General features: G+C 67.9%; 93 protein-coding genes, 2 tRNA genes, 1 pseudogene and 3 riboswitches (2 of these 99 running past the window's edge). Of the genes and pseudogenes, 34 read left to right on the top strand and 62 right to left on the bottom strand.

What is annotated here, in order from left to right; translation table 11 throughout:
- Positions 1 to 265, top strand: the 3' end of a protein-coding gene (locus QSJ34_RS07655; RefSeq protein ID WP_285573424.1) for a hypothetical protein. It extends 872 nt beyond the left edge of the window; the window shows 265 of its 1,137 coding nt (coding positions 873–1,137); its start codon lies beyond the left edge, outside the window; the stop codon is at positions 263 to 265.
- 157 nt (positions 266 to 422) lie between these two features.
- Here the strand turns inward: QSJ34_RS07655 and QSJ34_RS07650 are convergent, their stop codons facing one another.
- The 11 genes and pseudogenes from QSJ34_RS07650 to QSJ34_RS07600 all read right to left on the bottom strand — a co-directional run bounded on the left by QSJ34_RS07650 (position 423) and on the right by QSJ34_RS07600 (position 15,875).
- Positions 423 to 1,274 carry an HDOD domain-containing protein gene (locus tag QSJ34_RS07650; protein WP_285573421.1) on the bottom strand — a complete coding sequence of 284 codons (852 nt, stop codon included), beginning with the start codon at positions 1,272 to 1,274 and terminating at the stop codon, positions 423 to 425.
- 74 nt (positions 1,275 to 1,348) lie between these two features.
- Complete coding sequence (locus QSJ34_RS07645) at positions 1,349 to 1,972, bottom strand: GAF domain-containing protein (RefSeq protein ID WP_285573419.1); 624 nt, start codon at positions 1,970 to 1,972, stop codon at positions 1,349 to 1,351.
- Between the two features lie 135 nt (positions 1,973 to 2,107).
- Entirely contained in the window at positions 2,108 to 4,234 is a 2,127-nt protein-coding gene (gene glgP / locus QSJ34_RS07640) for an alpha-glucan family phosphorylase (RefSeq protein WP_285573417.1), read from the bottom strand.
- 24 nt (positions 4,235 to 4,258) lie between these two features.
- A pseudogene (gene glgB, locus QSJ34_RS07635) lies at positions 4,259 to 6,160 on the bottom strand (1,4-alpha-glucan branching protein GlgB); the annotation flags it as partial.
- 106 nt (positions 6,161 to 6,266) lie between these two features.
- The gene (locus QSJ34_RS07630) at positions 6,267 to 10,511 is read right to left on the bottom strand and encodes an amylo-alpha-1,6-glucosidase (RefSeq protein WP_285573414.1); all 4,245 of its coding nucleotides are present in this window, start codon (positions 10,509 to 10,511) and stop codon (positions 6,267 to 6,269) included.
- A 37-nt stretch (positions 10,512 to 10,548) separates the two neighbouring features.
- The gene (gene ftsZ, locus QSJ34_RS07625) at positions 10,549 to 11,808 is read right to left on the bottom strand and encodes a cell division protein FtsZ (RefSeq protein WP_285573413.1); all 1,260 of its coding nucleotides are present in this window, start codon (positions 11,806 to 11,808) and stop codon (positions 10,549 to 10,551) included.
- 94 nt (positions 11,809 to 11,902) lie between these two features.
- Complete coding sequence (locus QSJ34_RS07620) at positions 11,903 to 12,286, bottom strand: GxxExxY protein (RefSeq protein WP_285573412.1); 384 nt, start codon at positions 12,284 to 12,286, stop codon at positions 11,903 to 11,905.
- A gap of 23 nt (positions 12,287 to 12,309) precedes the next feature.
- Positions 12,310 to 13,524 (bottom strand): cell division protein FtsA, encoded by a 1,215-nt coding sequence (gene ftsA / locus QSJ34_RS07615; RefSeq protein WP_285573410.1) that lies wholly within the window; start codon positions 13,522 to 13,524, stop codon positions 12,310 to 12,312.
- Positions 13,525 to 13,617: 93 nt separating this feature from the next.
- On the bottom strand, positions 13,618 to 14,400 hold the full coding sequence (locus QSJ34_RS07610) for a cell division protein FtsQ/DivIB (protein WP_285573409.1): 783 nt from the start codon (positions 14,398 to 14,400) through the stop codon (positions 13,618 to 13,620).
- A gap of 16 nt (positions 14,401 to 14,416) precedes the next feature.
- Entirely contained in the window at positions 14,417 to 15,304 is an 888-nt protein-coding gene (murB, locus tag QSJ34_RS07605; protein ID WP_285573375.1) for a UDP-N-acetylmuramate dehydrogenase, read from the bottom strand.
- Positions 15,285 to 15,875 (bottom strand): TetR/AcrR family transcriptional regulator, encoded by a 591-nt coding sequence (locus QSJ34_RS07600; protein ID WP_285573371.1) that lies wholly within the window; start codon positions 15,873 to 15,875, stop codon positions 15,285 to 15,287. The genes murB and QSJ34_RS07600 overlap by 20 nt, the downstream gene beginning before the upstream one ends.
- Before the next feature lie 89 nt (positions 15,876 to 15,964).
- On the opposite strand from QSJ34_RS07600, the gene QSJ34_RS07595 reads away from it, so the two are divergent.
- Both QSJ34_RS07595 and QSJ34_RS07590 read left to right on the top strand, forming a co-directional pair.
- Entirely contained in the window at positions 15,965 to 17,023 is a 1,059-nt protein-coding gene (locus QSJ34_RS07595) for an MBL fold metallo-hydrolase (RefSeq protein WP_285573368.1), read from the top strand.
- A complete protein-coding gene (locus QSJ34_RS07590; protein WP_285573365.1) occupies positions 17,020 to 17,679 on the top strand; it encodes a Rossmann-fold NAD(P)-binding domain-containing protein in 660 nt (219 codons plus the stop codon). Before QSJ34_RS07595 ends, QSJ34_RS07590 begins: the two co-directional genes overlap by 4 nt.
- On the opposite strand, the gene QSJ34_RS07585 is transcribed toward QSJ34_RS07590, so the two are convergent.
- On the bottom strand, positions 17,666 to 18,145 hold the full coding sequence (locus QSJ34_RS07585) for a methylated-DNA--[protein]-cysteine S-methyltransferase (RefSeq protein WP_285573361.1): 480 nt from the start codon (positions 18,143 to 18,145) through the stop codon (positions 17,666 to 17,668). The two genes, QSJ34_RS07590 and QSJ34_RS07585, sit on opposite strands and share 14 nt — an antisense overlap.
- A gap of 17 nt (positions 18,146 to 18,162) precedes the next feature.
- Here QSJ34_RS07585 and ruvX point away from each other — a divergent pair, with 17 nt between their 5' ends.
- The gene (gene ruvX / locus QSJ34_RS07580) at positions 18,163 to 18,600 is read left to right on the top strand and encodes a Holliday junction resolvase RuvX (RefSeq protein WP_285573358.1); all 438 of its coding nucleotides are present in this window, start codon (positions 18,163 to 18,165) and stop codon (positions 18,598 to 18,600) included.
- A 152-nt stretch (positions 18,601 to 18,752) separates the two neighbouring features.
- Positions 18,753 to 19,769, top strand: coding sequence for a diguanylate cyclase domain-containing protein (locus QSJ34_RS07575; protein ID WP_285573356.1), 1,017 nt, complete (start codon positions 18,753 to 18,755; stop codon positions 19,767 to 19,769).
- Here QSJ34_RS07575 and QSJ34_RS07570 read toward each other — a convergent pair.
- From QSJ34_RS07570 to QSJ34_RS07560, 3 genes are read right to left on the bottom strand one after another with little or no spacing between them, the layout of a single operon-like run.
- On the bottom strand, positions 19,714 to 20,364 hold the full coding sequence (locus QSJ34_RS07570) for an ABC transporter ATP-binding protein (protein ID WP_285573353.1): 651 nt from the start codon (positions 20,362 to 20,364) through the stop codon (positions 19,714 to 19,716). The two genes, QSJ34_RS07575 and QSJ34_RS07570, sit on opposite strands and share 56 nt — an antisense overlap.
- Positions 20,361 to 21,587: an ABC transporter permease gene (locus QSJ34_RS07565; RefSeq protein ID WP_285573350.1), complete on the bottom strand. Its 1,227-nt coding sequence runs from the start codon at positions 21,585 to 21,587 to the stop codon at positions 20,361 to 20,363. Before QSJ34_RS07565 ends, QSJ34_RS07570 begins: the two co-directional genes overlap by 4 nt.
- Before the next feature lie 49 nt (positions 21,588 to 21,636).
- A complete protein-coding gene (locus tag QSJ34_RS07560) occupies positions 21,637 to 22,947 on the bottom strand; it encodes a PilZ domain-containing protein (protein WP_285573347.1) in 1,311 nt (436 codons plus the stop codon).
- A gap of 81 nt (positions 22,948 to 23,028) precedes the next feature.
- Between QSJ34_RS07560 and hflX the strand changes: the two genes are divergently transcribed.
- The 4 genes from hflX to QSJ34_RS07540 all read left to right on the top strand — a co-directional run bounded on the left by hflX (position 23,029) and on the right by QSJ34_RS07540 (position 29,109).
- Complete coding sequence (gene hflX / locus QSJ34_RS07555) at positions 23,029 to 24,219, top strand: GTPase HflX (RefSeq protein WP_285573343.1); 1,191 nt, start codon at positions 23,029 to 23,031, stop codon at positions 24,217 to 24,219.
- A 130-nt stretch (positions 24,220 to 24,349) separates the two neighbouring features.
- Entirely contained in the window at positions 24,350 to 24,772 is a 423-nt protein-coding gene (locus tag QSJ34_RS07550) for a MarR family winged helix-turn-helix transcriptional regulator (protein WP_285573342.1), read from the top strand.
- Between the two features lie 12 nt (positions 24,773 to 24,784).
- Positions 24,785 to 28,009 carry an efflux RND transporter permease subunit gene (locus QSJ34_RS07545; RefSeq protein WP_285573339.1) on the top strand — a complete coding sequence of 1,075 codons (3,225 nt, stop codon included), beginning with the start codon at positions 24,785 to 24,787 and terminating at the stop codon, positions 28,007 to 28,009.
- On the top strand, positions 28,006 to 29,109 hold the full coding sequence (locus tag QSJ34_RS07540; protein ID WP_285573337.1) for an efflux RND transporter periplasmic adaptor subunit: 1,104 nt from the start codon (positions 28,006 to 28,008) through the stop codon (positions 29,107 to 29,109). Before QSJ34_RS07545 ends, QSJ34_RS07540 begins: the two co-directional genes overlap by 4 nt.
- A 42-nt stretch (positions 29,110 to 29,151) precedes the next feature.
- On the opposite strand, the gene QSJ34_RS07535 is transcribed toward QSJ34_RS07540, so the two are convergent.
- The 3 genes from QSJ34_RS07535 to QSJ34_RS07525 form a co-directional block, all read right to left on the bottom strand.
- Positions 29,152 to 30,309 (bottom strand): YXWGXW repeat-containing protein, encoded by a 1,158-nt coding sequence (locus tag QSJ34_RS07535; protein WP_285573336.1) that lies wholly within the window; start codon positions 30,307 to 30,309, stop codon positions 29,152 to 29,154.
- A 270-nt stretch (positions 30,310 to 30,579) separates the two neighbouring features.
- The gene (locus QSJ34_RS07530) at positions 30,580 to 31,110 is read right to left on the bottom strand and encodes a DUF4149 domain-containing protein (protein ID WP_285573334.1); all 531 of its coding nucleotides are present in this window, start codon (positions 31,108 to 31,110) and stop codon (positions 30,580 to 30,582) included.
- 109 nt (positions 31,111 to 31,219) lie between these two features.
- On the bottom strand, positions 31,220 to 31,621 hold the full coding sequence (locus tag QSJ34_RS07525; RefSeq protein ID WP_285573332.1) for a type II secretion system protein: 402 nt from the start codon (positions 31,619 to 31,621) through the stop codon (positions 31,220 to 31,222).
- 118 nt (positions 31,622 to 31,739) lie between these two features.
- Here QSJ34_RS07525 and QSJ34_RS07520 point away from each other — a divergent pair, with 118 nt between their 5' ends.
- Positions 31,740 to 32,465 carry a hypothetical protein gene (locus QSJ34_RS07520; protein ID WP_285573330.1) on the top strand — a complete coding sequence of 242 codons (726 nt, stop codon included), beginning with the start codon at positions 31,740 to 31,742 and terminating at the stop codon, positions 32,463 to 32,465.
- Between the two features lie 136 nt (positions 32,466 to 32,601).
- Here the strand turns inward: QSJ34_RS07520 and hppD are convergent, their stop codons facing one another.
- The 5 genes from hppD to QSJ34_RS07495 all read right to left on the bottom strand — a co-directional run bounded on the left by hppD (position 32,602) and on the right by QSJ34_RS07495 (position 39,575).
- The gene (gene hppD, locus QSJ34_RS07515) at positions 32,602 to 33,711 is read right to left on the bottom strand and encodes a 4-hydroxyphenylpyruvate dioxygenase (RefSeq protein ID WP_285573328.1); all 1,110 of its coding nucleotides are present in this window, start codon (positions 33,709 to 33,711) and stop codon (positions 32,602 to 32,604) included.
- A gap of 167 nt (positions 33,712 to 33,878) precedes the next feature.
- The gene (locus tag QSJ34_RS07510; RefSeq protein ID WP_285573327.1) at positions 33,879 to 34,259 is read right to left on the bottom strand and encodes a nuclear transport factor 2 family protein; all 381 of its coding nucleotides are present in this window, start codon (positions 34,257 to 34,259) and stop codon (positions 33,879 to 33,881) included.
- 170 nt (positions 34,260 to 34,429) lie between these two features.
- Entirely contained in the window at positions 34,430 to 37,618 is a 3,189-nt protein-coding gene (gene infB / locus QSJ34_RS07505) for a translation initiation factor IF-2 (protein ID WP_285573325.1), read from the bottom strand.
- A 57-nt stretch (positions 37,619 to 37,675) separates the two neighbouring features.
- Complete coding sequence (gene nusA / locus QSJ34_RS07500) at positions 37,676 to 39,004, bottom strand: transcription termination factor NusA (protein WP_285573323.1); 1,329 nt, start codon at positions 39,002 to 39,004, stop codon at positions 37,676 to 37,678.
- Between the two features lies 1 nt (position 39,005).
- Entirely contained in the window at positions 39,006 to 39,575 is a 570-nt protein-coding gene (locus QSJ34_RS07495) for a ribosome maturation factor RimP (protein WP_285573321.1), read from the bottom strand.
- Positions 39,576 to 39,782: 207 nt separating this feature from the next.
- On the opposite strand from QSJ34_RS07495, the gene folD reads away from it, so the two are divergent.
- The 5 genes from folD (at position 39,783) to QSJ34_RS07470 (ending at position 45,425) form a co-directional block, all read left to right on the top strand.
- Complete coding sequence (gene folD, locus QSJ34_RS07490) at positions 39,783 to 40,697, top strand: bifunctional methylenetetrahydrofolate dehydrogenase/methenyltetrahydrofolate cyclohydrolase FolD (protein ID WP_285573319.1); 915 nt, start codon at positions 39,783 to 39,785, stop codon at positions 40,695 to 40,697.
- 246 nt (positions 40,698 to 40,943) lie between these two features.
- Entirely contained in the window at positions 40,944 to 41,480 is a 537-nt protein-coding gene (locus QSJ34_RS07485; protein ID WP_285573579.1) for a YfiR family protein, read from the top strand.
- Positions 41,477 to 43,849: a response regulator gene (locus QSJ34_RS07480; RefSeq protein WP_285573317.1), complete on the top strand. Its 2,373-nt coding sequence runs from the start codon at positions 41,477 to 41,479 to the stop codon at positions 43,847 to 43,849. Before QSJ34_RS07485 ends, QSJ34_RS07480 begins: the two co-directional genes overlap by 4 nt.
- A complete protein-coding gene (locus QSJ34_RS07475) occupies positions 43,846 to 44,223 on the top strand; it encodes a response regulator (RefSeq protein WP_285573315.1) in 378 nt (125 codons plus the stop codon). Before QSJ34_RS07480 ends, QSJ34_RS07475 begins: the two co-directional genes overlap by 4 nt.
- Complete coding sequence (locus QSJ34_RS07470; protein WP_285573313.1) at positions 44,220 to 45,425, top strand: hybrid sensor histidine kinase/response regulator; 1,206 nt, start codon at positions 44,220 to 44,222, stop codon at positions 45,423 to 45,425. The genes QSJ34_RS07475 and QSJ34_RS07470 overlap by 4 nt, the downstream gene beginning before the upstream one ends.
- Before the next feature lie 33 nt (positions 45,426 to 45,458).
- Here the strand turns inward: QSJ34_RS07470 and QSJ34_RS07465 are convergent, their stop codons facing one another.
- On the bottom strand, positions 45,459 to 46,217 hold the full coding sequence (locus tag QSJ34_RS07465) for an SDR family NAD(P)-dependent oxidoreductase (RefSeq protein WP_285573311.1): 759 nt from the start codon (positions 46,215 to 46,217) through the stop codon (positions 45,459 to 45,461).
- Between the two features lie 46 nt (positions 46,218 to 46,263).
- On the opposite strand from QSJ34_RS07465, the gene QSJ34_RS07460 reads away from it, so the two are divergent.
- Positions 46,264 to 46,572: a 4a-hydroxytetrahydrobiopterin dehydratase gene (locus QSJ34_RS07460; RefSeq protein WP_285573309.1), complete on the top strand. Its 309-nt coding sequence runs from the start codon at positions 46,264 to 46,266 to the stop codon at positions 46,570 to 46,572.
- A gap of 158 nt (positions 46,573 to 46,730) precedes the next feature.
- On the opposite strand, the gene QSJ34_RS07455 is transcribed toward QSJ34_RS07460, so the two are convergent.
- The 11 genes from QSJ34_RS07455 to QSJ34_RS07405 form a co-directional block, all read right to left on the bottom strand.
- Complete coding sequence (locus QSJ34_RS07455; RefSeq protein WP_285573307.1) at positions 46,731 to 47,201, bottom strand: hypothetical protein; 471 nt, start codon at positions 47,199 to 47,201, stop codon at positions 46,731 to 46,733.
- Positions 47,202 to 47,227: 26 nt separating this feature from the next.
- Complete coding sequence (locus tag QSJ34_RS07450; RefSeq protein WP_285573306.1) at positions 47,228 to 49,057, bottom strand: RluA family pseudouridine synthase; 1,830 nt, start codon at positions 49,055 to 49,057, stop codon at positions 47,228 to 47,230.
- 135 nt (positions 49,058 to 49,192) lie between these two features.
- Positions 49,193 to 52,015: a M16 family metallopeptidase gene (locus tag QSJ34_RS07445; protein WP_285573303.1), complete on the bottom strand. Its 2,823-nt coding sequence runs from the start codon at positions 52,013 to 52,015 to the stop codon at positions 49,193 to 49,195.
- Positions 52,016 to 52,129: 114 nt separating this feature from the next.
- On the bottom strand, positions 52,130 to 52,741 hold the full coding sequence (locus QSJ34_RS07440) for a uracil-DNA glycosylase family protein (protein WP_285573301.1): 612 nt from the start codon (positions 52,739 to 52,741) through the stop codon (positions 52,130 to 52,132).
- A 1-nt stretch (position 52,742) separates the two neighbouring features.
- Positions 52,743 to 53,708: a carbohydrate kinase family protein gene (locus QSJ34_RS07435; RefSeq protein ID WP_285573298.1), complete on the bottom strand. Its 966-nt coding sequence runs from the start codon at positions 53,706 to 53,708 to the stop codon at positions 52,743 to 52,745.
- Positions 53,705 to 54,295, bottom strand: coding sequence for an isochorismatase family protein (locus QSJ34_RS07430; RefSeq protein ID WP_285573295.1), 591 nt, complete (start codon positions 54,293 to 54,295; stop codon positions 53,705 to 53,707). The genes QSJ34_RS07435 and QSJ34_RS07430 overlap by 4 nt, the downstream gene beginning before the upstream one ends.
- Before the next feature lie 67 nt (positions 54,296 to 54,362).
- A complete protein-coding gene (locus QSJ34_RS07425) occupies positions 54,363 to 54,908 on the bottom strand; it encodes a hypothetical protein (RefSeq protein ID WP_285573294.1) in 546 nt (181 codons plus the stop codon).
- A 120-nt stretch (positions 54,909 to 55,028) separates the two neighbouring features.
- Complete coding sequence (locus QSJ34_RS07420) at positions 55,029 to 55,553, bottom strand: YybH family protein (RefSeq protein WP_285573292.1); 525 nt, start codon at positions 55,551 to 55,553, stop codon at positions 55,029 to 55,031.
- 31 nt (positions 55,554 to 55,584) lie between these two features.
- Positions 55,585 to 56,097 carry a YybH family protein gene (locus QSJ34_RS07415; RefSeq protein WP_285573291.1) on the bottom strand — a complete coding sequence of 171 codons (513 nt, stop codon included), beginning with the start codon at positions 56,095 to 56,097 and terminating at the stop codon, positions 55,585 to 55,587.
- Between the two features lie 184 nt (positions 56,098 to 56,281).
- Complete coding sequence (locus QSJ34_RS07410) at positions 56,282 to 58,339, bottom strand: M13 family metallopeptidase (RefSeq protein ID WP_285573289.1); 2,058 nt, start codon at positions 58,337 to 58,339, stop codon at positions 56,282 to 56,284.
- An 89-nt stretch (positions 58,340 to 58,428) separates the two neighbouring features.
- The gene (locus QSJ34_RS07405) at positions 58,429 to 58,986 is read right to left on the bottom strand and encodes a hypothetical protein (protein WP_285573287.1); all 558 of its coding nucleotides are present in this window, start codon (positions 58,984 to 58,986) and stop codon (positions 58,429 to 58,431) included.
- A 265-nt stretch (positions 58,987 to 59,251) separates the two neighbouring features.
- Here QSJ34_RS07405 and QSJ34_RS07400 point away from each other — a divergent pair, with 265 nt between their 5' ends.
- A complete protein-coding gene (locus QSJ34_RS07400) occupies positions 59,252 to 59,482 on the top strand; it encodes a hypothetical protein (protein ID WP_285573284.1) in 231 nt (76 codons plus the stop codon).
- 75 nt (positions 59,483 to 59,557) lie between these two features.
- Positions 59,558 to 60,241, top strand: coding sequence for a zinc ribbon domain-containing protein (locus QSJ34_RS07395; RefSeq protein WP_285573282.1), 684 nt, complete (start codon positions 59,558 to 59,560; stop codon positions 60,239 to 60,241).
- 6 nt (positions 60,242 to 60,247) lie between these two features.
- Here QSJ34_RS07395 and QSJ34_RS07390 read toward each other — a convergent pair whose 3' ends face one another.
- The 20 genes from QSJ34_RS07390 to QSJ34_RS07295 all read right to left on the bottom strand — a co-directional run bounded on the left by QSJ34_RS07390 (position 60,248) and on the right by QSJ34_RS07295 (position 84,368).
- The gene (locus QSJ34_RS07390) at positions 60,248 to 61,012 is read right to left on the bottom strand and encodes an SDR family NAD(P)-dependent oxidoreductase (RefSeq protein WP_285573280.1); all 765 of its coding nucleotides are present in this window, start codon (positions 61,010 to 61,012) and stop codon (positions 60,248 to 60,250) included.
- Complete coding sequence (locus tag QSJ34_RS07385) at positions 61,009 to 62,361, bottom strand: aspartate kinase (protein WP_285573278.1); 1,353 nt, start codon at positions 62,359 to 62,361, stop codon at positions 61,009 to 61,011. Before QSJ34_RS07385 ends, QSJ34_RS07390 begins: the two co-directional genes overlap by 4 nt.
- Positions 62,358 to 63,293, bottom strand: a complete 936-nt coding sequence (metA, locus tag QSJ34_RS07380; RefSeq protein ID WP_285573275.1) for a homoserine O-acetyltransferase MetA — start codon at positions 63,291 to 63,293, stop codon at positions 62,358 to 62,360. Before metA ends, QSJ34_RS07385 begins: the two co-directional genes overlap by 4 nt.
- A 4-nt stretch (positions 63,294 to 63,297) precedes the next feature.
- A complete protein-coding gene (locus QSJ34_RS07375; RefSeq protein WP_285573273.1) occupies positions 63,298 to 64,617 on the bottom strand; it encodes an O-acetylhomoserine aminocarboxypropyltransferase/cysteine synthase family protein in 1,320 nt (439 codons plus the stop codon).
- Positions 64,618 to 64,737: 120 nt separating this feature from the next.
- Positions 64,738 to 64,846: riboswitch (SAM riboswitch) on the bottom strand.
- A gap of 98 nt (positions 64,847 to 64,944) precedes the next feature.
- Complete coding sequence (locus QSJ34_RS07370; RefSeq protein ID WP_285573271.1) at positions 64,945 to 66,036, bottom strand: sulfate/molybdate ABC transporter ATP-binding protein; 1,092 nt, start codon at positions 66,034 to 66,036, stop codon at positions 64,945 to 64,947.
- Positions 66,033 to 66,890: a sulfate ABC transporter permease subunit CysW gene (gene cysW / locus QSJ34_RS07365; protein WP_285573269.1), complete on the bottom strand. Its 858-nt coding sequence runs from the start codon at positions 66,888 to 66,890 to the stop codon at positions 66,033 to 66,035. The genes QSJ34_RS07370 and cysW overlap by 4 nt, the downstream gene beginning before the upstream one ends.
- Complete coding sequence (gene cysT, locus QSJ34_RS07360; RefSeq protein WP_285573268.1) at positions 66,883 to 67,707, bottom strand: sulfate ABC transporter permease subunit CysT; 825 nt, start codon at positions 67,705 to 67,707, stop codon at positions 66,883 to 66,885. The genes cysW and cysT overlap by 8 nt, the downstream gene beginning before the upstream one ends.
- Positions 67,708 to 67,715: 8 nt before the next feature.
- Positions 67,716 to 68,738, bottom strand: coding sequence for a sulfate ABC transporter substrate-binding protein (locus tag QSJ34_RS07355; RefSeq protein WP_285573266.1), 1,023 nt, complete (start codon positions 68,736 to 68,738; stop codon positions 67,716 to 67,718).
- A gap of 13 nt (positions 68,739 to 68,751) precedes the next feature.
- Complete coding sequence (locus QSJ34_RS07350; RefSeq protein WP_285573263.1) at positions 68,752 to 70,056, bottom strand: porin; 1,305 nt, start codon at positions 70,054 to 70,056, stop codon at positions 68,752 to 68,754.
- Positions 70,057 to 70,158: 102 nt separating this feature from the next.
- A complete protein-coding gene (locus QSJ34_RS07345) occupies positions 70,159 to 71,442 on the bottom strand; it encodes a sulfate adenylyltransferase subunit 1 (RefSeq protein ID WP_285573262.1) in 1,284 nt (427 codons plus the stop codon).
- Positions 71,442 to 72,365 carry a sulfate adenylyltransferase subunit CysD gene (cysD, locus tag QSJ34_RS07340; protein WP_285573260.1) on the bottom strand — a complete coding sequence of 308 codons (924 nt, stop codon included), beginning with the start codon at positions 72,363 to 72,365 and terminating at the stop codon, positions 71,442 to 71,444. Before cysD ends, QSJ34_RS07345 begins: the two co-directional genes overlap by 1 nt.
- The gene (locus tag QSJ34_RS07335) at positions 72,362 to 73,096 is read right to left on the bottom strand and encodes a phosphoadenylyl-sulfate reductase (RefSeq protein ID WP_285573259.1); all 735 of its coding nucleotides are present in this window, start codon (positions 73,094 to 73,096) and stop codon (positions 72,362 to 72,364) included. The genes cysD and QSJ34_RS07335 overlap by 4 nt, the downstream gene beginning before the upstream one ends.
- Positions 73,093 to 74,769 carry an NADPH-dependent assimilatory sulfite reductase hemoprotein subunit gene (locus QSJ34_RS07330; RefSeq protein WP_285573255.1) on the bottom strand — a complete coding sequence of 559 codons (1,677 nt, stop codon included), beginning with the start codon at positions 74,767 to 74,769 and terminating at the stop codon, positions 73,093 to 73,095. The genes QSJ34_RS07335 and QSJ34_RS07330 overlap by 4 nt, the downstream gene beginning before the upstream one ends.
- Positions 74,766 to 75,362, bottom strand: coding sequence for a precorrin-2 dehydrogenase/sirohydrochlorin ferrochelatase family protein (locus QSJ34_RS07325; protein WP_285573252.1), 597 nt, complete (start codon positions 75,360 to 75,362; stop codon positions 74,766 to 74,768). The genes QSJ34_RS07330 and QSJ34_RS07325 overlap by 4 nt, the downstream gene beginning before the upstream one ends.
- Complete coding sequence (cobA, locus tag QSJ34_RS07320; protein WP_285573251.1) at positions 75,283 to 76,152, bottom strand: uroporphyrinogen-III C-methyltransferase; 870 nt, start codon at positions 76,150 to 76,152, stop codon at positions 75,283 to 75,285. Before cobA ends, QSJ34_RS07325 begins: the two co-directional genes overlap by 80 nt.
- Before the next feature lie 221 nt (positions 76,153 to 76,373).
- Positions 76,374 to 76,478: riboswitch (SAM riboswitch) on the bottom strand.
- Positions 76,479 to 76,748: 270 nt separating this feature from the next.
- Positions 76,749 to 77,432 (bottom strand): hypothetical protein, encoded by a 684-nt coding sequence (locus QSJ34_RS07315; RefSeq protein ID WP_285573248.1) that lies wholly within the window; start codon positions 77,430 to 77,432, stop codon positions 76,749 to 76,751.
- A 193-nt stretch (positions 77,433 to 77,625) separates the two neighbouring features.
- Complete coding sequence (gene metH / locus QSJ34_RS07310) at positions 77,626 to 81,048, bottom strand: methionine synthase (protein ID WP_285573245.1); 3,423 nt, start codon at positions 81,046 to 81,048, stop codon at positions 77,626 to 77,628.
- Positions 81,049 to 81,050: 2 nt separating this feature from the next.
- Positions 81,051 to 81,335, bottom strand: a complete 285-nt coding sequence (locus QSJ34_RS07305) for a 2Fe-2S iron-sulfur cluster-binding protein (protein WP_285573242.1) — start codon at positions 81,333 to 81,335, stop codon at positions 81,051 to 81,053.
- Positions 81,329 to 83,197, bottom strand: a complete 1,869-nt coding sequence (locus tag QSJ34_RS07300; protein WP_285573239.1) for a bifunctional homocysteine S-methyltransferase/methylenetetrahydrofolate reductase — start codon at positions 83,195 to 83,197, stop codon at positions 81,329 to 81,331. The genes QSJ34_RS07305 and QSJ34_RS07300 overlap by 7 nt, the downstream gene beginning before the upstream one ends.
- 64 nt (positions 83,198 to 83,261) lie before the next feature.
- Positions 83,262 to 83,365: riboswitch (SAM riboswitch) on the bottom strand.
- 94 nt (positions 83,366 to 83,459) lie between these two features.
- Positions 83,460 to 84,368, bottom strand: a complete 909-nt coding sequence (locus tag QSJ34_RS07295) for a hypothetical protein (RefSeq protein WP_285573237.1) — start codon at positions 84,366 to 84,368, stop codon at positions 83,460 to 83,462.
- 114 nt (positions 84,369 to 84,482) lie between these two features.
- On the opposite strand from QSJ34_RS07295, the gene QSJ34_RS07290 reads away from it, so the two are divergent.
- The 6 genes from QSJ34_RS07290 to QSJ34_RS07265 all read left to right on the top strand — a co-directional run bounded on the left by QSJ34_RS07290 (position 84,483) and on the right by QSJ34_RS07265 (position 92,092).
- Positions 84,483 to 85,379 (top strand): tetratricopeptide repeat protein, encoded by an 897-nt coding sequence (locus tag QSJ34_RS07290; RefSeq protein ID WP_285573234.1) that lies wholly within the window; start codon positions 84,483 to 84,485, stop codon positions 85,377 to 85,379.
- A complete protein-coding gene (locus tag QSJ34_RS07285; RefSeq protein WP_285573232.1) occupies positions 85,376 to 87,877 on the top strand; it encodes a sulfatase-like hydrolase/transferase in 2,502 nt (833 codons plus the stop codon). Before QSJ34_RS07290 ends, QSJ34_RS07285 begins: the two co-directional genes overlap by 4 nt.
- Positions 87,878 to 87,922: 45 nt before the next feature.
- Entirely contained in the window at positions 87,923 to 89,119 is a 1,197-nt protein-coding gene (locus QSJ34_RS07280) for a YaiO family outer membrane beta-barrel protein (RefSeq protein WP_285573231.1), read from the top strand.
- Positions 89,120 to 89,201: 82 nt separating this feature from the next.
- Positions 89,202 to 89,600, top strand: a complete 399-nt coding sequence (locus QSJ34_RS07275) for a response regulator (protein ID WP_285573230.1) — start codon at positions 89,202 to 89,204, stop codon at positions 89,598 to 89,600.
- Positions 89,601 to 89,603: 3 nt separating this feature from the next.
- Positions 89,604 to 90,689: a HEAT repeat domain-containing protein gene (locus tag QSJ34_RS07270; protein WP_285573229.1), complete on the top strand. Its 1,086-nt coding sequence runs from the start codon at positions 89,604 to 89,606 to the stop codon at positions 90,687 to 90,689.
- Positions 90,686 to 92,092, top strand: a complete 1,407-nt coding sequence (locus tag QSJ34_RS07265; protein WP_285573226.1) for a glycosyltransferase family 2 protein — start codon at positions 90,686 to 90,688, stop codon at positions 92,090 to 92,092. Before QSJ34_RS07270 ends, QSJ34_RS07265 begins: the two co-directional genes overlap by 4 nt.
- Positions 92,093 to 92,102: 10 nt before the next feature.
- On the opposite strand, the gene QSJ34_RS07260 is transcribed toward QSJ34_RS07265, so the two are convergent.
- On the bottom strand, positions 92,103 to 93,065 hold the full coding sequence (locus QSJ34_RS07260; RefSeq protein ID WP_285573224.1) for an alpha-ketoacid dehydrogenase subunit beta: 963 nt from the start codon (positions 93,063 to 93,065) through the stop codon (positions 92,103 to 92,105).
- Positions 93,062 to 94,078, bottom strand: coding sequence for a PLP-dependent cysteine synthase family protein (locus QSJ34_RS07255; protein ID WP_285573222.1), 1,017 nt, complete (start codon positions 94,076 to 94,078; stop codon positions 93,062 to 93,064). Before QSJ34_RS07255 ends, QSJ34_RS07260 begins: the two co-directional genes overlap by 4 nt.
- 36 nt (positions 94,079 to 94,114) lie before the next feature.
- Here QSJ34_RS07255 and QSJ34_RS07250 point away from each other — a divergent pair, with 36 nt between their 5' ends.
- The 4 genes from QSJ34_RS07250 (at position 94,115) to QSJ34_RS07235 (ending at position 100,196) form a co-directional block, all read left to right on the top strand.
- Positions 94,115 to 94,951 carry a tyrosine-type recombinase/integrase gene (locus tag QSJ34_RS07250; RefSeq protein ID WP_285573217.1) on the top strand — a complete coding sequence of 279 codons (837 nt, stop codon included), beginning with the start codon at positions 94,115 to 94,117 and terminating at the stop codon, positions 94,949 to 94,951.
- 82 nt (positions 94,952 to 95,033) lie between these two features.
- Entirely contained in the window at positions 95,034 to 96,716 is a 1,683-nt protein-coding gene (locus QSJ34_RS07245) for a DNA repair protein RecN (protein ID WP_285573215.1), read from the top strand.
- Positions 96,717 to 96,888: 172 nt separating this feature from the next.
- A complete protein-coding gene (locus QSJ34_RS07240; RefSeq protein ID WP_285573212.1) occupies positions 96,889 to 99,717 on the top strand; it encodes a M66 family metalloprotease in 2,829 nt (942 codons plus the stop codon).
- 113 nt (positions 99,718 to 99,830) lie between these two features.
- Positions 99,831 to 100,196: a hypothetical protein gene (locus QSJ34_RS07235; protein ID WP_285573210.1), complete on the top strand. Its 366-nt coding sequence runs from the start codon at positions 99,831 to 99,833 to the stop codon at positions 100,194 to 100,196.
- A 67-nt stretch (positions 100,197 to 100,263) separates the two neighbouring features.
- Here the strand turns inward: QSJ34_RS07235 and QSJ34_RS07230 are convergent, their stop codons facing one another.
- The 3 genes from QSJ34_RS07230 to der form a co-directional block, all read right to left on the bottom strand.
- A complete protein-coding gene (locus QSJ34_RS07230) occupies positions 100,264 to 102,969 on the bottom strand; it encodes a M4 family metallopeptidase (RefSeq protein WP_285573208.1) in 2,706 nt (901 codons plus the stop codon).
- Positions 102,970 to 103,427: 458 nt separating this feature from the next.
- Positions 103,428 to 105,530: a phosphocholine-specific phospholipase C gene (locus QSJ34_RS07225; RefSeq protein WP_420798834.1), complete on the bottom strand. Its 2,103-nt coding sequence runs from the start codon at positions 105,528 to 105,530 to the stop codon at positions 103,428 to 103,430.
- A gap of 168 nt (positions 105,531 to 105,698) precedes the next feature.
- A complete protein-coding gene (gene der / locus QSJ34_RS07220) occupies positions 105,699 to 107,279 on the bottom strand; it encodes a ribosome biogenesis GTPase Der (RefSeq protein WP_285573203.1) in 1,581 nt (526 codons plus the stop codon).
- Positions 107,280 to 107,378: 99 nt separating this feature from the next.
- Between der and QSJ34_RS07215 the strand changes: the two genes are divergently transcribed.
- Together QSJ34_RS07215 and QSJ34_RS07210 are read left to right on the top strand one after the other, a co-directional pair.
- Entirely contained in the window at positions 107,379 to 107,786 is a 408-nt protein-coding gene (locus QSJ34_RS07215; protein ID WP_285573201.1) for a nuclear transport factor 2 family protein, read from the top strand.
- 63 nt (positions 107,787 to 107,849) lie between these two features.
- Entirely contained in the window at positions 107,850 to 108,194 is a 345-nt protein-coding gene (locus QSJ34_RS07210) for a hypothetical protein (RefSeq protein ID WP_285573199.1), read from the top strand.
- Positions 108,195 to 108,636: 442 nt separating this feature from the next.
- Here the strand turns inward: QSJ34_RS07210 and QSJ34_RS07205 are convergent.
- Positions 108,637 to 108,713 (bottom strand) — tRNA-Asp (locus tag QSJ34_RS07205).
- Positions 108,714 to 108,739: 26 nt separating this feature from the next.
- Positions 108,740 to 108,815: transfer RNA gene (locus QSJ34_RS07200), tRNA-Val, on the bottom strand.
- A gap of 195 nt (positions 108,816 to 109,010) precedes the next feature.
- Between QSJ34_RS07200 and QSJ34_RS07195 the strand changes: the two genes are divergently transcribed.
- The 4 genes in view from QSJ34_RS07195 to atpA are tightly spaced (at most 57 nt apart) and all read left to right on the top strand, a layout consistent with a single transcriptional unit that may run on beyond the window.
- Positions 109,011 to 109,532 carry an ATP synthase F0 subunit B gene (locus QSJ34_RS07195; RefSeq protein ID WP_285573197.1) on the top strand — a complete coding sequence of 174 codons (522 nt, stop codon included), beginning with the start codon at positions 109,011 to 109,013 and terminating at the stop codon, positions 109,530 to 109,532.
- A gap of 2 nt (positions 109,533 to 109,534) precedes the next feature.
- Positions 109,535 to 110,299: an ATP synthase F0 subunit B gene (locus QSJ34_RS07190; RefSeq protein WP_285573195.1), complete on the top strand. Its 765-nt coding sequence runs from the start codon at positions 109,535 to 109,537 to the stop codon at positions 110,297 to 110,299.
- Positions 110,296 to 110,838: an ATP synthase F1 subunit delta gene (gene atpH, locus QSJ34_RS07185; RefSeq protein ID WP_285573193.1), complete on the top strand. Its 543-nt coding sequence runs from the start codon at positions 110,296 to 110,298 to the stop codon at positions 110,836 to 110,838. Before QSJ34_RS07190 ends, atpH begins: the two co-directional genes overlap by 4 nt.
- A 57-nt stretch (positions 110,839 to 110,895) precedes the next feature.
- A protein-coding gene (gene atpA, locus QSJ34_RS07180) for a F0F1 ATP synthase subunit alpha (protein WP_285573192.1) crosses the window boundary here: on the top strand, positions 110,896 to 111,951 show its 5' portion. It continues 513 nt past the right edge of the window; the window shows 1,056 of its 1,569 coding nt (coding positions 1–1,056); its start codon is at positions 110,896 to 110,898; its stop codon lies beyond the right edge, outside the window.

The following is a 111,951-nucleotide window of genomic DNA, read 5'->3' as shown; positions in this document are numbered from 1 at the left end:
GCCCTATCCGGGACTGGCCGGCCTCCAGGGCTCGGACATCCTCCGCGCCCAGGCCGAGGGTTCGGCCGATGCGCTCGAAGCGGCGGGCGTGCCCGTGCTGCGCTGGTCCATGCCCCGCCTCAACGAACGCGATATGGGCGCCTTCATGATGGCCTGGCAGGCCATCGTGGGCCTCGTGGGCGTGGGCCTCGACCTGGATCCCTTCGATCAGCCCGAGGTGGAGGACGGCAAGAAGCGGACTTTCAAGCGGCTGGGCCTGGCCTAGGGCCGTTCGGCTTTCAAACAAAAAGCAGGAAACCGCGAATCACGCGAATGAACGCGAATGAAGACGGTGGGCACCCATCCCGTTTGTCTTTCATTCGCGCGCCCGAAGGGCGATTCGCGTCATTCGCGGTTCCAGGTTTTTTGTGGTTCGAGCCGGATCAGAAATCTGTGATCAGGGCCTTGTCCCGCTCCAGGGCCGCCAGAGCGGCGCTGCGGTGGGTCTGGTAGGTGGCGTCGTCGAGCTTCAGGATGTCCAGGGCCTCGCGGGTGGCCCGGACGAGGGTGTGGGGCATGCCCAGGCCCATCTGGAGGTCGGCGGCCACCTGGTTGCCCAGGGCCACGAGGGCGACCAGATCCCCGTGTTCCCGGGGCGCCAGGGCCGGGTCGTGGTGCCAGCGCACCACGGATTCGATGCCTTCCGCGATGTTCCAGGACCGGAGCAGGGCCTCGCCCACCATGGTGTGGTCGAAGCCGAAGGATCCGAGCTCCTGGCTGAGGCCCTCATCCATCTCCTCGGCGCGGATGCGCCGGAGCAGGGCCGGGTAGCCCTCGGGGAACTTCAGGGACATGACGCTCTTCCCGATGTCGTGCATCAGTCCGGCGAGGAAGACTTCCTCGGTCACGGTGTATCCCACGGCCTTGCTGAAGGCGCTTCCCGTGAGGGCCGTCACGAGGGCATGTTCCCAGAGGAGGCGCTCCTCCAGCCCGACGGGGCCGCGGGTGAAGAGGTTCTTGACGCTGGAGGCGAGCACCACGCTGCGGGCCGTGGAGAAGCCCAGGGTCATGATGGCCTGGGTGAGGGTGGTGACCTCGCGGACCATGCCGAACATGGCCGAATTGGCGATCTTGAGCAGCTGCGCGGAGAGCGCCTGGTCCGTCTTGATGAGGTTCTGCAGATCCTCCGACGAGGTGTCCGAATCCGCCGTGATGCGGATGACCCGGGTGGCCACCTGGGGCAGGGGCGGCAGGTCACCGAGGTTCTGGATCAGTTCCTGGGGCGTGAGGGACATGGCGGCATTCCTTGGCTACAAGCGAACTCATCTTCATCTGTCCCGGAGGGCATGAGTTTGGAGTGGTCGTCCCCTCAGGTCATGGCCAATTGGAACAGATGCGCGGCGGTGGCGGCCAGGTTCTCCATCAGATCGATGCTTTCCGCCGTGAGGCGGCCGGGTCGCGGATCGTTGCACTGGATGAGGCCGTAGGTCACCTTGTCGCGCCGGATGGGGAAGAGCCCAACGGTCTCGTAGCCCGCGGCGTGGCAGCGGTCGCGAGTGGGGCCCAGGTTCCCGGCATCCGAGGCCAGGAGCTGGCTGGTGGAGGCCGTGACGAAGCTGCCCCGGTCCGTGAAGCTGGGGTGGCCGCGCTCCACCTGGCCCGACAGCACCCGCCCGCAAAGGCAGGCCAGCACGGGCTGCCGGTGTTCGTCGCGCAGCAGGCGGCCCTGTTCATCCGTGGCGCACAGGTCATCCTCCTGGGACACGAAGGGCTCGGGGAAGCCCAGGCTGCCGGCATAGCGGTAGCCCGGCCCGGATCTCAGCCGGATGGCGACGGCCTCGCAGTCCGACAAATAGCGGGCGACGACCACGAGCTGGCGGGCGATGACCTCGGGGCTGGCCATGGTATTCGCCATCCGGAGCAGGTCGAGGAAGGCCCTCCGCTCCAGCTGCAGGCGTGTGGCGTTCGACGGTGCGCGGGCAGATGCGGCCATGGCCGACGCTCCTTGCCCTTCTTATCGGAAGCGGCGCGCAGGGTGATGAGATCCGGCGGTCGCGTGGCATGACCTCCTCACCGGATCCTGACTTCGGACGCGCCACTGGCGCGCCCTTCGTCATCCGGCGGTCGGTCAGGCCGGCGGCATCTGGCAGCTGCTGGAGGTGCTGGCGGGCACGTAGAGGTGGTGGACGTAGTCCTGCACCATGCGGTCGGCGTTGAAGCGCCAGCCCAGGGTGCGGATGGAATGCTTGACGCGGTCCACCCAGCAGCGCGGGACGCCGGCGGCGTTGCGGTTCTCGTAGTAGAGGGGCACCACCTCCTCCTCCAGCACCCGGAAGAGTTCCTCGGCGTCCCGTTCATCCTGGGTGGCCTGGTTGGCGTGGGTTTCCCCGGTGCCGATGGCGAAGCCGTTCTCGCCGTCGTAGGATTCGGCCCACCAGCCATCCCGCACCGAGATGTGCAGGCCGCCGTTGAGCACCACCTTCATGCCGCTGGTGCCGCAGGCCTCGAGGGGACGCTGGGGATTGTTCAGCCAGGCGTCGATGCCCTGGTAGAGCATGCGGCCCACGTGGATGTTGTAGTTCTCGATGAAGACGATGCGGTAGCGGAAGCGGGGGTCCTCCAGGATGTTGGCCACCTTCTGGATGAGCCCCTTGCCGGTGCTGTCCGCCGGATGGGCGCGGCCGGAGAAGATGAGGTTCACGGGCCGTTCGGGATGGTTCACCAGACGGTCGAGCCGTTCGAGGTCGCTGAAGAGGAGGTCGGGCCGCTTGTAGGGCACGAAGCGGCGCGCGAAGCCGATGGTGAGGGCATCCGGATCCAGCGGCGCGGGCTCGACCTCGGGCAGGACCAGGCGCGTGCGCATGGAGGCGCAGCGCTGGCGCACGAAGCGGATGGTGCGGGCCTTCAGCACCTGCTTGGTCTCCCAGATTTCCGCCGAGGATACATTCACGATCTTGGCCCAGGTGTCGGGGCGTGTGAGGGCGTCCTGGTAGTGCACGCCCAGGTGGGATTCGTAGAGGTGGTTCATCTCCGTGGCCAGCCAGGTGGGCAGGTGGACGCCGTTGGTGACGTGGCCGATGGGCACCGCATCCTCCCGCAGGCCCGGGTAGAGGTGGTTCCACATCTTCCGTGAGACGACGCCGTGCAGCGCCGATACCCCGTTGGCGCGGCGGGAGAGCTTGAGGGCCAGCACGGTCGGCAGGAAGGGCGACCCGTGATCGTGGGGATTCACGCGGCCCAGGCCCATGACCTCGTCGAGCGGCAGCTTCAGGCCCTCGGCCAGGGGCCGCAGGTGCTCGGCGGCCAGGTCCGCGGGGAAGCGGTCGTGGCCCGCGTCCACGGGAGTGTGCGTGGTGAAGACCGTCGCCGAGGCGACCTCCTGCAGGGCCAGGTGCGGATCCATGCCGTCGGACTGGATGCGGTGCCGCGCCCGCTCAAGCAGGGCAAAGGCCGAGTGCCCCTCGTTGAGGTGGAACACGCTCGCCGAAATGCCCAGGGCGCGCAGGGCCCGGACGCCGCCGACGCCCAGCAGCAGCTCCTGCTCAATGCGCATGCGCTGGTCGCCGCCGTAGAGCCGCGCCGCGAGGGCCACGTCCTTCGGATCGTTCTGCTTGACGCGGGTGTCGAGGAGGATGAGGCGGATGCGCCCGACCTGCACCTCCAGCACCGAGGCCTGGACGATGCGGCCGGGCAGTTCCACCGAGACCTTGATGGGCTCGCCGTGGCGGCCCACCGCGGGCACCAGGGGCAGGTCCGCGATATCGAAGGGCTCGACGACGTCCTGCTGCCAGAACTCGCCGTTGAGCACCTGGGAGGTGTAGCCCTCGTGGTACAGCAGGCCCACGCCCACCAGCGGGATGCCCAGGTCCGAGGCGGCCTTCAGGTGGTCGCCCGCCAGGATGCCGAGGCCGCCGGAATAGATGGGCAGGGATTCGTGGATGCCGAATTCCATGCAGAAGTACGCGACGGGACGGGAGCGCATGGCCCCGGCGTGGATGAGGCCCCAGGTGGTGACGGGGGTGAGGTATTCCTGCAGCTGCCGGAGGGCGCGGTCCACCCGGGCCGGGATGTCCACGTCCGCCGCCCGCGATTCCAGCTGCTCCGGCGTGATCTGCTTGAGCACGGACATGGGGTTCTGGTGGACCAAGTGGTACAGGTCCAGATCGAGGTCGCGGAAGATGGTCCGCACCTCGGGCTTCCAGGTCCACCACAGGTTCTGCGTGAGCTTCTGCAGCTTGGGAAGGAGCGTGTCCATGGCGGATCCTCGGGGAAAGAGGGGCTACGGGGCGGGGCTCAGGAACAGGGCCGCGAGGGGGGGCAGGGTGAGGTTCAGGGACTGGGGATGACCGTGGGCGGGAATGGGTTCCGTGGTCATCCTTCCGGCGTTGCCCGTGTTCCGGCCGCCGTAGTGGGCCGAATCGGTGTTGAGCCGTTCGAGGTAGGTTCCGGGCGTGGGCACGCCGATGCGGTAGCCGGGCCGGGGCAGGGCCGTGAAGTTGAAGGCGATGGCCATGAAGTCGCCGGGGTCCGCGGCCCGGCGCAGCAGGGTGAGCACGCTGTTGAAGCGGTCCCCGCAGTCGATCCACGTGAAGCCTCCCGTCTGGCAGTCCCCTTCATGCAGGGCCGGGTGGGCGCGGTGGAGCCGGTTGAGGTCGCGGAGGAGGTCGTGGATGCCTTTGTGATCGGGCTGATTGAGCAGCTCCCAGTCGAGGGCCGTGTCCTGGTTCCACTCGCGCTTCTGCGCGAATTCGCCGCCCATGAAGAGCAGCTTCTTGCCGCCGTGGGCGAAGAGCCAGGCGTAGAGCAGGCGCAGGTTGGCCATGCGCTCCCAGGGTTCGCCGGGCATGCGCCCGTAGAGGCTGCGCTTGCCGTGCACCACCTCGTCGTGGGAGAGCGGCAACACGTAGTTCTCCGCATCGTGATAGAGCATGGAGAAGGTGATGGTGTCGTGGTGGTGGGGGCGGGCCATCATGCCCTCGCCCAGGTAGCGCAGGGTGTCGTGCATCCAGCCCATGTCCCACTTGAAGCCAAATCCCAGGCCTCCCTGGTCCGTGGGGCGCGACACGCCGGACCAGGCGGTGGACTCTTCGGCGACGGTGAAGGCATCGGGGAACTGGGCGTAGACCACTTCGTTCAGCCGCCGCAGGAAGGCCACGGCTTCGAGGTTTTCGCGGCCCCCATCGCGGTTGGGGATCCACTGGCCAGGTTCGCGGCTGTAGTCCAGGTAGAGCATCGAGGCCACCGCATCCACCCGCAGGCCGTCGATGTGGAACTGGTCCAGCCAGAACAGCGCGTTGGAGATGAGGTAGTTCTGCACCTCCGTGCGGCCGTAGTTGTAGATCAGGGTGCCCCAGTCCATGTGGCGCCCCTGGCGCGGATCCGCGTGCTCGTAGAGGTGGGTGCCATCGAAGGCGGCCAGGCCGTGGGCGTCCTCGGGGAAGTGGGCGGGCACCCAGTCGAGGATGACCCCGAGGCCCGCCTGATGCAGCGCATCCACGAAGGCCTTGAAATCCTCCGGCCCGCCGAAGCGGCTCGTGGGCGCGAAGAGGCCCAGGGGCTGGTAGCCCCAGGAGGGATCGTAGGGATGCTCCATCACGGGCAGCAGCTGCACGTGGGTGAAGCCCAGCCAGCTCGCGTAGGGCGCCAGGTCCGCCGCGAGCTCGCGGTAGCTCATGAAGGTGCCGTCGGGTCGCCGCCGCCAGGAGCCCAGGTGCAGCTCGTAGATGCTGAGCGGGGCGGCGTGGGCCCGCGTCTTCCGTCGCGCCTCCATCCAGGCCTGGTCCTGCCAGGCGTAGGGCTGCAGGCCGTGGATGATGGACGCCGTGCCCGGGGCGCGTTCGCAGCGGAAGGCGTAGGGGTCGGCCTTGAGGGGCAGCAGGTTGCCCCGCGGCCCGTGCAGTTCGAACTTGTAGAGCTGGCCGGGGACGAGGCCCGGCACGAAGGTCTCCCAGAATCCGTTGGGGCCGACCCTCGTCATGGGGTGAGCCCGGCCGTCCCAGCCGTTGAAGTCGCCCACGACGCTCACGGTGCGCGCGTTGGGCGCCCAGACGGCGAAGCTCACGCCCGCGACGTCCCCCACGGTCCGCGGATGGGCCCCCAGTTTTTCGTAGGCCCGCAGATGGGTCCCTTCGCCCAGCAGGTGAAGGTCCAGGTCGCCCAAGGACGAGCCATGAAGAGAGGGGGCCATTCGGCCATTCTAGCCCCCGGGGGTGGGCGGGCCAGCTCCGGTTTCAGGTTCCGGCCGGGTCTCTTTCAGCGGCGGGGGCCATTTCGATGGAGAAGGGGGCCTAGCCGAGCGATTCCCAGACGCGCAGCACTTCGCTCAGGCTCCAGGCCTGGGCATCGCAGCCGCGGGGCGCGTGGGGGGCGTCGCCGTCCAGCAGTTCGGGCAGCTGGCCGAGGCAGCCGGAGTCGAGCAGGGGCAGGGCCGAGCCCAGCCAGGCCCGGGCGGTGGCGCGGGCGGCGGGATCGCCGTCCCAGGCCAGGTCCAGCGCCTCGCAGAGGAGGGGCAACTGCCAGACCCAGGCCGTGCCGTTGTGGTAGGCGGGCTTGCGGCGCGTGTCCTCGTCGCCTTCGTAGCGCCCCTGGTAGGGATTTGCGGGATCGTTGAGGGTGCCGCCCCAGGGCGCGGGAATGGGCAGGGGCACGGACACGGGCAGGGGCGCGAGGCTGCGCAGGCCACCGGGCACGAGCAGGTGCCGCGCGCAGGCGGCCGCGGCGCGCTGGGCCCGGGTCCCCGAGACGAGCCCCAGGGCGATGAGGAAGAGCTGGTTGGGCCGGAGGTGGTCAGCGGGCCGGGCGCGGGTGGCGGACACGCCGTCACCGGCCAGGAGGACATCCGCGAACCAGCCGCGGTCCTCCAGCCAGAAGGCTTCGAGCGAGGCCTCGGCGCGCCGCGCGGTGTCTGCCCAGGGTTCGCCGTCGCTGGGCGCGCAGAGCCGCTCCAGCAGCCGCAGCAGGCGAATCCACAGGGCCTGGATCTCCACGGGGTAGCCTTCCCGGGGCGTGCCCATGGGGTAGCGCGTGTCCATCCAGGTGAAGTGGGCCGGGCTCCACAGCAGCCCCGAGGCCGCATCCATACGCACGCCGTTGGGAGCGCCGAGGCGCAGGTGTTCGCCGATGGAGGTGAGCACCTCGAGGACGCTGCGCGATCCAGCCTCACTCTGGAAGAAGGTCGTTCCCAGGTGTTCCGCGGCCTCCTCGCAGGCCACGGCCAGCCAGAGGGGCGCGTCCGAGGTATCGCGATCGCCCGTGTGTTCGGCGCCGAGCATGTTGGGCAGGGTGCCACCCTCCTCCAGGGCCGCGAAGGTGCGCAGGATCAGTGCCACGTCTTCGGCCCGACCTGCCCGCAGCAGGCCCCGGCAGACGATGAGCGTGTCGCGGCCCCAGTCCAGGAACCAGGGATAGCCCGCGATGACCGTGAGGCCGTCGTCGCGCCGGGCGAGGAAGGCCTGCAGGGACTGGCGGAGCCGGCCGGGAATGTCAGGGGCTGCGGCGGGTTCAAGGGGCGCGAAGATCAGCGGGGCTTCCGCCTCGGCGTGGAGTACCAGGCGGAGGTCCGCGCCCGGCGGCAGGGGCAGGTCGAACCAGCCCGGGCTCCAGGCATCGCCCGTACTCGCCAGACCCCGGGAGGCTTCCACGGGATGGGGGATGCCGCGGCAGGCTTCGGGCTGCGGATGGTACGTGCCCGCCTCGGTCCAGGCCTCCAGGTGCCGGTCCGAGGCCGGCGTGAAGCGGAAGCCCGCGCGGTCCGCCAGCGTGGCCGTGGAGGCTTGGAAATGCCCTTCCAGAGCCGCATCGAGGCGGGTCTCGCCGTGGAAGGAGCGATCCTCCAGATCGAAGCGCACGGTGAGCCGCACCGCATGGTCCGGCGGCAGGTCGGAGTCCTCGCCCGCGTTGGCCGGGCGCGACCAGCGCAGCAGGACGGCGTTCTGATCCGCGGGCATCTCGGCCTCAAGGTGGATCTCCACCCGGCGTCCATCCCCGGCGCTGGCGCAGAACACCCAGCGGGCGGTGGAGTCCGCTTCGAAACGCTGCAGGTTCCGGCCGTCGAGCGCCGAGATGAAACCGTCCGCGTTCACCCAGGCGCGAAGGCGCTTGGCCAGCACGTGCCGGTCCGAAGGCGCGCTGGGATGGAGGTTCGCGCCCAGCAGGCAGTCGTACTTGGAGGCGATGGCGCCGAGGTCGGCCTGCATCCGCACCATGCCGCCGCGTCCGTTGGTGAGCAGGGCCACACCTTCGCGTCCGGGGAGCGGCGCTTCGGGGGCTTCCGGCAGGAAGAGGAGTCCGGCTTTCAGGGGGGTGGCGCCTGCGGCGTGGCGCTGGAAGCGGAGGCTCGCCTCGCCACTGCGCGAGGGCAGCGGGGGAATGGCCGCCACGTGGCCGTCCTCCACCGGCACGCTCCGAAGGTGCAGGTCCGGCTGCTGGGCCTGCTGGAGCCGGATCTCGAAGGGCGCGGCGTCCCTCACCAGCAGCCAGTGCTGCGGTGCCACGGGGCTCACGCGCCGGACATCCTCCACCCGCCAGGTGGTGACGCGTGGGAAGGCCGGCACCGCGAGGGCCGCGTCCAGAGCCTCCAGAAGGTCCTCTTGAAGGCGAGCCGGATCCAGGCGGGGCAGGGCGGCGAGGAAGGCTTCGGGATTCCGCGCGGCGCGCTCGGCGAGGCTGCGCCAGGGGCAGGGGCCGAGCATTTCCGCCGGATGCACCGTCGCCAGGGTCTGGAGCGCCCAGGCGGCCTGGGCCCGGGCCTGCCGGTAGGCCTCACCCGAGAGACCCCGGGGCGTGGCGTGGGTGGAGAGGCAGTAGCTTCCGCCGGCGGGGACGAGAAAGCCGCGTCCCCCGGCGGGGAAGATGGCGCAGTTGGGCAGGGGTTGTCCCAGCAGATCCCGCGGCGCCTCGCCGAGATCGGCCCAGTCCGCGAGGCTGAGCGGGCAGGGCTGGGCCTTTTCCGTGTCGAGGTTGACCAGCACGAGCACGCGGTCCAGACCTTCGGATGAAACCCGCAGGAGGGCCAGCACGGAGGCGTCGTCGCGGCTGAGGCGGCGCACCTCGGCCCCATCGAAAAAGCAGGGATGCTCCGCGATGAGGCGATTGAGCCGGGCGAGTTCCTCCACGAGGTTCGGCTCCGCGCCCCAGGCCAGGTCGCGGGCTTCGTGGACGTCCACCTTGTCCGTGGCCAGCCACTCCACGCCGGAGGTGAATCCGAAGCCGCCGTTCTGGCTCGCGAGGGCGCAGAGCCGGTTGCGCAGCAGGGACCAGGCCGCGCCGCGTCCGGCGAGGCGCAGGTTGTCGTGGGTTTCGCTGTAGTGGACGAGCAGGCCGCTCCGCCCGCCCTGGCGCAGGCAGTGGTCCACGTAATGGGCCACCTCGATGGGGTGGTGGTTCTGGAAGAGCTCCGAATAGGCCCACTGCATGCCGCCCTGGGTTAGCAGCGCCTCGGTGGCCTCCCAGGCTCCACCGAGTCCCTCCAGCAGGAAGACCGTATCCGGGTAGGCCTGATGCACCTTGGCGGTGATGTACTGCCAAGCGGGCAGGGGCACCATGTAGCCCGCGTCGCAGCGGAAGCCGTCCACGCCGCGCCGGCACCAGACGAGCAGGGCGCGGGCCACCGTGTCCCACAGGGCCGGGCTGCCGTGGTCCAGTTCCACCAGGTCCTCCCAGGTGGTGCCCCAGGCGCCGGGGCTGTGGAAGGTGCCGTCGGGATTCCGGCAGAACCATTCGGGCCGGTGCTCCAGCAGGCGGGAGCCCCAGCCCGTGTGGTTCACGAGGATGTCGAGGATGACCTGCCCGCCCCACTGATGGACAGTCGTTGTCAATTCCTGGAACTGCTCCTCGGCGGTGGTGCGCCGGTCGAAATCCGCCAGGGCCGGGTCGATGGCCGTGAGATCCAGCTGGGCGTAGGGGCTGCCGAAGCGGCCCATGCGGGCGTACGTGGTGGGCACGGGGCCCACGGGCAGCAGGTGGAGGATCCGGCAGCCCAGTCGACCCAGGATGTGGGGCACGGCGGCCGTGAGATCCCGCAGGCGGCCCGAAGGCGGGATCACCGAATAGCCCGAGGCGTCGAGGGCCTTCACGGCCTCGGCCAGATCTGGTCGCTGGCGCGCGGCGGCACCGCCGAACATGCGGGGAAAGGCGCAGTAGATCGTGTTGGCCGTGCGCAGGCGGTCGGGATGGATCGAGATGCTGACGTCCTCGCCCTCGGGCCAGTGCTGGAAGCCGTCGGCGTCCACCGCATAGGCCTTGGCGCGGAAGGATCCGGGCTCGGTCAGGACCAGGTCCAGGCACCAGCCTTCCGCGGTTTCGCGCAGGGGGATGTCCCGCCAGGAGGACCCTGCCGAATGGCTGGGGGAGCTTCCCACCAGGGCCAGCGTCTCCTCGCGCGCCCGCGCGCCGCGGGTGAGATTCGTGCGCAGGAAGGCCCGCCATTCCGCCGAACCGTCTGATGGGGGACGGCCGAGGCTGAAGACCACCCGGTCGCCCACGAAGCGGAGCAGCTGGGTGCCGGGGGGCGGGGCCATCGAAAGCACGGACATGAGGACCCTTCCAACGCCGAAAGGGCGGAGCGGGGGCCTACTCGATGGGCAGGCGTCCCTGGCCCAGCCGCATGATGGCGGGCACATGAAGATCATCGGCCGCGCCGGCCAGTTCGCCACTGGGCGTGGGCGCCTGGGGCAGGAGGCGCGTGGGCGTGGGGCCCTGCTCGCCGGCCGGCACCTCGCCGTAGACCCGGCCGCTCACCACGTTGGGCGGCAGCGGCTGGGACTGGATGGGCATGGCGGCGGTGTAGCCCTGGATGGGGCCCGTGTCGGCGGGCGCGCCCAGGTGCAGGCTGATGCGGCGCTCTTCCAGCAGGCGCTCTTCCTGATCGAAGCCGCTGGCCAGCACGGTGACCAGCACGCGGTCCTCCATGCCTTCGCCTTCCACGGTGCAGGCCTTGATGTCGGGCCGTCCGCTGTAGTGATCCTGCAGGTAATTCATGGCGGTCTCGATGGCCGAGGCCTCCATGACTTCCCAGTCGGCGGTGATGGACACCATCACGTTGGAGGCGGCGCCTGACTGGGCGCGCTCGAGCAGGGGGCAGGCCAGGGCCTTGCGCAGGGCATCCATGACGGCCTCTTCGCCGCGGCCCGCGCCGGTGCCGATGAGGGCCTCGCCGCCGTTGCGCAGCACGGCTTCCACGTCGGCGAAATCGCCGTTGATGATGCCCGGCTTGAGGATGAGGTCGGCGATGCCGCGCACGCCCTGGATGAGCACGCCGTCCGCCACGCGGAAGGCCTCCTTCATCGTGACGCGGGCGTCGCAGACGTTCTTCAGGCGCTCATTGCTGACGACGATGACGGTGTCGGCGGTGTCGCGCAGGTTGGAGAGGCCCGCCAGCGCCAGATCACCCTTCTTGCGGCCTTCCCAGGCGAAGGGCGTGATGACGACGGCTACCGTGAGGGCGCCCAGTTCGCGGGCGTAGCTGGCCAGCACGGGAGCTGCGCCCGTGCCCGTGCCGCCGCCCATGCCCGCGGTGATGAAGATCATGTCGGCGCCCTGCAGGGCCGCCAGCACTTCGTCGCGGCTCTCCTCGGCCGCCACGGCGCCGCGCTCGGCGCTGCCGCCGGCGCCCAGGCCGCGGCTGCTCTGGGGTCCCAGGGGCAGCTTCAGGTGGGCCTTGCTCAGGGCGAGGCTCTGCTGGTCGGTGTTCATGGCGATGAACTGCACGCCGGTGACGCCGCCTTCGATCATGCGGTTGATGGCGTTGCAGCCCGCGCCGCCCACGCCGAGCACCTTGATGTTGGCGCCGGGCAGGCTGTGGGGGCAGGGCAGGAAGGGGGTCTCGGACATCGGGGCTCCCGGGAGTGGGGACAATTCAAAAGACAGGATTCACCACGGAGACACGGAGAACACTGAGGAAAGGCACGGAGAAAAACAGGGAAGACTAGAGGACGCGACGGACGATGCCATCATTCATGATTGGAACATTGAAATTCATCAACAGGCCCACTCGCATACCCGTCAATTTCAGGTAGGTCATGAGCTGCGCTTCGTGGACGGGAAGGATCCCTTCCTGGCTCTTCAGCTCGACGATAACCTTGCCTTCCACCACAAGATCCAGACGGAAGGCGGCATCCACGCGGAGGCCTTTGTATTCGAGGGGGAGGCGCACTTGCCGCTGAAAGGAAAGCCCGCGGATTTCGAACTCATGGCAGAGGCAGGCTTCATAGGCTGATTCGAGTAGGCCAGGTCCCAGATGCTCGTGGACCTCGACGGCAGCCCCAAGCACCTTCTCCGTGATCTCTCCGTGAATCAGTTCTCCGTGCACTCCGTGTCTCCGTGGTGAATCTCTTAAAAGAGTTTCTTGAAGCGGCCGAGGAGGCCGTCGCCGCGATCCTGCTTGCCGCGGGTTTCGTTCATGTCGCGCGAAAGGGCCTTCACGGCGCCCAGCGCGTTCACGAAGAAGGGATTGCCGGTGGCCTGGGGCAGGCCGCCGACGCCCTGGATGCGGCCCAGCACCACGCGGGGCCGGCCCAGCAGGGTCTGGGCGAGGATGGGCAGGTGGGTGAGCAGCGCGCCGCCGCCCACCAGGTGCACGCCGCCGTGGATCTCGTGCATGAGGCCCGTGCGGCCCATTTCGGCGAGCACGAGGTTCAGCAGTTCCGCGGCGCGGGCCTGGAGCACTTCGGCGATCTCGCGGCGTGAAACGAGGCGTCCCTCCTCTTCGAGTTCGACGGATTCTTCGGCGGGCACGTGGCTGGGAAGCACGGTGCCGAAGCGCATCTTGATGCGTTCCGAGGCCGCGATGCCGCCCAGGTGTTTGGTGATCTCGAGGTCACGGGTGAAGTGGGCGCCGCCGATTGGGATGACGGCGGAGTGGAACAAGGTGCCGTGCAGGAAGATGCCCAGGTGGGTGAGCTGCTCGCCGATGTCGACCACGACGGCGCCGTTCTCGCGGTCCTCGCGGCTGAGCACGGCCTCGGCGCTGGCCAGCGGCGAGTACATCAGCTCGGCGCCGTGCAGGCCGGCATTCTTCAGCGCCAGCTGGATGTTCATGATCACGGGGCTGGGTGCGACGGTGATGCGGACTTCGGCCTCGAGCGTTTCGCCGAACATGCCCACGGGATTGCGGATGTCGCGCTGGCCCTTGATGTGGAAGATCTGCGGGATGCGGTGCAGGACGAGCTCTTCCTTGGCCAGCTTGCAGCTGTTGGTGGCCTGTTCCAGCACGCGGTCGCGGTCGGCGGCGGTGATGATCTTGTCGCCGCTGCTGATGGTGATCGAATCGCGGAGGTTCTCGCCCTTGAACTGGATGCCGTCCACGGCGACGCGGATGCCGTCGACCTTGGCCTGGCCCGCGGTGTTCATGGCCTCTTCCACCGCGCGCACGATGGCGCGGGTGCTGAGGTCCATGTCGGTGACCTGGCCCTGGGTGAGTCCGCCCTGGGGCGAGGCCTGGCCGGTGCCCGTCACGTTCAGGGTGCCGTCTTCTTCCTGGACGGCGACCACCGCCACAACTTTACTTGCACCCAGGTCGAGTCCCAGAAGTACGGCGCGCTGCGTCATGAAAGTCCTTTTCCTTGCTCTAGGTTTATACCAGTTTCCCTCGCGAAATCGAGAAATCGTGGCAGGAAAAACGCCGTTTTCTAACCTCGCGGTTCAGCGCGGCGGCTTTGTGGAGGAGGGGACGTCCTCGGGTTCGCCCACGGCGACCTCGTCGTCCCATCTCAGATCCACGTAGCGGAGCCGGGCCAGATCCGGCCGCTGGGAGAGGCGGTCCACGAAGAGGCCCTGGAAATTGGGCACGTTTTTCGTCACATCTTGGCGAGAAAGGTAGATTGGTGCCGGAAGCCCCTCGATGTAGGCCACAGGCCCCTTGGGGCTATCCCGCAGTTCGGTGATGCGATCATAAAAGCCCTGCTGTTTTTCGCGCAGAATGCGTGCAGCACTGACCAAGTGGGCGAGTCCATGATCCGTTTGGCTGGATGGATCCACCACGACGGGAATGGGATTTAAGTTGGCCTGGTTGACCCGATCGAGCAGGACTCCGTCGTCCGACACGAGGAACACGCCATTGGCGCGGACCAGCCAGAGCACGGGCCGTCGCTCCTCAATGGCCAGGCTGAGGCGGTCCGGGGGATCCTTGCGGATCTGCAGGCCGCGCACCCAGCGCTTGGCTTCGATGCGGGACCGTAGCTCCTCGGCGTCCACCCAGAAGAGGGGCTTGCCCAGCACCAGCTGCTCGGCCAGCTTCTGGATCTCGGCCTGCCGCTCGCCCCGGCAGCCGCTCACGTTCACCTGCTCGATGATGAGCTTCTGAAGGCCCAGGTACCGCGTGCCCAGCTCCATCAGGCCCCAGCCCGCGGCGCCGATGACCACGAGGGTGATGCCGGCCCGGGCCCAGGGTAGCCAGGGCCGTTTCGGGCGGGTGCGGGGGAGCATGGACATATCGACCAGTCTATCCGCGCCAGATCTCGACCTCGGGTTCCAGTGCCACGCCGGAGGCCTCGAGGACCCGGGCGCGGACCTGATCCATCAGCTCGGCGAATTCGGCGGCGGTGGCGTGTCCGTGGTTCACGAGGAAGTTGGCGTGCTCCGGGCTCACCTCGGCGTCGCCGATGCGCAGGCCCTTGAGGCCCGCCTGATCGATGAGCCGGCCGGCGCTTTGGCCCGGCGGGTTCTTGAAGATGCAGCCGGCATTGCGCTTGGAGAGGGGCTGGCTGGTGCCGCGCTTCCCGCGGTACTCCGCCACCTGGGCGCGGATGGCGGAGGGGTCGCCCTCGGCCAGTTGCGCCGTGGCCGAGAGCACCACCCGGCCTCCGGTAAGGAAGCTCCAGCGGTAGCTGAATTCGCCGGGATCGGGGGCCTTGTCCACCAGATCGCCCTCGGGGCTGAGGAAGCGGTAGCGCGTGAGCACGTCGACCCATTCGCGGCCGTAGGCCCCGGCGTTCATGCGGATGGCGCCGCCCAGGGAGCCGGGGATGCCGCTGGCGAATTCCAGGCCCGACAGCCCCGCGGCGGCGGCGGCCTCGGCCAGGGCGATGTGGCCGTGGCTGGCGGGGGCGCAGATGCGGGTCCCCTCGCGCTGGATGGTCTTCGGCAGGGCCAGGCGCAGCACGGGCATGGACAGATCGCCCAGGACGACCAGGTTGGAGCCCCCGCCCAGCACCCGCCAGGGCAGGCCCTCCCGGGCGCAGGCGCGGACGAAGGCCTGGGCTTCAAGCTCGGTGATGGGCTCGAAGAGCCAGTGGCAGAGCCCCCCCACACCCAGGGTGGTGAGCTTGGAGAAGGGCACGTCCCGACGGTGCGGGACCTTCAGCAGGTCGTCAGGGAAGGGCTTCGGCATCGGCTTCAGTATGGCCCGGCCCAAGCGAGGGCAGCACCATGCCCAGCAGCCCTTCGATCAGGGCCCCCAGCTCCTCGGTGGAGGCGGCGGTCTGCTTGAAGCCCTGGACGGCCCGACTGAGGATCCGGGCCATCTGGGCCGGGTCGGGCAGGGCGGCCCCCTCGCCCAGGGGCGCCAGGATGGCGGCGAGCTCCGCCTCGAAGGCCTGGGCGCCTTCGTCGATGGCCCCGCGGGCGAAGGCGAAGCCGCAGTCGACGAGCTCCTTGGCGTCCGGCGTGGCACTGAGCAGGCCGAAGGGGCGCACGGCCCAGACCTCGAACGCGAAGCGGAGCTTGGCCTCCGCCGTGGGCTGGGCGGCCAGCCCGGCCCGGAGCTCCTCGAGGGTCCTGGCCATGAAGGCCCGGAGGACGCCCTGGAAGATCGTTTCCTTGTTGCAGAAGTGGATGTACAGGGCGGGCCGGGAGATGCCCGCCGCAGAGGCGATGTCGCCCATGGTCACCCGCCGGTAGCCATACCGAAGGAAGGCGGCTTCGGCGGCCTCGAGGACCTTGGTCTTTTTGGCTTCCCGCATGAGGGAATCTTGACAAATTGTGTCTGATTGTCAAGATTGGCTATCTGACATTTTTCGTCCATATGTCAAATCTGAAGGAGACCCACCCCATGCAGCGATCCCCGCACTGGCACCAGGGCCGGTTCCGCAATGCCCAACCCCTCTGGAACGACTACCTGGGCGGGCTTTGGAGCATCCTGAACCGCGATCGCCATTCGACGCCCGACCTGGAGCTGCCGGTGCTGCATCCCACCCGCGAGGGCCTGGCCGCCGATTCGGCCTCGGGCCTGCGCGCCACGTGGCTCGGGCATTCCACGGTGTACCTCGAGATAGACGGCACGCGGATCCTGACGGACCCCGTCTGGGGCGAGCGGGCCTCCCCGTTCGGGTGGGCCGGTCCCAAGCGCTTCTACGCGCCGCTGATCGAGGTGGAGGCGCTCCCCGTCCCCCAGGTGGTGGCCATCTCCCACGACCACTACGACCACCTGGATCGCGCCACCATCCTGCGCATCCGGGACTGGGACACGCGCTTCGTCGTGCCCCTGGGCGTGGGTGCGCGGCTGATCCGCTGGGGCGTGCCCGCCGCGCGCATCACCGAACTGGACTGGTGGGAATCGACGCGCGTCGGAACCCTGGAGATCACTCTCACGCCGGCCCGCCATGCCTCGGGGCGGACGCTGCTGGACAAGGACAAGACGCTGTGGGGCGGCTTTGCCTTCCGGGGCGCGCACCATCGCGTCTATTACTCCGGCGACACGGGGATGTTCCCGGGCCTGGCCGAGATCGGTGAGCGTCTGGGCCCCTTCGACCTGACGATGATCGAGGCGGGCGCCTACGGCCAGGCCTGGCCGGATTGGCATCTGGGCCCCGAGCAGGCCGTGCGGGCCCACGCCATGGTGCGCGGCCGCGTGCTGATGCCCGTGCACTGGGGCCTCTTCGACCTGGCCGCCCACGGCTGGACCGAGCCCATCGAGCGGGTGCTGGTGGCCGCACGGGCCGCGGGGGCGATCGTGGTGGTGCCCCGTCCCGGCGAAAGCCTGGAGCCCGGCACACCTCCGGACCTGGTGCGCTGGTGGCCCGCCCTCCCCTGGAAGACGGAGGCTGAGCGGCCGATCCGCGCCACGCCGGATGGCCTCAGGCCCCAGACTGTTCCCGGAGGTGCGGCGTGAAGGTCCTACTCTTCGGCGCCACGGGCATGATCGGCCAGGGCGTGCTGCGCGAGTGCCTGCTCGATCCCGAGGTGACCCAGGTGGTCTCCGTGGGGCGCAGCCTCACGGGGAAGGCGCATCCGAAGCTGAAGGAGATCCTTCATGCGGACTGCTTCGACCTGTCGCCCATCGCCGACCAGCTCGGGGACCTGGATTCCTGCTTCTTCTGCCTGGGCGTCTCCTCCGCGGGCCTCGGCGAAGCGGAGTACCACCGCATCACCTTCGATCTGACGCTGGCAGTCGCGACGACGCTCTGCGGGCTCAACCCGCGCATGAGCTTCGGCTACATCTCCGGAGCCGGTGCCGACAGCTCCGAAAAGGGCCGCATCATGTGGGCGCGGGTGAAGGGCCAGACGGAAAACGCGCTCCTGCGCCTGCCCTTCAGGGCCGTCCACCTGTTCCGTCCGGGCGCCATCCGGCCCCTGCATGGCATCAGGTCGCGCACACCGCTCTACCGCCTGCTCTATCGGGCGTTGGGCCCCTTCCTCCCGTTGCTGAAGGCCCTTTCACCCGACAGCCTCACCACCACCGAACAGCTGGGCCGGGCCATGATCCACGCGGCCCGGAACGGCGCGCCCCAGGCCGTGCTGGAGATGCGCGACATCAACCGCTTGTGAGGGCTTCGAGTTCCAGCAGGCGCGCCTTGCGCTCGGGCGTGCCGAAGGCGCTCCAGCCACCCGGCCCAGCGGCGGCGACGACGCGATGGCAGGGCACGAGAATGAGGATCGGGTTGGCCTTCACGGCCTGCCCCACGGCCCGCGCCGCGCCGGGTCTCCCCGCCAGCAGGGCCACCTCGCCGTAGCTGATGGTCTGCCCGGGCCGAGTGGCACGAAGCACCTCGGCCACGCGGCGCTGGAAGGGCGTCAGCCCGGAGAGGTCGAGGGGGATGTTGCTGAGTGTCTGGGGATGGCCCGCGAGGTGCGCCATGAGCTGCCGCACCGCGTCCAGCACCCAGATCGGCGCCTCCTTGGCGTCATCGCGATCCAGGTCCTCGACAAAACGCAGGGCGCAGATCCCCCCGGTCGTCCAGGTCAGCTGGATCCGTCCGAGATCCGTGGCGAAGCTGAGGGTACGGGCCTTCATCCCGCTAGGATGGCAGCATGCGCTGGCTCGCCATCGACCACGGAACGAAGAAGATCGGCCTCGCCTTTTCGGACGAGCTGGAGATTCTCGCCTCGCCCTTCGAGGTGTGGCCTCAGGAGGAGGAACGCACCCTCGTGCGTCTCGTGAAGCTTTGCAGGGAAGAGGGTGTGCAGGCCTTGGCCGTGGGCCTGCCCCGCCACAAGGACGGCGTCGAAAGCGCCACGGCGCCCGCCGCGCGGGCCTTCGGCGAGGACCTGGCCGCGCGCACGGGCCTGCCCCTGCGCCTGGTGAACGAGCACCTCAGCAGCGCCGAGGCTGAACGCCTGTTGCGGGAGCGGGGCGTGAAGCCCGAGAAGCGGAAGGCCATGCTGGATGCGGCGGCGGCGGCGGTGATCCTTGGGGAGCTGCTGGAAGCGCGAAGGGCCAAGGGGCTCCCTGCAAACCGTCTGGACTGAGGTTGGGTGAAGCCGAACTGAATTGCAGTTTCACGGCAGAGCAGAATTGTGGCGTTTATTTACAATTGAATAAGCGTCAAAACATGGGCATTTCGTTTGATTATTTCGTTTCTGATTGGTTCAAACTGTCCTCACACCCTAACAGGCCACCGATGGTTCTCCGCAAAACCGCTCCCATCACGCCGACGTTTTCGGCCCTGTTTCCGGGGGCTGAGGAGGCCCAGGGTGTCCTCGGGTTCCTGAGGATCCTCGTCAAGGCGGTGGAGCAGAGCCCGGTTTCCGTGATCATCACCGACACCCGGGGCGTCATCCAGTACGTGAATCCCAAATTCACCCAGCTGATGGGCTACACGGCCGAAGAGGCCATCGGAAAGACGCCGCGGATCATCAAGGGGGAATTCCTGTCCCGGGAGTTCTACCAGGAAATGTGGAAAACCATTCTCGCGGGCAACGAGTGGCACGGTGTTTTTAACAACCGCACCAAATCAGGCGACCTGGTGTGGGAGGTGGCCTCGATTTCACCCATCCGCGACGACAACGGGGTCATCACGCACTTCGTGGGGATCAAGGAGGACATCACCGAGATCAAGCGCCTCCAGGGCCAATTGGAGCACCTGGCTCGTCACGATCAGCTCACGGGACTGCCCAACCGATTCTTGTTCAACGACCGGCTCCAGCAGGCCCTGCTCCAGGCCAAGCGGAGAGGCACCCGGTTTGCGGTGCTCTTCCTCGATCTGGACGAATTCAAGGAAGTGAACGATACCCTCGGCCACGATGCGGGCGATGCGGTGCTGGTGGCGGCAGCCGAGCGCATGAGCCACTGCATCCGGGAATCCGACACCCTGGCCCGCATGGGGGGGGATGAATTCACGATGTTGCTGACCGAGGTCCAGGGCCGGGAGAACGTGGAGCGCATCGCCACGACGATCTTGGCTTCGCTGGCAGAACCCATCCTGGTGGGTGAGCAGGCCTGTGCCGTGGGTGTGTCCATCGGGATCGCCCTCTACCCCGGGCACGGTGAAACGGCGGATGCCCTGCTGTCCAAGGCCGACAAGGCCCTCTACGAGGTGAAACGCCAGGGCAGGAACGGCTTCAGGTTCGCGTCAGGGGGGCTCAACCCAGGCGCACCGTCCGCATGCAGCGCTCGGCCAGGCCGGGGTTGTGGGTGACGAGCAGGGTCGTGGGCCGCAGTTCGGCGTGGAGGCCGAGCAGGAAGCCGAAGACCTCTTCGGCCGTGGCGGGATCGAGGTTGCCCGTGGGCTCGTCCAGCAGCCAGAGCGCGGGCTTGCGCACCAGCGCGCGGGCCAGCCCCGCGCGCGCGGCCTGGCCTCCGGAAAGCTGGCCGGGCAGCCTTTCTTCGAGGCCGCCCAGGCCCACGGTGGACAGCAGCTGTCCAATCCAGGTTTCGGATTCGGGCGACACCGCCCCGTCGATGAGGAGGGGCATGCGCAGGTTCTCCCGCACGGTGAATTCGGGCAGCAGGTGGGGCTGCTGGAAGGCCAGACCCACGCGGCGGCGGCGGAAAAGGGCGCGGGGCTCGGCGCCGGCGGGCACTGGATCTCCGCCCACGGCGATGCTGCCCGCTTCCCAGTGATCCAGGCCCGCGATGCAGTTCAGCAGGGTCGTCTTGCCGACGCCTGACACGCCGACGATGGCGCAGAGGCTGCCGGCCTCCACCTCGAGATCGAAGCCGTCGAAGACGGGGTGCGCGTTGCCCGGATAGGTCTTGTGCAGGCCCTGGATGGAAAGGGGATGTCCGATCATTCGGCCCTCAGCGCGTCGACGGGATCCAGGGCCGCGGCCTTCTTGGCGGGATAGCGCGCCGCCAGCCAGGAGACCAGCAGGGGCAGCAGGCCCACCAGCACGACGTCCAGCACCTTGAGCCGGAAGGGCATGTAGGTGATGAAGTCGTAGACGGCCGCGGGCAGCTTCAGCAGCTTGAAGTGATCGAGAATCAGGCAGAGGGGCACGCTGGTGCCCAGGCCCCAGGCCGTGCCCACGGCGCCGATGCGCAGGCCCTGCAGTTCGAAGAGCCGCTGGATCTGCTTCGGCGTGGCGCCCAGGGCCAGCAGCACGCCCAGGTCGTGGCGCTTCTCGGTCACGAGCAGCACGAGGGAGGCGACGATGTTGAAGGCCGCCACCAGCACGATGAGGCTGAGGATGGCGGCGAAGGCCCACTTCTCCACGGTGAGCGCGGCGAAGAGGGACTTGTTGGAGTCCCGCAGGTCCGTGGCCTGGTAGGCGGGGCCCAGGGCTTCAAGCACGCGGGGCTTCACGTCGGCGATGGCCTCGATGCTGCGGGCGCGCACCTCGATCAATTCGGCGCGGCCCTCTGAACGGGCGATCCGCATGGCGTCGCCGAGGTGGATGAAGGCCCAGGATTTGTCGTATTCCGAACTGTGGGTGAGGAAGGTCCCGGCCACGCGGAAGACTGCGATCTTGGGTTGTTGCCCGCCCAGGCCCAGCTCAAGGCGGAAGAAGGCCAGGGCGACCGTATCCCCCACCTTGATGCTGAGGCGCTGGGCCAGTTCCTGCCCTAGGACGATGTCGCCTTCCTTCAATTGCGAGATGGGGATGGGCTTCATGGAATCGAAGATGCTGGAGGTGCTGTGGGCGGTGGCGGGATCCACGGCCTTCACCACCACGGCTTCGGGAGGCATGTCGCTGTCGGGGCGGCGCAGGAGGCCCTTCTCCAGGCGGATGGGCGACGCGGCCTGCACGCCAGGAACGCCGCGGATGGTTTTGAGCGCGCCCTCCGTATTCGGGATGTCGCCCGCGAGGTGGAACACGGTGAAATGGGCCGTGGCGCTGAAGAGCGTGGCCTGGATCTCCTCGCGGAATCCGTTCATCACGGCCAGCGTCACCACCATGGCGAAGACGCCGAGGGCCGTGCCGCCGCGGGCGAAGCGCACCATGATCCGCACGAAGGCCCCCTTGCGGTGGGTCTTCAGGTAGCGTTCGGCGATGGTGCGTTCGAAGAGCGGCATGGCACCAGGGTAGCCTGCTCCAAGTGGGTATTGGCGCGTTCAGGCGCGTCTAGGCGAGGCCCAGGTGCTCTTCGATCATGCGGAGGAATTCCGCATCCAGCTCGTAGGGCTTCACGAGGATCTGGGCCACGCCCGTCTCCTGGGCCCCCAGCACCAGGTCCGCATCCACGGAATCTTCCGCGAGGATGACGGGGGGCATGCTGTCTTCGAGGCGGTGGCGCAGCAGGGAGGCCAGGGCGAGGCCCTGGAGTTCGACCACGCCGCCATCCACCAGGATCAGGTGGAGGCCCGGCCGCTCGACCTGTTCGAGGAGGTCGGTCAGCGTGTCCGAAAGCAGGATGCGGCCATAGCCGTCCTCGCTGAGGAAGCTGGACACGGCGTCCCGGTCGGGCCCCGGGGGCATGGCCAGGAGGATGCCGCGGGACCGCTTCTTCACGCGGAGGAGGGCCAGGGCCCGCTCGTCGAGCTGGACCGCCGGAGCCGGCTCAGGGTCGGGTTCGGGTTCGGGAAGAGGCGGCGGGGGCGCGGCAGGGGTGGCGGCGCTGGGCGCCTCGGCCGCGGGTTCGGGCTCCTTCTTCGGGGCCGGGCGGTAGGTCGGTTCCTCGGGCTCGGGATTGCTCTCCGGCTGGCGCCGCGTCTTGGGCGGCACCGAAGATGGGATGGCCGCGGTGCGGCTCGCCACGAGCGAACGCACGGGGGCCAGCAGGGACTCCTTGCCCTTCTCGAAGGTGATGCCCACGAGGAGGCCCTGGGTGGCGTCCACCCAGGCCACGGTACCGGTCAATTCGATGGTGGGGCACTTGGGCAGCTTGGTGAGCTTGATGAGCATGAGTGCCTGGCCCACGGCCAGCACGTTGGGCCCCATGTGCATCTTCCGCTGGGTCTTCACTTCCATGACCCGTTCCACCCGGATGCAAAGGCCTCCTTCGGAGACGTTCTCGATGCTGCCGTTGAGGCCGACGCCATCGAAGAGGCCCGTCAGGGCGATGGCGGTGGCGCCCTCCCGGTTGTTGAGCCGGGCCCGGGGCTTCTTGCGGCGTTCCGCCAGGCTGATGCCGGAGGGCAGGTCCAGGGCGACGGCGCCGGGCCTGCTTTCCTGAAGCTTGGTCGGGGCCTTGAAGCGGATGCCGTCGAGCACGAAGAAGAGCTCCAGGGCGCTGCCCTTTTCCATGGTGAGCACACCCTGGGGCGTCACCATCACCCGCTCTTCGGACACGCTGCCGATGGTGGCGGTGATGGAGCGTCCCCGTCCGTCCACGAGGTTCAGGGGCACGCGCAGGCGCTGGGCCTCCTCCAGGTAGGCCAGGACCAGCTCAACCCCATCGGACGACTTGCCTTTTTTGATCCCGAACATGGCCATGAATGCTTGGCTCCTGGTTCTCTGCATCGTCCGACTTGGCAGGGGCTTGATTATTGCCGCCCGGACAGGCACGTTTGCGATATGGATGAATCGCCCCTCCGCTGTCTGCTCATCGCCCGCCAAGGCCCCGAGGACCGGGAGGAGGTCATCCAGGATCACCTGCTGGAGCTGGCGGAGCTGGCCCGAAGCTGCGGATTCCAGGTCCTGTCCAGGCGGTCGCTGAAGCGCCCCCAGATCGCCCCCAAGACCTTCTACGGCTCGGGCCAGCTGGAGGCTCTGGCGGACGAAGCAACGCGCCAAGGCGTGCGCCACCTCATCTGCGACGACGAACTGAGCGGCAGCCAAGTGAACGCCATCGAAAAGCTCACGGGCCTCATCTGCCTGGATCGCACGGGCCTCATCCTCAGCATCTTCGAGCAGCGGGCCCAGACCCGGGAGGCCAAGGCCCAGGTGGAGCTGGCCCGCTGCGAATACGAGCTGCCGCGCCTCAAGGGGGCCTGGACCCATCTCGAGCGCCAGGGCGGTGGCGTGGGCCTGCGCGGGGGACCCGGCGAAACCCAGATCGAGGTGGACCGCCGCATGATCCGCACCCGCATCAGCCAGCTCAAGCGGGAGCTCACCCACCTTGAGCAGGTGAGGGAGACCCAGCGCAAGGGACGGCCCAAGGGCCTGCCCCGGGTGGCCCTGGTGGGCTACACGAACGCGGGGAAGACGAGCCTGCTGAAGGCCCTGACGGGGGAGGGCGAGCCCCGGGACCTGCTCTTCGCCACCCTCGACACCACCACCCGCAAGGCCTGGCTGGGCCAGGACTTCAATCCCGAGACGGGGGAGGGGGCCCTGGAACCCAAGCACTGCCTGGTGGCCGATACGGTGGGCTTCATCCGCAAGCTGCCCCATCAGCTGGTGGCAGCCTTCCGCAGCACCCTGGGGGAGGTCCGCACGGCGGACGCGCTCCTCGTGGTGGCCGATGCCGCCCACCCGGATCTGGAGGACCACCTCAAGGTTGTGGGCGCCACCCTGCGCGAGATCGGATGCGAGCCTGAGGGCGTGGAGGCCCAGCCGCGCCTGCTGGTGCTGAACCAGGTGGACCGCCTGCACCGCCCCCAGAAACTGGAGCTGAAGAAGCGCCATCCCGGGGCCGTCCAATCCTGTGCCGTCCAAGGGGTGGGCCTGGATGAGATCCGCCTCTGGCTGAGGGAACTCATCCCCGGGCCCGCCAAGCCCCGGGAGCTGGAGGCCTGGGAACTGCCGGACACCGTCCCCGCCCCCTAGGCAAAACCCCCTCCAGGTGGATTGGGGCTGGACAGGGGAAATCCTGTTGCGTAATTTGTTGCTTATGCAACTTTCGAGTTCTTGGAAAACGGCAAGTCTGCCCCACATCATCACCGCGGTGAAGAGCCGCATGCGACAGGTGGCCTGGCGGCGGTTGGCGCCCTTTGGCCTCTCGCCCCAGCAGTACCAGCTGCTCATGGCCATGTCCGAGAAGGATGGCCGCTGCCACGGGGATCTGGCCCGCTGCACCTGGATGGACAAGCCCACCGCGAGCCGGATCCTCCGCACCCTCCAGGACCGGGGTCTCGTGCGGGCCGAGGCGGATCCCTCCCACGGCAGGCGGGTGCTGTTCACCCTCGAGCCCGCCGGCGAGGCCCTGGTGGCCTCCCTCCAGGGTTTCCGCCAGTACATGCGGGAGGGCATGGAACAGGGGCTGCCCGAAGGGGATCGCGCCCAGCTGCGGTCCGTGCTCGCCTCGGTCATGGACAACCTGGATCGGATGGAGGCGGAGCTGATCGAATCCGGCTCCGAACCGAAGTCTGAGCAGAAGTAGGGAGAGCAAGTCATGTGGATCGTTAGGCTAGCCCTCCGCCGCCCCTACACCACGGCCGTCATGTGCCTGCTGGTGCTGATGATGGGGGTGCTCTCCATCCAGCGGATGGCGGTGGACATCTTTCCCAGCATCGATATCCCGGTCGTGGCCGTGGTCTGGCAGTACGGCGGTCTGTCGCCCGAAGAGATGGAACGCCGTGTGGTGACCATCAGCGAGCGGGCCATGTCCACCACGGTGAACGGCATCGAGCGCATCGAGTCCCAGAGCATCCAGGGCGTGGGCCTGCTGCGGGTCTACTTCCAGCCCGGCACGGACATCGGCACGGCCATCGCCCAGATCTCGGCGGTCAGCGGGCCCATCCTGCGCATCATGCCGCCGGGCATGACGGCCCCGGCCGTGATCCAGTTCAACGCCAGCAACGTGCCCGTGGTCCAGCTCGCCGCCCGCAGCGAAACCCTGCCCGAGCAGCAGATCGTGGACTACGCCCAGAACTTCATCCGCATCCGCCTCTTCACCATCCCCGGCCTGTCCGCGCCGCTGCCCTACGGCGGCAAGCAGCGCCAGGTCTCCGTGGACATCGACACGGCCAAGCTGGCGGCCCGCGGCCTCAGCCCCGCCGACGTGGTGAACGCGCTGTCCTCGGAAAACGTCATCACGCCCGCAGGATCTGCGCGAATGGGCAGCCGCGAGGTGCCCGTCCTCACCAATTCCAGTCCCACGGCCATCGAGGAGTTCAAGGGCCTGCCCGTGAAGCTGGTGAACGGCGCGCCCGTGACCCTGGGCGACGTGGCACGCGTCTACGACGGCTTCGCGGACCAGACCAACATCGTGCGCATCAACGGCCAGCGGGCCACCTACCTGGCCATCCTGAAGAAGGCCGACGCCTCCACGCTGGCCGTGGTGGACGCGGCCAAGGAGGCCCTGCCCGCCATCCAGGCGGCCGCGCCCAAGGGCATGGAGATGCGCTTCGACTTCGATCAGAGCCACTTCGTGCGGGCCGCCATCCAGGACGTGGCGAAGGAGGCCCTCGCCTCCTCCCTGCTCGTCTCGGTGATGATCCTGCTCTTCCTCGGCTCCTGGCGCAGCATGCTCATCGTCTGCACCAGCATCCCCCTGGCCATCCTCGTGGGCCTGGTGGGCCTCAAGCTGTCGGGCCAGACGCTCAACATCATGACGCTGGGCGGCCTCAGCCTCGCCATCGGCATGCTGGTGGACGACGCCACGGTGGAGGTGGAGAACATCCACCGCAACCAGGCCATGGGCAAGCCCCTCACGGTGGCCATCCTCGATGGCGCCCGCCAGATCGCGGTGCCCGCCATCGTCGCGACGCTCGCCATCTGCATCGTGTTCTTCCCGGTGGTGCTGCTGGTGGGCCCCGCCAAGTACCTCTTCACGCCGCTGGCCATGGCCGTCGTGTTTTCCATGCTGGCCTCGTACGTGCTGTCTCGCACCCTCGTGCCCACCATGGCGCGCATGCTCATGGAGCACGATCATCCCGAAGCCCAGAGCCTCGTGGGCCGCTTCAACGCCTGGCGCGAACTCTGGCTGGACCGCCTGCAGGAGGCCTACGGACGGGTCCTGGACCAGGTGCTGCATCACCGCGTCTTCGTCCTGATGATCTCGGTGGTCTTCCTGCTGGTGAGTTCGGGCCTGCTCTTCGTCATCGGCCGCGACTTCTTCCCCACGGTGGACGTGGGCCTGATGAAGCTGCACGTGCGCGCGCCCGTGGGCCTGCGCATCGAGGAGACGGAGCGGCTGGTGGCTCAGGTCGAAGATGAAATCAAGGCCATCATCCCGCCCTCCGAACTGCGCTCCATCAACAGCAACATCGGCGTGCCCAACGCCTTCAACATGGCCTTCATGCCCAGCGACAGCGTCACGAGCCAGGACGCCGATATCTTCATCTCGCTCGCACCTGAAGGCCACCACACCCGCGAGCACATGGCGCGGATGCGCGAGGAGCTGCCCAAGCATCTGCCGGGCGTGAGCTTCTACTTCCAGCCCGCCGACATCGTCAGCCAGGTGCTGAACTTCGGCGTGGCCGCGCCCATCGACGTCCAGATCGAGGGGCCGAACCTGAAGGCCAGCGCCGAAGTGGCCCAGCGCCTGAAGGCCGCCATCCAGCAGGTGCCCGGGGCGGTGGACGTGCGCCTCAAGCAGGTGACCGAATCCCCCGCCTATCGGGTGGATGTGGACCGCCTGCGCGCGGCCCGCGTGGGCGTCGCCCAGCGCGACGTGGCCAACGGGCTGCTGGTCTCGCTATCGGGCAACGGGCAGCTGGCGCCTTCGTATTTCCTGAATCCGGCCAACGGCGTGAACTACACGGTGGTGGTGAAGTCGCCGCTTTCCAACCTCGATTCGCCGGAGAAGCTGCTGGCGACGCCCTTCGGCCTGCCGGGCGCCGCCAACCTTCTTCAAGCGGATCCCTTCAAGGCCGCGGGACCGGGCGCCCAGAGCACCTTCGAGCCGCTTTCGAACCTGGCCTCCATCCAGCGCATCAGCACGCCCAGCGAGATCAACCACTTCACCGTGCAGCGCGTGCTGGACGTGATGGCCAACGCCGAGGGTCGCGACCTGGGCAGCGTGGTGAAGGACATCGAGACCCAGATCAAGGCCCTGGGCCCGCTGCCGGCGCCCATGAAGATCCGCATCCGCGGTCAGAACGAGGTGATGGCCGAATCCTTCCGCAGCCTCGGCGGCGGCCTCGTCATCGCCATCCTCCTCGTCTACCTGCTCATGGTGGTGCTGTTCCAGAGCTGGCTCGACCCCTTCATCATCATCATGGCGGTGCCCGGCGCCCTCGTGGGCATCCTCTGGATGCTGGCGCTGACGGGCACGACCTTCAACGTGGAATCCCTCATGGGCGCCATCATGGCCGTGGGCATCGCGACGTCGAATGCCATCCTCATCGTGAGCTTCGCCAACGAGGTGCGGGCCGGGAACCCCGGGCTCAGCGCCGTGGACGCGGCCCTCGAAGCCGGCAAGGTGCGCCTGCGCCCCGTGCTGATGACGGCCCTGGCCATGATCATCGGCATGGTGCCCATGGCCCTCGCCCTGGGCGAGGCGGGCAGCCAGAACGCGCCCCTGGGCCGGGCCGTGATCGGCGGCCTGCTCATGGCCACCTTCGTCACCCTCTTCATTGTACCCGTCGTCTACAGCCTCCTGCGGAAGAAGCCCCCCACGGCCCATCTGCTGGAGAGCAGGTTCCAGCAGGAACAGGAAGGAAGTGAAGCATGAGCGAGCGACCCGAATCTCCTACCTTCAAGCTGGGCGGCGTGCTGACCGTGGCCGTGGCGGCCATGGGCCTGGGCGCCATCGTGTGGGCCAAGCAGTCGGGCCTGAAGCAGGAGGCTCATCAGCGCAAGGCCGAGGCGGAGGCGGGCCCGCGGGTCCGCGTGGTCAAGCTGGGGGCCCAGACCGGCGAACGCGGCCTGAGCGTGCAAGGTGAGGCGCTGCCCTTCGCGAGCACGACGCTCTACGCCAAGGTGAGCGGCTTCCTGCGCAGCATCCCCGTGGACAAGGGCACGGCGGTGAGCGTGGGGCAGGTCGTGGCCGTGGTGGAGTCGCCGGAAACGGACCGGGACACCCAGGCCCTGCAGGCGGATTTCGAGAACAAGCGCCGTAACGCCGAACGCAGCCGGGCCCTCGGCAAGGACGGGCTCATCAGCCCGCGCGAGGTCGAACAGGCCGAGGCCGACGCGAAGGTGGCTTCGGAAAAGCTGGCCTCACAGGCCACGCTGAAGGGCTACCAGGTGGTGAAGGCGCCCTTCACCGGCGTGGTGACCCAGCGCTTCGCCGATCCCGGCGCCCTAGTGCAGAACGGCGGCACCACGAGCACGGCCCAGCCCCTGGTGACCCTGGCCCAGGTGGACCGGCTGCGGGTGACGATGTACCTGGACGCCGTCGTGGCGCCCCTGGTGAAGGCCGGCACGGTCATCGAGGTGCGTCCTTCCGAGCGGCCCGAACTGGTCCGCCAGGTGAAGTTGAGCCGCGTCGCGGGGGCCCTGGATCCGAAGACCCGCACCCTGCTGGTGGAGGCCGATCTCGACAACCGCGACGGCGCCTTCCTCGCGGGCGGCTTCGTGCAGGTGGCCTTGAAGGTGAAGGCCTCCAGCCGCTTCGCCGTGCCCGTCGAGGCCGTGATGCTGCGGGACGGAAGGTCACTGGCCGCCGTGCTGCAGGCGGATGGCCGAGTGCGCTTCCAGACCCTTCAGCTCGGCGAGGAGGAGGACCAGCGCATCCGCGTGCTGGGCGGCCTGCAGCCCGGCGATACGGTCGTGCTTAACCCGCCCTTCGGATTGAAAGATGGGGACCGGGTTCAGGCCGTGGGCGGCTGATCCAGAGCATCCGACAACCTCCAACAGAATCGGCGGCTGAGCCTACTCACGGTGGGGTTCGGGCTTGGGTTTGGGCTCGGGCTCAGGATGCTCGGGTTTCGGGGGCTTTTTCTCTGGGTGGGGTGCGGGTTCCGGTCGGTGCTCCGGAGCCGGATGAGGCGCAGGCTCCGGGCGACGCTCCCCTGGACGCGGCTCGGGTGGATGCGGCTCGGGCGCTGGACGCGGCTGGATCGGGCGTGGTTCGGGAGTAGGAGGCGGAGCCGGGCGACGCTGGGGAAGGGGAGCCGGTGCTGGCTGAGGCGGGTGGCGTTCGGGCGGGGGCTCGGGGCGGCGCTCTGGAGAGGGAACGGGGAGTTTTGGCGGTCCGTCGGGGCGAGGCGGGCTGGGCTTGGGCTCAGGGGCCTGGCCTTTCGCGGGAGGTGCGATGGGCTTCGGTGGAGCAGTCCTCGCGGTGGCCCTCAACGTGGTTTCTTCGACCCTGCCGCCCGGGGCCTTGGCGGCCACGGCCCTCTTCGGTGAGAAGTCGGCGGGTTTCACGGTCGCGGCCACCGGGGGCTTGCCTTGGTTGGTCGAGACGAGCAGCGCCTTGTTTTGGCTGGCGGCCTGGTGATGCTGGGTCTGCTCCGCGGTGGGTTGCACGTGCCGCTCTCTTTCCGCCGCCTGTTCCTGGGCGGTCGGTGCGGCTCTCACACCGCCCGGCCCGCCGTTGTAGGCCACGGTGGTGGTGTTATTGACAATCACTGTCTTGTTGTAGACATAGGTGACGTGAGACCTGTCCACGCGGTTCACGGAACGGTTGTAGTAGAAGTTCGGGCCCTGCCAATAGCCCCCTTCAAAGCCAGAACCCCCGTAGCCGTATCCGTAGTTGATGCCGCCGTAGTAGCCCACGTGGGGACCCCAGTAACCCGGGCGGAATTCGAAGTAATTACCGCTCCAGGCCCAGTAGCCGGGAGTCCAGAGCAGACCGCGATCAGGGGGACGGACCCAGGTGCCCGGCACCCAGAAGTAGCCATCCTCACCCCAGGCCCAGTAGCCGGGAATCCAGAGCAGGCCCTCCTCGGGAAGGTCGGGTTGCTCGTAGATCGGGATGGGGGGCGGTCCGACCGTGATCTGGATGCTGATCTGTGCGGAGAGCGGAGAGGCCGCGGCGGTGGTCAGGAGGAGGCAGGTGAGAGGGGACGTGAGTCGATGGATGCGCATGGTTCCACCTCTGGGGGTCATTCTAGGCATCGCAATTAGCCAAAACAGGGGACAGGCTCTCTTTCCGCTGATCCCCCACAATGGTGCGAAGCATTGTCTGTTCCAATGTATAAATTATTTTATTTTAATATTTAAATAAAATGAAAAAGATCTGTCGAACATTTCTTCGATCAAAATGGAATAGGGGCTCATTCCAATCGAATGAACCCCTCCGGGCCAGATCATCCCCCGGGCACACCACTGACTCGTCGCGGCCTGTCTTTCAGCAGATCAGCTTGGGGACGGAACCTTCGCGTCCCGCTCCCGCGGCATCAGGCTCACGGTGGCGGCGAGGCCGATGGCCAGCAGGATGCGCAGGAAGAACAGGTTGCGGCTGAGGCTGTGGGCCTTGTTGTAGGCCACGCGGTCCGCATGGTCCGGGGCCAGGCTTTCCACGGGCGCGTTGATGCGCGCGCGGATGGCGTGGACCTTCGGCGTGACGACGAAGCTGCTGGCCAGGCACATGAGCAGAGCCACCAGCAGGCCCGCGCTCCAGAGGCGGATGGGGCCGATGATCTCTTCGTGGATCTCGGCGGCCCAGCGGCCCGCCCAGCTCAGGCCGGCGAAGGCGAAGACGACCCAGGCCGTCCAGTCCAGGCGGCCGATGATCAGCCCCGCGATGTGGCCTGCCACGTCCCGGCTGGGCAGTTCCTGGAAGAAGACCGGCGCGGAGAAGACGCCGAAGCCGAGGGCGGCTCCGGCCCACAGGAGGAGCAGAACCTGGGTGGCCTGGTCGAGACGGCGGAGGGTGCTGGGGCTCATGGGTTCCTGAAGGTCAGACGTGATGGCCGGGCTTGGTTCGGGCAGCACGTGGGGGGACGCAAAGGGCGCGATTCCCGGGCGGTCCCCCCTCGTTCACGTTAAAACGGCGCTACCACTCGTTGTAGGGGATGCCGTTCTCGCCCTTGTCCGTGGATCCGCTGCGCACTCTGAACACGCCCAGTTCGGCGTCAGGGTTGTCGGGATCCGGCGGCTCCAGTTCGGTCTGCCAGGTGTCCCGGGACTGGGTCATGGGATCCATGGGCATGTCGCGCAGGTAACCCAGTTCCTTGAGGGGGGCAAGGCTGGAGGGATACTTGCCGCGATCGGCGCGGTACTGCTCCAGGGCGTGGTTGAGCTGGAACAGGTTCTCCTTCAGCACGGCTTCCCGCGCCACCAGCGTCTTGTGGCGGTAGCCCGCCAGGCCCACGGTGGCCAGCAGGGCCAGAATCGTCATGACGACGATCAGTTCGATGAGGGTGAACCCGCGCTGGCGGGAAGGGTCGAGTGGCATGGCTTAACCTTACCGTGACTCGAGCCCGCCCGCGCCGGGCTTGGTGGGTGGGGCTGATAGGATAGACGACCGATCCATGATCATCACCCAGGCTTCCGATTCCTCTTCCGGGGTCCCCATGTGCGCGCTCCCATTCCGTGCCCCCCAGGCGATGACGATGGCGTTGTGCGGCGTCCTGCTGGCCCTGGGTTCCGCCTGCAAGCGTCCCGAGACCGCCCTCCGGGAGAAACCGGTGCAGCGGGTGGAGCTGGTCCAGACCGTTCCTGGGATGACGCCAGAGGAGGAAAAGGCGCTGGTGGCGCAACTCAGCGAAGGCCTCGGCGTGCCAGTCGAAGCTGCGAAACCGACGGCGGATTCCGTTCGGGTCTTTCGTCTCACCCTGAGCGGGGAACCCAATCCGAACGTGGAACGGGGCCGCTGGAAGGCGGTGCTCGTCTCCACAGGCTATGGGGCCCTGTTCGGGGCGCTCTGCCCAGCCATCGCCTTCACCTTCTGGCAGACCTGGAGGTCAGCCGCCATCGCCACCGGAGCCGGAGCCCTGATCGGCCTGGGCTACGGCCCGACTTGGTACGAGCACAACCAGGCCTCGCTCAAGGAGCTGGGCTACCTCCCCTGGCAGTTCAAGGACGAATGGGAGGTGCTGGAGCGCAGGGGAGACCGGCAGGAGGTGGTGGCCAGCAGCGAAACGGTCTGGCTCTTCGGGGGGAATGGCACGCCCTACCTGGATCTGAAGCCCCACCTGAAACCCCTGCCCGAAGGTTCGCGGAGCGAGGCCAACATCCGGCAGGCCAGCCTCCGAGCCTACGCAGAAGCCCTTGTGCAGCATGTCCGGAACAAGAAGTGAGGGGCCGCGAAACCTCTTAGAGAACGCCCCGCTTTTTCTGATCCAGCTCGATGGTCGCGACCGCCGGGTGACGGAGCAGGCTCCGGGGGAGCCTGCGAAGTCGGGACCCGGCGAGGAGCGAATCAGGATTGGGGGATTACAGCACGCCCCTCTTTTTCTGATCCAATTCAATGGAGTCGTACAGCGCCTGGAAGTTGCCCTCTCCGAAGCCCATGTTCCCCCTCCGCTGGATGATCTCGAAGAACAGCGGTCCGATCTGGTCTTCGGTGAAGATCTGCAGCAGGTACCCGCTTTCGTCGCCGTCGATCTGGACGCCGAGATCCTTCACGGTGGCGAGGTCCTCGCGCACGCTGTAGCCGCCCTTGGTGATGCGGCCGGGCAGCAGCTCGTAGTAGGTGTCGGGCACCCGCAGGAATTTAAAGCCCTGCTCACGCAGCGTGCGCAAGGTGTGGAAGATGTCGTTGGTGGACATGGCCACATGCTGGACGCCCTGGCCCTTGTGGCGGTTCACGTACTCCTGCACCTGGCTCTTCTCGTCCGTGGGCTGGTTGATGGGGATGATCACCTGGTTGTTGGCGCTCTGCACGACCTTGGAATCCAGGCCCGTGCCCAGGGCGCCGCGGATGTGGAATTCGCGGGTGACGACGAAGCCGTAGACGCGGCCGTAGAAGTCCACCAGGGCCTCCATCTCGGCGGGGCCAACGTTGTTCGTCAGGTGATCCACGCGCACCAGGCCGGGATCGCAGAGGGCCGGGGCGGGATCGTGAGAGAGGTCGGGCCAGAAGGCGGAGAGCTCGCCGCGGCGCTCCACGAGGAAGTTCCAGACCTCGCCCACGCCCTGGATGGCCGCGAAACGGAGGGTGCCTTCGCCGAGGACATGGACCTGCGGTTCGAGCAGGACCTTGGCCTGGCTCGAGCGCGCGTGCGCGAGGGCGGCGTCCAGGTCCTCCACGAGAAAGCTGAGGGCGCAGACCCCCTCGTCGTGGTTCTGGAAATAGCGCCCGGCGGGATGGGAGGGATCGGCTTCGTAGATGAGGATGTCCATGCGCTGCTGGCGCATGTGCACGAAGCGGCCCCAGACGGCCTGGCCGCTGGCGATGCGCGCGAAGCCGATGCGGCGGTACAGCGGTTCCAGCCGACCGATGGAACCGGTCAGCTGGAAGTGGTCGATGCGGTGAAGGCCCATGGGATTGGTGGCGGGCTGGGCCTCCATCGGGGCGCTGAGGGCGAAACTGGGTGTGGACATGGCGATTCCGATCCTGAAAGGCGTGCTTCCAGTGTGGGGGCGCCGACACGTGACGAGGGTCACACCGTGAATGATTACTTCTTTGTAATCAAGATTTGAATACCATTGAGTCGAATATGAGTGACTTTGGAAAAGGGTTCGGCACAGGGTCTCTTTTGGGGGCAGGGTCAGGCCACGGGAGGCGGGGAAACCTTGACGTAGCCGCGGCCTTCGACGATCAGGCCATTCCGCACGCGCATCACGTTGAGGCCCCGGACCGAGGTCTCCTCGCCTGGGCCCCAGCAGTAGCGCCAGAAGATGAGGGCTTCCTCGCCGAAGACGCGCACCTCCTCCTCCTGGAACCAGCCGTTGGGGTCGCCGGCGATGCCTTCCCACACGGCCAGGCAGGCCGCGCGACCGACGTGTCGCGAGCCATTCGGCGCGGGCTGGGTGTTTTCAAGCACGCAGTCCTCGGCGATGAGATCGGCCAGCAGGGCGGGCTCGTGGCGCTGGAAGGCCTGGTTGAAACGATGGATCACCTGGGCGGTCTGTTCGGATGGGGTCGTCATGGTTTCCTTTGCGGGTGAAGGGGTTTCGAGATTTGCGAGATCTCAGGGGGCGCCGGAGCCAAGACTAGAAGCGATACAGGACGGAATCGGTCCTAATAAGGAGAAAGAACTGGAGTCCATCACCAAAAAAAGGGCCCGCGATGCGGGCCCCTTCACTGTGCGAATGCGAACTAGCTGAGCGAGGTGGCGATCACCTTCTCCTTGCTGAAGAACTCTAGGATGTCCCCTTCCTTCAGCTCGTCGTAGCCGTCGAGGGAGATGCCGCAGTCGAGGCCATTCTTCACCTCGGACACGTCCTCCTTGAAGCGCTTGAGGTTCTTGAGGCCGCCCTCGAAGAGGACTTCCTCGCCACGCTTCACGCGCACCTTGTAGGCCTTCTGCACCTTGCCTTCGGTGACGAAGGAGCCGGCGATGACGGCGCGGCCGATCTTGAAGATCTGGCGCACCTCGGCCTGGCCGTGGATGGTCTCCTTCTCGGTGGCGTCCAGCATGCCGACCATGGCCTGCTCGATCTCCTCGGTGACCTTGTAGATGATGTCGTGGAAACGCAGGTCCACGCCCTCTTCCCGGGCCAGTTCCTCGGTCTTCTTCTCGGCCTTGGTGTGGAAGCCGATGATGGTGGCCTTGGAGGCTTCGGCGAGCAGCACGTCGTTCTCGGTGACGGTGCCGGCGGCGCTGTGGATGATGCGCACGCGAACCTTCTCGGTGCTGAGGCGCTCCAGCTGGCCCACGAGGGATTCCACCGAGCCCTGGGTATCTGCCTTGATGATGAGGGGCAGTTCCTTGACCTGGCCGTCCTTGAGGGTGCTGAACAGGGTCTCCAGCGTGGCGCGCTGCTTCTGCTGGGCCGCCTGCTTGGCCTTCTCCTGGCGGAAGGAGACGATGGTGCGGGCCTTGCTCTCGTCCTCAACCACCTGGAAGTTGTCGCCGGCGCTGGGCACTTCCTCGAAGCCGAGGATCTGCACCGCGCTGGAAGGACCAGCCTCGGTCACGCGGGCGCCCAGGTCGTTGAACATGGCGCGGACGCGGCCCATGGTGGCGCCGGCCACGAAGATGTCGCCGGCCTTCAGGGTGCCGTTCTGGACGAGGACCGTGGCCACGGGGCCGCGGCCGCGGTCGAGCCGGCCTTCGATGATGGAGCCGGCGGCGGGGCAGTCGTAGACGGCCTTCAGTTCCTTCAGGTCCGCCACGAGCAGCAGCGTCTCAAGCAGTTCGTCGAGGCCCTGCTTGGTCTTGGCGCTGACGAGGACGGCGGGCACGTCGCCGCCGTAGGCCTCGGTCTGGACGCTGTGCTGGAGCAGGCCCTGCTGGACCTTGTCCGGGTTGGCGCCGGGCTTGTCGATCTTGTTGACGGCCACCACGAGGGGCACGTCTGCGGCCTTGGCGTGGTTGATGGATTCCACGGTCTGGGGCATGACGCCGTCGTCGGCGGCCACCACCAGGACGGCGATATCCGTGACCTTGGCGCCGCGGGCGCGCATCTTGGTGAAGGCTTCGTGGCCCGGGGTGTCGAGGAAGACCACCTGGCGCATCTCACCGGTGTTGGGATCCTTCACGTCCACGTGGTAGGCACCCACGTGCTGCGTGATGCCGCCGGCTTCGCCCGCCGCCACCTTGGTCTTGCGGATGGCGTCGAGCAGCGAGGTCTTGCCGTGATCGACGTGACCCATGATGGTCACGACCGGGGGACGGCTCAGTTTCTCGCCCTGCACCTCGCCGGACTCGTCGGCGGAAATCTGGACGTCCTCTTCGAAGGAGACGATGTCGGCCAGGAAGCCGAACTCGCGGGCGATGTCCTTGGCCATCTCGGTGTCGAGGGGCTGGTTGATGGTGGCGAAGATGCCGCGGTGAAGCAGCTTGGCCACCACGTCCTTGGCGGGGCGGTTGCACTTCTCGGCGAGCTCCTTGACCGTCACGCCTTCGGACAGCATGACGATGCCGATTTCCTCTTCAATGTACTCGGTGGCCACCTGCTGGGCGCGGGAACGGGGCTGGCGGAGCTTGAGGTCGAGTTCCTCCTCCTTGCTCCGGACGTAGCCGCCCTTCTTCTTCTTGCCACCCTGGTGGAGGCCGCGACCGGGGCCCTTCTGGCTGTTGGGGTCGATGGGACCTGCGGCGGGGAGGGAGGGCCCGCGGCCAGGACCGCCGGGGCGGGGGCCACCCATGCCGGGACGGCCGCCGGGACCGCCGGGACGACCGCCGGGACCACCGGGACGGCTGCCCATGCCGGGACGGCCAGGACCGCCGGGTCCGCCGGGGCGGCCACCGGGGCCGCTGGGCCGGCTGCCGGGCGCAGGGCGGGCCTGGGGCAGCTGGATGTAGCGGGCGGGTTCGGTGGACCGGGGCGCGGGGGCCGGGGTGTCCGAGGTCTTGATGCGGCTGAAGCCCTGGTCCGGGCGCATCTCGGTGATGGCGGGCGGAATGTAGGGACGGCGCGAGGGCTGGGGCGGTGCGGGGGGCTCGTGGCGCACTTCGCCGCGGCCCGTGTTGGTCGCCATCTGCAGGACGGCCTTTTCCTTCTGGGGCATGCCGGAGCGCTGGACGTTGGCCGGGGACTGGCCAGGACGCTGGACGATGGGGCGCGCACCGGCCTCGGGGCGCGGACCGCCGGCGGGCTGGTTCGGACCTGAACCCGCAGGCTGGACCGGGCGGGCGCCGGGGCCCGAGGGACGCGCCGGAGGCAGCTGGATGTAGCGGGCGGGCTTGTCCTCGCGGGGCGCCGGGGCCGGCGTCGCGGTGGAGATCTTCAGGCGGGAGAAGGTTTCCACGGGCTCGGCGGAGGCAGGAGCCGCGGCCTTGGCCGGGGCAGCGGGGACCGGAGCCGCGGGCGTTTCGGCCGCCGCGGGGGCGGGGGCCGGCGTCACCACAGGCGCGGGCGCCGCGGGGGCGGCAGCCTTCACTTCGGGCCGAGGCTCGGCTTTCGGCTCGGCCTTCAGCTCGACTTTGGCTTCGGCGGCGGTCTCGGGCTCGGGCCGGGGTTCGGGCTTCGGTTCAGGCCTGGCTTCGGGTTTGGGCTCGGCCTTCTTCACCAGCACCGCGGGGGCGGGCTTGGGGGCCTCGGCCTGAGGCTGGGCCTCGGGTTTGGCCTCGGCACGAGGTTCGGCCTTGGGCTCGGCGTGGACCGGCGCAGGGGCCTTCACCACCTTCACGGCGGCGGAAGGCTTGTGCAGGGCGAGGGGGGGAGCTTCATCTTCTCCCTTGTGCTTGCCCTGGAATCCCCGGCGGATCTGGTCCGCCTGGTCATCGGTGAGGTTGGAGCTGTGGCTCTTCCCTTGGAGGCCCAGACGCTTCTCAGCGGCCTCGATGACCTCCTGATTGGCGACTCCGAGCTCTTTGGCGAGTTGGTTGATACGCAGCATGTAAGCGGATTACCTCGGCCTGGGGGTGGGAAACGGGAAGGGCTGCAGGACTACAGCCTACTCCCCGAAGTGAGCCTGCACGGCATCGATGAGACGGAAGGCCAGATCCTGATCCATGCCTTCCACCTGCATGAGCTGCTCGGCAGTGACAGTGTAAAGGGATTTGGCGTCGGGATAGCCCGCATTGGCGAGACGTTCCGCCAGGGCGGCGTCCAGGCCCTCGACGTCGAGCGCGTCGAGCAACGTGGAAGCGGGCGTGGCGACTTCTTCGGCCTCGGAGGCGTCGGAGACGACCTCGGGCAGGGCCAGGCCCATGGCGACTTCCGCTTCGCGGCGCTTGTCGGCCTCGCTGCGGACATCGATGTTCCAGCCCGTGAGCTTGGCGGCGAGGCGCACGTTCTGGCCGCGCTTGCCGATGGCGACGCTGAGCTGCTCGTCGTCCACCACGACCTCGACCCGGCGGCCCTCGGGATCGCCGAGGTTCACGCGGATGGCCTTGGCCGGGTTCAGCGCGTTGGCGATGAACTGGGCCGCGTCGTCCGAGTAGCGGACGATGTCGATCTTCTCGTTCTTCAGTTCGCGAATGATGGCCTGCACGCGGCTGCCCTTGAGGCCCACGCAGGCGCCCACGGGATCGACGTCGGGATCGAGGCTGTGGACGGCCACCTTGGCGCGGTCGCCGGCTTCGCGGACGCAGTTGCGGATGACGACGGTGCCGTCATGGATTTCGGGCACTTCGTTCTCGAAGAGCTTGATGAGCAGCCGCGGATCCGTGCGGCTGACCTGCACCTGGGGATCCTTGGCGCTGCGGTCGACGCTGACGATGACGACCTTGATGCGCTGGCCCTTGTCGAAGCGGTCACCGCGCAGTGCCTCGCTGCGGCGCAGCATGGCTTCGACGCGGTCGATCTCGAGAATGATGGCGCTCTTCTCGAAGCGCTTGACCTCGGCCACCACCACCTCGCCGATGCGGTCGGCGAACTCGGTGAAGATGCGCTCGCGCTCGGCCTCGCGGACCTTCTGCACGAGCACCTGCTTGGCGGCCTGGGCGGCGATGCGGCCCAGCTGGCTGGTGTCCTGGGGCAGCCAGAGGGTGTCACCCTCGGCGGCGTCGGGGTTCAGCGTCTGGGCTTCGGTCAGGCTGATCTCGAGGTCCTCCTCTTCGACCTCGGCCACGACCTGCTTCAGGGCGTAGACGTGGAACTCGCCGGTCTCCCGGTCCATCTGGGCCTGGAAGTTGCCGTAGAAATCCTGGGCGTTGAAATACTTGTCCGCGGCCTTGGCCAGGGCTTCTTCCACCGCGCCAAAGACATCCTCTTCGGGGATGCCCTTTTCAGCGGCGATCATCTTCACGCTGTCGAAAAAGGTCGTTGCGACGTTTGCCATCTCAGGCCTCCTCTTCATCGACGACGCTTGTCTCTACGCCGTCGGCATCGGGAACTTCGGTGAACTTCGCGGTCAGGTGCTTGGGCCGCGGGGTCTTCTCTTCGTCAAAGGGCGCGAGCCGCGCCTTCTGGATGGCTTCGATGGGGACGACCTTGAGCACGCCGTCCTCTTCGAGGGTGACATTGCCGTCGGCCACGGGGCCGATCCAGCCCTTGAAGCGCTTCTGCCCGTTGATGGGCGCAGCGGTCTGCACGCGGCAGAGACGACCAGCGAAGCGGCGGAAGTGATCGGCCTTCACGAGCGGGCGCTCCATGCCGGGGCTGCTGACTTCCACGCCGAGCTTTTCGCGCAGGTCGGGGAATTCGACATCCATCCACAGCAGCAGGCCCTCGTGGGCCGCCGTGCAGTCGTCCAGGGTGACCTTGCGATGGCTGGTCTCGGCATCCAGGTGGTCGATGTAGAGGCGCAGCAGCTCGTCCTTGCCCTCGCGGGCGGTCTCCAGATGCACCAGCTCGTAGCCCAGCAGGGCCAGCTGGCGTTCGAGGGGCGGCTGCACCTTCTTCAAGTCCACTGAGACTCCGATAGAACAACAAAAAAGGTGGGACGAACCCACCCAGTCTTGGCACCCGAGTGGGGAAGCCATGGCCGAATTGACCCTGGAGTCTAACGCTCTTTGCTTGGAATCTCAAGGGAAGGGAATGCCGCAGAGGGGCCCATCTGTGAAAAAACTTGATGGGGGCCACAGCTGCCCTGGGATTCAATGGAAGTCGGAGGAACCATGGCCACGATCCTGGATGGCAAAGCGCACGCGGACCGCATGCTGGAGGCGGTGCGCCTGGGCGTCGAGGCCCGAAAGGCCAAGGGGTTGAGGGCACCGGGCTTGGCGGTGGTGCTGGTGGGCGACGACCCGGCCAGCCACGTCTACGTGCGCAACAAGTCCGCGGCCTGCGCCAAGGTGGGCATCACCTCCTTCGAGCACCGTCTGCCCGCAGATACGGCCCAGGCGGATCTGGATGCCCTCATCGACCGGCTGAACGCCGATCCCGGTGTGGACGGCATCCTCGTGCAGCTGCCCCTGCCCAAGGGCCTGGATTCCAAGCGGGCCTTGCACCGCATCAGCCCCGAGAAGGATGTGGACGGCTTCCATCCCATCAACCAGGGCCTGCTGCTGGAAGGGCTGCCGGGCCTGCGCCCCTGCACGCCCAGCGCCTGCATGTCCCTGCTGGCGCACCACGGCGTGGACCTCAAGGGCATCCGTGCCGTGGTGCTGGGCCGCAGCGAAATCGTGGGCAAGCCCATGGCGCTCATGCTGCTCGAGCAGCACGCCACCGTGACCATCGCCCACAGCCGGACCAAGGATCTGCCGGCCGTCTGCCGCGAGGCGGACCTCCTGGTGGCCGCCGTGGGCCGGCCGGGCCTCGTGGAAGGCTCCTGGCTCAAGCCCGGGGCCGTGGTGGTGGACGTGGGCATCAACCGGGTGGAAAGCCTCAGCCTGGGCGAGCAGATTTTCGCCGCGGAGCCCAAAAAACTTGAAAACCTCAAGACCAAGGGCGCCGTGCTCTGCGGAGACGTGCGTTTCGGAGAAGCGATGGACGTGGCTTCTGCCGTGACGCCCGTGCCCGGCGGCGTGGGCCCCCTCACCATTGCAGGGCTCCTGACCAACGCGCTGATGGCCGCCGACCGGAACCGCTAGGCCGGGAGCAAAACCAGCCCGCTGGGGCGGGAACGGGCATTTTCGCAAGGGCAGCTTCTCATGGGACATGCCATTCGTTCCGAATGTCATGCTAGGTGAATCCTTCAACCCACCCAGTACACCCCCTCCATGCCCTGTGAGCCTTTCGGCTGTCCTGACCATGTCCCAGACCCCCCTCCCAGCCCACCGTGGCGGCCCAGGCCGAGACCGGGCGGGATCCTGTCGCGTGTGCGGATGAGCAGCTTGATGCCATGCCTGTGCGCGGTCTTGGTGCTGAGCGCCGGGACCGGAGCCCCGGCGCTGGAGAAACCCACCGAGTACTCCAGCAAGGCCAAGATCCTGCTGATGATCCTTCCTTACATCCAGTGGCCCTCCGAAGCCAATTGGAAGGAGGAGCCCTTCAAACTCGCGGTCCTCGGGGAATCGCCCTTCGGAACCCGCCTGGACGAGGGCACCCAGTCGCTGACCGTCCACCACCGGCCCATCCAGATCCGCTACATCTCCAAGGTCCGCGACGCGGAGGGCTGCCAGGCCCTGTTCATCTGCGCCTCCGAGCAGCGCCGCATCGACGGGATCCTCTCCTGGACGGAAGGCAAGGAGATCCTCACCCTCTCCGACGATGAATCACTCGCCCGGAAGGGTGTGATCCTCAACCTGCTCCTGGAGGGAGGCTACGTGCGGCTGGTCGTGAACCCCGAGGCGGCGCGCCGCTCCAACCTGCTGCTGGGATCCCGGCTGATGTCCCTCGCGAAGCCGATTTCCGCGCCAAGGCCGACCCCGTGACCCCGCCCCTTCTGTCTGCCCTGGCCCAGCCGAAGACCTCGCTTCGGCGCAAGGCCATGCTGCTGGTGCTCGGGACCACGGCCTCGGCGCTGATCCTCGGAGCGGCCGTCTTCCTCGCCTTCGAGAGCTACGCGGCGCGGAAGGCCGATGCGGCCGCTCTGTATTCCCTGGCCGAGATCATCTCGTTCAACCTGGCGGCGCCCGTCACTTTTGACGACCAGCATGCCGCCGAGGAGATCCTCCGGCCCCTGAAGACCCACGGCCACCTCACCCGGGCCGCGGCCTACTCGGCGCTGCTGGACGAACTGGCGACCTACCCGGCGGGACAGCCCCTCCATCTCCAGCGCAAGCTCAGCCTGGATGACCGGATCTGGTTCGAGGAGGGACGCCTCCGCCTGATCAAGCGGATCTACACGCCGGAAGGCCGGGTCGTCGGTCTGCTCTTCCTGGAGATGGACCAGACGGAACGCTGGCACCGGCTCGTGAACACGGCCCTGTTCCTGCTGGCGGTCATCACGCTGGTGGGCATCCTCGTCTGGGCCCTGGGCCGGCGCTGGGTGGACGTGATCACGGCGCCCGTGCTGGATCTGGCCGAAGTGGCTTCGCGCGTGTCGAGCACGCGGGACTTCAGCCTGCGCGCGAGCGTGACGCCCTCCGATGACGAGATGGGCGTGCTGGTGGGCGCCTTCAACGGCATGCTGGAACGGATCCAGATCCAGGACCGCCGCCTGGAAAGCCAGCGGGACCAACTGGAAGTGCAGGTCGCCACCCGCACGGCCGAGCTGATGAGCGCCAACAACGAACTGCTCATCGCCAAGGAGCGGGCCGATGTGTCCAACAAGGCGAAGAGCTCCTTCCTGGCGAACATGAGCCACGAGCTGCGCACACCCCTCAATGCGATCCTGCTCTACAGCGAGCTGATCCGCGAAGAAGCCGAGGAGGCCGACCAGAGGGGGATCCTCTCGGATGCTCAGCGCATCGAGAGCTCGGGCCGACACCTGCTGAGCCTCATCAACGACATCCTCGACCTGTCGAAGATCGAGGCGGGGAAGATGACTGTGAACCGGGACGCCTTCGAGGTGCTGCCCCTCATCAAGGACGTGCTCAGCACGGTGGGCCCCCTGGCCGCCCAGAACGCGAATTCGCTCCACCTGGAGGCGGACCCGGCCCTGGGCTCGATCATTTCGGATGCCACCAAGGTCCGCCAATCCCTGTTCAACCTGCTCAGCAACGCCTGCAAGTTCACCAGGCAGGGCCAGATCACCGTCCGGGCCTACCTGGCCGTTCCCGAGGGTCTGGACGCGCCGTGGCTCCACATCGCCGTGGAGGATACGGGCATCGGCATCAGTCCCGAGCAGCAATTGCGGATCTTCAACGAGTTCATCCAGGCCGAGGAGAACACCACCCGCCAGTTCGGCGGAACGGGCCTGGGCCTCGCCCTCAGCCGGAAATTCTGCCAGATCCTGGGCGGCGACATCCGGCTCCACAGCGAACTGGGCAAGGGGGCCCTGTTCACCATCGTGCTGCCCACCGCGCCCGTGGAGGCCGCTCCGGAGCCGCCGCCAGCCGCTCCCAAGGACCCGCGGGTGGCCCCGGTGGTGGTTCGCGGGCCCATCCTCCTGGTGGACGACGATCCCTTCCTGCTCAACGCCCTGTCGAGGCTGCTCGTCCTCGATGGCCACGAAGTCCTGACGGCCTCCGACGGCGCCGAGGGCCTGCGCCTGGCAGCCGAGCACCAGCCGGGCCTCATCGTGCTCGACGTCATGATGCCCCACATGGATGGCTGGACCGTGCTCAAGACCCTCAAGGTCGATCCCCTGCTCGCGCGGATCCCGGTGGTCATGCTGACGATCCTCGACGAAGCCGAGAAGGGGCTGGCGCTCGGCGCCGTGGAATACCTCTTCAAGCCCATCGACCGCGCCCAGCTCACGAGCGCGCTGAAGAGGTTCCGGCCCTCGGATGCGCCCGCCCGGGTGCTCGTGGTGGAAGACGATCTGCCCACCCAGCAGGCGGTCCAGCGGAGCCTGCTGTCCGAAGGCTGGGAATCCTGGCCCGCCATGGATGGCATCGCGGCCATCGATCACCTGAGGAAGGAAACCCCCAGCGTGATCCTGCTCGACCTGATGATGCCGGGCATGGATGGTTTCAGCTTCCTGGCGGAAAAGCAGCGCAACCCCGATTGGGCAGACATTCCCGTCATCGTGCTGACTGCCCGCGATCTGTCCGATAAGGAACGTGACCGCCTGCGCCAGGCCCAGGTGGCGGCCGTGCTCCAGAAGGGACTCTATTCGAAAGGCGAATTGATGGACGAAATCCGCCGGGCGGTGCAACGTGGCCTGGGTGACGGACTGGAGAGGGACCTTTCATGACCACACTCCTGCTGGTGGAAGACAACGAGATGAACCGCGATGCGATCTCGCGCCTGCTGGAACGGAGGGGCTTCACGGTGCTCACGGCCGTGGACGGCGAAGAGGGCATCCAGCTCTGCGAGGAGAAACAGCCGGACCTGGTGCTCATGGATCTGGGACTGCCCGGCATCGACGGCTTCGAGGCCACCCGGCGCATCAAGGCCAATCCGCAGACCGCCCGCATTCCGGTGGTGGCCCTCACGGCCCGCGTCCTGACCTCCGATCAGGAGGCGGCCTTCGCCGCCGGTTGCGACGACTACGACACCAAGCCCGCGGACCTCACGCGTCTGGTCGGCAAGATCCGCGCCCTGCTCGGGACTTCCGGTGCGCCATGAACCCCCTGGCTCCCGCCCGGATCCTCGTGGTCGACGATGCGGATTTCAACCGGGAGGTGATGACCCGCATCCTTGAGCGGGAGGGCTACCGGGTCGAGACGGCCGCGGACGGGGCGGAGGCCCTGCAAAAGCTGTGTGAAACCCCCTTCGACATGGTCCTGCTCGATGTGATGATGCCGGGCGTGGATGGGCTCCAGGTGATCCGGACCATGCACGACGACGAAGGCCTGAAGCACCTTCCGGTGATCATGCTCTCGGCCCTCAGCGAGCAGGAGACGGTGCTCAAATGCATCCAGCTCGGGGCCCAGGACTACCTGTCCAAGCCCATCAATCAGCAGCTGCTGAAGGCGCGTATCTCCGCCTGCCTGGAGAAGAAGCGCAGCCACGACCTGGAGAGGGAATACACGCGTCGCGTCGAGTCCATGGGCGCCCAGCTGCAGCTCGTCAACGAACGCCTGCGCCAGGCGAATCAGATCAAGACGCGCTTCCTCGCCACGGCGGCCCACGACCTGAGAAATCCTCTGGGAGGCATCCTTCTCATGGCCGATCGCATCTGCGAAGAAGCTGAGCAGGGGCGGGTCGGAGAGGCCGCCCTGGGCCAGGCCGTCAGGATCCACGACATGGTCCAGCGGATGATCCAGATCATCAACAGCGTGCTGGATTCCGCGGTCCAGGAGATGGGCGAGGTGAACCTGACCTTCGAGATGACGAATGTGGGGGACCTAGTGCACCGCGTCGTCCAGGAAAACGAAACCTACGCCGACAGCAAGGGCATCCGCCTGATCTACCTGGAGACCTTCGCCGCGGAATGCTGGGGGCAGATGGACCAGCTGAGGATCTCCCAGGCCATGGACAATCTCGTGAACAACGCCATCAAGTATTCGCCCTTTGGAAGCACGGTGCGCGTCGAGCTGGGCCTTCGCATCGTCGATGGCCAGGACCGCGTCCACATCGAGGTGCGGGACCAGGGGCCTGGGCTGAACCCCGAGGACATGGAACAGGTCTTCGGCCCCTTCCAGCGCCTCTCCGCCCGGCCCACGGGGGGCGAGTACAGCACGGGCCTGGGCCTTTCCATCGTCAAGCAGATGGTGGAACTGCACGGCGGCTGGGTGTGGGTCGAAAGCGGACCCGGCCAGGGCGCGGCCTTCATCGTGGAGCTCCCCCTCCGCGACGAGGTGGCCACCGGCTCCACGCAAACCTAGGCTTTCTATGGATCGCCGCGATCCGGCGGTTGGCTAAGGACAGAGCCCGCCATCGACGTTGACGATCTGGCCGCTCATGTAGCTGGCCCAGTCCGAGCAGAGGAAGGCCACGACGCCGGCCACCTCCTCGGGCTCGCCCTCGCGCTTGAGGATGGTGGGCGCGAGCATGGCCTTGCGCTTCTCTTCGGGCACGTCCTGGGTGAGTTCCGTGTGGATGAGGCCCGGGTTGACCGCGTTCACCAGCACGCCGAAGGGCGCCATCTCCCGCGCCAGGCTCTTGGTCAGGGCGATCACGGCGCCCTTGCTGGCGCCGTAGTTGGTCTGGCCCGCCTGCCCGATGATGCCCGTGGGGCTCACGATGTTGACGATGCGGCCCCACTTGCGGGCCATCATGCCGCGCACGAAGGCCTTGGTGGCGTAGACGGTGCCGCGGAGGTTCACGTTCATGACCTCCTCCCACTTCTCGTCGCCCATGAGGATGAAGGGGCCGTCCTGCCGCGTGCCCACGTTGTTCACGAGGATGTCGACGGGCCCGAGTTCGGCCTTCACGCGGTCCGCGGCGGCCTCCAGTTCGGCCTTCACACGCACGTCCGCCAGCACGGTCATGGCACGCCGGCCCATGCCGCGAACCTCGTTCGCCACCGCCTCGGCCAGGTCCAGGTTCTTCTGGGCGTGCACCACCACATCCGCGCCCCAGCGGCCCAATTCCACGGCGATGGCCCGCCCGATGCCCCGGGAGGATCCGGTGACCAGGGCGATGCGGCCGAGCAGGGGAGGTTGGTTGAAGGGCATGGCGCAACTCAAAGGCAACAGATTAGGATGCACCAGGGGGGAAAGCATGTCCAAGGATCTGGTCAGCCCTGACGTCATGGAGGCCTTCCTGAAGGCGCATCCGGATTGGGTCGCGCAGGGCGATTCCCATGGGCTGACGCTGCGCCGCCGCTACGTGTTCTCGGCCTACACCCGCGGGGTCGGCTTCGTCGTCGCGGCCGCCGAGCACGCCGAAAAAGTGAACCACCACCCCGATCTCACCCTCGGGTACCGCTGGGTCGTGGCCGTGCTCAGCACCCATGTCAGCCTGGGCGTGACTCAGCGCGACCTGGATCTGGCCGAGGCCCTGGACCGGATGTACCTGGATCACATTTGACCGACCGCCGGATCGCGGAGCAGACTGCGGGGCAGTCTGCGAAGCGAGGATCCGGCGAGGAGGCTCCATCGCCACGAGGCTAAGGCCGAGTGGGAGGCTGCTCCGGGGGAGCGGCCGTCCGATGGAGGTCATGCCACGAAACCGCCGGATCGCGGCGCTCACTTCACCGTGGATCCGCTCGGCGGGAGGCGGTTGAATCGCTCCTGCATGGACTTGACCTTCGTCAGGTCGAGTTTCTGCGGGCTGCTCGGATCGTTGGCCATGATCTCGTTTAGTTCGAGCGCCTGGTGTTTCGGCGGAGGTACCAGCCAGGCCCTGGACAGGCTGGCGCGGAGCTCGCCGAGGTAGAGCGCGAAAGCTTCGTGCCGCGGCGTCGTGGCGGGCATCAGGTCCCAGACCTCCACGGTGGCCTGGCCCCTGCGGAGCCGGGGCGTGGCCGAGCCCGGGGTCTGCGCGAGCACCCCCAGGATCAGCCCATCCCAGCAGCCCTTCGGCGCGAGGCGGATGTCCGTCGCGGAATCCCCGCCCAGATGCGTTCGCAATTCCAGGGAGGGGAGTGGCGCCGCCTCCTGGGCGACCAGGAGGGTGGCGGAGAGCAGCGCGGTCAGGAGGGCGGGACAGGGGCGCATCGAATCAGGGATGCCGCGAGAGGGGCCTAGGGTTTCCGAGGCTTGGGCTTGCCCGTGCGTGGCGCGAACTTGCCCGCGGGGCGGCTGCCAGGGCCCTCCCGGCGGGGGCCCGAAGGCCGCTCGCCGGCGCCGAAGCTGCGGCGCGGACGCTCGTCGGTCTCTTCGCGGCGGGGACGCGCGGGGCGCTCACCGGGCCGTGCGGCGGTGCGAGAAGGACGGGCCTCGCCGTCTTCGCGGCGCGGGCGGGCGGGGCGGTCACTGGCACCAAAGCTGCGGCGCGGACGTTCTTCCTCGCCATCGCGGCGGGGACGGGCGGGACGCTCGCTGGGGCGCGTAGCGGTGCGGGGTGGGCGGGCCTCGCCATCCTCACGGCGCGGGCGGGCGGGACGGTCACTGGCACCGAAGCTGCGGCGAGGACGTTCCTCATCTCCCTCGCGGCGGGGATGCGCGGGGCGGTCGGTGCTGCCGAAGGCGCGCTTGGGGCGGGCTTCTTCATCATCGCGACGGGGCCGGGTCGGACGCTCGGCGGCGCCGAAACTGCGGCGGGGACGTTCTTCATCACCGTCGCGGCGGGGACGCGCGGGACGATCAGCACTGCCGAAGGCGCGCTTGGGGCGGGCTTCTTCATCGTCGCGACGGGGCCGGGTGGGACGCTCGGCGGCGCCGAAACTGCGGCGAGGACGTTCCTCATCACCCTCGCGGCGGGGACGCGCGGGGCGGTCGGTGCTGCCGAAGGTGCGCCGGGGGCGATCCTCGCCCTCATCCCGCCGGGGACGGTTGGGGGCGTCTTCGTGATCCTCGTAGCGCTTGGCCCGGGCCACGCGCTTGAGCTTGTGATCGCGGCTTTCGGTGGGCTTGAAGATGCCTTCCTCGCCCTTCACGCCGATGCTCGCCCGGACGATGCGGGCCTGGTTGCGCAGGGCCTTGAGGGCCGCTTCCATGTCCGCGGGCATGGGGGCCGTGACGGTGACCTGCTCTTCGGTGATGGGGTGCTTGAAGCCCAGCAGTTCGGCATGCAGAGCCTGGCGGTCCAGCAAAGGACTTTCGGTGCCGTAGACTTGATCGCCGAGCAGGGGGAAGCCGCGATCCGCGAACTGCACGCGGATCTGGTTGCGCCGTCCGGTCTCGAGCTTGACTTCCACCACGGTGTGGCCCGGTAGGCGCTCGATGACGCGGTAGTGGGTCACGGCCTCCTTGGCGCCCGCGGGCATGCGCTTGCCGCCGCCGGGGCCCTTGCGGACCTTGGCCACGGACATCTTGAGGGACTTGGCGTGCTCGATGAGGTGTCCAGCCAGCGTGCCGCTGTTCTCGGGCAGCTCACCCAGGAGGATGGCGTAATAGACGCGCTGGAGGCGGTGCAGTTCGAAATGCTTCTTGAGGCCGTGGAGGGCCTCGGGGGTCTTGGCGAAGACGAGCACGCCGCTGGTGAAGCGGTCGAGGCGGTGCACGATGTAGAGGTTGAAGCGCTTGAAGCCGCGGCGGCGATAGGACTCGGTGATGGCCTCGGCCAGGTTGGGCTCGTTGCCCTGTTCGGCGGGCACGGTGAGAAGCCCGGCGGGCTTGTAGACGAAGAGGAGGTGGTTGTCCTCCCACAGGGTTTCGAAGGGGCCGGCCTGCAGCTTGCGAGCCGGGGGCAGCACCTCATAGGTCTGCTCGGGGTCGAAAGCGACCTTCACCGTGTCGCCGGCCTTCAGCCGGTGCCCGTGCTTGTCGGCGGTCTCGCCGTTCACGGTGACGCAGTGGCCGTCGATGAAGCCCTTGGCCTGCCGGTGGCTGATGACCATGATCCGATGCAGTTCCGAAGCCAGGGCCGCGCCCTCGTGTTCAGCCTGCCATTCCCGTTCGATGCGTGCCATGGCGACGCCCTCCGTCTTCGCCCCGCGTCCCTGATCAACGCCAAGCGGACATCCAGCAGACCATGGAACGTCGTTTCCGCCTAACGAAAAGGGGGAGCGGCGAGCCGCTCCCCCTTTTGCGGGCGATGATTAAGACTACTTCTTCTCACTCTTGGCGAAATCGCCGGCCTTCACGATCACGAGCCGCGAGGGATCGAGGTATTTCTTCAGGGCGGCGTTGATCTCATCGAGCTTCAGGGCCTTCACCTTGGCTTCCAGGTCGGCCTGGAAAAGGATGGGCCGGTCCAGGTACAGCGAGCCGCTCAGCCAGCCGGCGATTTCCTTGTCGTCCTGGCGCTGGGTTTCTTCGCCCTGCAGCCAGGTCTTGCGCGCGAAATCCAGTTCCTCCTGGGTGAAGCCGTCCTTGAGGGCCTTCTGCACTTCCTCGTGGAAGGCCGCCTCCAGCTTCGCGGCGTTCTGGGGTGCGTAGATGGCGTAGGCCTGCCAAACCGTGAAGGGATCCTGGCTGCTCACGTTGACGAAGGCGCCGGCGCCATAGCTGAAGCCCTCCTTCTGCCGCAGGCGTTCGGCGATGCGATTCTTCAGGGGGGCGCCGCCGAGCACCATGTTCGCCATGAGGAAGGCGGGGTAGTCGGCATCCGTGTCCTTCATGGCCCAGCGCTCCGAGGCGAGGAAGATGGCCATCTGCTTGTCGGGCGTTTCCAGCACCTTCACCTGACCCGGCACCTCCTTCAGGCGGGCGGGGATGCGCGTGTAGGGCGTGGCGGCCTTCCAGGAACCGAAGAGCTCGGTGACGAGACTCTGGACCTCCTTCGGATCGAAATCGCCCGAAGCCGCGAAGGTGGCGTGGTCCGCTCCGTAGAAGGCCGTGTGGAAGGCCTTCAAGCCCTCGACCTTGGCGGCTTTCAGATCCTCGAGCTGGGTCCCGAGCGAGCGGTAGGCCATGGGGTGGCCCGCCGGGAAGGCGTCGAAGATTTCGCGCGTGAGTTCCATGGCCCTGGCCTGGGGCTCCTGGCGCTGAGCCTCGATGCCCGTGGCCTGCTGCTTCAGGAGCGTATCCAATTCAGAAGCCGGGAAGGCGGGCTCGCGCAGCACTTCGGCCGCCAGCTTCAGGGCCTCGGCGAGGTGCTCCCGAGGCACGGTGATCGAGGCGTTGGCGGAGGTGGCGCCGCCGCTGATCATCACCTCGGCCTTCATCTTGTCGAAGGCGTCGGCGATCTCTTGGCGCGAATGCTTGAGCGTGCCGCGCATGAGCATGGCGCCCGCGAGGCCGGGCAGGGCGGCCTTGTTCTGGAGGCTCGCCTCGTCCCCGAAGTGCAGTGTGAGCTGGATCGAGGCCATGCCGCCCTTGGTCTTCTTGGGGAGCAGGGCGCCCTTCAGGCCGTTGGGCGCGGTGAAGCGGAGGGTGCGCTGGTCCACGTTGGCGGGGCTGGCGTCGAAGGCCTCGCCCTGGGCGATCACCTGCTTGCCCTTGTAGTCCTTCACTTCGGCGGCGATGTCAGGCACGGCGGGCGCCGTGGTGCGGTCGGGCTTTTCGGTGGGGACGTACTGGGCGAGGGTGCGGTTGCTGGGCTTGAAGTAGGCGGTGGCGGCCGTCTGCACCTGCTCCAGGGTGAGGCTCAACATGCGGTCGCGATCCAGGAACCAGGTGCGCCAGTCGCCGACGGCCATGGCCTCGCTGAGGCTGATGGCCATGTTCTTGGTGTCCGAGAGCGCCTGGTCGATACCCTTCTGGGCCTGGGTCCTGGCGCGGTCCAGTTCGGCCTGGGTGAGGGGCTTGTCCTTCAGGCCTTCGATCTCACGCAGGAGGGCCTCCTTGGCCTTCTCCGCGTCGCCATCCTTGGGCAGCACCGCGCCGAACATCTGGATGCCGGGTTCAAAGGTGGAGAAGGAGACGGGAAAGACCTGGGCCGCCAGCTTGGTTTCCACGAGGGCCTTGTAGAGGCGTCCGCTGGGCGCGTCCGTCAGGATGGAGGCGGCCATGTCCGTGGCCGTGCGGTCCGGGTGGGCGCCGGGGGCCGTGTGGTAGCCCGCCACCAGCAGAGGCACGCCGCCGACGCGGCGGATGGTGACGAAGCGCTCGCCGTCCTGGGTCGGTTCCACCGTATACGTGGGTTCCAGCGTGCGGGCGGGCTTCGCGAGCTTTCCAAAGGTGGCGTTGATGTAGGCCAGGGTCCTGGGTTCGTCGAACTTGCCCGCGACGACGAGGATCGCGTTGTCGGGCTGGTAGTACTTCTGGTAGAAGGCGCGCAGGTGATCGACGTTCACATGCTCGATGTCGCTGCGGGCGCCGATGGTCGTCTTCCCGTAGTTGTGCCAGTCGAAGGCCACGGACTGGACGCGGAGGATGGTGGTGCGGAAGGGGTTGTTCTCGCCCGATTCGAACTCGTTGCGCACCACCGTCATTTCGCCGCTCTTGCCGTCCTTGCCCCACAGCGTCTCGGCGGTGAACGTGCTGTTCAGCATCCGGTCCGCTTCCATGTCGAGGGCCTTCTTCAGGTTCTCTTCGGAGGCGGGAAAGGAGACGTAGTAGTTCGTGCGGTCCATCCAGGTGGTGCCGTTGGCGTCGCCGCCGAGTTCGTTGAGGATCTTCCAGATGTCGGGCCGGTCCTTCGTGCCCTTGAAGAGCATGTGCTCCAGCAGGTGGGCCATGCCCGTCTCGCCGTAGTGCTCCATGCGGCTGCCCACCATGTACGTGATGTTCGTGGTGGCGGTGGGCTTGCTGGCGTCGGGATAGAGCAGCACACGCATGCCGTTGGCCAGGCGGTACTCGGTGATGCCTTCGACCGAAGCTACCTGGACGGGCGCGGGCTGGGGCTGGGAGGCGGCCGTCTTGGCGGTCTTGGCCTTGGGGGCGACCTTGGCTGGCGGAGCGGATGGCTTGGGGGCGTCTCCCGCCACCAGCGCGAAGGCCAGGGCCCCGCATAGGGGCAGCACGAATCGACGGGAGAAGGGCATGAAGCCTCCAAGCTGTGAAAGATCCCTCTGAGGGAGTGCCCAAAGCTTACAAGTAGGGTGCAGGGGCAGTGGTTAAATTATGTTAAGAGATCTTAAGCTCGTGAATTTGCACGCTCAGATCGAGGTCGAGTGAAGCAAATGGATGAGCCGGGCCTGCCATTCCCGGCGGAGGTCCTCCAGTTTTAGCCCCTTGCCCCGGTTCGGCGCGCCCTGCAGCAAGCCCTGGGCGCTGGGGTGGGGCAGGGAGCACAGGTCGATGGCCGGGGCCTCGGGAAGGCGGCTGAGCACCCATTCCGCGCGCTTGCCGAAGGCGATGACCCGCAGGGGCGTGGCACGTCCGGCCAGGGCCCGGCCAAGTTCTTCGGACAACCGGGCCAGGTTGGCGGGGTCGAGCAGGTCGCGGTTCGAAGGCGCGTGGAAATGCTCGCCATCCTTGGTGGGGCAGGCCGGAAAGGCGTTGCTGAGGGCCGTGTCCCGCAGGCGCGGCGCCAGGCCCAGGGCCTTGAAGCGGGCCCCGTCCCAGTCCTCCCAGGCGGCTTCGGGCACCTCGGCGCGGCCGGTGGCCGCGAGGGCGCGGTAGACCGTGATGCCTGCGCCGTCCCCCCAGAAGGGGATGCCGGACTGATCGGCGCCGCGGGGGCCCGGGGCCTCGCCGAAGAGCATGATGGAGACTGGGCCGGCCTCGGGAAACAGGGCGGGCACGGCGTGGCCGCGGATGCGGGACATGCTAGACCTCGGAGGCGTGGAAGGCCGCGGTGAGCGCGTCGAGCTGCGAGGCGGTGATCTGATTGGACGAGGTGGCCCGCTGAGCGCAGGCGTGGCGCGCCGCCAGTTGGCCCCGGAGCACGGCTTCTTCGAGGGTCCTTCCCTCCAGCACGTGGCTGGCGAGGAAGCCCGCCGCCAGGCTGTCCCCGGCGCCATTCGTATCCACCACGGGGGCGGGCAGGGACAGGGCCGGAAAGGTGCGGATCCCCTCCCGCGTGCCCAGGGCGCAGCCCTTCGCGCCCAGTCCGCAAAGTACCGCACGCGCGGGACCGGCCTTCAGGAACGCGAGGATCGGGCGGGCCGGATTGGGGTGGTTCACCGACGAAAAGAAGAGGATGTCCGATAGGCGGATGTAGTCCGACCGGTAGGGATCCTTGAGATCGACGACGTCCTGCAGGTCGCAGGCGATGGTGAGGCCCGAATCCCGCGCCAGGTCCCGTGCGATGGGCAGGAGGCGGCGGGTCCAGTTCGCCAGGTGGACGTGGACCAGCTTCGCGCGGGCCAGGAGCGCGCGGCAGGCCTCCAGATCGATCTCGAGGTCCATGTGGCCCTTCGCGTCATAGAAGTTCTTCCGCCGCCCATCGGTATACATGAGGTTCACGCTGCGCGCGGTGCCGGCGGGATCGTGCCCCAGCAGGCTCGTGTCGATGCCATCCGCGGCGAAGGCTTCGCGCACCAGGCCGCCCGCCCAGTCGTCGCCGACGTGGCCGATGAAGGCGGTGCGGTATCCGAGGGCGGCATAGGAGCGGGCCGCGTAGACGCCGGCCTGGCCCGCGCAGTCGAGGTTCTCCGTGAAGTTCGCCTCCACTTCGAAATCGATGCCCGGCTTGGGGAGGAAGACGTTCGTATCCACCCCGGCGTTGCCGATGACGACGACGTCGAGGTCCCGGCCCCGGCTCTCGTTCGGGTGCGCCGAATGAGCCGTCACTGGGGCTGCCCCTCCTTCATGAGCGCCGAGAGCGCCTTGAACTGGGGGTGATCCTTGTCCCGCGCCCATTCGAAGGCCACGGACTCGTGGTTGGTGAGCGAGGCGCCGGCGGCGGCCATGCGCTTCAGCGCGTATTTGCGGTATTCCTCGCCGCGGCCGCTGATGGCGTCCCAGCAGAGGTGCACCTCGTGGCCCGAGGCCAGGAGTTCCAGCACGGTCTGCATGACGCAGACGTGGGCTTCGATGCCGGCGATGACAATCTGGCGCTTGGCGGGCGCCAGCCCCGGACGGGCCTGCTGCAGCAGGTTTTCGAAACCCGCGTCACCGCAGCATCCAAAGGCGGTCTTCTCCTGGAAGAAGGTGGGCGTGGAGAGGCTGTCGTAGACCTTGCGCAGGCTTTCCTCCGTGGGGCCGAGGCCCTTGGGATACTGCTCCGTGAGGACCACGGGCACCTCGAACAAATCCGCCAGGCGCATCAGGCGGCGGGCGGATTCCAGCACCATGCCGGGGCGGTGCACCATGTGAACAAGCTTCCCCTGGAAATCGATCAGCACGAGGATGCTGCGGGAGGCATCAAGCAGGGACATGGGCGGCTCCATCGGCGAGACCTTGAGCCTACCGCGCCTTTCCCGAGGCCTCCACGCCCGTCCTCAGCTACCTCGGCAGGCTGCGGTTGGGCGGCAGCCGGTTGAACCGCAGGTGCACCGAGCGCACCTTGGCGAGCTCCAGCGTGTGGGGCTGGGCCGGGTCGGCAAGCATCAGGTGGGCGAGATCCAGGTCGCCGTGCCGGGGCGGCGGAGCCTGCAGGGCCAGGGTGAGCCGCCGCTTCATGCGGTCGAGGTTCGAGAGGAAGGCCTGTTCCTTCGGAAGCTCCGGCAGGGGGCGATCCCACACTTCGACGGTGGCTTCACCGGGCCCTTTCCGGGCCGGAAGCTTCAGCGGGGGCCGCGTCTTCAAGGACAGCTCCTGCCAGCCCCGGGGGCTCAGTCGGAAGCCCGGATCCAGGGGCGAGCCAAGGTGGGATTCCTTCCGTAGCAGGACGGTCTGGAAGCCGTTCAGGGAGGGGCGGGGCAGGGTGCCAAGCCCCAATTTTCCCTGCAGGGGCGCTTGGGCCCGCGGGGCCTCCTGGGCGTCGAGACCGTGATTCAGGCCGAGGCCCAGGGCGAGAAGCAGGATGAAGGGCGCGGGGCGGCTGGACATGACCCCTCCGGCCTGAGGATCAAGCGGCACCTGACGAGACCGGAGGTTCGGGCCCCGGCCTTCGCGGGGCGGCCTGATTCAAACATAGGCCTTCACCCGGTTCGCGCAGGCCTGTTCCGATTAGCGGCCCTTCTCGCTTTCCTCGACGCGAACGGGCTGGGAGGGCAGTCCGGATTCATGTCCGTAGGCGAACTTCCACTGACCATCCACCTTCCGGTACAGGTACGTGCAGCAGTAGGGATCGGAGCGGAGGAGCACGCCATCCTTCTGCATCACGTCGTTCCGGCCCTGCCAGAGGTACAGCGCCGCGTCCGGGGCCAGCACCAGCACCCGCTCCTTCTGGGTGATCATCTTCTGGCCCGAGAGGTTGGCGAACAGCTCCTTGGCCGTGGCGAGCACCTCTTCGAATCCATACGAGGTGCCATCGGGCATGACGAAGCTGAACTCCGGGCTCTTGTGGGAGAGGGTCCGCATGGCCTGGATATCCAGGCGCTCCACGGCCGCGAGGAGCGGTTTGACGGCCTGCAGGACTTCGGCGCGGATCTGGGCCTGCTGGGCTTCCGAGAGGGTTTCCTGCGGTTGGGCCGGGGCGGCGAGGGCCACCGCCAGGAGGCCGGCTTGGGCGAGGGTTCGAAGGATCTTCATGGGAGCTCCTTTCGAAAGAGGTGTTCGGCCTTCAGGGCACCTTCGGGGAGGTGGGATGGGATTCGTGCTGGTAGACGATCTTCCATTCCCCGGCCACCCGCTTGATCAGCAGGCTCATGGCGCAGGCTTCCATCTGGAGCGGAGGCTCAAGCCTCAGGGTGCCCCGCCAGGCGCCCTGGAAGGACCAGAGCACCGTCTCCGCGTCCAGCACCGCGAGCATCTCCTTGCGGGGCGTGATCGTGCAGGGTGCCGCGCCTTCGTAGCTGTCGTGAAGGCGCTTCTGGAACGCTTCGAAATCCATCAGCCGGCCTTCCGAATCCGCGTACATCAGCGGGAATTCCGGAAGGGCCGCGTAGTAGGCGAGGACCGCCCGGGCGTCGGCGCGTTCCTGGGCCTGGATCCAGGCCAGCACGACCTGGGCGACTTCCTTGTGGAGGGTCGATTTCTGGAACTCCGTCAGGGGCGGGGGTGCCGGAGCCCGGTCCTGGGCCGGAAGTGCGGGGCCGGAGGCAAGGACGAGGGGAAGGAGCATGCGCAGGGTCATGGAGGCTCCTGCTGGATTCAGCTGACCTGGCCGATGGCCGCAGGCGCCGGGCAAGGCCGCATTGATGAAATGTAGGGTCTGGTAAAAACACTGCAAGATCGGGAATCGAGAAGCGGCCCCGGACCGGTGAAAGCACCGGGCCGGAGCCGCTTATGTCTAGAGATTTGGGACTAGGTGTCCGGGCCTACCAGACCTTCACGCGGTCCGCGGGCGCCAGGTACAGCTTCTGGCCGGGCTTCACCGAGAAGGCGGCGTACCAGGCGTCGAGGTTGCGCACGGTGGAGGGGCGGAATTCGGCGGGCGCGTGGCCGTCGGTGAGGATGCGCTGGCGGAGCTGGGGTTCGCGGGTCTTCTGGCGCCAACTCTGGCCGAAGCTGATGAAGAACTGCTGATCGCCCGTGAAGCCCGCGACCATCGGCGCCGGCTTGCCGCCCAGGGAGATGCGGTAGGCATCGTAGGCGGCAGCGAGGCCGGCCACATCGGCGATGTTCTCGCCCAGGGTCTGGCGGCCGTTGATGTGCAGGCCCGGGAAGGGCTCGTAGGCGTCGAACTGCTTCACGAGCTGGTCGGCCGAGGCCTGGAAGTGCTTCAGGTCCTCGGGCGTCCACCAGTTGTTCAGCTTGCCGGTGGCGTCGAAGAGGGAGCCCGAATCGTCGAAGCTGTGGCTGATCTCGTGGCCGATGACGGCGCCGATGGAGCCGTAGTCCATGACCATGGGACGCTTCGGATCGAAGTAGGGGGGCTGCAGGATGGCCGCCGGGAAGTTGAGGGCGTTCATGACGGGCAGGTTTACGGCGTTGACGGTCTGGGGCGTCATCACCCATTCCGTGCGGTCGATGGGCTGGCCTAGCTTCTTCACGTTGCGCAGGTACTCGAAGCGGTCGGCGCGCTCGGCGTTGCCGTAGGCATCACCCGCCACCACGCTCAGGCCGCTGTAGTCCCGCCAGCGGTCGGGGTAGCCCACGCCGACCTTGAGGGTGGCCAGCTTGGCCAGGGCCTTCTCCTTGGTTGCGGGGGACATCCAATCCAGGTGTTCGATGCGCTTCCGGAAAGCGGCCAGGAGGTTGGCCACCATCTTCTGGGCGCGGGCCTTTTCCGAAGGGGAGAAATACTTGGCGACGTAGGCCTTGCCCACCACCTCGCCGAGGGCCTGGTTGGTGAAGGCCACGGCGGTCTTCCAGCGCTCGCGGGGCTGGGAGGTGCCGCTCAGCACCTTGCCGTAGAAGGCGAAGGACTGGTCCCCCACGGCCTTGGGCAGCACGCGGGCCCGGCGCTGGATGGCGTGGAAGACGAGGTAATCCTTCCAGGTGGCGAGGGGCACCTCGGCGGTGAGGGCCGAGAGGCCCGTGAAGGCCGCGGGCTGCCAGACGACGAAGGTCTGGGGCTGCTTGAGCTCGGCGGCGGTGAAGAAGGTCTCCCAGTCGAGGCCCGGGGCCTTCGTGGCGAACTCAGCGCGGCTCCAGTGGTTGTTGCCCTTCAGCACGTCGCCTGATTCCTCGCGGCCGGCGTGGACCTTGGCCATGCGGGTCTCCAGGTCCATCACGGCTACGGCGCGCTTTTCGGAGTCATCCAGGCCCGCCAGCTTGAGCATGGCCGCCAAGTGGGCCTGGTAGGCCGTGCGGATGCGGGCCATGCCCTCGGAGGGATCCAGGTAGTAGCTGCGCTCGGGCAGGCCCAGGCCGCCCTGCAGGAGGAAGGGCGCATAGCGGGTGGGCTCGTCCAGATCCTGGGCCACCCAGAGACCGAAGATGTTGGCGGTGTAATAGTTGGTGGCGTTCAGCACATCCACGTCGGCCTGCAGCGTGGTGCCGAGGTAGCGGGCCAGGTCCTTGCGGTCCTGGATGGCCCCGATGGCCTTGAGGGCGGGTTGGAGGGGGCCCATGCCCTTGGCCTCGATGGCCTTCTCATCCATGAAACTGGTGAAGTAGTCACCGATCTTGCGCAGGTCCGAACCCGCGGGGGCCTTCGAAGCGGCGGCGGCCCGGATCAGCTCCGCCGTGCGCTTGTCCGTGAGGTCCATCACCATGTTTCCGGCGCCGAAACCGCCCAGGTCGGCGGGGATCTCGGTGTGCTTCACCCAGGTCCCGTTGGTGTAGCCGAAGAAGTCGTCGCCGGGCGCCACGGTCCGGTCCATGCCCGCCAGATCGAGGCCGCGGACCTGGGGGGCCCCCTGTTTGGGCGTGGCTGCCACCAGCGCGGGAAGGGTCAGACACAGGGCCAGGGGGGTCAGGTGGGGGCGCATGGATGAACCTCGGAAACCTCCAGGGTGGAGCAGAACCTGCCCTGCCGGGAAGGAGGAACCGGGCCTAAATCACAAGTGCCTGGGAAGGATCAGAGCCTCAGTGCCGTCTCCGCGGCCACGGCATCCCGCTCCTTCAGGTGGTCGAAGAGGATCAGGTACCAGCCGAAGGCCGCCAGCAGGGCATGGCGCCGCCGCGCGAAGGAACCCAGGTTCAGATCCACGTCGCACTCCTCGAGTCCGGGCGCGGTGTTGAGATCCTTGCCGGGGTGGGCGTGCAGGCGGACCAGGGGCGTGCCTCCGGGATCCATGAAGGTGCCGCCGGTTTCCGAGCCATGGTTCCAGGTCCAATCGAAGACCGCGCCGTCCTCGAACTGGAGCTTGCCGTGCCGCAGGGCGTGGGGGTGGAAGGTGGCCAGGTTCGTCTTCTCCCCTTCGGCCCGCAGGGTTACGACCGGAGCCAGGACGCCGAGGTGCTTGAGGGTCCAGCTGCCTTCGGAGGTGCGGACCTTGGCCAGGATGCCGGTCTCCTCCAGGAAGGTGAGGGTGGCGTAGGCCCCGGCGTTTCCGAGCAGCTCGAAGTCCGGGGGGGTGGAGGTGCTTCTCCGCCACACCAGGTTGGGGGTTGGGATTTCGTTGAGGGATTTCATGGCAGTCCCCTGTTCTCGCGGGGATGCATCCGCGCTGGCCCAAAGGTACGTCCGCACCCGGCCCCGCGTCAGGGTTGAAGGGTCGTAAAATTCATATTCATGTCGAGTCTCTACCGGCATTGATGCGTGGACTCATCGTCATGGCATCGGGTTTCAACGCCCCGGTGGGGATGGGCTCCGAACCCCGGTGTCTCCCCGGGGCGGCCGGGTCCAGGTGGCGCGGCAGGTGGGGATGCCTATCTTTTAAATCCACGGGAGAAGGCAGATGAACTGCGAGACAAAGGGTGAACGGCGCCAGGCCACCGAGCCGAGGGAAGCCGAAACCCGAGGGGCCCTCTGGTCCCTTCCGGGCGGCCAGCGTCTGCCCAACATGCTGGAGGCGACCCCGCTGGTGGTGGGAGATCCCTCCCATCCGGCCCGGCTCAGGCCATCGGATCTGGAGGATCCCCAGGGCTTCCATTCGCGCCTGACGGCGTGGCTGCTGCGCCAGAGCTGAGCGGACGCCGGGCCGTGGCCAAGGATGGCAGAAGGGCCCTGCCGTGATACACATGGGACCTCCCCCGAGGTTCCCATGCGCTCCCTCCTGCTCGTCGCAACCCTGCTGATCGGCCTGTCGCCGGTCCTGAGCGCCCAGACCTCGGGCCCCGTCAACGTGAACGACATGGTCCTCGAGGTCATGCGCACGGATATCGGCAAGGACAAGGAGGGCATGGCCATGTGGCTGCCTCAGGAATTCTTCCTGGCGGCGGGCATGGCCCAGTCGCCGGGCCTCGATTCCGGCAGCCTCGCGAAGGACCTGGACTTCCTGCAGGACTACTCGGTCTTCATGGTGCAGGCCAAGACCAAGGGCGAGGATGGTCCCAGAAGCCTCAGCACGGCTCAGCTGCGCGCCAGCACCAGCCTGGTGGATGAGGCGGGCCGCGCGGTGAAGCCCCTGTCGGACCTGCCTCCCAAGGTCGAGAACCTGCTCAACCTCGTGCGCCAGAGCTTCGCCTCCCGGGGCAACGAGGATTTCCGGCTGCTCGTCTTCCCGGGCCGGACTGGCGCGGACAAGCGTGTCTTCGCCTCGCCCCTGCGGAAAGGGTCGCTCACGTTGAAGGTGGGCAAGGTGGATGAATTCTCGGGCATGACCATGACCTGGAAGACCCCCCTCGCCTCCTGCGTCAAGCCGAGGCCCTGCGCCAAGTGCGGGGAGACCTTCCAGGCCGCCTGGTCCTACTGCGCCTGGTGCGGCCAGGCGGGTGGAGCGAAATAAGAGGGTTCAGCCGCAGAGCACCGTCCCGCCGTTCACGTTGAGTACCTCGCCCGTGATGGCGGAGGCCCAGGGGCTGAGGAGGAAGGCCACGGGGCCGGCCAGATCCTCGGCCTCGGGAATGCGGCCCAGGGGGAAGATCGCCGCGATGCGGGCCCGCTGGGCCGGGTCGCCGCGCAGGGCCGGGGCGCTCAGATCCGTGTCCACCCAGCCCGGCGCCACGGCGTTCACGCGGATGCCCGCGGGGCCCAGTTCCGGCGCCAGGGATTTCACCAGCGAGATGACCGCGCCCTTGCTGGCGGCGTAGGCTCCATGGCCCGATTCGCCGCGCTGGCCGGCGGTGCTGGAGAGCAGCACCAGGTGGCCGCCTCCGGCCCGCTTGAGGGCGGGGATGACCTCGGCGTGCCAGCGGAAGAGGCCCGTCACGTTGGTCTCCAGGATGTCCAGCAGCACCGTTTCATCCTCGAGTTCAGCCGGCGTGGCGGCCCAGATGCCGGCATTGCCCACGAAGGCGTCCAGCCCGCCCCAGGCCGCTTCCACGGCGGCGACGGCCACCTGGGCATCCTCGCGGCGGCGCTGGTCCGCGCGGATGGCGAGGACGGTGTGCCCCGCGGCGGCCAGTTCGGACTGCAGGGCCAGGGCCTCGTCTTCGCGCTTGAGGTAGGTGAAGGCCACCTTGGCGCCGTGCCGGGCGAGCAGGCGCACGGTGGCGGCGCCGATGCCGCGGCTGCCTCCGGTGACGAGGGTGCGGAGGTTGGCGAGGTCGAGAGTCATGAGATCTCCTGTGCTTCAAGCACACAGCGGTCGTGAAGACGGGGGATGAGGTCGCCCAGGCGGGATTCGGGGACGAGGAAGGCGATCGATACCGTGCTGCTTCCCGTGAGCAGTCCGCCCACGGGCTCCTGGCCCAGGGCCGCGAGGTGGCGCAGGGCGGCCACGGGATCGGCGCGCAGGCCTTCGCCCACCAGGGCCACCACGGCCCATCCGGATTCGCAGCTGAGGCCCGAGGCGGCTCCGGACGAGGCGAGGGTGCCGAGTACTTCGGCGGCGGCGTGGGTTTCGGAGCGCACGGCCAGCAGGGTGCCCGCGGGGCTGGAGATGAGGCCAAAGCGCAGGGCCCCGGCTTCCTCGAGGCTGCGCGCCGCCTCCAGGGGCGGCTCCAGGCCCGCCGAGGCGGGGAAGCGCAGGAGGCTGATGCCCTCCTTGTAGGCGACCGACGTGACCGCGCCCGCCGTGCGAGAGGGCGGTTCGGGCAGGATCTCCGTGCGCGAGGCGCCGGGCCGCAGCGTGTTGGCCACCACCAGGCGGAAGCCCGCGCGGCCGCCGGGGGCCAGCGAATCGGCGTGCAGCACCTTGGCGCCGAAGGCGCTGAGGGCCTCGGCCTCGCCCAGGCTCATCTGGGGGATGGGTCGGGCCTCCTGTACGAGACTGGGGTCGGCGCTGAGGACGCCATCCACGTCGGTCCAGATCTGCACCTCTCCGGCCCCCAGCGCCTCGCCCAGCAGCGTTGCGCTGGTATCCGAGCCGCCACGTCCCAACGTGGTCGTGATGCCCTCGGGCGAAGAGCCCAGGAAGCCCTGGGTCACCCACAGGGCGCCGCCTTCGAGGGCCTCCCGCCAGGGCGCCGCGGCGCCGCGCAGCTCGTCGAGCAGGGGCCGCGCCTTGCCGAAGCGGGCGTCGGTCTTCATCACCTCGCGCACATCGCGGAAGGTCCCCTTGAAGCAGAGGGCCGCCAGGTTCGCCGACAGCGTCTCGCCCACGGCCAGGGCCGCGTCGCGGGCGCGGGGCGTGGCCTCGCCCAGCATGGCCATGCCCGTGAGCAGCTGATCCAGGCGCGTGAAGAGGGGCTCCCAGGCGGGCAGCACGGCTTCGGTCAGGCCCAGTTCCTGGGCCACGGCGAGGTGGCGCGCGTGGAGGGCGGCCAGCCCCGAATGAGCCTGGGGCAGGTCGCCGCGGCCCGCCGCCGAGCAGGCGTCGATGATCTGATCCGTGGTGCCCTTCAGGGCCGAGACCACGACGAGACCGCCCTTCGGCAGTTCATCGCGCACGATGCCCGCGGCGCGTCGCAGCGCTTCGGCGCTGCCCACGGAGCTGCCGCCGAATTTGAGGACCTTCAGCGTCATGGACGCCCCCCTTTCGCGGAAGGCACGTCCAGTTCGAAGGGCGCCTCCTGGTAGACGAAGTAGTTCAGCCAGTTCGAGAAGAGCAGGTTGGAATGGCCCCGCCAGCGCACCAGCGGCTCGCGGGTGGGATCGTCTTCCGGAAAGTAGTTCTTGGGCACGCCGATGGGCAGGCCCTTGCCGAGGTCCCGCGCGTACTCGCCCTGGAGCGTGCAGGGGTCGTACTCCGAATGGCCCGTGACGAAGAGCTGGCGGCGGTCCGCGGACTGGACGAGGTAGACGCCGGCCTCTTCGGATTCGGCGAGCAGCACGAGCCGGGGCTCGGCCAGGATGTCGTCGCGGCGGGTTTCCGTGTGGCGGGAATGGGGCGCGTAGAAGACATCGTCGAAGCCCTGCACGATGCGCTCGTGGCGCACGAGCAGCCGGTGGGGGAAGACGCCGAACTGCTTTTCGGGCAGCTCGTACTTGCCGATCCCGTAGTAGCGGTGCAGCGCCGCCTGCGCCCCCCAGCAGATGAAGAAGCTGGAGAAGACGTGCGTCTTCGCCCAGTCCAGCAGCTCGGCCAACTCCTCCCAGTAGTCCACCGCTTCGAAGGGCAGCGTCTCCACCGGCGCGCCGGTGACGATGAGGCCGTCGAAGGCCTGGTCGCGCACCTCGGCGAAGGAGACGTAGTGCTCCAGCAGGTGCTCGGCCGAGGTGTTCTTCGCGGTGTGCGAGGCCATGTGCAGCAGCGTGACCTCCACCTGCAGGGGCGTGTTGCCGAGCAGGCGGAGCAGCTGGGTCTCCGTGGCCACCTTGGTGGGCATCAGGTTGAGGATGGCGATGCGAAGCGGGCGGATGTCCTGCTGCAGGGCGCGGTGCTCCTCGATGAGGAACACATTCTCCGCTTCGAGGACGCCCCGGGCGGGCAAGGAATCGGGAATCTTGACGGGCATCGGATCAAGCCTTCGCGAGGGCCAGGTCCAGGTCCTCGATGAGGTCGTCGATGTTCTCGAGGCCGACGGAGAGGCGGATCAGATCCTCTGTGACGCCCGTGGTTTCGCGTTCCGCGGCGGACAACTGGGAATGGGTGGTGCTGGCGGGATGGATGATGAGGCTCTTGGCGTCGCCCACGTTGGCGAGGCGCGAGAAGAGCTGCACACCGTTGATGACGGCCTTGCCGGATTTCAGCCCGCCCTTCACGCCGAAGGTGAGGATGCCGCCGAAGCCCGCGCCCTTGCGGAAGTAGCGGCTGGCCGCGGCGTGGTTGGCGTTGCCGGCGAGGCCGGGATAGTTCACCCAGGCCACTTTGGGATGCTTCTCGAGCCACTGGGCGATGGCGAGGGCGTTCTCGCCGTGGCGCTGCAGGCGCAGGTGCAGGGTCTCGATGCCCTGGAGGATGAGGAAGGCGTTGAAGGGGCTGATGGCCGCGCCCGTATCGCGCAGGCCCTCGATGCGGGCCTTGGTGATGAAGGCCGCGGGGCCCGCGAGATCCGCCAGCACGGCGCCGTGGTAGGCGGCGAAGGGCTCGGTGAATTCGGGGAACTTGCCGTTCTTCCAGTCGAAGGTGCCGCCATCCACGATGACGCCCGCCACCGAGGTGCCGTGCCCGCCCAGGAACTTGGTGGCGCTGTGCACGACGATGTTCGCGCCGTGGGCCAGCGGATTGACCAGGTAGGGGCTGGGCAGCGTGTTGTCCACGATGAGAGGAATGCCCGCCTCCTTGGCGATGGCCGCGATCACGTCGAATTCGGGCACGTCCAGCTTGGGGTTGCCGAGGGCCTCCAGGTAGATGGCGCGGGTCTTCGGCGTGATGGCGGCGCGGAAGGCCTCGGGGTTCGTCGAATCCACGAAGGTGGTGGTGATGCCCGTGCGGGGCAGGGTGTGGTGCAGCAGGTTGTAGGTGCCGCCGTAAAGGTTGTCGCCCGCGACGACGTGGTCGCCGCCGCGCAGCAGTGTCGTCAACGTGAGCGTGATGGCCGCCTGGCCCGAGGCCACGGCCAGGCCCGCGATGCCGCCTTCGAGCTGGGCCACGCGCGTCTCCAGCACGGCCTGGGTGGGGTTCATGATGCGGGTGTAGATGTTGCCGGGGACTTCCAGGTTGAACAGCGCGGCGCCGTGCTCGGCGGAATCGAAGACGTAGCTCGTTGTCTGGTAGATGGGCACGGCCCGGCTCTTGGTGTCGCTGTCGGCGACCTGGCCGCCATGGAGGGCGATGGTCTCGAAGCTGGGGGTGCGGGTGGCGGTGCTGCTGTCGGTCGTGCTGGTGTCGGCGCTCATGGCGGCTCCTGGAAAAGGAAGTTGAGAAGGCCGAGGCCCTGTCGTCCAAGCAAGTCCAGGAAAAGCAAAAGGGGCCCGATTTCTCGGGCCCCTTCGATGGTTGCGTCAGCTCGACACAGCTCGACATCTCTCCGCGTTCGATTGCTCGATCACGGCAGGAATTGGCACCTTGCTTTCGCAGGTTGCCAAGGTTTCACAGGGCCCGTCCCTCCACCTTTCTGGATAACTCGCTATGGAACTGACAAAGATCTCGTAACAAGGAACAAGTCTCGCACATCCCCCCATCGGGTCAAGGGGCCATTCACTTGAGCGCGAGGTCGGGTGCGTTCAGATCACCCAGTCACCGTCCGCGGGCTGCCGCGGCGAGGTGTCGGGGAAGAGGTCCAGACGGCGGGGCTTCACGAAGATGCGCTGGCCCACGGCGAGGCTCAGCTGCCCGAGTTCGTCCGCGCTGAGGTGGGCCTCCAGATCGGACTGGTCGTGGGCCGCGGATAGGCGCACCCGCGCGAGGGGCCCCAGCGATTGGATGCGCGTGATGGTGGCGGGCAGGGCGCCGGGGCTGAGATCCACCGCCAGATCCAGCTCATGGGGGCGCAGGTAGCCTTCCACCCGCGCGCCCTCCTCGGGCGTCGGACCGGCCAGCGAGACCGAGGTCTCCCCCACCTGGAAGGCGCCGTCGCGGATGCGGCCGCGGAAGCGGTTCACCTGGCCGATGAACTGGTAGATGAAGGGTGTGGCGGGCTTCTCGTAGACCTCCTGGGGCGTGCCGTCCTGCTCGATGCGCCCCTGGTGCAGCACGACGATGCGGTCCGCCACTTCCATGGCCTCTTCCTGATCGTGGGTGACGAAGACGGAGGTGAGGCCCGTTTGTTCATGCAGCCGGCGCAGCCACTGGCGCAGCTCCGCGCGCACCTGGGCGTCGAGGGCGCCGAAGGGCTCGTCCAGGAGCAGCACCTCGGGCTCGATGGCGAGGGCCCGGGCGAGGGCGATGCGCTGGCGCTGGCCGCCGCTGAGCTGGTCGGGCATGCGGTGCCCGGCCCAATCCAGGTGGACCATGGCCAGCACCTTCTGCACCCGGGCCGCGATCTCGGCCTTGGAGGGCCGCTCCCGGCGCGGCCGCACGCGCAGCCCGAAGGCCACGTTCTCGAAGACGCTCAGGTGGCTGAAGAGCGCGTAGTGCTGGAACACGAAGCCGACCTTGCGCTGGGTGTGGATGGAGGGTTTCGCATCACCGTGGATGCGCACCTCGCCTGCGTCGGGCGATTCCAGGCCGGCGATGATGCGCAGCAGTGTCGTCTTGCCCGAGCCCGAGGGACCCAGCAAGGCCACGAGCTGGCCTTCGGGAATGGCGAGGGAGACGTCCTGCAGCGCGACGAAATGGTTGAAGCGTTTGGAGACGGAGTCGACGTGGATGCTCATGGGGCGGTCTCTTGATTTAAGCTCTGGTCGCGGCGGCGTTCGGCGAAGGCTTTGAGGGCGAGAGTGACGAGGGCCAGCAGACTGAGGGCCGAGGCGCAGGCGAAGGCGGCGACGAACTGGTACTCGTTGTAGAGCGCCTCGATGTGGAGGGGCAGGGTGTTGGTCTCGCCGCGGATGTGGCCCGAAACCACGCTGACGGCGCCGAACTCGCCCATGGCCCGGGCGCTGCAGAGGATCACGCCGTAGAGCAGGCCCCACTTCACCGAAGGCACGGTCACCTTCCAGAAGGTCTGCCACCCGCTGGCGCCCAGCATGCGGGCCGCTTCCTCCTGGTCGCGGCCCTTGGCGAGCATGACGGGCGTGAGTTCCCGGGCGACGAAGGGGAAGGTGACGAAGGTGGTGGCCAGCACGATGCCCGGCGTGGCGAAGATGAGGCGGATGTCGTGGTCGCCGAGCCAGGGGCCGAACCAGCCTTGGGCGCCGAAGAGCAGCACGAAGATCAGGCCCGAGATGACGGGGGACACGGCGAAGGGCAGGTCGATGAGGCTGGTGAGCAGGTGGCGTCCGCGGAAATCGAACTTGCCCAGCAGCCAGGCCGCCGTGAGGCCGAAGGTAGTGTTGAGGGCCACGGCCAGGCCCGTGGCGAAGAGCGTGAGCCGGATGGCGCGCCAGGTCTCAGCGTCCTCGAAGGCCTTGAAGTAGGCTGCCGCGCCCTGCTTGAAGGCCTCGGCGAAGACGGCGACGAGGGGCACCACGAGGAAGCAGGCCAGGTAGCCCAGCGCGAGGGCCGTGACCACCCCGCGGATGAGGGGCGATTCGCGGCGGGCCAGGGAGAGCGGGGTCTTGTCAGCCATGGGAGGCTCCCTTGCGCGGCTTGGGCTGCAGCCGGTTGATGACGAAGAGCAGCGCGAACGAGATGAACAGCAGCTCGGTCGCGATGGCGGTGGCGCCGAGGTAGTCGTACTGCTCGAGCTTGCTGATGATGAGCAGGGGCGGGATCTCGGTGTGGAAGGGCAGGTTGCCGCTGATGAAGACGACGGATCCGTACTCGCCGAGCCCCCGGGCGAAGGCGAGGGTGAAGCCCGAGAGCAGGGCTGGCACGAGGGGCGGCAGCACCACATGCCGCAGGGTCTGGAGGCGGCTGGCTCCCAGGCAGGCGGCGGCTTCCTCCTCCTGGGCGTCGAGTTCTTCGAGCACGGGCTGTACCGTGCGCACGACGAAGGGCAATCCGATGAAGGCGAGCGCCACGATCACGCCGAGCGGCGTGTAGGCCACCTTGAAGGGGAGGAACCGGCCGATCCACCCTTCGGGCATGTAGATCTTGGTGAGCGCGATGCCCGCGACGGCCGTCGGCAGGGCGAAGGGCAGGTCCACGATGGCGTCGACGACCTTCTGTCCGGGGAAGCGGTAGCGCACGAGCACCCAGGCGACGAGCACGCCGAAGACCAGGTTCAGAATGGCCCCGGCGAGGCTGGCCAAGAGGCTCAGTCGCAGCGAGGCCACCACGCGGGGATCGGACACGGCTTGCCAGTACTGGGTCCAGGTGGCGCCGCCGGCCTTCAGCACCAGCGCCGAAAGCGGCAGCAGCACGATGACACTGAGGTAGGTCAGGGTGAGCCCCAGGCTGAGGCCGAAGCCCGGGAGGGAGCGCCCGGAGGCGGTGTGGGCCATGGGTGCTCCTAGCGAAGGGCGGAGATCTGGTCGAAGAGGCCCCCGTCTTTGAAGTGGGTCTCGTGGGCTCGCTTCCAGCCACCGAAGGCTTCATCAACCGTGAACAGTCGAAGCTGGGGGAAAGGGTGTACGGCTACCGCGGCGAGCCGCGGCCGGAAATGATGTTTGGCTGCCAGCCTCTGGCCCGCTTCTGTGTAGAGGAAGTCCAGGTAAGCCTTGGCCACCTCGGTGGTGCCGTGGCGCTGCGCCACCTTGTCCACGACGGCCACGGGGGGCTCCGCGAGGATGCTGGTGGTGGGCACCACCAGTTCGAAGCGGTCCGGTGCCTCGCCGTTGAGCGCCAGCAGGGCTTCGTTCTCCCAGGTCACGAGCACGTCGCCGAGACCCCGCTCGATGAAGGTGGTCGTGCTGGCGCGCGCGCCGGAATCCAGCACCGCCACGTTCTTGTAGAGAGCGGCAACGTAGGCGCGGGCGCTCGCCTCGCTGCCTCCGGGCTGGAGGAGGGCCTGACCGTAGGCGGCCAGGTAATTCCAGCGTGCGCCCCCACTGGTCTTGGGATTGGGCTGGATGACGGCCACGCCGGGGCGGATGAGATCCGCCCAGTCGCGGATGCCCTTGGGGTTTCCCTTGCGCACGAGGAAGACGATGGTGGACGTGTAGGGTGTGCTGCGATGAGGCAGGCGGGATTGCCAGTCCTCGGGGAGCAGGTGCCCTTTTTGGGCCAGGGCATCGATGTCGTACGCCAGGCCCAGGGTCACGACATCCGCCTGCAGCCCATCCAGCACGGCGCGGGCCTGTTTGCCGCTGCCGCCGTGGGATTGGCGAATGTTGAGCTCCTGTCCCGTGCGCGTCTTCCAAGCCTGGGCGAAGGCAGTGTTCACATCCTGGTAGAGCTCCCGAGTGGGGTCGTAGGACACGTTGAGGAGACGGAGCGTCTGGAGTTCGGCGGGGCCCTGGACGGCGCGGAGTCCTGCCCAGCCGAGGAGGGTTAGGCCGGCGAGAGAGAGGGTGATCAGGAGGCTACGTGTCATGGCTTATCGACCCTCAATAGGTGGCCTGCAGGGCGGCCAGGAGGCTGTCGTCTCCTCTGGTCCCGGCCTCGCCAGCTCCCGGAGCGAGGAAGTGGTGGCCGCGGCGGATGTGGTTCAGCTTCACGTTGGAGGCCCGGAACCAGGCCCGATTCTCAGGGCCAGTCAGGCTATAGGTGTAGCCGGTGGTGAATTCCACATACTTCGGCGTGAGATCGATGGGGGCGCCGTTGGCGAGCCTCGGAACACCAGGTGCACTTTCACGGTAGGGATCGAAGGCCGTGGTCCAAAAGGAGCCGTGGTTCGCGTTGAGCGTGTCGTAGCGCAGGGCGAGGACGTGGCGTCCGAAGGTGCGGGCCAGTGACGCGTACCAGCTGAGGAATCGCTGATCGAGGCTCTCACGCCCCGCAGCGCCCGCTTGAGCACCCACGGACGGGTAGCGGCGCCCCCAGAGGCCAGTGATGACTTCGGCATCGGCGTGCCAGGTGCGGTCATCGAAGGCCCAGAATGCGCCCGCGTTGGTGGTGCGGTCACCTTGGTGAAGGGTGGTCTGAGCAGAGGGTGCCAGAGGGCCGGGAAAGGTTTTGGCCACGAGGCAGGAGCCATCCTTTTGATCCGTGCCGCCGCTCAGCCCGTAGGCGCCGAAGGTGTGGGATCCGGCCTGGATCTGGATACGCCCGGCCCAGTCTTTCTGGGCATTCAGATCATTGGCCTTCCCTGCCGCGAGATCGTTCGTGCCGTTGAACACGCCGAGGCTGGCCTTGCCTTGGAGTCCTGGCCTGCCGAAACGCCATCCCAAGACGATGCCCCGGTCGCGCTTGTCCGCAAAGCGCCGCCCCAACTGGGAGCGCTCGGCGAAGAGGAGTTCGGCGGGAGAGGCCAGACCCTCGTAGGTCTGAAGGTTCTTGAACTGGCCTACGCGGAGATCGAAGGCGTTTGAGAAGGTGTAGGTCAGGTACACGTCCTGCAGAATGCCGGGGTTGTAGGGAGCGTTGGAATTGGAGGCGTTGACGCTGGTGGGATTGATTGCCAGGTCCAACATCGCCAGGTAGCTCAGGCCCGGAGCGCCAGGCGTCTCGCCATTGACCTGGATTTGGGCGCGCCGGATGACCAGGCTGTTTTCGATGAAATTGGATGGAAGGTCGTAGTACGTGTTGCTGTTGGTGGTCGCCAGTTTGTCGTTGCGAAGGTCACGGTGGAGGGTCTGGTCGTACCAAAGCTGCAACAGTCCGTGCACGGAGGGCGTGGCGTCCTGGGCGAAGAGGGGAGAAAGGGTGGTGAGGGCCGACCCGACCAGGGCGGCGCGGAAGAAGGTGGTCATGGGGTTCCTTGATAGGGATGTCGAAGGTGCAGGATTGGACGGACGGAGGGGGCCCTGAGGCTTCGACAGCTGGCGCGCATGTGTTCTCCTGAGTCGGTTGGGTTAGAGGGTTTCCCGCACGAAGCCCGCGGCCACCGTGGCGTGGGTGGATTCGTCCACGAGGATGAAGGCGCCCATGGCGCGGTTCTCCAGGTAGGGGTCGACGGGCAGGGGCTGCTGCAGCTTCAGGCGCAGGCGGGCGATGTCGTTCATGGCGAGACGCGTTTCCAGTTCCCGCGACAGGGAATTCAGATCCAGGCGCTGGGCCGAGCCGTCCAGCAGGGCGCGGGTCTCGCGGCTGCCGTGGCGCAGGAGGTAGCGACCGGCGGGACGGGAGGGCGCTTCGGACAGCCAGCAGAGGTCCACCTCCAGGGCGCGGGCGGAGAGAGGCGGCTGAGCGGCTTCCGCGAGGAGGTCCCCGCGGGAGATGTCGATGTCGTCCTCCAGCTCCAGGGTGACGCTCTGCCCGGCCACGGCTTCCGCCAGCTTCGCGTCGCCCAGGTGGATGGCTTTCACGCGGCTACCGCGGCCCGAGGGCAGCACGGTCAGCGCGTCGCCCACCTGCACGCGGCCCGAGGCCACGCGGCCCGCGTAGCCGCGGAAATCCTGATGGGGGCGGATGACCCACTGCACGGGAAAGCGGAAGGGCAGGGTCTGGCGCCTGTCCTCGAGCGCCGCCGTCTCCAGCAGTTCCACGAGGGTGGGGCCCTCGTACCAGGGCAGGTTGTCGCCGCGCTCCACCACCATGTCGCCCGCCAGGGCGGACAGGGGCAGGAATCGGAGGTCCGGTGCGCCGAGCTCGCGAGCGAAGCCGAGCACGTCCTCGCGGATGCGTTCGAAGATGGCTTGGTCGTAGCCCACCAGATCCATCTTGTTCACGACGACGACGAGGTGGCGGATGCCGACCAGGTGCGCGAGGGTGAGGTGGCGTCGCGTCTGGGTGAGCACGCCCTTGCGTGCGTCCACGAGGATGAGCGCGAGATCGGCGGTGCTGGCGGCTGTGACCATGTTGCGGGTGTACTGCTCGTGGCCCGGCGCGTCGGCGATGATGAAGTTGCGCGTGCCCGTGCTGAAGTAGCGGTAGGCCACGTCGATGGTGATGCCCTGTTCGCGCTCGGCCTGCAGGCCGTCCGTGAGCAGGCTCAGGTCCACGTCAGCGTGCCCGCGCCTCTGGCTGGTGCGCTCGATGGCCTGAAGGGCGTCCGCGAGGATGGCCTTGCTGTCGTAGAGCAGGCGCCCGATGAGGGTGCTCTTGCCGTCGTCCACGCTGCCGCAGGTGAGGAAACGGAGGACGCCGAGATCAACGTGGGTGTTCGTCCGGGGGTCGATGAGCGTGGGGGTGGCCATCAGAAGTAGCCCTCCTTCTTGCGCTGTTCCATGGAGGCTTCGCTGGTCTGGTCGTCCAGGCGGGTGGCGCCCCGTTCGGTGAGTTCGGTGGTGGCGGTTTCGAGCAGGATCTCGTCGACGCTGCGCGCAGTGCTGCGCACGGGGGCCGTGCAGGTGATGTCGCCCACCGTGCGGAAGCGCACGGAGAGGCGCTGCACGTCGTCGCCGGCCTTTGCGGGCGTGAGGGGCGTGACGGGCACGAGGGCGCCGTCACGCCGCACCACGACCTCGCGTTCGTGGGCGAAGTAGATGCTCGGCAGCTCCAGGCCCTCGCGGGCGATGTACTGCCACACGTCCAGCTCCGTCCAGTTGGAGATGGGGAAGGCGCGGATGTTCTCGCCGGGATCGATGCGGGCGTTGTAGAGGTCCCACAGCTCGGGACGCTGGTTCTTGGGATCCCACTGGCCAAAGGCATCGCGGAAGGAGAAGATGCGCTCCTTGGCGCGGGCCTTCTCCTCGTCGCGGCGGGCGCCGCCGATGCAGGCGTCAAACCCGAATTCGGCGATGGCGTCCAGCAGGGTCACGCTCTGGTGGCGGTTGCGGGCCTCAAGGGGGGACTTGAGCACGATGCGACCCTGCTGGATGGAATCCTCCAGGCTGCGCACGATGAGCCGCTCGCCCAGCTCGGCGGCGCGGTGGTCGCGGAAGGCGGTGACTTCCTCGTAGTTGTGGCCCGTGTCGATGTGCATGAGCGGGAAGGGGAAGCGGCCGGGGCGGAAGGCCTTTTCCGCCAGGCGCAGCAGCACGAGGCTGTCCTTGCCGCCGCTGAAGAGCAGCACGGGGTTGGCGCACTGGCCCGCCACTTCGCGGAGGATGTGGATGGCCTCGGCCTCGAGCCAGTCGAGGTGGGTGAGGGTCTGAGTGATAGGGGCGAGGAGCGTCATCGGGTTTCCTGGGCGATCTTCACGTGGAGTCCGCATTCCTTGTGTTCGGGGGATTCCCACCACCAGCGGCCCGCGCGGATGTCCTCGCCGGGCGCGATGGCGCGGGTGCAGGGCGCGCAGCCGATGCTGGGAAAGCCCTGGTCGTGAAGCTTGTTGTAGGGCACCTGGTGCGCGCGCACGTGGGCCCAGGTCTGCTCCAGGCTCCAGTCGGCCAGTGGGTTGATCTTGAGGATGCCACCGTGGGCGTTGTCGAGTTCGAAGCGCTCCAGACCCGCGCGCGTGGCGGCCTGATCGCTGCGCAGGCCCGTAATCCAGGCGTCCGCGCCCGTCAGCGCCCGCGCGAGGGGTTCGAGCTTGCGGATGGCGCAGCAGGATTTGCGAAGCTCCAGGCTTTCGTAGAAGGCGTTGGGACCGTACCCGTTGACGAAATCCTCCACCGCTTCGTGGCGTGGGAAGTAGGTCTCCACGGGCAGGCCGTAGCGCTCCCGCAGCGCGGCGAGGGTGTCGTAGGTCTCCTGGTGCAGGCGGCCCGTGTCGAGGAAGAAGATGCGCGGCGGCTCGGGCAGCTTGGAGAGGAGGTCGAAGACCACGACATCCTCCAGGCCCAGGCTGCAGGCGAAGGTGAGACGCTCGCCGAAGGTTTCGGCGGCGTAGGTCAGCACGGCCTCGGGACTGGCGCCCTTGAACCGGGCGTTGAGCTCCATGACTTCGTAGAGGGGGAACCGGGTCATTGGATCACCTCCAGCTGCTGCTTCAGGGTGTCCAGGCCCAGACGGGCGGCGAAATCGCCGAGGCGCTCGTCGGGCTCAGAGGCGGCTTTCCAAAGACTGAAGAGCTGATCAAGGAAGGGCTCGAGGGCTTCTGTCGGAACCTTCTGAACGACTTCCTGGGCCAGTCGAGTGCCTTCCACATTGCCTCCGAGGTAGACGGCGTACTTGCCGGGGGTCTGGCCCACGAGGGCGAATTCAGCGGCGTAGGGTCGCGAGCAGCCGTTGGCGCAGCCCGCCACGCGGAAGACCGGCGCGCGGTCGGCGAGGCCGTGGGCTTCGAGCCGGGATTGGATCAGGGCGAGCAGTTCGGGCAGGACGCGCTCGGCCTCGGTGATGGCCAGGCCGCAGAGGGGCAGGGCCACGCAGGCGAGGGCGCGGTCGAAGAGGGGCGCGGGGCTGTGGATGTCGAGGCCGCGCGCCTTGAAGTAGGCATCGACCTCGGCCTTCGCCGCCTCAGGGATGCCGACGAGGATGGCGTCCTGGTCCGGCGTGAACTGCACGGCCAGCCAGTGGCGGTCGACGAGCTCGCGCAGGGCGGCTTTCAGCGGACCCGCCAGGCGGCCCGAAAGGGTGTGCAGGCCCAGGGCCCAGGTGCCATCCACGCGGGGCAGCCAGCCGAGGGTGGAGGTGGTGCGCCAGGGCGGCAGATCGCGATCGAGGAAGACGAGGCCCGCGCGCGTCTCCACCTCGGCGCGGAACCAGTCGAGGCCCCGCTGGTGGATGACGTACTTGAGGCGGGCCCGGCGCCGGTCACCGCGGTTGCCGTGGTCGCGATGAACGCCCACCACCGCGTCGGCCACCGGGAGCAGGGCTTCGGCGGGCACCCAGCCCAGCAGGTCCGCCAGGCGGGGGAAGGTGGTGGGGTCGTTGTGGGTCATGCCCATGCCGCCCCCGGCCAGGACGAAGTAGCCGTCGATGCGGCCCGCCTTCAGCGTGGCGGCGAAGGCGAGGTCGTTGGTGTAGACGTCGACGGCATTCTCGCCGGCGAGGGTGACGGAGATCTTGAACTTGCGGGGCAGGTAGGCGTCGCCGAGCAGGGGCTCCTTTTCCGTCGCCTCGTCCACCTTTTCGCCATCCAGCCAGACCTCGGCGTAGGCGTTGGAATAGGCTCGGAAGCGCTCCGAAAGCTGCCGGGCCACGTCGTCGAGCTGGGCGAGGTCCGCGCGGCCGCAGGGGTTGGGCGTCTGGGTCACGTTGCGCACCACGTCGCCGCAGGCGCCTTGGGTCGTCTGCAGCGCGGCCCGGAGGGCCTTCAGGGTGGCCTTGGCCTCGCCCTTCACGACGCCGTGCAGCTCGAGGCTCTGGCGGGTTGTGATGCGCAGGCTGCCATCGCCGAAGGTATTGGCGATGTGATCCCAGGCCAGGTACTGGGCCGCTTCGAGGCGACCGCCGGGGATGCGACCCCGGGCCATGAGCACGGGGTGCTTCGGCGTGCCTTCGGCCTTGTCGCGGTTCTTCTGCTGGTAGAGGCCGTGGAACTTCAGTAGGGTTTCGGAATCCTTGCTGAAGCCCTCCACCGGCGAATCCAGCTCTTCGGCCAGGGTTCCGCGGAGGTGGCGTGAGGCGTGTTTGAGGGCCTCTACAGGCGAATGGGCGGGCGATTGGGCGGGCGTTTCAGCTTGGGGTGTACTCATCGGGAACTCCTGGGCGTTTCGGGCTGCGGAAAATAGGTCGAGCGGAATTCGGCGAGCAGCTTCTGGAGGGCTCGGCTGCGCACCTCGAGCGGAAGGCGCTTGGCCTGGTGGCGGAGTTCCAGCAGGGCGTCGAGGTCGGGATCCGCCTCGGGGATCAGGTCCTCGAGGGCCAGGCGCAGCGCGCGCGATAGCCCGGCGAAGGCACCTTCGGTGGAGATGGCCAGGGTGAAGGGGCCGCGGCGCAGGGTGCTGGCGAAGAGGGCGTCGCAGGAAGCGGGATCGTCCACCGCGTTGATCCAGATGCCGCGTGAGCGGGCCTGGGCGGCGACGTGGGCGTTGGCCTCGGGATCGTTGGTGGCGGACACCACCAGGTGGATCCCGTTCAGGTCTCCGGGTTCGAAGGGCCGCTCGAGGAGCTGCACCCCGTGGCTTTCGGCCTCCTGACGGAAGGCCTCGGAGAATCGGATGGCCACGGCGCGGAGGGTGGCGCCGGTCGGGATCAGCGGCCGGAGCTTAGCCTGCGCGACGCTTCCGCCCCCCACCAGCAGCACCTGCTTCGCGTTCAGATCGAGGAAGAGCGGCAGGAGTGTCATGGGCCTGGGTGAAGGAGGATTCCGGTTGGAGGGAGGGGACGCGGTGCCGGATGGCGGCGCCCAGGTAGACGAGGCCAGGGCCTTCGGTGCGGGAGACGACGTGGCCTTCGGCGGCGAGGCGCAGGGTGGAGATGGTGGTGGCTTGTCCCTCACAGAAGGCGCGCTCCACCAGCGCCACGGGCAGGTCCGGGTCGGCCCCGTGGTCCAGCAGGCGCCGGGCCACGGCCTGCAGCGAGCGCGTGCCCATGAAGATGGCCAGGGTGGCTTCGGTGCGGGCCAGCTCGAACCAGTTGGTGTTGGATGCCAGCAGGTGGTGGCCTTCGAGGATGCGTACCTCGCGCGACACGCCGCGGTGGGTGATGGGGATGCCCGAGGCCGCGGCCGCGCCCTGCAGGGCGCTGACGCCGGGGATCACCTCGAAGGGAATGCCGGCCTCGGCGAGGACCTTGGCTTCTTCGCCGCCCCGCCCGAAGACGAAGGGATCGCCGCCCTTGAGGCGCACGACGCGATGCCCCGCGCGGGCATGTTCGAGCAGCAGCTCGTGGATGCGTTCCTGCGTGATGCCGAAGCCCCCGCAGCGCTTGCCCGCGGGAAGGGCCAGGGCCTGTTCGGGAAAGAGCTTCGCGAATCCGGGTTCGAGCAGGGCGTCGTAGAGGATGACGTCGGCTTGTTCCAGAGCCCGCAGGCCGCGGAGGGTGAGCAGGTCCGGCGAGCCGGGACCCGCACCGACGAGGCTGACGAAGCCGCGCCGGGGGCCGGATCCAGAGGGGGGTTCAGCGTTGCGGGGCACGGGATCTCCTGTCGAGCGGGGCGTCCGGGGCGTGGAGGAACCTGCGGTTCCGTCGACAGGAGGGGGCCTTGGGCGAATGGTGGAGATGGGTGGGCTGCATGGGCTGGGTCATGTCGTCTCCTGGTGGATGGTCGGGGGACTGGGACCTTGCCGTTCCGCGCGTCAAAAAGAGAGGGACCCGATGTGATCGGGCCCCGTGTGCGTCTGTTGGTTCGAACCGCCCGGCATCTATCCGACAGCCCACGCCGTCGGCAGGAATTGGCACCTTGCTTTCGCAGGTTGCCAAGGTTTCACAGGGCCCGTCCCTCCACCTTTCTGGATATCGCGCTATGGAACTGACAAGGATTCGAGTGTGCGGACCCCGTGAGGTCAGATGAAAAAGATAATCAAACAAGAAATCTTTTTCAAGCCATATTTTTCAATCAAAAATTAAAAATAAAACATAATACAAAACTAAATAAGTTTTATTTTGTTTGAACCCTTCAACGCCTTTCTCGTCGAGGGGTGCCCAGGCCCCTGGCCTCGGTCGCGGAGTCGTCTCTCGGCGATGGCATCGGGCTTTGAGGTTGGGTTCTGGCGCAGCGCCGGACCGGGCGCTACTGGTCGGCTTCGGCGGTCCCGCTGTTTCCGGGGAGGAGCTTTCTCCAGTCGCCCACCGACAGGGCGGCCAGGGCCGTGAAGGCCCAGGCGGCGAAGCGGGACCAGGTGGCCCATCGGGCGCTGGAATCGCGCTCCCGCTCGGCCTCCGTCAACAGCCGATCAAATGCCTCGCGCAGGGTCGACTCGGCCTGATCCCACTGTGCCACCAGCTGATCCATGTGCTCGTGATGGGCCTTCGCGTCGAAGGTCTCCAGGGTCTTGGCCACGGCACCCGCGGCCCGGCCCTTGTCCGCCAAATCCTTCCGGGTGGACTCGGCCATGGTGATTCTGGGCAGCAGGGCTTCGAAGGAGCTCACGCGATGGCCCAGGGCCACGCCTTCGGAGGCGAAGGTGCTCGAGAGCAACTGGGCCGTCTCCTCCTCGACCTGCTGCTCATCCAGCTCGCCGGAACTCTGCTTCTGGCGCAGCTCGATGCGGGCCAGCTGGCGGTTGAGCTCTCGCAGGTCATCGCCCTGCTGTTCCCGCTGCTCCTGGTTGTGCGCCTCGACCATCACCTGCTGAAGCTCGCGGGAGTTCTCGTCCAGGGAGGTGGCGAGCTGATCCCGCAGGAACCAGGGCAGGGCGATCATGGCGAGGGTGAGCACCTGCCGCCCGCGGCCCGTTCGGGTGTGCTGGTTCATGGATCCTCCTCGGGGACGGCGTCCTTCGAGACGCCAATCGGCAGCGTGCGTCGGCCTGGGTCCGGTTGTTCAGGGATCTTGGAGATGGGTTCGGATGGAATCATACCCATCGGCCAAAGAGACCGAAATCAAAATCAATGACTCTTTTTGCCGATTTCCGCGAGCCCGTGCCTGGACTGCGTGCCGCCGGAACTCAGATCGAGAAGTAGCGCGCCTGGGGATGCCAGGCGACGAGGGCGCTGGTGGTGTATTCGGGATCCATCTGGTGGCTTTCGCTGAGGTGGACGCCGATCTCCTGGCCGTTGAGGAGGTCGAGGATGGGGCCGTTGCCTTGAAGATCGGGACAGGCCGGGTAGCCGTAGGAGTAGCGCGAACCCTGGTAGCCCTGGGCGAAGAGGGCGCGGCCGGGGAGATCCTTCGCGTGGATGCCCAGCTCGCGGCGGATGCGCGCGTGGAGCCGCTCGGCATAGGCTTCCGTGAGCTCGGTGGCGAGACCGTGGAAGGCGAAGTAGTCCGCGTAGCCGTCTTCCTTGTAGAGCTTCGCCGCGTGATCCGCCGCCGCCTGGCCCAGGGTCACGAGCTGGAGGGCCAGCACGTCGGTCTGATCGGCGCGGAAGAAGTCGGTGATGCAGAGACGCCGCCCCGAAGCCTGGCGTGGGAATTCGAGGAGGGCCAGGCTGCGCGCGGGATCGGCGGGATCGAAGACGCGCAGCGCGTCGCCCTCGGCGCGCGCGGGGAAGTAGCCGTAGCGGGCCCTGGGCTGGAAGAGCCGGTCCTTCGCCAGGCGGTCGCGCCAGTAGGCCAACTGCGGCTCGGCCTTGTCGCGCAGCACGGCGGCGAAGGTCTCGTCGCTCTGGCTTCCCTGGACGAAGCCCCAGCGGTTGCGGATCAGCGCAAATTCATCGAGGTGCTCGAAGAGATCCACCGGCGCATCCGACAGCTCACGCACGCCCCAGAAGGGGGGCTCGGGCGAAGGCGCCTCGTGCCGGATCCAGCTGCTCTGGCCGTATTCGGTCAGCGCCACCGAGGCGGTGCCGCGGCGGATCACCTTGATGCCATCCCCGCTTTCCGCGGCAGAGACCGGCGCGGGCACGCTGGTTTCGCCCGCCACCAGGGCCTGCATGTGGCGCAGCCCCTCGAAGGCGTCCTCGGCGTAGTACACCGAGCCCGAGTAGGTGCGGCGGCAGTCGCCCTCCACATAGTCGCGGGTGAGGGCGGCGCCGCCGAGGATGACGGGCACCTTCAGATCCAGCGACTCCATGAAGTGCAGGTTCTCCTTCATGATCACGGTGGATTTCACGAGCAGGCCCGAGAGCCCGATGGCCTCGGCGGGCCAGGCATCGAGCTCCTTGAGGATGGCTTCGATGGGCTGCTTGATGCCCAGGTTCTTTACCTCGAAGCCGTTGTTGCTGAGGATGATGTCCACCAGGTTCTTGCCGATGTCGTGAACGTCGCCCTTCACGGTGGCCAGGAGGATGCGCCCCTTCTGGTAGGTGGATTCCCGCGGCAGATGCGGTTCGATGCGCTTGATGGCGGCCTTCATGGCCTCGGCGCTTTCGAGCACGAAGGGCAGCTGCATCTCGCCGGCGCCGAAGCGCTCGCCGACGATCTTCATGGCGCCGAGCAACACTTCGTTGATGAGCTTGAGGGGATCATGATCCTTCAGGGCCTCGTCCACGTCGGCGAGGATGGCCTGCTTCTCGCCGTCGAGGATGCCGCGGTGCAGGCGCTCCAGCACGGGCAGGTCGGCGCGGTGATCCTCGGCCACCTTGGTCTTGCGGTCGCTGAAGCGGGCCATGAGGGCCTTCAGGGGATCGTAGCCTTCCGCGCGGCGGTCGAAGATCAGGTCCTCGACGATCTTCCGGTCCTCGGGATCGATCTTGGCGACGGGGATCACCTTCGAGGCGTTGAAGATGGCCATGTCGAGGCCGTGCTTCACGCCGTGGTAGAGCATGAGGGCGTTGAGGATGTGGCGGGTGGCGGGATTCAGGCCGAAGCTCACGTTGCTCACGCCGAGGATGGTCATGACGCCCGGCAGCTCGGCCTTGATGAGCCGCAGGGCCTCCAGCGTCTCGATGGCAGATCCGCGGAACTCCTCGTCGCCGCTGCCCAGGGTGAAGGTGAGCGGATCGATGATGAGGTCGCCGGGATCCAGCCCGTATTCGCCCACGGCCAGGGCATAGAGGCGCTTGGCGACGTCGAGCTTCTGCCCGCGGCCCTTGGCCATGCCGCGCTCGTCGATGGTGAGCGCCACGACGGCGGCGCCGTAGGTCTTGCAGAGGCCGAGGATCGCGCGGGCCTTGGCCTCGCCGTCCTCGAAGTTGATGGAGTTGATGACGCATTTCCCCGGGGACCGCTGCAGGGCCCTTTCGATGACCGGAAACTCCGTGCTGTCGATCATGAGGGGCAGGTTGATCTGCGAGACGAGGCGGCTCAGCAGCTCGTCGGCGTCGCGCACCTCGTCGCGGCCCACGTAGGCCACGCAGAGGTCCAGCAGGTGGGCGCCCTCCCGCTGCTGCTCCTTGGCCAGGGCGATCATGCCCTCCCAGTCCTCGGCGGCCAGCAGGTCGCGGAATTTCTTCGAGCCGTTCGCATTGGTCCGCTCGCCCACGATAAGGGGCGCGGGTTCCTGGCGCAGGGCCACGCTCTGGTAGAGGCTGGCGGCGCTGCGTTCCAGCTTGGGCTCGCGCCGCGGCGGATTGAGCTTTTCAACGCCCGGGGCCAGGGCCCGGATGTGGTCGGGCGTCGTGCCGCAGCAGCCGCCGACGATGGCGAGGCCGAACTCCGAGGCCGCGTGCAGCACCTTGGGCGCAAATCCCGCGGGATCCAGCGGGTAGACCACCTGGCCGCCGCGGTTTTCCGGCAACCCCGCATTGGGCAGGCAGCTGATGCGGAAGGGGCTGGCCTCGCAGAGCGTCTGGAGGTGCTGGTGCATTTCATCGGGGCCCGTGGCGCAGTTGAGGCCCAGCACATCGATGCCCAGGGGCTCGACGCTGGTGAGTACGGCGGAGATGTCCGAACCCACCAGCAGGGTGCCCGTCGTTTCTACCGTGGCCTGCACCCAGAGGGGCACCCGCTTGTGCTTGGCGGCCATGATCTCGCGGGCGGCCCGCACGGCCACCTTGATCTGGCCCAGGTCCTGGCAGGTCTCGATGAGGATGGCATCCGCGCCGCCCTCCAGCAGGCCCTCCATCTGCACACGGTACGAGGCCAGCAGGTTCGCGTAGGTCACGTGCCCGAGCGTGATCAGCTTGGTGCCGGGCCCCACGGAGCCGATGACGAAGCGGGGGCGATCAAAGCTGCGAGCCACCTCCTTGGCGAGGGAAGCGGCCTGGACGTTGAGAGCGTAAGCCTTGTCGGAGAGCCCGAATTCGCCGAGCACCAGCGGGTTCGCGCCGAAGGTGTTGGTCTCCACCGCATCGGCGCCGGCGCGGAAGTAGCTTTCATGGATCTCGCGGATCCACTGGGGGCGCCGCTCGGTGAGCAGGTCCACGCAGCCTTCGAGCGCCGCGCCGCCGTAGTCCTCCACCGAAGGTGAGCGCGCGAAGATCTGGGTCCCCATGCCGCCGTCCAGCAGCAGCACTTTGTCATTCAGGAGGCTCTCGAGGGTGGTCATGGCTAGAGTCCGATGTAGTCGATGGCGACGTCGCCCTGCACGGTGACCTGGCAGGCCAGGCGCTGATCGGGGGACGCGTCGAGGCCCGCCAGGAAATCGCGTTCTTCGGCGCCGGGCTCGCTGCAATGCGACAGCCCTTCGGCGACGCGCACCCGGCAGGTGCCGCAGGAACCCGTGCGGCAGCCGAAGGTGATATCGGCGCCCGCGGCGTCGGCGATGCGCTGCAGCGGCGTGCCCGCGGGGGCCTCCACCAGCAGGTCTTCGAGGAGGAAGTGCACTTTCACCATGGGGTCTCCGGCTTGGGCAGCAGCGGGGCCACGAGCTCGACCTGGCCGAAGGGGGCAGAGAGCTGGAGCCCGCGGATGCGGGGGCGGATCTGTTCGATGACTTCGCGGGCGATGTCCTGGCCCTCCTTCAGCTGATCCTCGCTGCCGGGCCATTTCGCCATGCGGGCCAGCACCGTCTTCGGCACGTAGGCGCCGGGCACCTCGTTGGCCATGAACTCGGCGTTGCGCAGGCTCTTGAGGGGCCAGATGCCCGCGATGATGGGCAGGCCGCCCTTGGCGTCGAGGGACTCGGTGAAGTCGAGGAAGCGGAACAACGTCTCGGCGTCGAAGACGGGCTGCGTGATGGCCCACTGGGCGCCGGCCTCCACCTTGTAGCGGAAGCGGGCCTTCTCGCGTTCCAGGTCCGCGGCGGCGGGATTGGCGCCCACCCCCACGCTGAAAGAGGTCGGCTTGCCGATGCCGGCCCCGCCCAGATCCAGGCCCGTGTTCAGGCGCTTGAGCATGTTCACGAGGCCGATGGCGTCCACGTCGAAGACGGCCGTGGCCTGGGGGTAGGGGCCCAGCTTCGGAGGATCACCGGTGACCGCGAGGATGTTGCGCAGGCCCAGGCCCGCGGCGCCCAGCAGGTCGCTCTGCATGCCGAGCAGGTTCCGGTCGCGGCAGGCGTAGTGGAGGATCGTCTCCAGGCCCACCTGCTGTTCGATGATGAGGGCCGTGGCCAGGGCGCTCATGCGTGCCATGGCGCGGGGACCGTCGGGCACGTTGATGGCATCCACGCCCAGGGCCCGGCACTGGCGCGTCTTGGCCAGCAGCTTGTCGTACTCCATGCCCTTGGGCGGCACCAGCTCCACGGTGTGGATGAATTCGTTCTGGGCCAGCTTGAGGCTGAAGCGGCTGCGGAAGGCGAAGGGCACTTCGGGTTGGGGCTGTTCGTGGGGCTTGAGCTCGAAGCCGCTGCCGGCCTGCACGAAGGCGTGCTCCTGGCGGAAGGCGCCGCGCATGGCGCGGATGTGCGCGGGCGTGGTGCCGCTGCAGCCGCCCACGGCCCGGGCGCCCGCGGCCAGCGCACGTGAGGCGAAGCCGCCGAGGTACTCGGGGCTGGCACCGTACATCAGGCGGCCGTCGACCATGTTGGGCAGGCCCGGATTGGGCTGGAGCACGATGGGCTTGGCGGTCACGGCCTTCAGGCGCTCCAGCAGGCGCAGGTGGGGTGCCGGGCCGTTGCCGCCGATGAGGCCCACCAGATCGGCGCCCCAGGTGTCGAGCTGCTTGATGAACCAGTCGGGCTCGGCGCCGAAGAGGGCCTGGCCATCCTCGTTGGTGGTCATCAGCGCGGCGATGGGCAGGCCGCCCAGTTCCTGGACGGCGAGCAGGGCCTGGTGGATCTCGTTCAGATCCTCGAAGCCTTCGAGCACGATGAGGTCCGCGCCGGCCTCGACGAGGGGCAGGGCCTGCTCGCGGAAATAGGCCCGGGCTTCGTCGAAGGAGGTCGGTCCCCAGGGCTCGATGCGCACGCCCAGGGGGCCGATGCAGCCCGCCACCCAGGCGCGGGCGCCCTGCTGCTGGATGGCGCGTTTGGCCAATTCCACCCCGGCGCGGTTGATGGCGTCGAGCTCGGCTTCCAATCCCCGCGCCGCCAGCTTCAGGCGGCCCGCGCCCCAGGTGTTGGTGGTGAGCACCTGGGCGCCTGCGGCGAGGAATTCGCCGTGGATGGCCAGCAGCAGGTCGGGTGCCTTGAGGTTGCACTCCTCGAAGCTGCGCTGCAGCGTGATGCCGCGGTCATAGAGGGCCGTGGCCGTGCTTCCGTCGAAGAGGAAACACTCGCCCGCGTCGAGGGCTTGCTTGAAGGAAGGATGAGTCATGGGATGCCTGTGAAGGGCAGTCCATTGATCGGCATCCAGGTAGGTCTTGGTCAGTCTGAGACGTTCGGTATCTTCCCCCCGGACATGCCGGGGGCAGGAATTGGCACCTTGCTTTCGCAGGTTGCCAAGGTTTCACAGGGCCTTTCCCTCCACCTTTCTGGATAGCGTTCTTGGACTGCCAAAGATCAATCGTCCAGGATGGGGGCGACCCTGCTGGGTGTCAAGTCGCGGGCTGGCCCAAGGGCCTGAAAAGCACGCCCCTTCATGGTTTCAGGCTTTCCCAATCCTCGTAGGTGAAGAGCGCGAAGCCCGCGAAGGCCCGCTCCCGCGACAACCGGGCCTCCACCTGGCGCAGGGCCTTCTGCAGGGCGCCCTCGCCCAGGCGGCAGAAGCTGGTGTGCGCGTTCTCCGCGTCCCGCTCGCAGTGCAGGGCCAGCCCGACCACTACGGGGCGACCCAGGGCCTGGGCCGAAGCCATCGGTTCCGCGGCGCCCCGGAGGATGCCCTCCACCTGGTTGCGGTAGTCCATGAGCACCGTCTGGTCGGCGAGCAGGATGGCCCATTCGCTGAGGGGGCGCGTGCGGCCCCCGCGGCGGATGGGCCGGTCCTGCCACCAGACGGGGATGGCCACCTGAAGGGGCAGGCTTCCCGTAAGTTCGCTTCTCGCGGCCTCCAGGCAGTCCAGGTACTGGCCTGAGAGCTTGGGGGCTTCGCGTTCCCAGTCAGGCAGGGCGTGGGGTTCCACGTCCAGTTGCAGGGCCGCCAGGCGGGCCCGACCCGCGCGGGCCCGGGCCTGGTCGAAGTCGCGTACGGCGCGCAGGGCCTCCAGGAGCGCCGCGCGCTGGCCAGGGCGGGTCCAGGCCGCGCGGCCCAGCACGAGGCTGACGCGGAGGCCCCGGTCCTGCGCGGCATCGAGCAGGCGTCCGAGCGCTTCGGCGCGACCCGGCAGCAGGTCCGCGCCGCCCAGGTAGAGCTCGCGCACGCCGCGCCGGGCGGCGAAGGCGAAGAAGGCCCGCTGCGCCGCTTCTGAACCCGCCAGGTCGCGGTACGACCACAGGGCCAGGGGCGGCTGATCCGCGCGCCGGGGTTCGGGCGTGGGGTGGCCGCAGGCCAGGAAGCAGGCCACGAGCGCCAGGGCGGCGATCCGTCGAAGCTGGCTGCTGGCGGGCATGTGACTGAGGTTAACAGCAACCTTGACGCCCCTTCATGGGCGTCCTGAAATGAAGAGCGGCTCTCCTCCGGCGAGAACTCGCCCCAAGCGGAACCTCCCCTTCGAAGGCACAGGATGAGCACACCCTTTTTCAGGATCCTCGGCTCCGTGACGGTGCTGTCGGTCTGCTATTGGGGTTTGTACCTGCGGCCACGGCATCAGCCCGTGGTGCTGGCGGAAGAGGCCGAGGGGCTGTCGGCGGACGAGGCGGGGCAGCTTCAGGAGCGCCTGACCGGGTTGATGCGGGGGCGGCGCTTCGAGGAGGCGCAGCCGCTGGCGGAAGCCATGGTGAAGGCCTTTCCCGGCAACCCGATCTACCTGCGTCGCGCGGCGGAGATCCAGGGCGAATTGGGGCATCCGGCCGAAGAGGCCGAGGCCTGGGAGCGCTTCCTGAGGGTGTCGCCCACCCCAGGCGAAGCCTTTCCCGCGCTGCTGAACGCCTACCGCAAGCTGGGCCGGACCCGCGCCGCCATCGACGCCTGCGAGCGGGCGGTGGCGCTGGAACCCACGAATGCGGAGCTGCTGTTCTACCTGGGGCGAGCCTACGAATTCGGAAAGGCCTACCCGAAGGCGAGGGAGGCCTACCGGCGGGCCTGCGAGCTGCGGTCGGGCAATTCCGACGCCACGGCCGGCTGGGGCCGCATGGAGGTCTTCATCGGCGACCCGGCCCGGGCGATCCAGCTCGTCGAGCAGGTGCTGGCGCGCCGCCCCGACGACGCGGACTGCCTGCTGGTGCATGGGATGGCGCTGCGCCAGCAGGGCCAGTACGCCCGGGCCAAGGTTTCGCTCGAACGGGGACTCAAGCTCCACCCGGGCTACGGCGATTTCATGCTGGTGCTGGGCGGCATCGCGGAATCCGAAAACCATCCCGCCGAAGCGCGCGCCTGGTACGACCGCTACCTCGCGCAGAACGGCGAAGATGCTGAGGTCCGCGCCCGGCGGGACCGCCTTGCGGCACAGGAGCGGAAATGAAGGCGCGCCTCGGACAGACCTTCGCCCGGGCCGGCCTGCTTCTGCTCTGCGTCCTGAGCGGTGCCTACGCCCTGCTGGCCTACATCCCCTTCACCTACCAGGCGGTGATCAAGTTCCCCATGGTGAGCTGGATTCCCGCCTTCGTGCGCCTGCATCCATGGCTGCTCCTGCTCCTCACCGGCCTCAACCTCGGCATGGATCTTCGGCGCTGGTGGGGCCCCGGGGGCTCCACCGCTCGTCGGGCCTTCAGTCTGGGGGCAGCGCTGTTCGCCCTGGCCGTGCTCCTGCGAACGCCGCTGCGGACCATCCAGAACGATACGGGCAGCCTCTTCTGGGCCGTGGCCTTCCTGGCGCTCCCCTTGTGGCTGCTCCTGCTGGACGCGCGGTCCGCCTGGGAGGGCACCTCATGGACTTCGCGCCCCCGGGACGATGCGCGGCGCCTCTTTCTCGCGGCGCTGACGGCTGGCCTGCTGGCGGCGCTGCTGTTTCCGGTCTTGGCCTGGCTGCGCCTCGGCCCGCCGGATCCCAAACCCACGCTGGAGGGCTTGGCCCTGGTGTGGGGCTGGGGCCTCTTCGCCCACCTGCTGGTCTTCCTCGGGGCCGCTGCCCTGCTCATGGGGGTGCTCGGCCTGGGCCAGATGTTCATCTGGTCCTGGGTGGAACCCGCCCTCCTGGCCGCCCTCGTCGGGGCCGCGCTCACGCGGTTCCTGTTGGCGGTGGTGTTTTCGCCCATCGCCTTCGGAGGGCCGGCGGCCCTGCTGGTTGCCGCCCTGCTGGCGGCCCTGGTCCTGGCCTTCCTGGCGGGCCTGGTGCCCGGCCTGCAACCCCTCGAGCCCGGTGCGGAAAGTGCGCTGGACCTGGCCCTGCGCCCCCTGATCCGGCTCCTGCGGGGGCGCCCCTTCCGGACGGCGGGCCTTCTCGCGCTCCTCGCCGCGGGCGCCGGGTTCGCGCTGGGGCGGGCGGCGGTCTTCGACTGGAACTTCCTCTTCCAGAAGACGCTCGTCGTCGCGGCCTCTGCGCTGGGTTTCGTCTGCCTCTACGCCGCCTTCTCCCCCGGCCGCCCGAAGGTCCTCTGGGTCTGGGCCGTGATCCTCGTTCCCGTGATCACGATGAATGTCTTCCTCGCCTTCGACGAGGTGCTGGTGGCGCGCAGCGGCGCCTTCGCCGAACGGCGGCTGGGGGCGCTGCTGGATCAGGAGGCGGGCCGGGATGTCTCCGTGCGCCTGCTTCGCGAGGCGCTGTCACCCCTTCGCCAGGCTCAGCAGACCATCTACCGGATCCTGCAGAAGAACAGCAACATCCCCCACGACGTCCGGACGGATCCCGTGGAGATCCAGCACGTCGAGCGCCTGGCGCCCGCCCCGGGGCCCAAGCCCGACATCTTTATCTTCGTGGTGGACAGCCTGCGCCGCGACTACCTCGGCGCCTACAACCCCAAGGTGCGCTTCACGCCCCACCTGGACCGCTTCGCCGCCGAATCCTTCGCGCTGCCCCGCGCCTTCACGCGCTACGGCGCCACGGGCCTTTCAGAGCCCTCCATCTGGACCGGCTCGCTCATGCTGCACAAGCAGTACATCACGCCCTTCCATCCCATGAACAGCCTGCAGAAGCTGCTGGAGGCGGACGGCTACCAGGGGCTCATCTCCATGGATTCCATCATGGACGTCGTGGTGAAACCGGGCCCCTGGATGAAGCCCCTGGACCCGGGCGTGAGCACGCAGGACCTGCGCCTTGGCGCGAGCCTGCAGAAGCTGGAGGCGGCGCTTCAGGCGCGGGGCTCGGATCCGCGTCCCCTCTTCGTCTACAGCCAGGCCCAGGACATCCACATCTCGGTGATCAACCGGGAAGGGCAGGACGTGGTGGGAACCGGCGACTTCAAGGGCTTCTACGCCCCCTACGCCAGCCGGGTCGCGCGGGTCGACGCGGCCTTCGGCCGCTTCATCGCCTTCCTGAAGGCCTCGGGCCGCTTCGAAAACAGCCTCATCATCTTCACGGCGGACCACGGCGACTCGCTGGGCGAGGAGGGCCGCTTCGGCCACGCCTACACGCTGTTCCCGGAGATCGTGCGCATCCCTCTGCTGATCCACCTGCCCGAATCCATGAAGGCGGGTCTCAAGCTTGATTCCGAAGCCCCGGCCTTCCTCACGGACCTCACGCCCTCGCTCTACTACCTGCTGGGCCACCGCCCCGTCCGCGTGGACCGGGCCCTGGGCCGCCCGCTCTTCACGGCCACGCCGGAAGAGCAGATCCCCTACCGGCAGGACCACTACCTGCTCGCCTCCAGCTACGGCGCGGTGTTCGGCATCCTCGACGGCGCCGGCAGGCAGCTCTACATCTCGGACGGCGTGAACTTCGCGGACCACCTCTACCGCCTGGACGCCGCCGCCGCCGGCACGCCCCAATCCCTCAGTGGCGGGCAGAAGGCCCGATACGACAAGATGATTCTCGATGACATCGACCTGGTGAACCGGTTCTACCAGTTCAAGCCGGATCACTGAGGGGGGCCCATGTTCGCGATGCGCGGCTTGCAAGGAAGCGCCGGAATGAGGCTGGGGCTGGCGGCCCTGGCGGTGCTGCCCCTGCGGGCCGCGGAGGACCCGGACGCGCTGTTCTTGAAGGCGCGCAGCCTGCCCAAGGAGCGGCGGGAGGAAGCCAAGGCCCTCTGCCGGAAGGCCCTGGAGCGCAGCCCGGACTACCACGACATCCGCATCCAGCTCGCGCGCTACTGCGCCTGGGACAGCCAGTACGACGAGGCCCGCCGCGAGATCCAGACCGTGCTCACCCGCAGCCCGCAGAACGCCGAGGCCCGCGAGGCCGCCATCGACATCGAGGTCTGGTCCGATCATCCCCACGCGGCGCTCCGCCTCTGTGAAGAAGGCCAGGCGAGGGACGCGAAGAACCCCCTCTGGCCCTACCGGCGGGCCCGGGTGCTCAAGTCGCTGAACGACCTCCCGGGCGCCTACGCGGCCGTTCAAAGCGCCCTGCTGCTGGATCCCGATCATCAGCCCTCCCGGCTCCTGCGGGATGATCTGAAGGAGTTGCTGCAGCGCTCCAAGGTGACGCTGGACGTGGCCTACGAAACCTACGACAAGACCTTCGACCCCTGGAAGACCGTGTCCATGAGCCTCGGGCACCGCTTCGATCTGGGCACGGCAATCCTCCGGGTCAACCGCGTGCAGCGCTTCGATACCTGGGGCACCCAGGTGGAGGCCGACGCCTATCCCCACCTGGGCGAAGGCACGTACGCCTACCTGAACGCGGGCCATTCGGAGCACAGCATCTTCCCCCGCTCGAGCTACGGCGCCGAGCTGTACCACAACTTCCCCGCGGGCATCGAGGCCTCGCTGGGGCTGCGCCACCTCGTCTTCAGCGAGGGCGTCACCATCTACACAGGGTCCCTCAGCAAGTACCACGGCAACGGGCTCTACAGCCTGCGGCTCAACAGTACGCCCAGCGCCGTCGGCTCCTCCCTCTCCGGTGCCCTGTCGGCGCGGCTCTACCAGGAGGACGCCGATACCTACTTCACGGCCTCGGTGGGTCTGGGGGTGTCGCCGGACCAGCCGGCCTGGTCCGCGGAGATCCTCCGCCTCCGCTCCCGCAAGGCCTCGCTGGGTTTCCAGAAGCGGCTGGACCGCGCCTGGATCCTGTCGGGCAGCGCGGGCTGGGAACGCCAGGAGGTCTTGGCGGGCCTCTACCGCACCCACTGGACCTACGCCATGGGTGTCGAACGGCGCTTCTGAACTCCCCGGCGGGCAGCTCATTTGTGACGGACGTGGGCCCGCGCCGGCGCGAGGCTCCAGGATCGCTCTGATAGAGTGAAACATGGGAAGAAATTGGGCTGAAGGCACGACAGTCCTAGCCGTGGAGGACGACATCCTCACGGCCAAGCTGATCCGTGCCCGGCTGGAACTGGAGGGCCTCCGGGTGCTTGAGGCCCGCAACGGGCGGGAGGGGCTGGAGCTCCTGAAATCCGAAGGGGCGGACCTGATCAGCACCGACCTCATGATGCCCGCCATGGACGGCTACCGGCTCATCCGGGAGATCCGCGAACTGCCGCCGCCCCTGGGGCACCTTCCCGTGCTGGTCCTTTCCGTCAATTCCGGCGAGGACGACATGGTCCGCTGCCTCGCGGCCGGGGCGGACGACTACGTGCTGAAGCCGCTTTCTCCGCAGGTCTACATCGAAAAGCTCTGGCGCCTGTACCTGCGTTCCCGGAGATAGCCCATGACCTGGCTGACTCCGGAGGCCTGGCTGGGGCTGCTGATGTGGGCGCTGGGCATCCTCACGGTCCAGCTGCTGCTGATGCTCGTCGCCGGGGGCTGGATGCAGATCCGCCACAAGCGGTGGAACCGCCTGCGCATCGCCTGCCTGCAGAAGTGGGAAAACGACATCGTGCACTACCTCTACGGCGGGGACCGCGATGCCCGCCGCTTTGGGGTGCTCGACCCCGCAGAGCGGCGCTTCTTCATCCCCTTTCTCCTGCGCGTGCTGGGCACCCTCGCGGGCAGCGAGGGCCAGGCCGTCCGTGAGCTCTATCACGAGCTCGAGCTGCACAAGGGCCTGGGCAGGCGCCTGGGCTCCCGGCGCCAGAAGCGGCGGGCCATGGCGGCCCTCGAGGTGGGCAGCTTCCAGGTGGAGGCGCACTACGATCGCCTGAGAGGGCTGCTGGAGGATCCCGTGCCCCACGTGGCCCACGCGGCGGCGCGGGGCCTGGGCAACACGCAGCGCATGGAATACGCCGAGCCGGTCCTGAAGTGGGTGCTCCACCAGGAGGTGTTCCAGCGCGAACGGCTCCTGTGGATCCTCGAAAGCTTCGGTGTCGGCTTCATGCGCTGGATGGAGGCCCGCCTGGATGCGGCGCCCGAGCGGAACACGGACGAGTGGATGATCTACGCCATGCTCGCCGCCTCCACCCGCCACGTGGAAGACCCCACGCGTCTGGTGGCCCTGCTGGAGGCCGACAGCACCGAAGTCGCCGCAGCGGGTCTCAAGGCGCTGGGGGCGCTGGGCAGCCCCGAAGTGTTGCCCCATGTGCTGCCCCTGGCCGCACATACTTCCTGGATCATCCGCGCCCAGGCCGCCAAGGCCATCGGCATCCTCGCGGGGCCGGGCGGCCTGCCTATCCTGCTGCAACTGATCTGCGACCCCCGCTTCGAGGTGCGCCGGAACGCCGCCCAGGCCCTCTTCCGCATGGGGCCCGCGGGCGTGGAGGCCCTGCGTGTGGTGGCGGACGATCCGCACGAGGATCCCTTCGCACGGGACCTGGCCCGCGAGCACCTCCAGTGGCTCGATCCCATGGGGGCCGCGTGATCGACCGCCTTCTGACCACCCTGCTCCTGATGAACCAGTGGGGCATCCTGCTCTACTTCCTGGCCATGAACGTCACGCACTTCGTGCTGATCATCCGCGCCTACCTGGCCACCCGGCGCTACCTGGACGAATCCGAAGTGGACCAGATGGAGGACTACTTCGACAGCATCCACGTCAAGCCGATCACCCTCATCTGTCCCGCCTACAACGAGAGCGGCGGCGTCGTGGCCTCGGTGAACAGCCTGCTGGGCCTGCGCTATCCGGAATTCCAGGTGGTGGTGGTCAACGACGGATCGAAGGACGACACCCTCGACAAGCTCATCGAGGCCTTCCGCCTGCGCCCCTCGCATCGCGTGATCCGCCAGACCCTGCCGAGCGCGCCGGTCCGTTGCGTCTACGAAAGCGCCTTCCTGCCGCGCCTGGTGGTGGTGGACAAGGAGAACGGCGGCAAGGCCGACGCCCTCAACTGCGGCCTGAACGTGGCGGCCTACCCGCTGGTCTGCTGCATGGACGGCGACAGCCTCCTGGAACACGATGCCCTGCTGCGCGTGACGCGGCCCTTCCTGGATCGTCCCAATGTCGTAGCCACGGCCGGCGTCATCCGCCCCCTCAACGGGTGCAAGGTCACGCCCATGGGCATCCGCGGCATCCACATGCCCGAGAACTGGCTGGCCCGCATGCAGGTGGTGGAGTACCTGCGCTCCTTCCTGTTCGGGCGCATGGGGCTTTCAGACTTGGGCAGCCTCTTCATCGTGAGCGGCGCCTTCGGTGTGTTTCGCAAGGACCTGCTGATGGAGGTCGGCGGCTTCCACAAGACCATCGGCGAGGACTTCGAGCTGGTGGTGCGGCTGCATCATCACCTGAAGGCGCAGGGGCGACCCTACCAGGTGGTGATGGTGCCCGATCCCGTCTGCTGGACCGAGGTGCCCGAGGATGCCGGCACCCTCAAGCGCCAGCGGAACCGCTGGCAGCGCGGCCTCCTGGATTCCCTGTGGATCCACCGGGAGATGTGGTTCAACGCCGAATTCGGGCGCATCGGCCTCTTCTCCATGCCCTACTTCCTCGTCTTCGAGGCCGCGGCCCCGCTCATCGAAACCCTGGGCTACGGCTTCTTCTTCTACGCCCTCTACCAGGGCCGGGTGCACGGTCCCTTCGCCCTGGCCTTCTTCTGCGTCGCGCTGCTGCTGGGCGTGGTGAACAGCCACGTGGCCATCCTGCTCGAACAGATCACGAACCACCCCTACCAGAGGCTTCGCGACTGGGCCGTGCTGCTGCTCTGCGGCATCCTGGAGAACTTCGGGTTCCGCCAGCGGACCCTCCTCTGGCGGCTCAAGGGCATCCTCGACTGGTACCGCGGCAAGGAGGGCTGGGGCCATATGAAGCGCAAGGGCATCGCCTCCTGAGGCGGTCCTCCTACCAGGCCAGCAGGCGCTCGACCTCGACCCGCACGCGCGCCGCGCTGGGCAGACAGGCGGCCTCCAGGGGCGGGCTGGCGGGCGTGGGCGTGTCCGTTGCGCCCACGCGGCACACGGGTGCGTCCAGCCAGGAGAAGCAGGTCTCGCCGATGCGCGCCGCCAGCTCGGCGCCGGGGCCGTAGGTGGCGGGCGCCTCCGTGAGCACGAGCACGCGGTGGGTGCGCTGGGCGAGGCCTGCGATGGCCGCGTCGTCCAGGGGCCAGAGCGTGCGCAGGTCCAGCACGGCGACGTCCAGGCCTTCCACGGCTTCCAGGGCCACGTGCTGGGCGGCGCCGTAGGTGATGATGCAGGCCGAGGCGCCATCCTTGCGCAGGGCGGCCTCGCCGAGTCGCGCCGTGGGGGCCTCATCCCACTGATCTTTGAGGCGGCGGTAGAGGTGCTTGTGTTCGAAGACCAGCACGGGATCGGGATCGTCGATGGCGGCGCGGAGCAGGGCGTAGGCGTCGCGCACGGTGCCCGGCGCCACGACCTTCAGGCCGGGGCTGCCGAGGAAGTGGCCTTCGGGGTTCTGGCTGTGGAAGGGCCCGCCGCCGTTGCCGCCGCCGCTGGGGCCGCGGAACACGGCGGGCACGGAGGCGCCCCAGCGCCAGTGGGCCTTGGCCGCGAAGTTCACCATGAGGTCGGACGCCAGCAGCGCGAAATCCATGAACTGGAATTCCGCCACGGCCTTCTGCCCCATGAGCGCCGCGCCGATGGCCGCGCCCGCGATGGCCTGCTCGGAGATGGGCGTGTCGATGACGCGGTCCGCGCCGAAGCGCGCCAGCAGGCCTTCGGTCGCGCGGAAGGCCCCGCCGTAGACGCCGATGTCTTCGCCCAGGCAGCACACGCGGTCATCGGCTTCCATGGCGTCGAAGAGGGCTTGGCGGACGGCTTCGACGTAGGTGCCCGAGAAAGCGCTCATGCGCCCGACTCCGGCAGGTCCTCCACCAGCAGGCCCCGCTCCTCCAGCCAGGCGTCGTTGAAAATGCTGCTGAGGTAGCGGCCCGCGCCGTCGGGGAACACGGTGACGATGCGCGCGGGATGGTCCATGGGGCCGAGGTGTTCCGCCACCTGCAGCAGCGCCCACAGGGCCGCGCCGCTGGATCCGCCGCCGAGGATGCCCTCTTCGCGAACGAGCCGGCGTGCGTAATGAAAGGCCTGTCGGTCCGTCACCTGGAGCATGTCGTCGACGACGTCGAACTCCATGGTGGGGATGAGGAATTCGTCACCCAGGCCCTCCACCCTGTAGGGCCCGGCCTTGGGGTTCTTCTCGCCGTGGAAGTGGGGCGAGAACACGGAGCCCACGGGATCCACCGCGATCACCTTGATCCTGGGATCCTTCTCCTTCAGGTAGCGGCCCACGCCGCCGATGGTGCCGCCCGTGCCTGCGCCCGCCACGAAGACGTCGATGCGGCCCTCCATCTGCTCCCAGATCTCGGGGCCCGTGCCCGCGTAGTGGGCGGCGTTGTTCTCGCGGTTGCCGTGCTGGTCGGGGAAGTAGCAGTTCGGCGTTTCGCGGGCCAGGCGCGGCGTGATGTTGTTGTAGCTGTCCGGATGCTCGGGGGGCAGGCTCGTGTCCACCTTGTGCACCAGCACGCCCAGGGCCAGCAGCTGGTTCAGCTTCTCCTGGCTGATGGTGTCACGCACGACGACCTTCAGCTTGTAGCCCTTCTGGATGGCCATGAGCGCGAGGCCCATGGCCGTGTTGCCCGAGGAGTTCTCGATGATCATGTCGCCGGGCTTCAAGCGCCCGTCGCGCTCTGCGGCCTCGATCATGTACCTCGAGATGCGGTCCTTGCTGCTGCCCATGGGATTCATGAATTCGAGCTTGGCGAAGGCCTCCACCGGAAGGTGTTCGACGACGCGGCGCAGCCGAACCAGGGGCGTGTTGCCGATGGCCTCCAGAACACTGCCGCAGGGCTTCCGGTAATGCATGGGGATCCTCCAAGGGTCAGTATGACCGGAGGCCCTATGGATACGGTCTGGACACGGATGAAAGAGGATCTGGAGTGGGCTGGGCGAGCCCCGGGCACGGTCTCGATCTACCTGCACGCGGCGAAGGCCTTCGCGCGCTTCCACCGCTGCAGCCCCGCCCGCATGGGGCAGGCCCACGTCCGGGCCTGGATCGCCCACCTGCGCCAACGGGGCACCCTTCCGGATCGTCTGGCCCAGCACTGCTCGGCCCTGGCCTTCCTCTTCCGGAAGACCCTGGGCCGCCCCGCGGCCGTCTCCTTCTTCTGCCACCGCCGCATTCCGGTGCGACTGCCCCAGCTCCTCAGCCTGGAGGAGGTGGCGGCGCTGATCGGACACCTGCAGGGGGACGTGATGCCCACCTTCGTCCGCACCCTCTTCGCCACGGGTCTGCGGATCCGGGAGTGCTGCCGGCTCAGGATGGAGGATGTGGACGCAGCCCGGGGCGTGCTGCACCTTCGGACCACCAAGGGGGGCCGGGAACGGCTGGTGCCCCTCTCGCCCAGCCTGGCGGAGGAACTCACGGTGTATCTTCGGAACGTTTCGCCCCAGGGCCCCTGGCTCTTCGGGTTCCGCCCGGGCCATCCGCCCAGCCCCGACCATGCCCGGAAGCGGCTCAAGCGCGCCGTCAAGGCGGCAGGCATCGCCAAGCGCGTGACGCCGCACCTCCTGCGACACACGTACGCCACCCTGTTGCTGGATGCAGGTACCGATCTGCGGGTGATCCAGGCGGTGCTGGGCCATCGCAGCCTGGCCAGCACGCTTCGCTACACCCAGGTGAGCACGCGGCTGCTGGCCCAGGTGCCCGACGTGCTGGCCCTGCTTCCGCAGACTTAGCTGGAACGCGGTTCCTGAGCAGGGGGTCTGACGATGGTGCGGGACCTCGGATTCCGGCCTTTTCCCCCGTTAGACTGATCCCATGCTGTCCTCCTTAAGAATCCAGAACCTGGCCCTGGTGGAAGACCTGTCCCTGGAGTGGGGGCCGGGCTTCACGGTGCTCACGGGCGAAACCGGCGCGGGCAAGTCCCTGCTGGTGGATGCGCTTTCGCTGCTGGTGGGCGCCCGGGGCGACGGCGAACTGGTGCGCCACGGCTCGGACCGCGCCACGGTGGAAGGCGTGGTGGAGGGCCGTTTCGAGGCCTGGCAGGCCTTCTTGGCGGAGCGTGGCCTGCCCGAGGAACAGCCCGTCGTGCTGCGCCGCGAAGTGGGATCGGGCCGCAGCCGCGCCTGGATCAACGGTGCCAGCTGCGCCCTGGCGGACCTGCGCGACGCGGGCCGCCTCTGGATGCGCCTCACCAGCCAGCACGACCATCAGTCGCTGCTCGGTGAAGAGCGGCACCTGGTCCTCGTCGACGAGGTGCTGGGGATCGAACCCAGCCTCGACGCGGAGGCCGCGGCCGTGCGGGAGGCCGAAGCGGCCCTGAAGGCGCGCCGCCGCAGCGAGGCCGAGCGCGCCCAGCGGCTGGAGCAGCTGGCCGAGGCCCTGGCGGACCTGGACAAGCTGGCCCCCAAGCCCGGCGAGTGGGCCCAGCTCAAGGAGGACCGCGAACCCCTGCGCCACGCCGTGCATCTGGAACAGGCCTTTCGCGAGGCGGCCGAGGCCCTGCACGACGGCGTGCCCAAGGTCGAGCTGGCCCACAAGGCTCTCATGCGCGCCGTGGCCCACTGGCCCGACGCTGTGGCCGAGCAGGACCGGCTGCGCTCGGCGGTGCTGGAGCTGGAGGACCTGCTGGCCCTGGCCCAGGACCAGGCGCTGCGCTGGTCCCAGGCGGGCGCCGATCGCATCGAGGCCATGGAGGCGCGCCTCGCCCAGTACGAGCGTCAGGCCCGCCGCCACCGCTGCGAGCCCGAAGAACTGCCCGCCCGGCAGCAGGCCCTGAAGGAAGAGCAGCGCTCCCTCCTGGCGGGTGACGCGCCCATCAAGGAGCTGGAGGCGGCGCTGAGCCGCGTCGCCGAGACCTACCGCAAGGGGGCCGAGGCTCTGCACGCCCGGCGCACGGCGGCCATCCCCAAACTGGAGGCCGAGGTGCAGAAGCGCCTCGCGCGCCTGGGCATGAAGGGCGCGCGGATCCAGCTGCGCCTGTCGCTGGCGGAGGAATCCGGCAGCCCGGTCGAGCAGAGCGGGCGACCCGTGCGCGTGGCGGCCCAGGGGTTCTCGGCCCTGGCGATCTGGATCGAACCCAACCCTGGCGAGGGTTTCCGCCCCCTGGCCAAGATCGCCTCGGGTGGCGAATTGAGCCGTCTGATGCTGGCCCTCGTGGGGGCCGGACTCGCGTTGGGTGCGGGCGTGCGCGATGGGCTGACCCTGGTGCTGGACGAAGTGGATTCGGGCCTGGGCGGCGAAACGGCCCTGGCCGTGGGCAAGGCCGTGGCCGAACTGGGCCGGGCCCACCAGGTGCTGGCCGTGACCCACCTGGCCCAGGTGGCGGCCCGGGCGGACCGCCACGGGAGGCTGGAGAAGGAGACCGAAGGGGGCCGCACCCGCAGCGCCCTGGCCTGGGTGGCGGGGGAATCGCGCAATCGCGAGCTGGCGCGACTGTTGTCGGGCCATCCGGACCGCGCCGAGGCCCTGGAGCACGCGAAAGTGCTGCTGGAGGGATAGAATCCGAGCCTCTTCCGATTCGGAAGATCTCCTCATGAATGGGATTGCCGGGATCAACCTTCCCGGGCGCCGGCTGGTCCATCCTGGGTGGGCAATCGCCTTCCAGATGCGTACGCTGTGAAAGCCGTCCAAACACCAAATGGTTGTCCGGCCAGCCTGTGAAGGGAACCCCATGCGCATGACATCCCGGTTGTGGCTCCCCGCTCTTTTGGGCGTCCTCCTGGGCTGCGGAGGCGGCAGCCACAGCAGCGCGCCACTGCCCACCTTCCACGTGGAGACGGCGGCCCTCACCCTGCCCGTTCCACCGGCGAGCAACGTGGACGCGGCCAACAAGTACTACCCCAGCCCCTACTCCGGCACCGCGACCTTCACGGTAAGCCGGGATCCCGGGTTCACGGGCGCCGTGACGCTGGCGCTGGACACGACCAAGCTGCCCACCGGAGTGAAGGCGGCCTTCGCCAACACCGTGATCGCCAGTGATGCCACCACGGCGGTGCTGAGCGTGCAGGCCGGTTACCCGGATCCTGCGGACACCACCTTCACCAAGCAGATCTATCCATCGCTGGGCACCTACGACCTTCCCGTTACGGCCTCGGCCTCCGGGGTCCCGAACGCCACGGTGAACCTCAGCCTCAAGCTCGTCACGGAGCCGGCCGATTTCGGCCTCTCCCTGTGCAGCGCGGACGGGGCCTCCTTCAACGACCTCACCACCCTCAGCATGCCGGCCGGGGCACCCTTGACGGAAACCTTCATGGCCTACTGGGCCCTCGGCACGTTCTCCGCGCCCTACGGCCCCGTCGCTCTCAGTGTGCAGGGTGTGTCCCCGGGGCTGAGCGTGGGCCTGGACACCAGCTCCGCCACGCTGAACGACGTGCACACCATGACCATCACCGCCCAGCCGGGGCTGGCGGCGGGCACGTATTCCTTCCTGCTCACGGGCAGCTACCTGGGCCTGACCCGCAGCATGCCGGTGCTGGTGACCTACAGTCCCTCGCCCTTCTCGTTGCAGCCGGCCCTGAGTTCAACGGGGACGCTCGCGCAGGGGCAAGCCCTCGCCTTCCCTTGCTACCTCTGGCACAACGATGCCTATTTCGGCACCACCACCCCTGCGGATGGCACGGATCCGCTCTACGTCGGATCGACCGAACTCAGCGTGTCCGGCAACCCCGCGGGCCTCGCGGTGGGCTTCGCCAATGCCAATCCCACGGGTTTGGCCTCGGTGCCCCTTCAGATCAGCGCTGCTTCCAGCCTGGCCCCGGGTTCCTATCCCGTGACTCTCCAGGCGACGCGGGTGGGCGCGACGACGACCGTGCCGGCGGCGCCCCTCGTGCTGACGGTGAACGTGACCGACGCCAGCGCCTCGCCCACCCTGTGGATCCAGAACGTGGAGTGGGGCCAGAGCGTCGTATCGCCGCATGTGCGCCTGGTGGGCGGGAAGCCGGCGCTGCTGCGTGTGCACCTGCTGGCGGACCGGGCAGGCGTGACGGCGCCCGTCGTGACGGCCACGATCAGGAGCCAGGGCGGTGCGACCCTGGATAACCGGACCCTTCAGGGCCCTGCGACCGTCCCCACGACCATCCTGGAGGGGGACCTGCCCAGCGCGAGCCGGGCCTCGGGATCTACGTACACGGTCATCCTTCCGGCCGCCGACATCCAGCCCGGCATGCAGGTGACGGTCCAGGCCGGCGCGCTCAGCCAGACCCTCAGTCCTTCTGTCGATCCGGGCACCACCCTCAACCTGACGGTGGTTCCGGTCTACTGCCAGGGCGTGGCGCCCGTGCTTCCGGCGGACAGCGTGATGAGTCGGGAACTCTCGGCCTTCTGGCCCGTCCAGGGCGTGACGATCACGCACCACGCACCCTACACCACGTCGACCGTGATCCCCCAGCCCAGCACCAATCCGCTCACGGATACCAGTGGAGATGGCTGGGGCCAGCTGCTGAGCGAGATGGCGACCCTCCGCCTCGTGGATGGGAGTTCCGCGAACTACTACGGATTCTTCAATCCCGGGCTCAAGCGGGGATTCACCCAGTCCATCGCCGGCATCTCCCTGCTGGGCGACGGCACGGGCATCGGCGTCGACGAAACCACCGCGGCGCTGTTCCAGAACGATGATCCGGGGCTGGATCTGGCCACGACCGTGATGGTCCACGAGGAGGGCCACGCGTTCAACCTGAACCACGCCCCGGCCGGCGGGGCAGGGGCTCCCCAGCTGAACTACCCCTATGCGGGTGCCGCCACGGGAAGCTGGGGCTTCGACCCGGTGTCTCAGGCGGCCTACGATCCGGCCGCCACCTTCGACATCATGAGCTATGCCTCGAACCCGCACTGGGTCTCGGACTGGGACTACGTGAACGCCCTGGGCTTCCTGGGCGAGAAGGAGAAGACCCCCGTGGGCCTCGGCAGCCTCGTCGCCGCCGCACCCCTCAGCGAGCAGTGGGTCATCAGCGGCGTGGTCCGGCCCGATGGGCAGGTGCACCTGTCGCCCCTCGTACGGGTTGCCTGTGTCCCGGCGCCACCCCGGGCTGGGGACCTACATCTCGTCCTGACCTCGGCGACCGCCAGCCGCACCGTGGCTTTCTCCGCCACCCAGGTGCCGGACCTGGCTCCGGGCTACCGCCATTTCGCCTTCACGGTGCCGGCCTCCGAGGAACTGGTCCGCGTCGATGTTCCCGCGACCGCAGGCAAGACCTCCTCCCGCCGATCGAGCCTGCAGAGCCTGCCGCTGCGTGCCCAGATGGTGGCCGCCTCGGTCCAGGACGGCAGCCTCGTGGTGCGGGAATCCGACGGGACGCTGCACCTGGAGTGGGATGCCCTGGCCCACCCCTTCGTGAGCGTCCTTCACGAAGGGACCCGCCGGACCACCCTGGGACTGAATCTCTCGGGCGGCTCCGCCGACCTCCCCTTGGATGGGGTTCCTTCGGGCGGACAGTTCGTCATCCATTTTTCGGATGGCCTGAACGCCGTCATCCACAACGTTCCACGGGGGCCTAAGCCCTAAGCACCTTGCGCCTCAGGTCGGCACGCCCGGACTTGAACCGAGCCGAGGGACTCCAGGTTGTGATCCGCGTATTTCGGACTAATCAGTATGATTTATGGTCCGCCGGAGTCCCCATGTCCTTCCTTCGCATCCTGCCCGCCCAGTTCTCCCTGCTGCTGCTCGCCGCCCTGTTCATGCGCCTGGGCCTGCCTCTGGTCATGATCGTGCCCCTGACCCTCATGCTGATGCTGGCGCTGCTGGTGCCCTGGCCCGAGGTGCGCGGGCTGATGACGGTGGCGCTCGGATTCGGATCGCTCATCTGGGGCTTCATGACCTGGCTGCGGGTGCAGGAGCGCCTGGCCTACGGGGAGCCCTGGTCGCGCCTGGCGGGGATCCTGGCGGCGGTGGCCCTGTTCACGGCCTGGTCGGGCAGGCTCGTCTGGCGCAGTCGTAGGGCTTATGCGCCGAGTTCCGCGGCCCCGGATTCCTCGATGGCCTAGGTTTCCTGCAGAGCCAAAAGAAACAGGGCCGCCAAATGGCGGCCCTGTTTCTTGGAACGGATCCAGGCTACTGGACCTTGACGCTCACGTCGTCGAGGACGAAGGAGGTCTGGAGGCTGCTGTCTTCGGAACCGAGGAACTTCAGCGTCACGGTCTTGCCCTTGTAGGCGCTGAGGTCGAAGGTCTTCTGGGCATAGCCGGTGGCCTTGTTCAGGTTCGAGTAGGTGGCCAGGGTGGTGGTCGTGGTGCCGCTGATGACCTGCACCTTCATCGTGTCATAGGCGGTGGTGGTGGTGGTCTCCGCCGTGTCGATGTGCAGCCAGAAGGTCAGCGTGGCCGAGGTGGCGGTGCTGGGGATGGCGATGGACTGGGAGAGGTTTTCGGAAGAGGTGCTTCCATTGCCCTGCAGCCAGGCGTTCTTGGTGCCCGAGTGGGCGGGCTGGCCGCTCCAGGTGTTGATGTCGCCCGTATTGCCGCTCCAGCCCGTGACGCCGGATTCGAAGCCGCCGTTGGTGATGAGCTCGGTGGTGGTGCCGGGGGCGCTGACGGTGACGGTGGCCGTGGCGGACTTGGTGGTATCCGCCTGGCTGGTGGCCTTCACGTGGTAGGTGCCAGCCGTGGTGGGCGCGGTGTAGAGACCCGAGGTGGACACGCTGCCGCCGCCGGCTTCCACGACGCTCCAGGTCACGGCGGTGTTGGTGCTGCCGGTGACGGAGGCGGTGAACTGCTGGGTGGCGCCGGTGTTGAGGCTCACCGTGGTGGGGCTGATGGCGACGGCCACGCCGGCCGCCGGGTTCACGGTGATGGTGCGGGTGGCGCTGGCGGTGTGGCTGGCGCTATCGGTGACCGTGAAGGTGGCGGTGTAGGTGACGGCCGTGGAGCCGGTGTTGGTGTAGGTGTGGCTGGCGGATGCCGTGGAGGCGGTGCCGCCGTCACCGAAGGTCCAGCTGTAGGTATAGGGGCTCGTGCCGCCCGAAGCCGCGCCCACAAAGGACTGGCTGGTGCCGGAGGCGATGGTCACGTTGCCGGAGGGCGTGGTGATGGCGGCGGCCAGAGCGGTGCTGCCGGTCCAGGCGCTGCCCACGTTGATGGCGGCGAAGGAGTTCCAGACGGCCTGCTCTTCGGGGCTGCCGGCGCCGTAGAGGTCCTTGGCGGCGTTGATGTGGGCCGTGCGGGCCTGGGCGTACGTGGTGCTCGACGTGTAGTACGTGGTCAGCGCGCGGTAGTGGATGCGGGCGGCGTGATCGTTGCCCACGCCCGCGAAGCCGGCGGGGGTGTACGAGCTGTAGTAGTCGCTGGAGGACACGTTGCTCGCGCCCTGGCTCAGGAAGTAGAACTCGCGGTTGCCCGGGCCGCTGCTGTAGTGCACGTCCAGGTTGCCGATGGTGGAAGACCAGGCGTCGGGCGAGCTGCCGTCCTTGCTGGGCTTGTACATGTAACGCAGGGGCGTGGGGAAGCTGGAGGTCTCGAGCTGCTCGCCGATGGTCCAGTTGCCGCCGGTGGAGGGGATCGTCGTGGCACCGGAAGCCAGGCCGCCGCCCAGGTCGTAGAACTCGACCATGGTGCCGAAGATGTCCGAGTTGGACTCGTTCAGACCGCCCGATTCGCCCGAGTAGGTGAGGCCGCCAGGGACGGCGGTGGCGCAGACGCCGTGGCTCATCTCGTGGCCGGCCACGTCGACGGACTCGAGGCTCTTGAAGGAGGAACCATCGCCGAAGGTCATGCAGAAGCAGGTGTCATCCCAGAAGGCGTTGTCGTACGAGCTGCTGTAGTGCACGCGCAGGTACGAGGCCTTGCCGGTGTTGTCGATGCCGTTGCGACCGAGGACCTTCTTGAACATGTCCCAGGTGGCCATGATGCCGTAGTGGGCGTCGACGGCGGCCGTCTGGCCGTTGGCGCTCGTCGTGGAGCCGCCAGAGATGTAGTTGGCGCCGTCGCCCCAGGTGTTGTCGGCATCGGTGTAGATGGTGCCGGTCCCGCTGGTGGCGTGGTTGAGGTTGGTCACCACGTTGTTGCCGAAGGTGCCGCCGGTGCCGCGGGTCATGTCGCGCAGCTCGAAGCCCGTGGCGGTGCTGTTGGTGTTGATCTGCACCGTGCCGGAGTACTGGGTGTTGGCCGTGCCGACGACAGCGCTGGTGTGCAGGGTGCTCCACTTGCTCAGGATGGCGCCGGTGTGGGCGTTGATCAGGTAGTCGGTGTGAGCGGTCTCGGCGGTGCCGTTCTCCAGCTGGGTGTGGATGTGGTAGGCGAGGGTGTGCCGGAGGACCTGAGCGGTCACGTCCACGGCATTGGCCTGCTCGGCGCGGATGCCATTGCGCACCACGTTGACGGTCTCAGGCACGATCACGAGCTCGACGGTGGGCTCGTAGGCGTACGAACCGGCGGGGGCGAGATCCTGATGGACGACCGCCAGGGCCTCGTCGCTGCTCATGGCCGGGGTGACGTTGAGGTTGATGTGGCGGGAGAGGCTGTGGGTCAGAGGCAGGTGGCGGCCCTGGTGGTCCACATGGGAGATGGCATCTCCGCCCCAGACGCGGACGCCCTTGTAGGTCTGCTGGAAGTGGGCGTGGGTCTGGCCGAGTTCGTCGGTGTGGGTTCGGCGGAGCCGGAAGTCGTGGTTGGCGTCCAGACCCAGCTGGGACCGCTGCGAAAGCAGGTGATCGGCCGCGGCGCGACCCTGCAGGGATTCCTGCGGGGCATTGGCCAGGAGGGAACCGGCAGCCAGGGCTGCGGTGACAAAGGACAGGGCCATACGGCCCTTGAAAGTCGCCATGGGCAACTCCTCACGGGGTGGGGTGGGGGGGGGGGTGGGAATGCTTTGCCACCCGGGTGCTTCGACCCGGCTGGTTCCAGGCAGCCCTCCGGGGGAGGAGGTGTCCTGGCATGAATTGCAGCAAAGAACGGAATGACTCAGTCAGCTTCCGGGCAGGGCGTCAAGGGCTCAAGTTAAGGGTTGTTAATTTTTATGAGAATCATTTCTGTTTACATATTTTTGATTTTAATCTATCCATATTAATAATTAATAAATTCCACCAACCTCTTGTTTGTGGTGTTTCTCAAGCTATTTTCCAAATGCCAAGGCCCCCATCCACGCGCCGGGGAGGCGGGGATGGGGGCACGAATGAGCCTGAAGCGGGTTCTCGAAGCTACTTCAAGGCAGGAACGGCCGGGAAAAATGGGCAGCGCCCAATTCGCTCGAACGCCAAGGCGCAACCTCTCCGAAACGGAAGGCTACTCCTCATGCTGGAGGCCGCCCAGGGCCGGGTCGCTCACGCTGTCCTTCCCGGTTTCGATGTGTCCGGCGAAGTGGTACTCGAAGCCCGGATCGTCCGCAACCTTGATCGTCAGGTCATACCAGCCCGAGTGACCCAGGGAGGGCCAGGGCTTCGTCAGGCGTCCGCCGGGCTTCAGGACGTGCTTGAAGGTCGTCCCCGTGTAGTTGTCGGTGATGCGCAACCGGTCGTCATGGGCGTCCAGGCTGGTGATGGCCAGGGTGAGAGCGCTTTCGCAAAGGTCGTATCCGACCCGCACGTCGAGGGCGGCACTCCCTTGAGAAGCGCCGCCCTTGAAGGCGCGGAGGAAGCCGTTCGGACCGTAGACTGCGAGATTGTAATCCGTCGCCTGGCCTCCCAGGTGCCACGCATCCTCGAGGTGTTTACCCGCCTCCACCGTATAGGTGCGCGGCGACTCGGAGGTCTGGCCGGATCGCACCTGGAAGACGGCGGCCGCCTGGCCCGTGTTCTCGAAGCCGATGCGGAAAGTCTGGGATGAAGGCTGGAGGCTGCCGTGGGCGTGCAGGGCGTAGGGCAGGGGCCGCGCCGGCCTCAGTCCGGGTTCCTGATTGGGAAGGGACTGGACGACGGGTGGGACGGCCACGAAATCGAGATGCCTGAGCTTGTCCTGGGGCTGGTAGGCCAGGGCGTCGGGCAGGGGAGCGACGGAGGCATCGGGCCTGGAGAAGTTGAACGCCGAGGTGAGGTCGCCGGCCACCGCGCGGCGCCAGGGGGTGATGTTGGTCTCGATCAGGTTCGGATCCTGGGCGCCGAAGCGGGCTTCGATGAAGCGGATGAGCGAGGTGTGGTCGAAGACCTGGGAATCCACGTAGCCGCCCTTGCTCCAGGGCGAGATCACGAGCATGGGTACGCGCACGCCGAGGCCGTAGGGGCCGCTGGGGTTGCTCGGGTTGCCGGGGAAGATCTCGTTCCCGGTGTCCACGGTGGACTGGCCCTGGGCGGCCGTCTGCGGCGGCGTAGGCGGCACCATGTGGTCGAAGAATCCGCCGTTCTCGTCGTAGTTGAGGAAGACGACGGTCTTGCTCCAGACCTCGGGGTTCTCCGTCAGGGCATCGAGGAACTGCGAGATGAACCAGGCGCCGTAGTTGGCGGGCCAGTTGGGATGCTCGGAATAGGCCTCGGGCGCGGCGATCCAGGAGACCTGGGGCAGCTTGCCCGCGCGCACATCCGCGCGGAAAGCGTCGATCAGCGTGCCGCTCGTGGAGACATCGGTGCCGGTCTTGGCGTTGTCGGCCAGGGGCGTGCCGGGCAGGGCGTTCTGGTACTGGTGGAAGTAGAGCAGGGAATTGTCACCGTAGTTGCCGATGAAGGGGTCCGCCGTCCAGCCCCAATAGCCGTTGGCGTCGAGCCCCTTGCCGATGTCCTGGTAGACCTTCCAGGAGATGCCGGCCTTCTGCAGACGCTCGGGGTAGGTGGACCAGTCGTAGCCCACTTCGGCGTTGCTGATGACCGGGCCGCCGTTCTTGCCGTCGTTGCCGACCCAGCCGGTCCACATGTGGTAGCGGTTGGGATCCGTGGGGCCCATCAGGGAGCAGTAGTAGGCGTCGCACACCGTGAAGGCGTCCGCCAGGGCGTAGTGGAAGGGGATGTCTTTGCGCGTGTAGTAGGCCATCGACGAGGTTCCCTTGGCGGGAATCCACTGATCGTAGTTCCCGCCGTTCCAGGCCTGGTGGGAATCGTTCCAGCCGTGTTCCACATCCTGGAGGAAGGTCATGCCGAGGTCCGGCACGTCGGGCCGGTAGGGCAGCACCTCGCCCGCGCCGTTGGCCTGATGCCACACGGACCTTCCCGAGGGCAGCCGGACGGCGCGCGGATCGCCGAAGCCACGAACGCCTCTCATCGTGCCGAAGTAGTGATCGAAGGAGCGGTTCTCCTGGGTGAGGATGACGATGTGCTCGACGTCGGCGAGGCTGCCCCGGCGGTGATGGGCGGGGATGGCCAGCGCGCGACGGATGCTGTCCATCAGGGCCTGGGATCCGGCCCCGGAGCTCGAGTCTGTGCGGGAGTCGGACTGGGCCAGGGCGGGGAGGGCCCCGGCCATGGAAAGCCCGATCACGAGAGAAAATGCGATCCTTCGAACCAGCATGAAGCCTCCTTGGCGTGAGGCTTCAAAGTTCGGGTTGCGATTCTATGGCAGCGCTTCCGGGGCGTGAACGTTGTGAAAACATTCATCACCCTGATTCAGTAAAAAACGATGCACCGAAGAGCTTCAGCCCTTCTTCGTGGATTTCTGCCGGACCCGCTTTGGGGGAGCACCAGGGCCCTTTCGCGGGGCCTGCTTGGCGGCGGGCTTGGGGCCCTCCTTCTTCTTGGGCCGGGGGCGAGGCTTGATCTTGTCGGCTTTCTGGGCCTGCAGTGATTCGTTGCTGCGCGAAGGTTTGAGGCCTTCGCCGGGATCGAGGATGCGGCGCACCGGCGCCACTTCGGGTTCCTCGCCCTCGCCCCGCGTCTTCTTCTGGACGCTGAGGCGCAGGGGCACGCCCGCGAGGCCGAACTGTTCGCGCAGGCGGTTCTCCAGGTAGCGCACGTAGCTGAAATGCAGGCCGCGGTCCGTGTTGGCCTTAACGACGAAGCTGGGGGGCCGCACGCCCACCTGGGTCATGAAGTAGAGCTTGGGCAGCTTGCCGTCAATGGCGTGGGGGCTCATGGCCGCCACGGATTCGCGCAGGAAGCGGTTCAGCTCGCCCGTGGGGATGCGGCGCCCGTGGGCCTCTGCGAGCTCGTCGATCATGCCGAAGAGTTTGGACACGCGTTGTCCAGTCAGCGCCGAGAGGAAGATCATGGGCGCGTGGTGCAGGAAGCCGAGGCTGCGGCGCAGATCCTCTTCGGCGCCGTAGATGGTGTGGGTGTCCTTCTCGACGAGATCCCACTTGTTCACGACGAGGATGACGGCGGCGCCGGCCTCCTGTGCGTAGCCCGCGATGACCGCGTCCTGGTGCGTGGCGCCTTCGACGGCATCGAGCAGCAGCAGGCTGACGTCGGCCCGGGCCATGGCCTGCTTGGCCTTCAGGATGCTCAGCTTCTCGGCGCCCTCGTGGGTCTTGCCCTTCTTGCGGATGCCCGCCGTGTCGATCATCCGGTAGACCTTGTCCTTCACGTGGAAGACCGTGTCCACCGTATCGCGTGTGGTGCCGGCCACCTCGCTGACGAGGCTCCGTTCGTAGCCCAGCAGGCGGTTCGTCAGCGAGGACTTGCCGACGTTGGGCCGTCCGATGAGGGCGAAACGCAGTTCGTCCGAAAGCTCGTGGGTCTCGGCTTCTTCGGGCGTGCGGTGGAAGGGCAGGCGGGCACGGAGGGCTTCGATCAGCTCGGGCACGCCCGCGCCGTGGGCCGCGGAGATGGACAGCACCAGATCGAAACCCAGGCCGTAGAAGCCGGCATCGGGCGCGCCGCCCTTCATGCCGTCGAGCTTGTTGATGACGAGCAGGATGGGCTTGCCCTGGCGACGCAGGCGCGTGGCGATCTCTTCGTCGCCCGCCGTGAGTCCGTCGTGGCCGTCCACCAGCAGGATGGCGATGTGAGCCTCGCCCAGCGCGGCCTCGGCCATGCGCGTGATGCCCTGGGTGATGACGTCGTCGCCTTCGAAATCGAGGCCGCCGGTGTCCACCAGCTCGAAGACTTCTTCGGCCTCGCCGGTCTCGCCCAGGCAGGTGACGCGGCCGTAGCTGCGGTCGCGGGTCATGCCCGGCAGGTCGTGGACCAGGGCCGCGCGGCTGCGGGTGAGCCGGTTGAAGAGGGTGGACTTGCCCACGTTGGGGCGTCCGCAGAGGGCGACGAGGGGCAGTTTCATAGTTGTTCCAAGCCTTTCAGTCTATCGGGCATGGTTCGAAAGGGCACGGACGGATTTCAGCACAGCGGCTACAGTGAGGCTCTCATGACAGGAGCCGCCATGATCCGTCCTTCGTCCCTCCTGCTGGTGCCCGCGCTCCTGGCCGCCGCGCCCACGCCCAAGGTGCTCAGCCCGGCGGGCACGGTGGGCCTGCAGATCGAGCGATTCAATGCCCACGACCTGGAGGGCTTCCTGGCTCTCTTCGCCGAGGAGCTGGAGGTGGGCGAAGTTCCGCCAGGGCCCACCGCACCCTTCGGCAAGGCCCGCCTGCGGGAACTCTACGCGGAGCGCTTCAAGGCCAATCCCGACCTGCACGCCTCCGCCGAGGCCCAGATGGTCTCGGGCGATTTCGTCATCCAGAAGGAGCGCATCAAGGGGCGGGCCGGGAAGAAGGAGGCCCTGGAGACCGTCGTGATCTACCAAGTGAAGGCCGGAAAGATCGTCCGCATGTGGTCCTTGAGGGACTAGGGGGCGCCGTCCGCCCCGTTCCACTCGGGTCTAGACTGGATCCAGATCCCACGAGGTGCGTCCATGAAGAGGCTCTTGGCCGTGGTCCTGATTCTGGGCGGAGTCCTGATCGGGGGCTCGTACCTCATGACGGGGAGGCTCCCCTGGGTGGCGCTTTCCGAGGAGGAGAAGCAGGTGGCGGAGCTGCGGGAGGCCTTCGGTCTGATCCGCCAGCAGTGGCAGACCGCAGGGCAAACCCAGGCCCTGGGCGTGGACGCCTCCAGCCAGATCGAAGGACCCCTGGCGAAGCTGGAACAGATCGACAAGGACCTGGAGGCCCTGATGCCCAGGCTCAAGACCTACGAGGCAAGGAACCAGGCCAAGCAGCTGCGGCATGACATCGACACGTTCAAGGCGGAGATGAAGTGAGGGTGGGGCCCATTTCATCGGGGCTCGACCATTCGACTGCAGCGGAGCGAAAGGAGAATAGGACGGCATGACCGCAGGTCATGGCCGCCCAGAGGGCGAGGGCGGAGCCCGAGTCAGCGCAGCCGCGGCGCCCTTCGGGCTTGCGTCTGGCGGTCTGGTCACTCCTGCTCCGGCCCTCCACTGCGGGCCTTCGTTGACGCTGCAGCCTCCACGCGCGTGGGTTCGAGCCACGCCAGTGCCGCTGTTCTCCGCCTCTCGCGCCGCCGCACGCCATCGAGGGCTCGAACGCAGCCGTGGCGCCCTTCGGGCTTGCGTCTGCTGGTCTGGTCACCTCTGCCCCGGCCCTCCACTGGAGGGCCTCCACGACGGGGTGACCAGCCCACTCGCGGGTTCGAGCCCCTTGGTTTGGGCAAGAAAAAGGCCCCCGGATCGGGGGCCTTTTTGGCGGGGCTGACGGGGCTCGAACCCGCGACTTCCAGCGTGACAGGCTGGCACTCTAACCGACTGAGCTACAACCCCTTGCGTTTACTGCTTCACCAGGTGACTGGTGGGCGATGACGGGCTCGAACCGCCGACATGCTGCGTGTAAGGCAGCTGCTCTACCGACTGAGCTAATCGCCCGAATCGCCGAACCAAAAGCTTCGCATGAGAGGCGGGTAGGGTCAAGCGCAAAGCTCTGCATTGAGGGTTTCAGGCTGATCTGGTAAGGTTTTAAGACTTCCGTGCCAGAGGTTCCCGCGGACCTACTTGCTGGTGTCGGTACGACCCTGGCCGATCCTTCGGCCTTGGCCTTGGGATGTTTCTGGAGGGTGGCCTGTGGCGCTGCTGGAACTGGCGAATCTGACGCTTCTGACGCTCCGTCCACCGGAAGGGGACGGCCCCGTCGCGCGCATCCTGGCTCAGATGCCGGATCCGATGCGGCCTGACCTGCCGGCCATTCTGTTCGTGATTGTGCTCCTGATCGTGCTGTATGTCTACCTCCGGGTCGTCTTCTTTCAGCCCATCACCAAGGTGATGGCGGATCGCGATCGCGACCTGAGTGCCGGCGGCGATGCCAAGGCGCAGGCGGCGGCCCAGCTGGAGGCCCGTCAGAAGGACTACCAGTCCCGCCTGAAGGAGCTGCGCGCCAAGGCCTTCGACGCGCGCAAGGCGCTCGCGGACGCGGCGGGCAAGGAGAAGCAGCATCTGCTCGACGAGGCCCGCACCAAGGCGCAGGCCGAGCGCCAGACCGCCGTGGAATCCTTGAAGACCCAGCAGGCCGAGGCCAAGCAGAACCTCCTGGCCCAGGTGGACGCCCTGGCCGAATCCATGGCCCAGACCCTTCTGAAGCAGGCCTGAGCATGATGAAGCTGACCCGACTTTCCCTCGCCGCCCTCCTGACCTTCAGCCCCCTGGCGCTGGTGGCCCAGGCCCATGAACCGGCCGCGGCCGAGAAGCACGAAACCCCGGCGGCGACCCACGAGGCCGGCGCCGAAGGCCACACGGCCGAAGCGGCGCACGAGGCTCACGGTGAAGGCGCCCACGAGGCGGCTGCGGGCCACGCCGAAGGTCATGGCGAGGCCCATGGCGGCGGGCATCACGGCCCGGCCATGAAGCTCTTCGGCAAGGAATACGGAAACGGCGGGGCCTTCCTCGTCCAGTTGCTGAATTTCGCCATCTACGGCGCGGCGTTGTTCTTCCTTCTGAAGGGCGCGCTATCTGCCATGTTCAAGTCCCGCAAGGAAGAGCTGGAGACCCTGCTCGCCCAGGCGGAGAAGGACAAGGCCGAGGGCGAAGCCCAGGTCAAGGAGATGGAAGCGAAGATGGCCGGGCTCGAAACCGAGCTGGCGGGCATCCTCGCCAAGGCCGAGACCGATGCCGAGGCCGAGAAGCAGCGCGTGCTGGAGGCCGCTAAGGCCGAGGCCGCCCAGATCCTGGCCCAGGCCCAGGCCGAGATCGGCTTCCAGAAGCGCCAGGCCGAACAGGAACTGCGGGCCCTCGTGGCCGAGCTGGCCGTCGAAGGCGCCGCCAAGCGCCTGGAGGCCAAGCTGCAGGGACCCGAGGCCGCCAAGGCCGCCGGGGTCGTGATTGACCGAGCCATTCAGCAGATCGGAGGCGCCCAGTGAGCAGCCGCCTGACCGCCCGGCGCTACGCCAAGGCCCTTCTCCAGATCGGCGACAAACAGGGCAACGTGCCCCAGCTCCAGCAGGAACTGGACACGGTGGCCGCCGCCGTGGCCGCCAATGCCGACCTCTCCCGCCTCGTGGCCTCGCCTCTGGTGCTGCCCACCAAGAAGGCCGAGGTCTTCGAAACCATCCTCGCCGCCGCCAAGGTCAGCGAGACCCTGCGCCACTTCTTCCGCGTCGTGGCCGAGGCCGGCCGCCTGAACCTGCTGCCCGACCTGCGCCGCACCTTCGCCGACCTGGTGGACGAGCGCGCCGGCATCGTGGAGGCCAAGGTGAGCAGCGCCCAACCCCTCGCCGAGGCCCAGTCGAAGGCGCTCGTCGCCTCCCTGGCGGCGCGCACGGGCAAGACCATCCGTCTCACCTGGCAGCAGGACCTGAGCCTCCTCGGCGGACTCAAGGTGCAGGTGGGCTCCACGATCCTGGACGCCTCGCTCCAGGGCCAGCTCCGCCAGCTCAAGACCCAGCTGCTTTCGGCTTAATTCGACGCCACGTCAATCATCCCAGTCGCTATTCAACTCGCAGGTTTGGAGGACTTCATGGACATTCGCGCGGAAGAGATTTCCCGCATCATCCGCAGCCAGATCGAAGGCTTTGACGCCCAGGTCGACGTGGCCGAAGTGGGCACCGTCATCAGCGTCGGCGACGGCATCGCCCGCGCCTACGGCCTCGAGAAGGCCATGGCCGGCGAGCTGCTCGAGCTGCCCCACGGCGTGATGGGCCTCGCCTTCAACCTGGAAGAGGACAACGTCGGCATCATCCTGCTGGGCGACGCCGCCGCCATCAAGGAAGGCGACACCGTCAAGCGCACCGGCAAGATCATGTCCGTGCCCGTGGGCCCCGCCTTCGTGGGCCGCGTGATCGACGCCCTGGGCAACCCCATCGATGGCAAGGGGCCCATCCAGGCCACCAAGTTCAACCCCATCGAGCAGATCGCCCCCGGCATTGTGGACCGCAAGAGCGTGCACGAGCCCATGCAGACGGGTCTCAAGGCCATCGACAGCCTGATCCCCATCGGCCGCGGTCAGCGTGAGCTGATCATCGGCGACCGCCAGACGGGCAAGACCGCCGTCGCCGTGGACACGATCATCAACCAGAAGGACACGGGCGTCATCTGCATCTACGTCGCCATCGGCCAGAAGCGCTCCACCATCGCCCAGGTGGTGAAGACGCTCGAAGAGTACGACGCGATGAAGCACACCATCGTGGTGGCGGCCAGCGCCTCCGAAGCCGCCCCGCTGCTCTTCCTCGCCCCCATGACCGGCGCCGCCCTCGGCGAGTACTTCATGTGGCACGGCAAGGACGGCAATCCCGCGGGCAAGGAGAACCCCGGCGGCCACGTGCTCTGCATCTACGACGATCTCTCCAAGCAGGCCGCGGCCTACCGCGAAATCTCCCTGCTGGTGCGCCGCCCTCCCGGACGTGAGGCCTACCCTGGCGACGTGTTCTACCTTCACTCCCGCCTGCTGGAACGCGCGTGCAAGCTGAGCGACGAGCGCGGCGCCGGCTCCCTGACGGCCCTGCCGGTCATCGAGACCCAGGCCGGTGACGTGTCCGCCTACATCCCGACCAACGTCATCTCCATCACCGACGGC

Origin of the sequence: Geothrix limicola, from assembly GCF_030268085.1 — a bacterium.
Classification (GTDB): Bacteria; Acidobacteriota; Holophagae; order Holophagales; family Holophagaceae; genus Geothrix; species Geothrix limicola.
Note: the sequence above shows the minus strand (reverse complement) of the source record. Positions and strands in the feature narration are given on the sequence as shown.

What these genes read in the sequence shown, in the direction of transcription:
- QSJ34_RS07290 (WP_285573234.1), top strand. Translation starts at nt 84,483, where the DNA reads ATGAGCACACCCTTTTTCAGGATCCTCGGCTCCGTGACGGTGCTGTCG.
- QSJ34_RS07650 (WP_285573421.1), bottom strand. Translation starts at nt 1,274, where the DNA reads ATGTCCCTCACGCCCCAGGAACTGATCCAGAACCTCGGTGACCTGCCG.
- QSJ34_RS07410 (WP_285573289.1), bottom strand. Translation starts at nt 58,339, where the DNA reads ATGCGCCCCCACCTGACCCCCCTGGCCCTGTGTCTGACCCTTCCCGCG.
- QSJ34_RS07440 (WP_285573301.1), bottom strand. Translation starts at nt 52,741, where the DNA reads ATGTCCCGCATCCGCGGCCACGCCGTGCCCGCCCTGTTTCCCGAGGCC.
- QSJ34_RS07560 (WP_285573347.1), bottom strand. Translation starts at nt 22,947, where the DNA reads ATGGCCATGTTCGGGATCAAAAAAGGCAAGTCGTCCGATGGGGTTGAG.
- QSJ34_RS07455 (WP_285573307.1), bottom strand. Translation starts at nt 47,201, where the DNA reads ATGCGCCCCTGTCCCGCCCTCCTGACCGCGCTGCTCTCCGCCACCCTC.
- QSJ34_RS07405 (WP_285573287.1), bottom strand. Translation starts at nt 58,986, where the DNA reads ATGAAATCCCTCAACGAAATCCCAACCCCCAACCTGGTGTGGCGGAGA.
- QSJ34_RS07345 (WP_285573262.1), bottom strand. Translation starts at nt 71,442, where the DNA reads ATGGCCACCCCCACGCTCATCGACCCCCGGACGAACACCCACGTTGAT.
- QSJ34_RS07330 (WP_285573255.1), bottom strand. Translation starts at nt 74,769, where the DNA reads ATGAGTACACCCCAAGCTGAAACGCCCGCCCAATCGCCCGCCCATTCG.
- hppD (WP_285573328.1), bottom strand. Translation starts at nt 33,711, where the DNA reads ATGTCCACACCCAGTTTCGCCCTCAGCGCCCCGATGGAGGCCCAGCCC.
- infB (WP_285573325.1), bottom strand. Translation starts at nt 37,618, where the DNA reads ATGCTGCGTATCAACCAACTCGCCAAAGAGCTCGGAGTCGCCAATCAG.
- QSJ34_RS07350 (WP_285573263.1), bottom strand. Translation starts at nt 70,056, where the DNA reads ATGACCACCTTCTTCCGCGCCGCCCTGGTCGGGTCGGCCCTCACCACC.
- QSJ34_RS07535 (WP_285573336.1), bottom strand. Translation starts at nt 30,309, where the DNA reads ATGCGCATCCATCGACTCACGTCCCCTCTCACCTGCCTCCTCCTGACC.
- QSJ34_RS07395 (WP_285573282.1), top strand. Translation starts at nt 59,558, where the DNA reads ATGCGCTCCCTCCTGCTCGTCGCAACCCTGCTGATCGGCCTGTCGCCG.
- QSJ34_RS07430 (WP_285573295.1), bottom strand. Translation starts at nt 54,295, where the DNA reads ATGTCCCTGCTTGATGCCTCCCGCAGCATCCTCGTGCTGATCGATTTC.
- QSJ34_RS07250 (WP_285573217.1), top strand. Translation starts at nt 94,115, where the DNA reads ATGGATACGGTCTGGACACGGATGAAAGAGGATCTGGAGTGGGCTGGG.
- glgP (WP_285573417.1), bottom strand. Translation starts at nt 4,234, where the DNA reads ATGGACACGCTCCTTCCCAAGCTGCAGAAGCTCACGCAGAACCTGTGG.
- QSJ34_RS07260 (WP_285573224.1), bottom strand. Translation starts at nt 93,065, where the DNA reads ATGAGCGCTTTCTCGGGCACCTACGTCGAAGCCGTCCGCCAAGCCCTC.
- QSJ34_RS07210 (WP_285573199.1), top strand. Translation starts at nt 107,850, where the DNA reads ATGAAGAGGCTCTTGGCCGTGGTCCTGATTCTGGGCGGAGTCCTGATC.
- QSJ34_RS07370 (WP_285573271.1), bottom strand. Translation starts at nt 66,036, where the DNA reads ATGAGCATCCACGTCGACTCCGTCTCCAAACGCTTCAACCATTTCGTC.
- QSJ34_RS07215 (WP_285573201.1), top strand. Translation starts at nt 107,379, where the DNA reads ATGATCCGTCCTTCGTCCCTCCTGCTGGTGCCCGCGCTCCTGGCCGCC.
- QSJ34_RS07275 (WP_285573230.1), top strand. Translation starts at nt 89,202, where the DNA reads ATGGGAAGAAATTGGGCTGAAGGCACGACAGTCCTAGCCGTGGAGGAC.
- metA (WP_285573275.1), bottom strand. Translation starts at nt 63,293, where the DNA reads ATGCCCGTCAAGATTCCCGATTCCTTGCCCGCCCGGGGCGTCCTCGAA.
- nusA (WP_285573323.1), bottom strand. Translation starts at nt 39,004, where the DNA reads ATGGCAAACGTCGCAACGACCTTTTTCGACAGCGTGAAGATGATCGCC.
- hflX (WP_285573343.1), top strand. Translation starts at nt 23,029, where the DNA reads ATGGATGAATCGCCCCTCCGCTGTCTGCTCATCGCCCGCCAAGGCCCC.
- QSJ34_RS07570 (WP_285573353.1), bottom strand. Translation starts at nt 20,364, where the DNA reads ATGATCGGACATCCCCTTTCCATCCAGGGCCTGCACAAGACCTATCCG.
- cysW (WP_285573269.1), bottom strand. Translation starts at nt 66,890, where the DNA reads ATGGCTGACAAGACCCCGCTCTCCCTGGCCCGCCGCGAATCGCCCCTC.
- QSJ34_RS07355 (WP_285573266.1), bottom strand. Translation starts at nt 68,738, where the DNA reads ATGACACGTAGCCTCCTGATCACCCTCTCTCTCGCCGGCCTAACCCTC.
- QSJ34_RS07610 (WP_285573409.1), bottom strand. Translation starts at nt 14,400, where the DNA reads ATGCTCCCCCGCACCCGCCCGAAACGGCCCTGGCTACCCTGGGCCCGG.
- QSJ34_RS07235 (WP_285573210.1), top strand. Translation starts at nt 99,831, where the DNA reads ATGTCCTTCCTTCGCATCCTGCCCGCCCAGTTCTCCCTGCTGCTGCTC.
- QSJ34_RS07450 (WP_285573306.1), bottom strand. Translation starts at nt 49,057, where the DNA reads ATGGCACGCATCGAACGGGAATGGCAGGCTGAACACGAGGGCGCGGCC.
- QSJ34_RS07465 (WP_285573311.1), bottom strand. Translation starts at nt 46,217, where the DNA reads ATGCCCTTCAACCAACCTCCCCTGCTCGGCCGCATCGCCCTGGTCACC.
- QSJ34_RS07255 (WP_285573222.1), bottom strand. Translation starts at nt 94,078, where the DNA reads ATGCATTACCGGAAGCCCTGCGGCAGTGTTCTGGAGGCCATCGGCAAC.
- ftsZ (WP_285573413.1), bottom strand. Translation starts at nt 11,808, where the DNA reads ATGTCCGAGACCCCCTTCCTGCCCTGCCCCCACAGCCTGCCCGGCGCC.
- QSJ34_RS07300 (WP_285573239.1), bottom strand. Translation starts at nt 83,197, where the DNA reads ATGACTCATCCTTCCTTCAAGCAAGCCCTCGACGCGGGCGAGTGTTTC.
- ftsA (WP_285573410.1), bottom strand. Translation starts at nt 13,524, where the DNA reads ATGACGCAGCGCGCCGTACTTCTGGGACTCGACCTGGGTGCAAGTAAA.
- QSJ34_RS07460 (WP_285573309.1), top strand. Translation starts at nt 46,264, where the DNA reads ATGTCCAAGGATCTGGTCAGCCCTGACGTCATGGAGGCCTTCCTGAAG.
- QSJ34_RS07585 (WP_285573361.1), bottom strand. Translation starts at nt 18,145, where the DNA reads ATGAAGGCCCGTACCCTCAGCTTCGCCACGGATCTCGGACGGATCCAG.
- QSJ34_RS07550 (WP_285573342.1), top strand. Translation starts at nt 24,350, where the DNA reads ATGCGACAGGTGGCCTGGCGGCGGTTGGCGCCCTTTGGCCTCTCGCCC.
- QSJ34_RS07475 (WP_285573315.1), top strand. Translation starts at nt 43,846, where the DNA reads ATGACCACACTCCTGCTGGTGGAAGACAACGAGATGAACCGCGATGCG.
- QSJ34_RS07245 (WP_285573215.1), top strand. Translation starts at nt 95,034, where the DNA reads ATGCTGTCCTCCTTAAGAATCCAGAACCTGGCCCTGGTGGAAGACCTG.
- QSJ34_RS07520 (WP_285573330.1), top strand. Translation starts at nt 31,740, where the DNA reads ATGTGCGCGCTCCCATTCCGTGCCCCCCAGGCGATGACGATGGCGTTG.
- QSJ34_RS07385 (WP_285573278.1), bottom strand. Translation starts at nt 62,361, where the DNA reads ATGACGCTGAAGGTCCTCAAATTCGGCGGCAGCTCCGTGGGCAGCGCC.
- cysD (WP_285573260.1), bottom strand. Translation starts at nt 72,365, where the DNA reads ATGACGCTCCTCGCCCCTATCACTCAGACCCTCACCCACCTCGACTGG.
- QSJ34_RS07485 (WP_285573579.1), top strand. Translation starts at nt 40,944, where the DNA reads ATGCCATGCCTGTGCGCGGTCTTGGTGCTGAGCGCCGGGACCGGAGCC.
- ruvX (WP_285573358.1), top strand. Translation starts at nt 18,163, where the DNA reads ATGCGCTGGCTCGCCATCGACCACGGAACGAAGAAGATCGGCCTCGCC.
- QSJ34_RS07445 (WP_285573303.1), bottom strand. Translation starts at nt 52,015, where the DNA reads ATGCCCTTCTCCCGTCGATTCGTGCTGCCCCTATGCGGGGCCCTGGCC.
- QSJ34_RS07595 (WP_285573368.1), top strand. Translation starts at nt 15,965, where the DNA reads ATGCAGCGATCCCCGCACTGGCACCAGGGCCGGTTCCGCAATGCCCAA.
- QSJ34_RS07190 (WP_285573195.1), top strand. Translation starts at nt 109,535, where the DNA reads ATGATGAAGCTGACCCGACTTTCCCTCGCCGCCCTCCTGACCTTCAGC.
- QSJ34_RS07335 (WP_285573259.1), bottom strand. Translation starts at nt 73,096, where the DNA reads ATGACCCGGTTCCCCCTCTACGAAGTCATGGAGCTCAACGCCCGGTTC.
- QSJ34_RS07645 (WP_285573419.1), bottom strand. Translation starts at nt 1,972, where the DNA reads ATGGCCGCATCTGCCCGCGCACCGTCGAACGCCACACGCCTGCAGCTG.
- QSJ34_RS07225 (WP_420798834.1), bottom strand. Translation starts at nt 105,530, where the DNA reads ATGGCCGGGGCCCTCCCCGCCCTGGCCCAGTCCGACTCCCGCACAGAC.
- QSJ34_RS07390 (WP_285573280.1), bottom strand. Translation starts at nt 61,012, where the DNA reads ATGACTCTCGACCTCGCCAACCTCCGCACCCTCGTCACCGGAGGCAGC.
- QSJ34_RS07565 (WP_285573350.1), bottom strand. Translation starts at nt 21,587, where the DNA reads ATGCCGCTCTTCGAACGCACCATCGCCGAACGCTACCTGAAGACCCAC.
- metH (WP_285573245.1), bottom strand. Translation starts at nt 81,048, where the DNA reads ATGACCACCCTCGAGAGCCTCCTGAATGACAAAGTGCTGCTGCTGGAC.
- cysT (WP_285573268.1), bottom strand. Translation starts at nt 67,707, where the DNA reads ATGGCCCACACCGCCTCCGGGCGCTCCCTCCCGGGCTTCGGCCTCAGC.
- QSJ34_RS07325 (WP_285573252.1), bottom strand. Translation starts at nt 75,362, where the DNA reads ATGACACTCCTGCCGCTCTTCCTCGATCTGAACGCGAAGCAGGTGCTG.
- QSJ34_RS07510 (WP_285573327.1), bottom strand. Translation starts at nt 34,259, where the DNA reads ATGACGACCCCATCCGAACAGACCGCCCAGGTGATCCATCGTTTCAAC.
- QSJ34_RS07425 (WP_285573294.1), bottom strand. Translation starts at nt 54,908, where the DNA reads ATGTCCAGCCGCCCCGCGCCCTTCATCCTGCTTCTCGCCCTGGGCCTC.
- QSJ34_RS07600 (WP_285573371.1), bottom strand. Translation starts at nt 15,875, where the DNA reads ATGCGGGAAGCCAAAAAGACCAAGGTCCTCGAGGCCGCCGAAGCCGCC.
- QSJ34_RS07540 (WP_285573337.1), top strand. Translation starts at nt 28,006, where the DNA reads ATGAGCGAGCGACCCGAATCTCCTACCTTCAAGCTGGGCGGCGTGCTG.
- QSJ34_RS07545 (WP_285573339.1), top strand. Translation starts at nt 24,785, where the DNA reads ATGTGGATCGTTAGGCTAGCCCTCCGCCGCCCCTACACCACGGCCGTC.
- der (WP_285573203.1), bottom strand. Translation starts at nt 107,279, where the DNA reads ATGAAACTGCCCCTCGTCGCCCTCTGCGGACGCCCCAACGTGGGCAAG.
- QSJ34_RS07525 (WP_285573332.1), bottom strand. Translation starts at nt 31,621, where the DNA reads ATGCCACTCGACCCTTCCCGCCAGCGCGGGTTCACCCTCATCGAACTG.
- QSJ34_RS07295 (WP_285573237.1), bottom strand. Translation starts at nt 84,368, where the DNA reads ATGCCCGCCAGCAGCCAGCTTCGACGGATCGCCGCCCTGGCGCTCGTG.
- QSJ34_RS07230 (WP_285573208.1), bottom strand. Translation starts at nt 102,969, where the DNA reads ATGGCGACTTTCAAGGGCCGTATGGCCCTGTCCTTTGTCACCGCAGCC.
- QSJ34_RS07375 (WP_285573273.1), bottom strand. Translation starts at nt 64,617, where the DNA reads ATGAGCGCCGACACCAGCACGACCGACAGCAGCACCGCCACCCGCACC.
- QSJ34_RS07420 (WP_285573292.1), bottom strand. Translation starts at nt 55,553, where the DNA reads ATGAAGATCCTTCGAACCCTCGCCCAAGCCGGCCTCCTGGCGGTGGCC.
- QSJ34_RS07630 (WP_285573414.1), bottom strand. Translation starts at nt 10,511, where the DNA reads ATGTCCGTGCTTTCGATGGCCCCGCCCCCCGGCACCCAGCTGCTCCGC.
- QSJ34_RS07415 (WP_285573291.1), bottom strand. Translation starts at nt 56,097, where the DNA reads ATGACCCTGCGCATGCTCCTTCCCCTCGTCCTTGCCTCCGGCCCCGCA.
- QSJ34_RS07285 (WP_285573232.1), top strand. Translation starts at nt 85,376, where the DNA reads ATGAAGGCGCGCCTCGGACAGACCTTCGCCCGGGCCGGCCTGCTTCTG.
- QSJ34_RS07575 (WP_285573356.1), top strand. Translation starts at nt 18,753, where the DNA reads ATGGTTCTCCGCAAAACCGCTCCCATCACGCCGACGTTTTCGGCCCTG.
- QSJ34_RS07315 (WP_285573248.1), bottom strand. Translation starts at nt 77,432, where the DNA reads ATGAACCAGCACACCCGAACGGGCCGCGGGCGGCAGGTGCTCACCCTC.
- QSJ34_RS07305 (WP_285573242.1), bottom strand. Translation starts at nt 81,335, where the DNA reads ATGGTGAAAGTGCACTTCCTCCTCGAAGACCTGCTGGTGGAGGCCCCC.
- QSJ34_RS07240 (WP_285573212.1), top strand. Translation starts at nt 96,889, where the DNA reads ATGCGCATGACATCCCGGTTGTGGCTCCCCGCTCTTTTGGGCGTCCTC.
- QSJ34_RS07470 (WP_285573313.1), top strand. Translation starts at nt 44,220, where the DNA reads ATGAACCCCCTGGCTCCCGCCCGGATCCTCGTGGTCGACGATGCGGAT.
- QSJ34_RS07530 (WP_285573334.1), bottom strand. Translation starts at nt 31,110, where the DNA reads ATGAGCCCCAGCACCCTCCGCCGTCTCGACCAGGCCACCCAGGTTCTG.
- QSJ34_RS07270 (WP_285573229.1), top strand. Translation starts at nt 89,604, where the DNA reads ATGACCTGGCTGACTCCGGAGGCCTGGCTGGGGCTGCTGATGTGGGCG.
- QSJ34_RS07280 (WP_285573231.1), top strand. Translation starts at nt 87,923, where the DNA reads ATGAGGCTGGGGCTGGCGGCCCTGGCGGTGCTGCCCCTGCGGGCCGCG.
- QSJ34_RS07400 (WP_285573284.1), top strand. Translation starts at nt 59,252, where the DNA reads ATGAACTGCGAGACAAAGGGTGAACGGCGCCAGGCCACCGAGCCGAGG.
- murB (WP_285573375.1), bottom strand. Translation starts at nt 15,304, where the DNA reads ATGCCGAAGCCCTTCCCTGACGACCTGCTGAAGGTCCCGCACCGTCGG.
- folD (WP_285573319.1), top strand. Translation starts at nt 39,783, where the DNA reads ATGGCCACGATCCTGGATGGCAAAGCGCACGCGGACCGCATGCTGGAG.